Genomic DNA, 115343 nt, shown 5'->3' on the forward strand with positions numbered 1-115343 from the left:
GCAAACACGCAAACCTGGCCGTCGGTCTGCAGGATCTGCCTGAACGGACTGACACGCCCTGCCCGTTCACACGCGGTCCTTCAACGCTGTGTGAGATTCAAACCGTTAAAGACAGAGGCAAACCTGACGTCAAACCCAACCCCGGATACGACATTTCTACTTTGCTGCCACTACGACATTTCAGAATGGCTATGACAGGTTGTGTAGTAGCTTTTTAGAAATATCCGGTTCTGGCTCATTAGAAAATCGATGGAACAGAAATGTGGGTGGTAATTCAGGCTGTCTGTACAGAATCAAGGGTGGAAATGACGGAAACGACAGTTTCGGCTTTTTCCATACGGATTTCTGTCCATCAACGAAGCCGCCGACATTTCCCCCGGTATTTCTGTACATCGCCGTTCGGCGGCGCGAGTGCAGCGAAATTTCCAGCGGCTCAATCGGCTGACGATCACGATGTTTCCAACCATGAGAGTGCTTCGGAGCTAAAATGTGAACGCGGGCGGGTTTTCCTTCGATATTCACAAATTTGCCTCCCAGTGAGCGCTCCAACGCAACCGGCCAGCCAAAATCGGCGCTTTTCGATGCAAGCTTGCGGTCAAATGGAAAATTCCGGCGATTTCGCTATTGGGACGCATCAACGCATGCACGGCGCGACAATTGTTTTTCGCCAGCCGGACGGCTTTGCAGCTCTACTCCGCCGTGGATGCACCTCGCTTCTCATCACGCTCCGCTTGCAAGGCATACGAGTCCGCTAGTTGTCGCAGGTGGCTCGCCAGCCTGTTAAACCCCGCAGTGGCCACGGCTGCTGCCTGGTCACGATATCGCTGCGCAATCCTCGCTTCCTCTGCACCGCCCGAGAAACCGTAGGTGCCGCGCGAACCAAACAGCTCTTCGACCATGCCTTCGCGCATAGCGTCCGCATCGCGCTCGTTCAAAGCCTCCGCGACCACCGCATCGATCCACAATCCGCCCTGCCCAGCAGGCGCGTGCGCGAGGCATCTGCCGAGAACGGCCAATGCGACCTTAAGATGTCCACTTTCCGTACATTTCGCCTTGATTGCTGCCAGCCACTTCCGGAAGTCTGCTTCGACCACGAACCCGTCCGGGCCGACACCGGGGCAAGTTCGCCATGTGGTCAGTAGACGGTACGCCTGACTGGCCCTCTGCTCTTCCTGCTCGTTTTCCGGCTTCTCTGTCTCAGCACCCGAATCCGACGGTGGCGCGTGATGAATCGACCTGAAAGCAAGTTTGAGGAAGCCGCAAAATGTTTCAGGGTCCTGAGCCAGACGGCGGTGCAATACCACGGGCGCCATTCCTCGGTGGAAGTCGAGGACGGACAGGAATTGCCATTCAATCTGGCAAAGCGCATCCGGGTCAGCATCGGTACGACCTTGCAACTGCTGGACCAACTCTCCGAGTTCGTAGAGTGTTATGTCGGAGACGCTTGTCTCCTTCTGAATCGCGTCCTGGAACGCTCGTGTCAACACGTCGGTGGGCACCTGCTTCTTGTCGCGCATCGCGCGATGTAGAAGGCGCAGCGCAGCAAAGGGTCTGTCGTTCTCTAAAAGTTTAAGTGCGCATTCAAGCGTATGCTCCGGTTCGACGTTCTGCCATACCTTGATAGCCAGCCAGTATTGTTTGCTTACGGACTGGCCACCTGCCTCCACCCGCGTCCATGCATCAGGCGTGAATGGAAGATAGGTGAAAAGATGCGCCACTTCCGCGGGTTGCCAATCAGCCCACGACAGGCTATCAAGCCAATGCCAACCTCCTGTCGAAAATCGCCCCTGGACATAACCCCTTGCGGCGTGCTGCATCGCCTCGGACCCGGCTATGAGAAAGTGCGGCAAGAGGACTCCATCGTCGCACCTTTCGTTGAGTTCGCCCCACGAAGTCCCCACGAGATAGGGTGACGAAACTTCCGATATGAAAGTGAGGAGGGTCTCGTTGCCGATATCCAGCAGTTCGCGAATCGCATCCTGCCGCCGCATCGCAAGACTGGCCACGTGCGCACGCCAGTCTCCCGGCGCATCATGATTCGTGGAATCGTCAGGGTCGAACAGGCTGAGACTTCGAATCTGCGGAGACGGCGGGGTCAATTTGTGAGATATGACTGACAGTCGATCAAGCTGCTCTGGCCGCATCGCCCATGCGGCATCGGAAACTAGTCGATGCTGACAGATAGTTTGCTCGAGACGTCGCCAAAGTCCGTATCGCTCGCGTTCAGCCATACCCGCAATTTGCTTTGAATCAAGAAGTTCGACCGTCTGTTCCCATTGTGGAGGAGGAAAGCTGGCCATGTGGTCCAAAAGATCCGCAAGCCTGCCGGGTTTTCCGGCAGCAACCTCAAGCGCGAGCCCGATGTAACCTGAAGTCTGCTCCCAGTATTGCGGGTCGCTGACAGCGCCCGACCAATCGTCGGGAATTGATATTCTCCATGTCGGCTTGTGACCACCGTTCGAAAACGTGTTCGCGTTTGGCATCAGCCCGAGTAACAGCTTCCAGCCGACGTGCTGCAGCCTCGCACTTTTTGCGACAAGAGATACTGCAGACAGCCGCTCCGCGTACGATGCGCACGTCTGGGGTTGCCAAGGCAGAAATATTGTGATCAGTGAGTTGATCGGGCGATTTACCCACCTCCCACCGGGGTCCAGCGTTGCCAGTTCTGCCAGACAGTCGACAACCTGCCCGAGATAGGCGCGCTCCCACGCCAGGGATTCCAGCCCCCAGAGTAGTCCGGCCATGTAGTTCTGGCCGAAGACGCCGGAGTCTTCCTCCTTGAACACGGCGACGAACGGTGACGGGGTCGCCCCAAGGGCGGCATCAACGCTTTCCAGAAGCGCTAACGGAGCTCCTTCAGCAAGCAACGGCAGCAGTTCGTTGATACTTGCCCATTGTTTCGAAGTAGCGTCCTTGAGCACCGACCTCACAATCCGGGAGGAGACAGAAGCAGAAAGCCCGATGGCGCACGACGTCAGTGAATCAGGTCGCGCACCAAGCAAGGCCAATGTCGTGGCAACGCCGCCACGCAGCGTCGCTGAATGTGTGAGGCCTTGCCCAAGCAGTCCTGCGACTGCTCGCCTTTCTTTCGTTAGGCCAAGTGCTGGGTCATCCTCCCCGAGTACCTTTTCAGCAGCATCGAAAAAGTCGCCGAGGTGGCTGTCGTAAATCAGGCCGCCCAGCGCATCCCAACCCTCGCTGAGTGAAACGAACTTCCACACACCATCTTGATGGGTCACCGGTGCGTCACGTTTCGTCGCTACCTCGCGAAGTGTGGTTACCCAATCGTGATACGAGCGTCGTGACAGCTTCTCTACTACCTTGATATCAGCCGGAAATCTCTCGTTCCACCCACCGAGGAGCATGGCAATCATCAAGTCGGCCGCGCGTGGACCGTTCGCCCACGACGGCGTCGTCGGCACGTCCTTCAGCGAACGAACCAGCACTCCAAGATTGCCGTAGCTCTTGCGAGCAACAGTACGGGCACGCTCATCGGCAAATCCGGCGTCCCGAAGCGTCCTCTCGAGCAAATATGGCTCTGGATTTCGCAATGAAACAGATGTCGAATGCCTGGCGCCTCCGGGGACGCTGCCGTACACGATTCGATGCCCACCTCTTAGCGCCTTTTCAAGCAGCTTTGAGCCGCCCTCGCTGGAAACATCAAGCGTGGGATCCGCGATCAACACGTGAGGTTCGCGCCTCGAAACGATTTCGTTCCATGCATGCGGGCCGGAAACGATGAGGCAGCGGCCAGCGACATCAGCCTGACGCTCCGCTTCGAGACTTGCGATATACGCAGAAACGAAATCAATCACCTGTTCCGGATGACGGGTTTCAAGGCGTAACTGCACTGCTTCATCTGCCAGAACCGCGTCCAGCCGTTCGCAGGCTTCCTGCCTGTCAATCAAAAACAGTTCCGCAGGCAGGTCAGGAGGTGCGCCTGCAGATTTCAGCAACCGCCAGTGTTCACCCGGTACTTCAAGTTCCTCTACGGCAATGCCCAGCTGTTTCGCGAACCATAGCTCCACGGCCGGCACGTGATGCAACCAGTCAGTCAGCTTTGTGCCGTCGATTATGCGAACGTCTTTCCACTCGCCCCGTTGCTGGCGCCGTGCGATCCACGCCAGCTGGTTTTCTCCCCGCCAGTCAGCCGGGAAATCTCTCCTGCCGGACAAGGGGGTCACGAAGATAAACGTAGACGTCGCGCGCACTTCAACTGGGACAGCCTTCGTCAACGCCAGGTAGTCACCGTTCGCTTTCTTCTGTGCATCGATGCTGGTGCCGATTTCCCAATACGACCGCCCCTCTGGAATGAACGGTTCATACGGATATTCCGTGTTCAGTTCGCCGTCCGGTCCGTGTTGTCCAATACTGTCGCCGAGGGGAAATCGGCGGTTTGTTGGGCGCGGCGAAGATGCTGCCACCAGACGCCACACAAGCTCAACTACCAGCCCTTGCGCCTCGCGGGAGTGACCGCGCACCCATTCGTCGAGGAAGTTTTCAGTAATCAGATTCAAAGAGATCTCCCGCTGGCAGCCCGGCCCTACCAATCCATATTTGCCGCTCGCTCTTGCCGCGCGGCATAGTCTTCCATGAACTTTTTCATTGATCCGATAGATCGCATGGCCTTAGCATACGTACCGTCGGTTGCGTACTTGAGAACGGTAGGCAGTTCACTCTCCAAACACTCACGGGCAGGCTCTCGCGTGCCCGACCACAGGTGCGTGATAAATAGTTCGATTTCCCGCAGGGCACTCCTCTCGTCAAACTCCGGCCCTCCAGTCAAAGAATAACGATGCTTCGGATTCCTGGTCAGCAGGACCGGTACTGCCCCTGCTCCTGAGTGAAAATTGAATGCTTCACCCCGCTTTCCGAACGCTCCGTGCGCCATAAAATTCCGGATTTGCGTCCGGAGTGCAAGAAGGTTGTCATAGTGAGTCTTCATTGTCGGCTCGTCGATATCCAGCGCCGCCCTGAATTTCGTCTTCCAGTCGGCCTCCGCCAGCTTTGCGACTTCTTCCCCGTTTTCGACTCTTCCCTGCAGAATGGCCAGGTGAATGAATACGTGCTCGGTCCAACTGAAGAACGCCTCTATCGCGGCCTGTGCGCTCCACTCCGCTTCGTCCCTCAGTCTCAGACCCGGAAAAATATGCGAAAAGCGCAACTTGTGGTTGTTCAGCCCCTCCTCCGGCTTCGTCATTTCGTCACGTCGACGCAATGCCTCTGAGCCCAATGCCTCGAATTGCTCGCGGAAGAATTGATATCGTTCGAACAGTACGGCACTTCTGTTCACGACGTTGATATTGGGTCCCTTCGCGGCGGTCCTGGCACGCCACTCGAAGTACGGTTCAGCGGCGGCCACCGCGTGCTTAAGGAGTCGAACTATCTCGCGGGCATCGGCTTCTGCCTCCTCGCTCGACTTCGTACTGCGTGTTGCGGACGGGTCAGGATTCGGTGCGAAGACTCCGATTCCCATCTTCCGATGCTCAATTCCATAGAGCTTCCCGCGCAAGCGAACCGGTACAGCCCAAGCGACCTTTTCCCACTGTCCAAGATGGGGAAATCGCAGAAGGTCGACCAGCAGAAAATAGACAAGATAGTACGGCGGCAAATCACGTCCGGCCTTGGTCCACGAGGAAAGAAAAAACTGTTTCGCCTCCTCGCGAGACACCGGAGGCCCAGCAGGCACGAAATCCGCCATCGCAGCGAGGACCGTCTCACGAACCTTGGCCATTTCAGATGGTAATTCTTCGTCGTGTGTAGGCACGGCACCCATTTCCGTCATAGTCTAATCACGAACGTTAAACAATGGCCATCATAGCGTCGTAATGCTGCGTGTCATTGGCCCGCACCAATGCAAGCAAATCGGTAAGCACAGCGGGCGCCTCCGAAAGCACGGAAAGGTCATGCTCAGGTTCCGTTATCTGCTCCATGTGGGAATGCGTGTGCAGGAACCGGATGACTCGAGCCTTCGCCGCTGGGTCACCTTGTAGCGCCTCCAACTGTTGGGCAAGGTTTCCTGCTCGCCCAGGAACGCGAAACGCGAGAAACGACTCCAGTAGCCGGCGGGCGATGTTTGGAAGACCGTACACGTCAGCGAGACTCGCCGGAGCCGCGGATTCAGCACCGGCCTTCACACACCGGAACAGGTAGTGGTATTCCGATTCGTATTCGTGCAGCAAGGGATCAAGTGTTCTGAGGTACGCGTTCCGCTGGCCGTCGTGAATGCTCATGGCGAGCATGTAGAAGTGTGCGCTCTTCGACTTCTCAGGGTCGTACGGACGGTCCCGCAGGCCTCCTGCGTAGTTGAACCAGTTCTTGACCTGCCGGAAAAAGCCAAAGTTGTGCGTCAGAACAAATATCTGCTTTGCGTCCCTCGTCCGGTCTTTCATGTACCCAAATGCACAATATAGGGAATTTGCATCGAGGCTCGACACGGGGTCATCGATTACAACGACGCCATTCTTGATATCGAAATCGGCGTCTCGCAGCGTCTTGAGAAAGTACATGAAAGCGATCGCCGTTCGTTCCCCATCGCTCAGATGCATAGCGGGGTTGCTCCCCCGCATGATGGCGTACCCTGTATCCCTCGTTTCGAAGCGCAGTTCGTCCCGCCCGAGATAGGCTGCCATTTCGCGACTGAGCTCCTCCGCTGGTTTCAGGTGCTGCCTGATCTCACGCTGCAACTTCGCTATATCGTTAGTAATGGGGTCAATCTTCTTTCGCACATCCTCACTTGACATAGTCAAATCTGCAACCGTCTTTTCACGGATGGACCATTCCGGGAAGCTCTTCACGCCTTCGTCAATTTCGAGTTGGGCGCGGGCAGCGGACGCAGACTTCTGGAAATTTTCCGTGTACTCGTTGTGAGACTCAACAAGGCGAACGATCGTATCGGCACCTGCCATTCCGACTGCGATGCCCATCACGTTCAGTCCGTTGAGCACAATCTCCGCTAAATTGACCAGCACGGAGTCGCTTTCAAAGTCAACCACGCTCAGATAGTTCTTGAGTTCGAGCCGGGAAAACGGGTCACTTGTCTTTGCCTCAAGCGCGTCCTTTAACCGGTCCAGATACATCTCAATGAGCACCGATTGTGTCTTCAACTTCCCTACGGCCTTGTCGAATTCCTCGCGCAGGTGCGGATACAGGGCCGACCTCTCGGGAATTTCTCGGGCGCGGGGTTTCTCGCGAAGCGATTCAACGGAAGACAGAAGCCCGCTAAGACGCTGTTGCTGCGCTTTGAAATGGTCATTGAAGTGTGCTTCGAGCGCGGCGACCCGGGCAGGGTCGAGTTGCTGCTTGCAGAAATGACAGTGCGTCTGTCCATGTTCGTGGAGCCGCATGCCACGCTCGACCCAACTCGCGACGTCAGGAGCATCGACCAGTTCCTGGAGAGTGCTCGCCACCACCGTCTTTTCCAGCTCGATGCCAATCGCGCCCGTGAGTTCGCCAAGCTTAATGCTTGCAAACGACGGAACTGGCAACGTGGGCATAGGCGTTCCCGCCAACGCCTCCTCGAGGCGCTGTCTTTCAGAGGCCTCCAGCTGTACCGGCGCCTCCGGGGCCGACTTCAGCCTTTGCATCAGTTCCTTGAATCTGGGGGCCTCGTAGTTGTTGTAACGTGAATCACCCAACAGCAGGTTGCGAATACCCCTCGCCTGACTGGTGCAAAAGGAATTCAGTTCTTCGGTTCCGGCCTTCTTGTCCTTCTCGATTGTCGACAGTTGCACGTTCAATGCATCGCGCTCGGCCTGCAATTCGGCAATTCGCTTCTGCTTCTCCGCACTGTCTTCGCCAATGTAAAAAACCGGCGGCAGTGCTTGCCCCGGCATTTCGAAAACGCTCCGGTCCACGAAATCACGGTTGAAGACACGGATGGCCGGCAACTTCGCGGAAGTAAAATCGGAACCGGACACCACGGTTCCATCGACAACGAGCTCGACAACACCCGTATCAGGCGACACTCTCTGTTGCAGAGACCGGAACAAAGTCGATAGCGATGTCTTGCCCGCCCCGTTCCAACCATAAATCAGGTTGTATCTTCCGAAGTCAGGAAGCCCCTCCCAACGAAAATCGCGAAAGATACGGTAGCCTTGCAGCTTCTGGATTCGTTGAATTGTCATTGTTGTTTCCATCGTCTAACACGCCGCGCATCGCTGGGCCGTCTGACCCAGACCATAGCGACGATTCTTTGCTCCAATCGTGCTGGCTGCGGCGGTTCCACATGACGCCTGCCCTAAATCAAGCGGGTATCCTCTCAGCCACCCGGCGAGGCTTCCGGCTGCTCTGCCGAATCTTCAGCAGCATCTTCGCGTCCCAACCGCGATAAGCCATATAGAATCTTCACAGGGAACGGCGTTCGATAGTGTCGGAACGCGATCATCTCCATTGGATGAAACCCTACCTGACCGTCCTCGCTAAAGCTGGTTATCGGGTCGTGCTCCAGAAACTTGTTGATCCGCTCGCGAAGTGCCTCGGCCGAAGACGGAAACTCCATGATTTCCGTGTTTCCAGTCGTCGTGTGTATCGGGCCAAAGAACATCCGTTTTTCTGATTCGGAATCTGGATGCCAGACCTGAGGCACCACCTGAGGAACCTCTTTCCGCAGCAACTCCACCGCATTGGCGTATTCTCGCTCCATACCAAGAGCAACACACCACAGCAACACGTACGCAGACATCCAGGACGCCCCCATCATAGTCGCGATGAGTTCGTCGTGCTGGCCTCCCTTAAACTCGACCAGGTCATCGAAGGAATCGCTGCTGATTGGAAAATCGAGTCGTCGTCTGAACGAGAAGAGCAGGCGGCCGCACAGTTCCGAAAGCCAGCCCAAGGCGGCAGCATGCCGATTTGTCATCGTCAGCAACAGAAGTGCAAGGGACACGTCAATGGCGTTTCGGTCGAGCCTGGGCGAAGCGGTCGCAGGCATATTCGCTAACATAGCTGCCAGCAGGTCAGCGATGCCGCAGGCAGTTTTGTGTTCGGAGTCGTCTGCAAGACAGAATATTGCCAACCCAGTCGTCGCCACCAACCCGACGTGCTCGAGGAGCACTACACCGTATTCAGCGCTCTCGCGTGTGTATCCAGACATGCCATCCCGGACCATCATGTACGGCGCCATCTTTCTAACGTATGCCATGGCGACATCCATATAGGTTTGCGATAGCCGCATGAAGGATTCTCGCACCTGCCGATGGCTTGGGTCAGAGGATGACTGAATCCGATGCCAGGTCTTCAGCATGAAAAGCTCTGCTGCCACAAGCGTCTGTCTCGTGTCACCAGCGTCCTGAGCGGCCTTTGCAAACATGTGCAAAGCGAGGTTCAGTCGGGTAATCGCTTTCACAAGCGGCTTGCCATCCTTGACGGTCCCATCAAGCTCACCGGATTTGCCAAGTCCGAGCTGGCGCCGCAACAGCCGCTCCAGGTCTGCAAGGCTGTATTCCTGCTCGCCGGCGAATGCCAGTGCCTTTCTTAGATTAGTCCGGTCGTCCTCGACGAATACGTGTTCATCGAGCATGTGGCGCTCAATCAGGTCTGCGACCTTATCGCCACCCCAAAACTCGAATTGAGCCTCATTTGCGCGCTTTTCAATGTACGCAGTCCAATTACGTTGCGTGTCCTGTTTCAGATCACCGGTCGTCGCCAGAATGATTCGCTTACGTAGCGGTTGATGCGCGGGCTCCAGATCTCTGGGAAGGTAAACCTCGATAATCTCGTCCAGACTCTGCCGGACGGCCTGAGCGCTACCATCCCAATCCTGCCGTCCCAGGTCACCCTGCTTGATGGTCAGCAGCACCAGCTCCTCCACCCCGTCCACCGGGTTCTTACCCACGACTGGCAAATCAACGCCGTACTGCCGCACGCCGGTCTGCGGTCGGGCTACAGGCACATATCCCATCGCGGAAAGAAGGTCGGGAAGCAACCTGTCGAATTCGTCACGCTCCCGCAACGTACGCAGGAAGCTGGAAATAATAAGCCTCATTTGCTCTCCCTCCGTGCGGTTTGGAAAATCAAGCGTCGGTAGGCCTGCCCGACAGGGTCAAGTACGTCCCTGCGCGGCAAGGCAGCCGTCATGCGTTGTGTCGTCATCTTTGTAACGGCAGGGTAAGCACCATCGAACATCCTGAAGAAGCCTGTGCCGCCTTTCACAGGCACTGTGTGGACAATTTGCGCCCACACCGATTCCTTGCGCGCCGCCCTCATTGCGCGCTCCATTTCTTTTGCGCGGGCGAGCGCGAAATCTCGTGAAAGGCGAACCGGCGGCATCAGTTCGTTCGCGACAGGTAGTGTGGTGAGTGCCTCCTCATTCGCCTTTATCGCATGCACAACCTCGTCGATCAGTTCTACCTCGCTCAAATCAGCACAAGTGCCCGGTATGCCACCAAGGCCTCCAGCGTCTGGTCCGGATAGTCATAGCCGACTTCGCTTACCAGCGCTTCCTTGACAAGCTGGAATGTCCGCTCCTTCGCATTGGAGATCCGGAGAAGCGATAAAGTAAGGGATAGAAGTTGTCGTTCCTGGAGCACAAAACCAAGAATGCGTCGGTAAAGAAAAACCAATCCCTGTGCGTCGAGCGAGTCAGCTGTGGGCATGTCGAGAGGTACACCCGGTTTGCCATGCACTACCGCGTGCGATAGCAACCCTCCGGCCGCGGCGGCCGGGTTACGCTCGTCATCAAGCAGCCAGTTCGTTACGAGCTTTCCGAAGGCACCAGGCTCTCCCATCAACCAATGGACCGTTTGCGGAAAGAGCCTTGCGAAATCAGAGTCCCCAAACACACCGCTACCGTGTTCACGAATCCACCTGGTAAACCAGCCGATGACCTGCTCGACAGCGGAGCCGCCGAGGAGCAGACAGAGAACATGATCAACACTTCCGAGTTCGTCACTATCCTCGATACCCAGCGGGAGACAGTCGCCTACCAGAGGAAGGATAGCTTCCAGAGGCTCCGTGGAGCGGGAGATTGCGAACAGTCCCGATGCAAGCGATTTGATGGCCGTCATATCCCGGGTTTCCATCAACCGCCTCCAGGTATCGCGACACAATTCATATTCGGGAAGGCCGCATACGACGTTTTGACAAGCTGCGGCATGCAAATCCGTGCCCGCGTCGACAAGGTACGGTTCGAGACTTTCCTCGATTGCCCGAACCTGTTCGTCGGTTAGATTTCTGCTGGTGCATAAACGTCCGAGCATCCACATGCATACCTCGCGCGTTACGGCGCTATCACCGCGTACGCCGGCCGAAACGCTATCAAACACTGACTGGCTATCATTGGTCCCCAGTGCATACAGCGCCGCACGATGCAGGTCGGAACTTGTTGAGCTCGGAGCGGATGCACAAATTTCGAGAACTTCGGAGCAGAGCTCAGTCCGCGAGGCCAGCGCCGCAACGAGCTTCTCAAAAAACGGCGTGGCAATCATGCTGCCATCGTAAGCCCCTTGCAGCGCGGTGCAAAAGGCGGATAGTGAATTCGCCGAAATGGCGGGCAGTTCAGTCAGCGCTTCGCCCATCATCATCGCCAGACCGAGCGGCCTTCTCTCTCCGCTCGACTGGATGAACGCCGCCGCGTCCAGCAGGACATCCCGATTCACACTGCATAAAACAACGAGGTGTGCCGCAGCGTGCACAGGGTGCAGTAGCTCGTCCTGTATCAGGCTCTCCGCAGCGACAAGGTATCCGGTCGCAACGTCGTCGGTAAGCCCCTTAAAAATCTCCGCTGCGGCCAATCGGTTCCGCTCCTTCAATGACGCGAAGACCATCTTGTTTCCTTCAATCCTGTAAGCATCATCAACCAGAAATGCAGTGAGACTAGCGATGTCTTCGCCAGCGACCTCCGTCTCAAGAGTTAACGTTCGCGTCCGGTGAAGCTCCAAAGCGAGTTGGCCAGGCGTGCGTGGCGTTTGATTGATGAGAGAGCCGGACATCGATAACACCTCTTGGTGGGTAGACCGGCGAAATTTTAATGTGCTTGACGGCCACCGGGGTAGGTCACCCAGATTTTTCGGACCCGTCGCCGGCGCGTGGGTCATACGCCTGTTTGTCATGCTAGGATTTCCCGACCGAGCTTGACGCAGACCACCCAGACCACCAACAGGAGACCACCATGAATAGCCCCGGCAATGCTCATCTCGAGGCGAAACAACTGATCGCGGACGAGATCCGCTCGATGTTCCCGGAGGGCGCTGAATTTCACTCGCTCAACCCGCGCAACTTCTTTGTCCTTTGGCCTCTCCACGGACAACCTGAGGGCCGTACCCAGTGGTCGCGAAGCATTTCAATCTACTTTTCCGACCAGTTTCTCGAGGCCATCGTAGCGCTGTCCGACGAGGCCCGTCGACCATACATCGAGGAGTTCCGCAGAATCATTACGCAAAGGATGGCGGGGTTCGACGAGGGTCGCGCCGTGCCATATGGGCAGGTCAAGGACGCTCTTATTATTGATGTAGCGCAAGACCTCGCGATTTGACGGTCGGCCTGACGAAGGTGCCCTGGCGGACCAAGCCATTTGGCAAAGGAACTCACATGATTCCGCAAGCGCGCATTGAGGCCATCGACGAGGCAGCGATTCGGCAACTGCTGGGCGTTGCCCGCGAGGGTCGCACCTTAGACTTTAAGGAAGCCCTCGACCTCTCCGACGCAGGCAGGCGTGCACTGGCCGAAGATGTGTGCGCATTTGCCAACACCGTGGGCGGTGACCTCGTGTTTGGCATTCGCGAACAGGGTGGCGTCGCCGACGAGATCATCCCGGTCGAACTGGAGAATTCCGACGCCGCGCTGCTGCAACTCACGAACGCACTGCGCGACATGGTTGAGCCGCGCGTGACGACCACCCTGCGCTCGCACGCTGTGCGTCTCGCGGGTGGCGGGCACGTCATCGTTCTGCGCGTGGGCCTGAGCCCGAACGCGCCGCATCGGGTACTGCGAAACAATCACTTCTACCTGCGCAATTCCGTCGGCAAGGAAACCATGGACATCCACGCCATCCGCACCGCTTTTGCGTTTGCCGACTCGCTGGCTGACCGTGCGCTCGCCTTCCGTGACCGACGACTTGAGGCACTGAAAGCAGGGAGCAGCCCAAGGCCGCTGCAACTGGCACCGCTCATCGCAGTCCATGCCGTGCCACTCGCTGCGCTTACCCGGCGCAGCGCCCACCCGGTCGAGGCGCTGAAGACCAGCGGGCGACACCTGATGGCGGCAACGGTTGCCCGTGGAAACCCGCTGAGGACTGCGGAGGTCAACTACGAGGGCATAATCTGTCCGGCCGACAGAAATGCCGAAGACCGGGTCGGTGGGTACGCGCAGCTGTTCCGTGACGGCAGCGTCGAACTCGCCGGATGCCTCACGACGCACCTACTCCCTAATGAAGGTGATCGAATCTCGGCTTTGTATCCCAGTCAGTACGAGCTGCCTCTCGCCCAGGAAGCGCTGCCAGCCGTCTTCGAAACCTTCGCCACACTTGATTTGCCACCACCGGCCTACGTGTTCGTGAGCCTGCTGCATCTACCCAATGCATTGCGCATAGGCTTCCAGCCGCCGCTCGAGTTTGCCCGCTTTCCGCCATTGCCGGCTCACCTTACCCAGATTCTGTCCGCCCCGGTGTACGTTGAAGATTTCGGGCAAGATCCGCTCGAGATGATTCGTCCCGCACTGGATCCGGTGTGGAACGCGGTGGGCGAAGAGCACACCTGGACCCAGTTCCAGTGATGCACGGCATGAATGCCACCGGGGCTACCGTAACGCGAGCGGTGGCTGCACAAGCGTCAACGAGGCAGTCGATAGCTACCTGATAGCTTTCGGATATTCATCCGAAAATAACAGCATCAAGTTGTACCTCCTGCTCATGGTGCTTTATTCACAAATTCGCTCCCCTGAATCGCACATTCACAAGTTTGCTACTCGGCCGTTCTGGCCCGTTCGACGTTCACACATTTGCTCCGCAGCACTATCAGTGCTGCACGCCGACGTTCCCTCTGCGTTTCCTGTACATTGCCGCTGGGCGACGGCAGATCGACCAGTCCATTTTTTTGCCTGAATACCCGGCATTAGCCAGTCACCTAGCGGGATAGACGTATTACTCCGGTGGTTCCAAACCATCCATCCATGTTTCACGCTCTATCCCGTCGATCAAACCTAAAAACGATGCGAGGCAGGCCAAATTGCCGTCTTGCAATCCCATATCACCGTCCGGGAGCCTGTGCTCTGCCCGTTGCAGTCGCTCAAGCCGGCCCAGTTACCTGACCGGTCCAGTTCGCTGAGTTCGCAGAGGCCGAGATATTCGGGCGGCACTGGAATCTTATGTCGTTGCGGCGCGTTCCAGTAGCGCTTTTGTTTCCGTGAATGTCTTGACTTCCCAGTCTGCCGGATTCTCATCAAGGAAACGTTGCTCGTACCGCTCGCCGCTTTCATTGTCGCCCAGCGCGAACGAACACTGCGAGAGCGTCGCATAAATCCATTTCTGGTCTGACCGGTCACCAAAAGACGGATCGTCGATCAGCCCTGTCAATAGTTCAATGAGCAATTGACGGACTTTTTTCGCGCTCATCAGATCAAACTGTTCCTCGGCGGGTTCCGACTGAATCCGTGCACGCAAATCAAGGCACGTCGCAAGATTTTCGCCATTGTAATAGTCCCGCCTTATCTCAAAACCCCGCCGGTAGTAGCGGATCGCGGTATCGAGCTGCGTCCGGTCGTCTGTCTGAATCCACAGCCGCTTCCTTATAGCACCGGCAATTCCCAGCGTCTCCGGATCATTCGAAACTTCCGGGTCCAACGCATCGATGATCGCCCTTGCGCGCATCAGTGCATCAAGTGCGGAAGGACTTTGCGCCTTGTATGTGGCGAATGCAAGGCGTTGGACGATGAAGGTATCGTTGGTTTTCATCCTGAGCGCACATTCATATGCCTTCACGGCGTCGGCATGCTGTCCATTTCGATGTGCCTCTTCGCCCTTATGGAGAAACTCGGACAGCTTTTCCTGCGCGACTTCAGTCTCTTCAAGCACCTGCTGATATCGCTCACCATTCATCAAAGGTTTTTGCAAACCGGGCAGATAGGTATAAACCGGACTATCCGTCTCTCCAGATTCAAGCGCAGCCTTGATCAATTCTTCAAGCGCGCGCCGCGCCCGTACACTCTCCCGACTGCCAATGTCGTCGCCGAGATGGGTGTACTGAAACGTGCTGATGTGATTAAGGTCGAAATGCAGCCGTCCGCCCGACTCACTCATGATGATCGTCGTATTGGGACAAAGGGCATGGCGCACCCCAAGTTCGTATATTGCATTGACATTGGCCGTTGAGATATCAGCGATGACCAGTTCAGCACGCAGCAGAAGCTCATACATCCTGCTGTCTATCACTCCCGAATGCTTGACGTCGTCAGCACGCATGCAACGAAGACCTGCGGCCTCTGCCGCAGGAGAGATGATTGACTCGTATGTTGCGTCGAGGTCAAGCGTCCTGCCTGTCTGGAAATCTGTCTTCCTGCCGAACCCCATCACAACAAAACATACCTTGCGCGAATCTTCACTGATCGAATGCATTTCTGGTCCCTGCCGTTTGCTTTTTTTATCGTCGACCCTGACGCTTAGCGGTCACGGTCCAACGCCCTCTTCCATCTATTTTCATGCTGAAAGGTAAAACTGGATCTACTGGAAGCGAGAACGAGGTCCGTACCTTCAGGTGATCCACTACGTTGCGGATGCGATCGATTGCCGGCCCCATCAACTCGGCGCGCGTCTTGGGATCAGGGGCGCTCGCGTATTCAAGTGGTATCAGTCCTTTGAAGTCTGACGCCAACTTGATCTCGGTCTGTCGTGGAACAAGCAGAATCGTTCGATGTCGCCCGAGTCGCGACATAAAGAATCCCAATTCGAAAATCACGTTATCTCGTGGTGTTGCGGAAGTGCGGTCACGCGAAAAAACAAAATCATCCGGCGCAGCAAGGGCGATTCCGAAGTCCGCAAGGTTGACCTCGCGCTGTCGGTTGCCTGCAGCAGCGCGGGATAGTCTCTTTCAGTCATTGTTGTCCCATAGTTACTGGCGAGATAGCTCGGCAGGATCCCTGCAACGGGCAGGCTATCGCCAAGGTCTGGCTTACCGATAGGCAGTGGCGCGGCTGAGTACCAGCCGTGAACCTTCCGAGCGCTTAACCCGGTACAGTCGTGGTTTGGCGTCATCGGGCGGATGCGTCTTGTCGAGCCAGTCCGGCAGATCGTCCTCGATAACCATGGTGCGCCCTGACTTATCACCGAATGCATCAAGCTGTTTCCGCCAGACGCGCACCACATCCCCGGCTTTGCCCGAGAAAAGTGAAGCAAATGGAAGCAGTCCAATCGGTTGGCGCAACGAGCCGGACTCAAATAACTCCAGGGCGTCTCTCGCACAGGTAACCGCAGAGCGCGCCTCGATTTCAAGCAATCCCAAGCCAGCCCTTGCGCTAGCGGTTCTTGCTGCATAGCCCTGCAGCCTGCCCTGAATCTCACGGACTTTGGCCTGCACGATCCGCAGTCGCTGCCGGCGTTCACCGATTGCACGGTATCCCGTCCGAAGAAGGTACATTCCGAGCAACGCGCCGAGGACAGCACCGGCACGCCTACCATCCAGCCACCAGTCGATTGCTGCGCCCAGCGCCGCCACGGCCGCAATGCAGGACCAATAGGTCCGGGCCTTAGCGTTCAGACCGGAAAGGTTCGTGTTCACCGACTCCTGCTGCGCGAGAAGTGACGAATCCGCTCTGCCCAGCTCCTCCAGCTGCACGATCTCTTTGTCGAGCGCGTGAGCGGCTGACCCCTGTATGGACGACAACTTCTGAAGCGCACCTTGCGCATCCTGAACCAGACGACAAACCCAGCTGTACTGCTTCGACGCGGATTGCCGGGCCGACGCAATGGCCACGTGTCGGCTCGCGCCTTCATCCAGCAGGGTCGAAGCGGCACTGCCAGCAAGGGCCGCAAGCCGACCTTCGATTATCAGGATACGGTTGGCGTTGCCGACCATTTCGAGACGCATTTTTTCGATCATCGCGTTGGTCGTGCCTCGCAACGAACGAAGCTGAGGATCGGCGAATATCTCCCGGAGGCTGGGAAAATACAGATCGCCGGCAATCCGGACCTCCTTCATCGCTTCACCATCTGCACGTTTGATCACAAGGCAGCGGGCCAGCTCAATTCGGGCCTTTGCATAACGCGGCGCAACTTCTGTCGCCTGTCGCGCATAAAGCACCGCTTCGTCATGCTGTTCCAGCAAGCGCGCGGCTCGCGCGGCCAAGAGGTAGCAGGCCGACGCGCGTACGCGGGAGCCCTGATCCAGTGCCATGCGCGCAGCACGTTCACTAAGCTCTCTTGCCCGGACGCAATCCTGCTTTCTGCCCAGTGCAACATAGAGCGAGGCAAGCCAGTAATTGCTGAGAATATCAAGTGGCCGAAGTTCGATTGCGCGCTGCAGATGCCGGATTGCGCAGCCATAATCCGCCAACGAAATAGCCCGTTGCGCTTCTTCACGTTGCTCGTAGGCCGCGACAGCCGCCGGCCGCATCAGCACATCGCGCGTTTCCGAAAATTCCGCACGATCATCAATCATCGATAGCCCGCGCAATTCAAATTCGCGGGATTCAAGCGCAGTGACATCCGAGTCATCCAGTACGCCTTCATCGGAAATGGCGTCAAAAAGATCGCGATGCTGATCTGCGGCTTCAATGTGCAACTGTCCGAACCGAAGTTCAAAGAGTGCAATTACCAGCGCCTCAAGAATGCCTTGTGCAATCTGCTCCACACTAGCATCGGGCTCAAAGAATCCGACCGTGTGCCGGCTGTCGACTTCCCGCTGCCAGTCGCCCAGCGAGGTACCCGCCGGCGCGAACCGGATACGGCCGTCGCGATAATGCTCGCCGATGCAAAACACAAGGACACGCACACCGGCTTCGTCGCGTACGGCCTCCTCATATTCAAGATGAGTAAACGATTTTGAGTGCCCCGGTGCAAATGAGCCATATTCGTCACCCAGCAGCAGTATCATGAATTCCGACCTCCGAACGTGCGCGAGACATTCTGCAAGCGGAGGACGGTGGCTGACCAGTCCGTTGTTCAGATCAACAGGCGAAAATTCCGCGATCGGATGATTCGCGACTTTTCTGGTTAGCTGCTCACGGAGTGCTGCAAACTCGGCAAATCTGGAAGCGATAAAAACTGAAGTCTTTGCTATTGACATATTGTTCTATGACGGCCCTCACCATCACCGCAGCCTCGACACGACCCGGCGGCGCGCACCCGCTCAGCAGCCCAAGCCCTTTCGCGAGCGGGATTCAGTATGAAGTGCGTCCTGTGCCGTTCTCGATCCGCTGGTGCCCATCAACCTCGATTAGTCAGTTTCAGTCTATGGCATAAAGAACTCCAACCTGCGGGTAGTCATTCAGGTCTTCCTTTTTTCGCGCGAGAAGATAGAAAAAAGGATTGCCGCCGATCGCCTCGGCGATGGCGTTGCCGACGGCTAGTGGAACGTACCGGTGCCCGCCGAAAAAACCCGGCTCCCTTCCCCACGATATGCCACCCAGCATCTCCCTGGATTTTCCACCACGCGCAACCGCTATCGAGCTAGGCATTGTCGGCTCGATAATTTCGCCCGTCTCCAGGGTGAGCCATGCATGAAAATTCACACCCGCACGCTCTTCACGTGCGAGTTCGACCGGATCGATGCCGCTCTCACTCCAGCGGCGGATATCTTCCCATGTCGGGTTATAGACAACAGTCTCGGAGGTCCATAACTGCCCGATCGTCAGGCGAACCGGAATACCGAGCGAGCGCTCAAGAAACGGTCGCAGATAATGGCACCACTTGAGACATTGGCCCGCTGACGAACTCAGATCGTCTATCCCGGCCGCACTGAACGCTTCACGAACCGGCACGTCGCCCGAACCAAGAACGTCTCCATCCAGCCATTTCGCCGCAGGTTCTTTGAATCCACATCGGTTTGTGAATTTGATCGCCTCTGCGAACCGCACCTTGTAATCGCCAATCTCATCGACACGCTGCGGCAAAGCTGCAGGACGATAAGTCAACGACAGTAACCTGCTGAATAGCGACATCCCTAGTATCCGCGTGATAACGACTGACGGCATAACGGCCGGACCACCCAAAACTTTAATCTTTTACTGAATGCTAAATCCGGCTGGAGGCAATCCAAAGGGCATATTCAAAACTTGAAACACCATAAAACCAGGCGCGCTCTCGTGACCGCCATGATTCATTCCATGAACTGATCACTAGCCATTAAATTTTCGCTCAGCTAGCGCGAAGCTTGGGCACAACTCCAGGGCACGTGTCGCTGACCACGACGCTCACCTTGTCGCACTCGTGGGCCGGCTCGACGCTGACCTCGCCGCCGTCGCGGCGTATGCCGGATTTGCGTCATCGAGCAGACTGTCAGCACACGCTTGATCATGCTCTGGTTGGCGCAGACGCGCCGACAAACGAGGCGGGATATGGGTCTGAAAACGGATCGGCCGGCCTGCGCCGCCAGCTCGAATTTCCGGAATACGTCCTGCGCGACGTCTCCGAGCGGAAACGTCTCGAGCGTGAGTTGTAGGTTCGCATGCTCAAGCCGCGCCAGATCGAACAGCGAGTGCGAGCCGCCCTGTCTTCGCGCTTTGGGCGAGCGCAATCCAGACAGCGACGGTACTCGGCACCCTTGAGCGTGTCGTCGTTCAAGGAAAACGTCCCCAGATAGCTATTCAGCTAACTCAACGGCTTGCGAGATATTCGCGAAGAGTCCGCGCCGCTCTTGGTCCTGCCGTTTGAGTTCTCGCCACTGCAAGCCCGGCCGATTCGATCGGCCATCGATAGCGGCGCTGAACTCCTTGCGACTATGCACGCTACGCGGATCGTCGCCTAGAATCGGCAACGGTTCGTCGGCCAGAAAACCTCACACCGGTTGCAGGTCGACCTGCATGCGGCTGATATGCCCGAGTGGCGCATCGTCGCGTGATGCGTCCCGTTCGCGTCGAGGAGGTAGACCTCGACGCGGGGATGGACCGCCATCAGTGATCCGCGCAGTGTACGCAATGCCGCCGGTTTGGGGCCGTCATGCCCGATTAGCTATCCCGAGTTGCGTCGACCGCCTGCGCCACCGCTATCGCTGTTTAGTGATTCCGATTATTGCCCGAGTTTAGAACGCAGTGATTGATAGAATCGACGGGTGCTGCTTCGCCCGACGCTAGCGGTTGCGGTGTTAAATGATTCGTTGCTAACGCCGTCGAGTAGCCTTGTTTCACGCGACATCTCCGAGACCGTCTGCGCGTATTTCGTTAGGTCACTCTGGCTCTTCAAATAAGGCCATTTCATTAAATATTCTGGCAGGGCGACGTTTGTTCCAAAAGTCGCGAGCGGGAAATCCTTTTCCGTCGCCACCCCGATTTCCCACGGTACCCACCATGATAATTTCGTTGCCTCCGAAACAATCGCAAGAAGGTGCGAGCACTTACTCAACTCATTTCGTAAGTGATCGGCAATCTCCTCCCCCCGTCTTAGGTCTGGATCTATGACATCGAGATAGCAGTCAATATCGTGTGAGTTCTTCATATAGCTCTGAACCCGCAAAGCAGCGGAAGAATCTTGTTTCTGATGGGAAATGAATATTTTCACTGTAGCCATGGTTTTCGTTTATTTAAAAGTTTATATCCAATCGAATCTGAGTGGTTCTTTTTTCAGATACTGTCATCTTGACATGAGCACATCTGACCTCTTGATTCGTGCGGGAGCCTTCTCCTCGCAGCCTGTTTCATACGCTTCTTTAACCGACATATCGAGATTCAGCAGGAAATCTTGCATTTGGAGATTATCTTTTAAAAAATCTCGCTGCCTTCATTCATCCTGAATCGAAAATGCCACAAAGACAGTTTTTATTTACCAGATGGTCTCCGCCGGTCAGGTAGGCCAGAAGGATGCTAGATCTTAATACGGCGTGGAACGCCTTGCTATGCTTTTTGCGAGCAAAGACAGTGCGGCCTAGCATTTGCAAATGCGCCTCGCATCGATTGATCCGAATTATGCAGTTTGCGTTACATCGAGACGTTTATCGCAGATATCCCATTTGTATTCCAATTTTCGGAAGCGTCGTGCTTTGCGGCCCGCCATCGGTTACTTGCGCACGAGAAAATCCTCTATCTTTCACGTCACATTTTGGGAGATCGGCTAGTTGCGGAAGCCTTCGGCCTGCGGTTCGAGCACGTACCGATTACATGTCGATCTGATCCTGGCACGCATCCTGTGACGCGAGCGCAATGCGCGTGCAGTCGCCGCCGCCGCGAACCCTCGATGCCGATGCCCACCGGTCGAGCAGCCGAGCGCGAGTCATGCCGGGCTATATAAATCGTCCCCCTTTCAACGCTGTTGTGGAATCCGATAAACAGAGGTCGCGCTGCATCTCTGTATCCGGCCGGAGTGCTTCGGTGCTTGGACCAGCTTTGAAATCAGCTCAATGAGAGTTTGATGGACCTTTTTTTTGCACTCAGCCGATCAACCACAAACTGCTTTTTTTGCATGGTCCGACTGAAACCACCCACACTTGCCGCTCGCCAGCGTAACAGCGCATGAGCATCGACAGCAGCTTGTCGCTGTCAAGCCGATCTGTCTTGGCGCGACGCGCACGGCGGTTCACCTCGATACTGGCAGAATTCACCGCTGGATCGACGATGCCCTGTTCAAATCAGCCAACGGTGCAGCCAGATACAGTCGCGGCATGCTTAATGACAGCTGAAGACCGGTGCCTCGACGCCGAGATGGCTACGCGCCCTAGCGTTGGCGATAGTGGTGAGAGCCGCTATGGCATCACCGGCCGCGACCATACAGCGGATGGGAGCGCGCTGGCTATCACCCAATGAGAGCTTCCAGTTCTTTTTCCCAGTTCAAAAGCCATGTAACAGGCGGCCACCTGCCGTCGTATTCTGCCCACGAAGGGCTGTGTCAGACGTATCCATTTGTGTGCTCCTTCGGAAAAAACGAGCGTGCAAGTCCCGTTTTGCTGCAGTCGGGCTTTCTGTCGCCGCCCTCACGCATAGCATCTAGACTGAGGGTTAGATCGCCAGCCTCACATTGAACGAGCGAGAAGTCTCTCGTTTGAGGCGTGTCTATAACTGTTTGCATTCCTCATCGCTTTATCAAGAGGATGAAAATGACGCCGGCGTGACTGGCGATGGATCGTCTAACTGCGATGAAGACCCACGATCCTGCGCTAGCCAAGCCACTTGCGCGCGGCCGTCCTGGGCCAGGTAGGCGATTCCATATGAATCCACCCACGCGGGGAATTCGCTCTCCACAGCGCCAGGCCTACGGATCGCGGCCTTTCGTTCGCCACGCAGCCACCAAATCAAAGCGCATTGACTCCGCTCCAGCAACGCCATCAGGGCGTCTCGCTGCGCAACGAGGGCGTCACACCCCATGATGCGCCCGACCAGCCCGAACACAATCGCATCGCCACGGCGAACGGCGTCGTGTTGAAGGTCCAGCGTCAGCCCCCAGCTTTGGAAGAACAATGGCGAAGGCAGGATGATCTCTCCCTCCTCATCCTGACGATCCGGGCTTCCGCACCGTCCGGCAAGCGATAGAGTTTTGACGGGCAGCCCGGTGCGGTCAAAGTTGACGACCTCCCGCCGATCGACTTTCAGGTCTGGCCATTCGGCGAGCCGAACGTCAGAATCGGATGGCAGGTCTACCCTTCCCCAGCCGATCAGCCGCTGTCGCATGTCCGGCGCTTGCAGGGCCTCGAGCAGCACGGGCAAGTCTTCCGATCGAATCAGGCCAGGTGTAATCTGCCACCAGATGTCGACATCCTGTTCCTGCTTAAGCCCCCATAAGCCCGGTGTTGGTGGGCGTTTCCAGACGTGCTCGGCGGCAACGCAGATCCACGGGCCCTTTCCCCACTCCGGCGGAACGTTCGGTTCACGATTGATGATGTCGGTTGGAGCCAACCCACAAGCGTCGCTTGAGCCCCAGCGTTTTATGTCGTCTACATCGATGGTCGGCCAAGCCGGTAGGCTTGGCATGTTCCAGAAAGCATCCCCCAAGGATTTTACGGCGGCCTTCGGCGTGGCTGCCAGCCAGCGTGATGGGTCAAACATCTCGATATAGTTAATCTGCACCGGCGAGTCATACGTCCGCGGTTGGTGCCCGAACCCGGGCGTCATGCAGTAGTTATCGGCAAGGAAGGCCAGCATGGTTTGCCAACTGATCCATTGATACTTCTTTCCAATACGCTCCGTTCTGCCGGGGCCTTCAATCCGGCTGTCCGATTGAGCGTAGCTCCCGGTATCAAACGCTTCGAAGCGCGCCGCGGTCCAGCCGAGTTTAAGGCAGTTCCATACGACAAAGCGTGCAGCAAGCGGAATATCGAAGATGTCCGATGGTGCGCGAGACACGCGTGCGCTTCCGGTGCTGTACGCCCGTGCCGGTTCAGCCGAATTGGGAAGCGGTTGTGACGAGAAAGGCTTGCTTCCAGATGTGCCACCCATGACGTACCAATAGAAATCACTGCTAGTCGCTGATCCCGCAAGACGATGGAAACCACTTGATGAGACATCGGCACGCAGGGTCTCTACTGAGGGCAAATCGTCCAGTGGCAACGTGCTTCGATATGGTGGGCGGGCCAGCGATAGGTCAATTCCCTGGATCCAGCCTTGTTCGCTGGCAATTTCGACGATTCGACGCGCGTAGTGGCGTATCGTGAGATGGCAATGCGGTATTTCACTGGCGAAGATGGCTTCGTGGACCTGCCGTGCTGCCTGTGCACACGCGCTCTGATGTCGGCCGTGGATCAGCACGCCCCAGGTCGCAGCGAGGACGGATTCCAGGATGTAGTCGTCGTTAACAGACAGGAATTCGGTGAGCGCTACAGGAAGCGCGCTTGGGCATGCCATGAGCATGCGCGTCAGGCCACGAGTGGCATCCTCTCGCAACTGCTGCTGGGAGCTTGCACTCGTCCATGCCAGCAGTCGTACTGCCATGAGAGCAAGACTGGCATCTACGCCCGAAAGATCCGACGCTTTCGCCCAACGCACCAACCCGGACAGGTTGGAGCCAGCATCGAACCAGGGCTCGGTCAACCTGACCGTCCAGTAGGCGTCGCGGGCGCCGGCACAGTGCATTCGCTTCAATCGTGGATGCAGGTAGTGCTCCATTGCAAATGGATGACCAGGAATCAGTGCAAGCCGGATCAGTTCATCAAGGTCTCTCCCATCTGAGAGGCGCTCGCCCTGTCGTCGGTACATCTTCCACAAGGCAGGCCTGTTGCCAGCGAATTCGGATGGCGTGCATCGCCACCTCATGCTGTCGGTGATGGCTTGTCTTAACTCTTGATCAACATATTCTTCCGCGTCGCATTGGGCGTTAGCGGCAGCAATCAAGCTAGGTATTTCGATACCCGCAAGTCTTGGCACTGCGAGGCACAAGGCAGCCAGCAGTCCTGCCCTGCGCGATTTCAGAGGGGACCCCTCCCACTCGGGCGCGGCGAGCCAAGCCAGCTTGCCACCGCGTGCCAGCGCGTTCGTCAGGAGGGCCCTTCGCTGTTCTGGCTCAGCGTGGCCTTCAAACAGTTGTTGAAGCAGGCGATCCGCAATGAACGTGTCGGACAGGCGCTCGAAACCGAATTCGACAATATCGTCATCGTCTTCGATGCGCGTCATCAATGCCCCGGCGGAGCAAAGAAAGCCGATCAATTCATCGTTGCCGGCAGTACCGCGGGCAATCTCATCGGCCTTGCCGCGCGGCAGCGCAAATTTGCCCGAGTCGATCATGGCAGCGGCGATCTTGCTCAGGGATCGCCTGACAGGTGCGACTCGAGAGGGGTCAAGCGAGAAGCGCCCCTGTACGTCGGTCTCGAGGCGTTCGATCCATGCGCCCCAGACATCCAGCCACGAGGGCAACCAATGCGCGGGGGAAGCACGTCCCACGAGGCTCTTCACCAGCAATTGGACGTAGAGCGGATTGCTGAGCTCGCCGATCAACGGCGCGACAGGTGCCTTGATCCCGTAATGGGCACAGTACGTATCCATCGCATTCGGCTCGATGCCGGCAAATCCTCGATGCGCCCGCTCCGCCCAGAGTGGACGAATCGGGTCGGGTTCAGGCAGGACGTGAGTCTTATAGTCGGACCTCACGCTGATAGCCAGTGTGAGATAAGGATGCTGAAGAATATCGGCTATCAGACCATTGAGTTCGTGCTTCCAACGAGTTCGGTTCGATGTCTCGTTGAGGGCGTCGATCATAATCAGGGCTCGCCGCCCTGACTCAGCGGCCGCCTGCTCTAGGATGTCGAGGATCTCATCGAAGGTGGCGTCACCATAGCCCCAGCTTTGAGCCAAAGCCGTCCGCAGGTCTGTACCACCCGGTAGCGTTTGGCCCAGCACACCGAGGGCAACGCCACCGGAGGCTAGAACACGCCGCACCTCGTGGACCAGTGTATGCGTCTTTCCTTGGCCTGCTGGGCCGGTCAGTAGCAGAACCCGTCGCACGGCGAGCGTTGTACTTTGTCGAATGCCCCCTCTTGCTTTATATGCCCCGTCGGAGATTGCGCGTAACTGCCGCGCCTCCAAAGCGCTGGACAGGATAAGGCCATCGTCGAGCGAACGTTCCAGGGCCATCGCCGTGTCAACAACGCCTGTAAGTGTCCGCTCAATAAGCCTGGGGTCCGGACAGTTGCAAGGGTGCTCGCGGAGTTCTCTTGCGATAAGACGCATGTCGTCATGGAGATGTTCGAACTCTGAGTATTGGATGGCATCCCAAACTCCGGAGATCGAGCGATCAAGCTCCTGCACCACGAGATCCCGCATCAGAAGCCAATCAAAAGCGCTACCGGCACCGGATTCAACGTGGGATTCCCGGGTATATCGGGGGCCGGCATCATTCTGCAGGCGCTGCACTTTGCTTGCTAGCCAATCCTCTACCGATTGCCTGGCGCGAGGATTCAATTTGCTCAGGATTACCCGAAGATGTCCGTCGAGCTGGTTCTCAAAGCTGGGTGTGTCATCGAAGTAGTTGACCGAGCCGATCCATTGGTCCTGGTCCTTGAACGGGGCTGAATCGAAGAAGACATTCAAGCGGCCAAGTTGCTCCGCATTGCTTGTTGCAGAGTCAGGATGCCGCAGCCGATAGACATAGATTTCTGGGGCTTTGCTACCCAGGCGCCTAGCCTTCCAGGCCCTGTCGAATTCGTACTCGCTCCCCGACAGAAAGGGGGCTCCGCTGTCTTTACGAAATTCGTTGATGGGAATTGGAGAGCCGAATCGGCTGCGGAAGATGCCGATGTAGACGTCGCATGCCTCTGGCACCGGCATGCGGTCGTTGACCGACACCTGAGGTGATGCCAAGGCATCGAACGGAACGCCAGGTCCCCAATCCCATGCGACCACTTCGAGGCGAGCTATTTGCGCGATCAGCGGATCGGCATTCAGACGCTTGACGACGTTGGAGGCAGCGGCTCGTTCAGCCTCACAATCGCCGGGGGAGGACAGAAAGATACGGAATGTGCGCATGCTTGGTCTACCAGGGTCGCCCATCCTGTTAGGGGGCGCATTGCAAGATGTTGGAATGGAGAAATGTCGAGCTCGCGTGGAGCGCCGAGGGCCGCGCCACCGAATACCGTTATCTGGAAAAACTAAGCTGCCGAGCACCCGTCATGGCTCGATGTCACCAAGGCGGGCGTGACACCGCCGTGCGAAGCGGATGCATCGTCTTCGATGAACTGCCCTGCCAAGACTAGCGCTTGGCAGGAACAACGCCGAAGAAGCCATCGATAATGGGAAGGTACCGGAGAACCTGATCGCGATCACTATTCTTCTCAGCCTCGCTGAGCTTGGCGTACGGCGTGGCGATCTGCGCATCCCAACGCGCGACGAGGTCGGCCGGGATAAGCAGTGAGCCGTCAGCGTTCCGGCGGCACTGCTGGTGGAGGTAGGTCTGCCAATGGGCCCATCGCTCATGCTCGATCGCAGCCAGTTCTTCGATCAGTTGCTCACGGGAAAGAGATGGGCTTTTCTTGGTCATTCCTACCTCTTAGATCAGGCCTTCTTTGACGAGACGCCAGTAGTGTTGGCCCAGTACGGTTAGCCCGCAGGACTTACTTTGCATGGCGGCATGCCACATGTGTGGCGCGCCGATGGGCCTTGCCAGGTTGACCTTCACGTACCGTTGCAGAACGGCAAAGATAGCATTCTTCTGCGGGTCTGGCGCAGGAATGGCGGGATCGTCCCGCTGTTCCTGCAGGCGTTCCGGTTCATACGACGGGTCGAGGTGAAATTCGAAGTCGCGGGTTGGAAAGTGGGTCGTCAGTGCCTGCAGGTCCACGAGCTCGATCGGCGGGTTTGCTTTTCTCAACGACACGAACGTCTTCACGTTGGTCTTGAACACTGGACGTTGAGCCCATGGCCCAAGAGACTGATCGATGTGCGCGTAGACACTCCCCGGCGTGACCTCGCCTACCAGATTTGCTGCCGCGCCGCCCAGCGCATCGACAAATAGGTTCGTAAACACACCAGCCCCTCCCCCCGGCACTTCCTTCGCATACTGCTCGGCCGTGGATGCAGTCAGGATGGTCATGCCTTCGCTGATTTCGGCAAGGCCGCCGGTACGTGTAGCGTCGCCGGCTATGCCGCTATGACAACTGTCCAGAATGATGACCTTGTTTTTTGCTCTGGAATTGCTGGCGAACGTCATGACGTCTGTCAACGAAAGTCCGTCGTCGCCGGTTTTGCAGTCGCCAGCGCACAGGAACCCGCCTGTGTCCTCGATATAGCCATGCCCGGCAAAGTAAAAGAGCGCAATGGAAGAATCGCCAGCGAATAGTTCACGGACCGCATCTCTGAGCATTTGCCGAGTCACGACATCATGCGGCCCGGTTCCTGTTATGACCCGCGGCTTTGGAAAATTGACGGTTCCGTCCGCGTGACGTTCCAGCGCCGCCTTGACCGAATGGGCGTCATTGACGCACCCGCTCAGAGCGGGGATGTGATCATAGTGGTCAATCCCGACGATCAAAGCCTTGCGCATAGCTACCGCCTTTTAGAGGGAGTCGATGAAGTCACTGATGTTCTTGTCGTTCCACACGTAGGTGGTTACGCCCGGGATGTCGGTGCGATCATCAGAATAAGCCCAGATGCCGCGAACCGGCTTCTTCTCTTCCTTGGCACACTGGATTTCCCACTTTTGCCCTTCGGAAGCCTTCGAGTTCTTGCTAACCAGGACGATGACGCCGTCCGAGCGCTTGATTCTGGTCCGCACTTTGTCCTTCCAGCCGCTGTCGTACGCCTCTTTGACGGACATATCGATGAACTCATAGGGTTTGCGAGGGCTCAACGACTGGCCTTTCAGAAAGTCTCTCTGGCGCTCGTCTTCGATCGCAAACGCAACGAATATAACCTTGGTGTCAGACATTATGCTTTAACCCCATAGATGAAAACTGCTTTCGGCAGTGAAAAAACACCGTCAACAAGATGACCAGTGACGCGCTCCATTTTGCTCTGTTGGCGCCTGAACAATATTCCACACACTCTACCCGATTTCCAACGAACATCGATGATCAGACGGTCGTGTTCGGCGAGGAAGCTGTCTCGCCGATAACGGAGTAAGGACATTCCAACATCCGGTGCGCACGGAGGATTCAGTCGGTCGATGCAACACTCGCGTACTTCAGCGCATTGTCGCTGACACTGTTCAGTCGTTATTTATTTCCATGATCGCAGGGAAGAGATAGAATTTCAGCGACCGTCGAATCAATCTCCCGGATCCATCCTTACCGAGCACTTGGACATCGTGGTGTAAGCTTTTTCGGTTGTCGGCCCTGAGCTTCGTCGCTGTTTGCTTTAAGAGCCTTGCAGTTACCACTTCGCAATCGACGCGACCAGCAAAACTGACAGTGAGACGGAATGGCCTTTGTCTTTTTCCACGGAATTGAACAGCAGGATAAGAAGGCAGACGAGCTTCGTATGCTGTGGATCGACAGCATCAGAGTCGGGCTCGACCGCGCCGGATCTAAAAATCCGTTGCCGCTGCAAGAGTGGGTCGTTATGCCTTACTACGGAGACCTACTCGCGAGATTAACACCAGCTGTGAGCCAGCAAATTGATAATGTCGGTAACGCAAGAGACGCGACTGCACGGATCGAGGGGGACGAACCGTCCAGGCAGCATGTGCCGAGCGCTACGATGCAGCAACTGCTCGGTGAGATCAGGAGCGCGAATGGTGATTCTCGCGCCCCACAGGTCGACGTTGGCGAGCAAACGCACCGTGGTTTCAAAAACAATGTATTAGGTGCGCTTTCCAATGTCGTACCTATTGCCGCGCAAAATCAAATCGTAAGTCGCGTCTTGCGGCAAGTGGCTGCATATCTAGATGATGTCTCCCTGAAGCGTGCCATTCTCGAAATTGCATCATCCGCCATTCGTGAGGGAGCTAATGCATCTGAGGCCGGCAATGAGCCATTGATCGTCGTAGCGCATTCATTAGGCTCTGTGATTGCACTCGAAGCCCTTGCAGACTTTAGGGGGAAGCGCGTAGACCTGCTGATGACGATCGGATCTCCGCTGTATAGAGACTGTGGCATCCAGGATGAACCCAAACGCACGCAGGTGGCCGGAAACGGTGAGAAAGTGGGTGAACATAGCAGACCCCAACGATGTAGTCGCGCTCCATCACTCAATCGATCGGCGCAACTTCCTGAAGAACTGTCCGGATCGAGACCCGGCTGCTGTCTGGAACATCATTGACATCAAAAATCACATGGACAACCACCACGGAATCGCCGGTTACCTCGACGACCCGGTCGTTGCACAACTGCTTACCGACGTCAAGCTTTGGCTATGAGCCAGTCAAAGGAAGCAGGGGCATCATGCGTCGGCAGGCCTTGCTAACTAAGTAGTGGCCAGTCTTGCGGGACAATCTTAATCCCGTTGCGCCAGCGCTCACGCACGGCTGCCCGAAACCGTGGGTCGTCGCTGAAGTGCGGGTGGTCAGTGATACTAATCTGGAAGCGCCCCTCCTCTTCTTCGATCACGTCGAATATCAACGTGTAAAGCACCTTGACCGCCGCCCGGTCCGTATCGATTTTGCTGGGCTCCACGCGCTGAACGGCATCGGGCCACCTCAGGAATTTGACATGGATAGCTCAGAAACCGTCGTCATAGGACAACGCGCAATTATGATGTAGGAATTAGGGCGTTTACGGCTGGGAAGGTGCCTCTGCGCAGCCTGCACCCACCCAGGGTGTCAGCCCCCCATGCCTGAGCGCAATTCCCGTGTAGAGCGAGTCGGAATCGAAATCGAAGCGGAAGGCGCTCTACTTGCTGGCCAACTCGGATTTGCTCCGTGCCAGAATAGCGTCGTTCTTTGGTCGACCAATGTCGGAAGGTAGTCTGGCACCGGCTTTCTTTTATTCGAGACCAGCCGCAAAGGCAGTTTCCCTGATTCGTGGCGAAACGGTTTTCTGCTTTCTATGAGAAAGCAATTATTCAATTCAACAACGGTATCCTCGAGCAGTTCAATGAGGCTGTGCCCCACCTCTTCGAGCGTAGAAGCGTCGAGTTCGACGACCTCGTCGATCAGGTTCCCGATAATTCGTCTCTTAATAAGGTCAGACTGCATATACCCTCTGTCTCGACGGAGCAAGAACTGGTCAGCGTTTCCGATGCCATGGCCGTGGCCTCACATCTGCCGCATGAATTCTAGCGACATTACCTCCCAATGGACACGCGAACGACGCCAATATCGACTACGGAGAACGGGTAGATCATGCCTTTTGCATGGTTCGCCTCTCCCTCGGGGGCCGGGTGCGGCCGCTTGCCGACGGACATTCTGGTAGGTCGGGTACGGGAATCGTTCCTCGTTGCACGCCTGAGTGATCCGCAAATGCACAGATCACTGAATCGGGATGATCAAAATGAAACTGGACGAGGGCCTAGCGGCGGCACTGGGATTGGAACGTTGTGAAGTTCCCGAACCAGGTCCCTGTACGCATTTTCCGCATCCGGGCCGTCGGTCAGATCTAAATATCTTCGTCCCTGCAGATCTTGCGGGACGAATGCCTCGCCGGAGGAAGATCGGCGCACAACAGGAATGAATTTATTTGTTCCCACGTCGCGCATGATGTGACTGCTTACGAGCATCTGTTCATAGCCCACACCGCCCTGCCGTTCGTATCCCCTGCGCACATATTGCTCGGTCGAGATAACAAGCACACGATCACTTTCGCGGACGCCCCTGACCATAAACGTGCTCAGGTCCTCCCCAAGGCCAAGATGCCACTGATCCAGGACTACGTCGATGCCGTCGCGCCGCAGGGCCGTCGCCAGTTGCGCGACCCACGTGCGATGCTCCGGTGAATCCCAGGAATACGAGATGAAGACGCGCGGAGGTCGCGCTTGCGGCGCGAGTATCGGGTTGGATGTAACGCCTGCAGCGTGAAGTACTTGGCCGAGATCGACGTTCTTGACTGCCCAATGGGTGCGGTTGACCTCCCCCTTGGACCCGATGTCCAATGCATCCCACAGGCCCGAAAAAACTTGTGGAGATATTCCCGGGACGGTGGGATCAAGCGCAAACGTCAAGCCGAACTCTGACTGCCTGCGCATCAGCCCGGTAATCCGGCCGACCCGGGCGGGCGCCTGAACATATTTCTCGTACGCAAATAGAGTGGGCAAAGACATCAGCGCGGCGAGCGCGCTCTCGTCCGAAATGCTGAAACGCTGCTTCACACTATCGTGCGTATATTCGAAGACCCGGTCGTAACCCATCGTCCACGATGTACCGGTCCAAGCTTCGTCATTGCCGGACATCAGCAGATTGTAGTATTGGTTTTGCATGAGAACCCCTACTAAATGTTGTGCTTACAATCCCGAGCCGAGTTTTCGCTTCAGCAGAAACCAGCACATGCCCAGTGCGAGTGATCGGCCGAGCCGGGCCATCTGCTCTTCTGAGACGCCGACTGGCCGATGGGACCCGGGGCTGACGAAACCATACACACCTGCCAGGCCTTTCTCTTCCTCCAAAGTGATCAGGCCAGCCGTCCTCAGATAGGAGATCACTGCCCCCCATTTTGACGCGTTGTAATTCTGGTCCTTCGGTGTCTTCATGCTTTCCGCGATATCTACAGCAAGCGTTTCTAGAGCAATGCGAGCATCGTTGAGAGACGCGTTGTAATTCGGAGGCGTTGCGCGAAACATTTCTGTCGATTCGTTGATCTTGCGGATAATCTCTGATGCACGTGGTGCGCGACAGCTTCCCAACTCACGCAACAGATCATCGTCGACCGGAGCGGCATCCCCGATTGACGGATCGGTCGCCCGGATATCCTTGTCGTCGATCACGTAGCCGTCGAGCACGAGACATTGCACAAGGTCGGTCCAGCGTTCGTCGAAGCGGTACCTTGGGCTAACCGCGGACCGCAGGTTGCCTTGCGTGCGAACAATTTCGTCAAGCACGACCATCAGCGCGTCCATAAGGCCTCGCAGCAGCAGCTCCGGATACAGATCCGAAGGGATGCAGGCTTTTCCAAGTAATACGGTACAGACCGTCGACTCCTGAAGGGCGAGGAACTGACACAGCGATAGTCTTGTTCGCTGACTAAGCATGATGTGCCCTCTTTTTTCTATGGTTCATGGTTGCTGCGTATCCGGTGTGCAAGCCTTGCGCGAACCTGGCCGGCACAAGCGAGGGCCGAGGAAAGCAGCGCGACAAACGCGAGAAACTGGAAATGAACCGCTAGCTCGATAACGGCCAGTCTTGCGGGATAAGCTTGAGCCCGTTGCGCCAGCGCTCGCGGACAGCCGCCTGAAACCGTGGGTCATCGCTGAAGTCAGGATGGTCCGTGATAATGACCTGGAAGCGGCCTTCCTCTTCTTCAATCACGTCGAATATCAACCTGTAAAGCGCTTTGACCGCCTTGCGGTCTGTATCGATTTTGCTGGGATCCACGTTTTCGCGCTGGACGGCATCGGGGGAGAAGTGCGCCTGCGAAAGCTGATCGAGCAGAAGAAATGAGGGAACGGGGCGCTTTCGTTCCGCGAACCACTTGTGCAGGGCAAGATGCGCAACGATGTGGTAGCCAACGTGGTTTTCCCCGCTGCCAATTTCTCGCATCGGGATCGGCCGATTCGGGGTGTCTGCAACAATAGTCAGCGCCCTCGGGTCGAGGCGCAGCGGACTATCCGAGTATTCGAGGTCGACACGTTCAGCGTAATCGGAGAGACTGCGGTTGACGTTGGATAGGCACGACTCCAGACGTTCCTGGATGGCGTCAGTACTGACGGCTTCGTAGAGATCCAGTTCCTGCTCTCTGAGCTTTGCAAGCTTGTTGCGTTGCTCACTTACGTCGGGCATCTCCGGAATGTTTTCGACGTACAGGCTGATACGCCCAACTACCAGGGCCTGACGCGCCTCTGTGTCCGACGCGAGCTGTAGTCGCTTGCTTGATCGCTTGATGGAGCCAAGTAACTCGCGATTCGCCTCCACGTCGCGACGGTTCTCGATGAGTTTCTGTTCAATCTCAACAATCGCGGATTCAATGCGTGGCGTCGCCGAATCCATCGCGCCGCCGCGCTCTCCGATATTGTCCTTCGCTGCGCGCAGCTCATAGATTGACGGTGCAGCGGACGCTGCTGGAAGGTCCTGCAGGCACAATGGACACGCGTGGCCTTGAGCAGAAGGTTCAAAAACGGAAATTGCATCCAGTCGCGCGACATGCTCGGCGGCTTCTTTTGCGAATCCCCGAGAATTGCCTTCAAACGCGCGAGCCCTGTCTATTGCAGCCTGGATAGCGCGCTGCGCCTGCAATAACTCGGTACGTTTCTGTGTCAGTCTATGGAATTCGGCCTGCTCATCGCCTTCCGCAACAGGCGGAGCGATCGGAGAATTCTGTATTCGTTTCAGGACTTCCACTTTCTCCGCCCACGCAGTGTCATCCGCGAGGTCGGTCAGCCCGACCGATTTAGCCTCTGCCAGCAGGGTGTCAGCACGACTCACGCCGTCGCCGACGATTGCGGATGCTTCGGCCAGCCGTTTTTCGAGTTGCCGGATTTCGGCGCGGACCTGCTTCAGCAGTTGCTGGTTCCGGATGTATTCGTCGGTAACGGCTCCAAGAAAGTACGGCAAGGTGTCCTTGATCGCCTGGGCTACGAAGCGATCGCTAGCACCATGAAACAGGACACCCTTCTGGCCAATCTCGTTTTGTGACTGGAAGCAGAACGTGAGCGCGTGATTGAAGGTCGCGGACAGCGGCGGACGTGAGTGACCTGCCGGCGGCTCGTGCAGATAGTCTGTTATTCCCACCCAGGATGCCAGCATCGCCGCGAGTCCGTCGGTGTTCGTGGTCTGCCGAAGTTCGGAGGCTTGTGGGATATCGAGCGATTGGCCGATCTTGATGAAAACTGCCTCGTTCGATTTGCCGTTACCGGCCGGCAGCTTCCGTGCTATAAACGCCTGCCCGTGCGTTGTCTGCAACAAAAGACCAAACCATCCGGCACCCCGCCGGATGATTCCCTCTGGAACATCGAGTGCGGACGAGCCGAAGCAATAGTCGATTACGCCGAGAATTGCGGATTTTCCCGTGCGCGAGTCGCCGGAAATGATGTTCACCTTTCCGGGCTCCAATGGCAATACCCGGTGACGACCGTCATGACTATACGCGACGATCGCTCTTATCTGAATCATGGCTGAAGTCCCAGAAGCGCAAGCGTGGTAGCGGATGTTCCGTTTTTTTGTAGCCAGCGGCCTACAAACTGGCCCCGGCGGGTGCAATCCTGCACATCAGGACCCGCGTGTTTCACATAGCTCGTCATTTTCTTTTTTGCGCTGTCAATCGGAGTCAGGCTCGGCCCGGCAGTCACAAACGCCCCATGATGAACGCCAAAAATGATTGCTTCCCTCACGTACGGTCGCAATATCTCGACTCCTCTTGCGATCGCAGATCGCTCGAGCGGATTATCCTGAAGCCAGGCGATGAGAGAGGTTCGGATGGTGCTGGGTAGCTGCGAGCGCGTCTGGCCACGAAGCACGAGGCTTGCACCCACGAACGACAATTCAAGCGGCAAACCGTTTTCGCCTGATTCCGTCGAGAGCGCCTCCTCCCTGTATCCGAGCGCAATGTGCCACAGGACAACCGCACAGAATGCAGGATTCAGGAGATTGCGCTGCTCAATAGTTCGCTCGTGCCATGATGTCATGACGTACTGTCCTCGGCGTGCAGGTCGAGAAGTGCTTCAAGACGCCCTGCAAAATCGGGATGCCAGCCGAGCCGCCGCTCGTCGGCAAGCATATGCAGTGACCCGCGACATACCCACGGAACACTGACGCCTTTCTTGATAGGCACCAATCCGTCTTCCGCCCACTTCAGAATTGCCCGGCCAGCCCGCTTCATCTCTTCTTCGCCCGCGGTCTCTTGCAGTTCATCACAAACCTGGGCGCGGATGAGCTCCCATTCGCGAAGCAGCCGCGTTTCGTATTGCTTCAGATCAGTCTCAAAAAGCAGATCATGGCGGGTCCAGAGGGATCTCTGACGGAATGCCTGCAAGTAACTTGTGATCGCATTATGGATGCGAAACCTGCTGCCACCGACCAGTTCGACCTGCTTGTAGAACGGGCGATTAGCAAACTCTGGCAAAGAATCGAGCGCGATCATCAGCGCATCGATTTCCTGATCAATAGGTAACGAATCAGGCTTCAACGACTCCTGTATTTCAAGAATCTGCGCATCCATTTCCGCACGGCTGATGCCGTCATCGGCACTTACGAGTCCGTGGACCACGCGCCTCAGCCACCAGCCCTCAAGCATCTGGACGGCCATTTCATGGTGATGCAGTGAGACATGGTAAAGCTCTGACTGCAACTGACTAGTGATTTCGTCCACGTTCGGTTGCGCTGGGACCACGAAGATGTTCTCAAAGAGCGCCTTTCTCGCACTGTCTTCCAAAGCGAGATAGGCCTTGAAAATGTCGGAAAGCTCTTCGTTCGTTGACGTAGCCGCAGCGTGCTTCAAAAGCTTCGCGGCAGCTTCGACGTTCCGCTTCGTCTGGTCGCAGGAAAGTGCCTCACATGCCGTTCCTTCGGAGACGGTGGACGTCGTGATCAGGAAATGCGCGACAGCTACCGGGATCTCGCCGGACGAAGAACCGACCAGCCAAACGCGCAATGTCTTCCAGACCTCGGCGCTCAGGTCACCAAGGCTCGCGGCGGTATTGAGTGCATGTTTCGTTTGCAACACTGCAACAGGGTCGCCGTCGGCGTGAAAACTTACGTCATCGAGTGCTTCGATTTTGACAACGAAGTCCGCAGTCCGGCTTTTCCTGACTGCCCACACTAGCGCAAGCCGAACCTGATAGAGGTAGCCGAGCATTGATGGCCCGGCGTTGAAAGCACTAATGCTCGTCTGCTTCATCGTGTGTTGGCTCCTGCTCACCGCGCTCGGATTACGTGCAACTGCTCGGCACATTGCGGGCATCCACCTTTTGGTGAAAGCGCAGCAGACTAGGTCCAGGTCTCGACATAAAACGGGGTGCCTGTGATGGCACTGGGGTTGCCCGGTCCATTGCGGGGGGGCGCAAGGCGGGGGCAAGTATTCGCGCTGGTCGTACGCCTTGAATGCAGTCGCCGCTGCAGCATCTCATTGAATATGCGATTTATATGAGACTGCGGAACATCGCCGGCTTTCGCCCCGGACTTGTCGAAACAGAGATTGGCGCTCTCGTCCGCCATGTTGCCCCCGATTTCTTATGGTTTTAAATAGCGAAGTGATTCTCTCACATTATGTTTATGTGTTGCAGGGATCAGTTCTGCTCGGGTTCGCGCACGGTATCGGTGTGCCGCTGGTCATCTTCGGCGTGCAGATAGATGCCGGTTGTCTGGATTGACGCATGACGCATGTTCTTCTGGATGAAGCGCAGGTCCGTGCCTGCATCGGCCTGATGCGAAGCTGCACTGTGACGAAGCCAGTGTGTCGATGCACGTCGCAGCGTTTCAGCGCCGGCTACGTCGCCCGTTTCGAGCATATCGGCGGCGCGTCGAAACACTTCCTTGACGATCAGGTAGACCGCTGCCGGCGTCAGATGTCTGCACGGGTCGCCCGCGACGCTCATCACCGCGGCCGCCGTCTCATTCCCCGACGGCATCGGTGCCAGCCCGTGAAAAACCCGGTACCGGGCTAGGTCCGCCATCAACGCGGTGCTCACGGGCACCTCTCCTTCGGTGCCGCCCTTCCCCACCACATGCAGCCACCATTTGCCCCGGCGCTGATAGAAGTCTGCGGCCTTCGCATTCGCCGCTTCCGAGACCCGCAGTCCCGTGTCGTATAACAGCCGGATCAGCCAGCGGCTGCGCTCGTAGTGCTGGTGATCTCGCGCGGTGAGTCGCGGCCACTGCTCGACGCTCCCGAGTACGTGATCCCAGAGCGCGTGGTCCAGGTACCGCTCGACCCGCGGCGCGCGCCTGGCGGCCGCCCCCGTCCGGCGCCGCAGCGCCAGCGGATTGCCGGCCAGATAGCCAGCACTGACCAGATACGACAGCAGGCCCGACACGATGCCGAGCGCCTGGTGCTGGCTGCGCGCCGAGAGCGGGCCGTCGAACAGCCGCCGCGCGGCGCCCCGCCGCGGCCGGACGGGGTCGGCCCAGTCGCCAGTGGGTGCGGCGAGAAACCGTTCATACAGCAGGAAGTCCTCGCGCGTGAGGCTCGAGAGCGGCTTGCTCAGCGTCCGCGTGGCCCACAGCAGCAGGCGCACCGCTTCCCTGCGGTAACTGCGCAAGGTGTGCGGCGAACCCGCATATTCCGCGAGCCACAGGCGCACGGCCTCCACGTCGCTGTCCGCGGCAATCTGCAGGTGGCCGCCCCGCGCGCGGTTGGTGCCCGCACGCCCGTCAAGGGCGGCAGGCAACGCTAGCGACAGGGCGATATCAGGCGATTCCGGGGCGGCGGCGGGCAGGTTCATGGTGTGACGCGTTTTCGGATGGAGTTTTCGCAGCGTACACGATCAGAACTTGTGATTATGGGCGTTATCACAAATTTCTCGCTCTTATCATTATATATATAACGTTATATGATGATATACAGATATAATTTTTTGGCGAAACGCCCTCTTCAACCGCTTTTCACGGTGAAACTCCGCCCATGAGCCGTATCAGTGACACCCGTCTCCGCACCCGGGAAGCCGCCGCGCAACTTGTTGCCTCAGGCCGGCTTGCGCATGAACTCACCGTTGACCTGATCTACGCGGAAATCCGCCAGGGCAGCCGCACCACCATCAATGACGAACTGAAACTGTGGAAGGACGAGCAGACGCGCAATGACGCACTCGCCGCAGCGCTGCCGCCCGCGGTCGCCAATGCGATGCTGTCGGTATGGGCGCTTGCGATCGAACAAGGCGAACGGGTCTTTGCGCAACGTGGCGACGAACTCGAAGCAGAAGCGGCCGCAGCCATCACACGCGCCGGGACACTGGATACGGCCAATGCGGAGCTTCAGGGCGAACTTCGCAGCGTTCGCGGCCAGCTTGACGACCAGCAGGCACGACTTGCCGCAGTGCTTGCGAAGCTCGCGCAGGTCCAGGGCGGGCGTGACGCCGCGCTCCGGCAGGCTGAAGCATCCGTGGCCGAAAGGGACGCAGTCCGCGCGCAATCGGAACAGGCGCTGCACGACATGCGAGCCGCTCATCTCCAGGAACTCGAAGCATTGCGCACCACCCACGCAGAACATGAAGCGGCGTTGCGGGCACAGGTCGATCAGGCGACGGCCCGGCTCGAGGGCGTCCAGAAGCGCGTCATGCTGCAGACCGAGGAGGCACGTGATGCACAGCGGCAGGCCGAGGCGGCACTTTCGAAAAACCGGCAGCGCAATGAGCAGCTCATAGTCGACGTCCAGCGAATCTCGGCCGAAGCCGCCGAACATCGCCGCGTTGCCGAACAACACGAAAAGCAGCTCGCCAGCGTGATGGATGAGGCTCGCGATCTGCGCCGCGAACGTGATGCGCTCGCCCGGCAGGCTGCGTTACTGCAAGGCGAGCTCAAGGCTCGTGGCGATGCCCCGCCGACACGTGCAACCAGACGTTCACGTCACGAGACCTGATACTGTCTGGCACGATCCGGGAGTACACGGGATCGTGCGAGAACTCGCGCTACGATCTGGCGTTCTGCTCCTGGCGATTGCGTCATGACTGCTGTACGGTCACGGACGACCGCACAGCAGGTATCCTGCGCCGAACTGCATCGGAACGTGTTAGATGCGGAGCGATAACTTGCTGCGCGGTATGCGCTATTAGACGCAGACGGCTTGTCAGGATGTCTGAAATGGAACCTTCACCTCTGTCACTCGAAGCTTTGTCCATCAAACGTAGTCCTTCCATCTTCCACCATTCTTCGAGCTTATCGACAACCATAAGCAAATCGGCCTCGGTCCACGAAAAATCGAACAGCCGTTTCGGAACACCAGCGTCTTTGCTCGACTTCAACCGAAACGCGTGTTCATCTTCCAGCGAAAACCCTGTTCGACATCAACCGAAATCTCTGTTCGGCTTCGCCGAAATACGCAGCCCGCGGGCAGCCAATCTCAAATCATTTTGTATGCCCCGCCAATCCATTCGGTCAGCAAGTCCGCGTACTTGTCGGGCGCGTCCTGCCAGACAAAGTGGCCGCACTCCACGATCTCCACGCGGGCCCGGGCCAAGCTGCGCTCCAGAAAATCGGCATTGGCCAGAGGTGCAACGGGATCCTCGCGCCCAGCAATCACAAGTGCCGGCGCCTTCATCTTCTCAAGTGCCAGGGGAAGATTGGGTAGATCTTTCGCGTAGCTCTTGATGTACTGCGCGGCAGCCACCCAGCGGCCACCAACTGACGAAAGCCGGTAGTCCTCGACAGCTTCCCGAGGCACAGGCGTGCGCATCAGTTGCGAAAGCGCTTCAAAGGCCAAGTCGCTTCCTTCGAGACCGTCAAACGCCCCGTTTGGTGCGCCGATGAGGTCTAGAACACGGCTACCCGCGTGTTCAAGTACAACGGACGCGCTTCCCAGCACGAGGCTTTCGAAAAGTTTCGGCGAGGCCGCTGCCGAAAACAAGAGCGCGGAAGTGCCGACATCGGGACCAACGCCATGAACCGGCCCTATGTTGAGCTTCTCGATGAATTGCGCGATGAACCGCCCCATGCCTGTCGGCGACATCACTTCGGGCCGCCCTTCCGAGCGCCCAAAGCCTGGCAGATCGACAGCTATCACGGGCGCCGCTTCAGTGAGCGACGGCCACAGTGCGTGGAAAGCCAAGAGACTTTCTGGCCACGGTGTCGTCAGAAGCACAGGAGTGCCATTCTCGCGGCCCGCGCGTACATAACGCACCTTGAGGCCGTCGACCTCTACAAAAGTTGGCTGCAGACTAAATAGATCAGACATTTTCGTTGGCTGAAAAGTGAAGCACTGCATCGTCGAGCCCTGCCTGTGCCGCGGGAGGGGATGCTGATCCGCTTCACCGAGGACAAACCGTCCGTGATGAGCGGGGTTGAAGACGTAGACACACCAATCGACCCAAGTCAGGTCTGCTTGTCAGCCCCCAAGAGGAGCCGCGTCGATCCTGTCACAGAGGCTCGGGCACTAGAAGCCGTGAGCATGGCTATGGCCGACGCCCTGAAGACCCGTACCGATCGCCGGGTGCCGCCTCCTGCGAGCAAGCTCAATGAGCGTTCTGCGCGCCAGTTCGGTATCCGGTGCAGCGGGGCCTCCAATGGCGATACGCGCACTCACACGAGCTTGATAGATAGATGCGAGTGTCACAGACCTCAGTCTAAGCATAGGTCATGTGGCGCAAGTGACATTTATTGGTCGATTAGTGCCACAATGTCTCATCACCGAAGTCAAGACGCACGGCCAACTCCTGTTCGTCGTCGATCAGGCCGCCACCATCGGCGCGTTGCCCGTGGCAGTCGCCCGTGATGAAGGAGTCCCGGTCGCATATTTACCGGGTCTGCCTATGCGCCTCAACGCCCTCCTACTCGTCCTCCTCCAACCCCGCGAGCAGATCGTCGACCGCGCGATACACGCGCTCGACGATCTCCGGCCCCACCTTCCGCTCCAGCTCTCGATAGTGCGCCTCGAGATCCTTCGAAATCACGCGCACCAGGTCCACACTCGTATCGGTTAGCGACACCAGCACCCGCCGCTGGTCCTCCGCGAAACGCTCCTTGGTCACCAGTTCCATGCTCTCCATGCGCGCGAGCACACCCGCCATGCTCGGGCTCGAAATCGTGCAGATATCGGAGATGTGACGCGGCTCCATCGGCCCGTGCTCATTGAGCGCGCGAATCACACGCCATTGCTGCTCGGTCAGTCCGTGCGCGGTAATCAATGGCCGGAAACGCTCCATCATTTTTTCTCTGGCGCGCAGCAACAGCATCGGCAGGTTGCGGTGCAAAACTCGGGTAGAAGCGGATGCGGACATGGCGAATAAATTAAAAGCAGCTGTCGAAGCTTAAGGGAAAACCCGCGATCAGCCGACAGGCTATTGACCGTGGATGATATCAAGCGCAATACTACTAACATGTTAGTGTTTTTGCCGAGCGACAGCTAATTTATGTTTGCACTTGCCGATCACCTGCTGCATCCCGAAGGCGACGCGCTGCCTCGCGACGTGGATGCGCGCACCGTTGCAGCGTTGCTCGCACGCGGCATTGCCTGCCGCGCGCCGGTTTCCGGCGCTGTTTATGGAACCTTGCTGAACGACCGGGCTGCTTTGGAAGCGTTAGGCGAGGCGGTGCATGCCGCGCCCTACAAAGCCCCGCCCAAAGCGCCGATCCTCTATCTGAAGCCGCGCAATACGTTCGCCGGTCATCGCGCGCGTGTCGTCGTGCCTGACGACGCATTGGGCGTGGAAGTCGGCGCTTCACTGGGTATCGTGATCGGCCGCACTGCAACACGCGTTAGCGCGGATCAAGCGTTCGACTACATCGCCGGTTACACACTGGTCGCCGATCTGAGCGTGCCGCATGCGAGCGTGTACCGGCCTTCGGTACGGTTCCGGGCGCGCGATGGTTTTTGCGTGATCGGACCGGCGGTAGTTGCAGCGCGTCATATTGCGGCGCCGGACAATCTGGCGATCAGGGTTTCGCTTCCAGGACGCGAGGTCTTCACGGCGAGTACTGCGTCGTCGGTACGCAACGCGGCGCAATTGCTTGCGGACGTAACCGATTTCATGACACTCAGTGCCGGCGACGTCATTACGCTCGGCGTGCCTCATGGTTCGCCAGTCGCCCATATCGGCGACACGGCCACGCTATCGATTGGCGGTTTGCCGCCGCTCGAGGTGTCGTTTGTCGGTGCAGCAGAACAGGATGGAGAACAGCAATGATGCGCGGCCGTGTTGCGTATGCAGGAGCGATTCATGAAGCCTATCCGGACGCCAACGGCGTGCGCCTTGCCGACGGCCGCGTACGTCGTGAGGATGAAGTGGTGTGGCTCGCACCGATCGAGGTCGGCACGATCTTCGCGCTTGGCTTGAACTACGCGGAGCATGCGAAGGAATTGCAGTTCAACAAGCAGGAAGAGCCTTTGGTCTTTCTCAAAGGCCCGGGCGCGGTCATCGGTCACCGCGGCTTTACGCGCCGCCCCGCCGACGTCACCTTCATGCACTACGAGTGCGAGTTGGCTGTCGTGATCGGCCAAACCGCGCAGAGCGTCAAGCGCGAAAACGCTATGCCGCATGTAGCCGGCTACATGATCGCCAACGACTACGCGATCCGTGACTACCTGGAAAACTACTACCGCCCCAACCTGCGCGTAAAGAATCGCGACGGCGGCACGGTGCTCGGTCCCTGGTTCGTCGATGCCGTCGATGTCGAAGACGTCACGCAACTCGAATTGCGCACGTTCGTGAACGGCACGCGGCAGCAACACGGCAACACGCGCGATCTCGTCACGAATATCCCGGCGTTGATCGAATACCTGAGCAGCTTCATGACGCTAGCACCCGGCGACGTGATCCTGACCGGCACGCCGGAAGGCATCGTCAACGTCAATGCGGGCGACGAAGTGGTCTGCGAAATCGACGGCCTTGGCCGTCTCGTCAATACGATTGCATCAGACGCGGACTTCGGCCGCGTCTGATACGACAGCTTTGCATGGGATCAGAGTAAGCGCTAAAGCGCCAACTCTGATCGACACACGAACTCCGATCGACAGTAAAAGAGAAAGGACAAGACAATGCGAATCGACCATCTGATCAACGGCAAGTCTAGCGCCGCGAAAGACTACTTCGAAACCGTCAATCCGGCAACGCAAGATGTGCTCGCTGAAGTCGCCCGCGGCGGTGCGGAAGAAGTCGACGCCGCCGTGCGCGTGGCTAAAGAAGCGTTTCCGGCATGGGCCGGCAAGCCCGCGACGGAACGCGCAAAAGTCATCCGCAAGCTCGGCGAGTTGATCGCGAAGAACGTGCCGGAAATCTCCGAGACCGAGACAAAGGACACCGGCCAGGCGATCTCGCAGACCCGCAAGCAACTCGTGCCGCGCGCCGCCGACAACTTCAGCTATTTCGCGGAGATGTGCACGCGCGTCGACGGTCATACGTATCCTACCGATACGCATCTGAACTACACGCTGTTCCACCCGGTCGGCGTCTGCGCACTGATTTCGCCGTGGAACGTACCGTTCATGACGGCAACATGGAAAGTGGCACCCTGTCTCGCGTTCGGCAATACCGCCGTGTTGAAGATGAGCGAACTATCGCCGCTAACCGCCTCGATGCTCGGCAATCTCGCGCTCGAAGCCGGCATTCCCGCCGGCGTGCTGAACGTCGTGCATGGCTTCGGCAAGGATACCGGCGAACCGCTGGTGGCGCACCCGGATGTGCGCGCGGTGTCGTTCACCGGATCGACGGCAACCGGCAACCGCATCGTGCAAACCGCGGGCCTGAAGAAGTTTTCAATGGAACTGGGCGGCAAGTCACCCTTCGTGATTTTCGACGACGCCGATTTCGAGCGCGCGCTCGACGCCGCCGTGTTCATGATCTTCTCGAACAACGGCGAGCGCTGCACGGCCGGTTCGCGCATTCTGGTGCAACGCTCGATTTACGCGCGCTTTGCCGAGCGTTTCGTCGAACGCGCAAAACGTTTGACGGTAGGTGATCCGCTGGCCGACAGCACGATCGTCGGCCCGATGATCAGCCAGGGGCATCTGGCCAAGGTTCGCAGCTATATCGAACTGGGCCCGAAAGAAGGCGCCACCCTCGCGTGCGGCGGACTCGACACGCCCGATTTGCCCGACGCCATGCGCAAAGGCAACTTCGTTCGGCCAACGGTGTTCGTCGACGTCGACAATCGCATGCGGATCGCCCAGGAAGAGATCTTCGGCCCGGTTGCCTGCCTGATTCCGTTCGACGACGAAGCCGATGCGATCAAACTCGCCAACGACATCTCCTACGGCTTGTCGAGCTACATCTGGACCGAGAGCACCGGTCGCGCCTTGCGCGTCGCCGCAGCGGTAGAGGCCGGCATGTGCTTCGTCAACAGCCAGAACGTGCGCGATCTGCGCCAGCCGTTCGGCGGCACCAAGGCATCGGGCGTGGGCCGCGAAGGCGGCACGTGGAGCTATGAGGTGTTTCTCGAACCGAAGAATGTCTGCGTGTCGCTAGGCTCGCATCACATTCCGCGTTGGGGCGTCTGAAGCGCCGGTCACTTGCGCGCTAGGGCATCACGCTTCGCGCCACACAGAACAGGAGACCGCGATGGGCAAACTCGCATTGGCAGCAAAAGTGACTCACGTCCCGTCGTTGTATCTGTCCGAACTCGACGGTCCGCATAAAGGCTGCCGTCAGTCGGCGATCGACGGCCATCATGAAATCGGCCGGCGTTGCCGCGAACTGGGCGTCGATACGATCGTCGTGTTCGACGTACATTGGCTCGTGAACAGCGAATACCACATCAATTGCGCCTCGAAGTTCGAAGGCGTCTACACGAGCAACGAACTGCCGCATTTCATCAGGAACATGCCGTACGCGTATCCGGGCAATGTCGAACTCGGCAACCTGATCGCGGAAGTCGCCAACGAAATGGGCGTGAAAAGCCGCGCGCACAGCGAGACCACGCTCGAACTCGAATACGGCACGCTGGTGCCGATGCGTTATATGAATGGTGATCAGCACTTCAAGACCGTGTCGGTCGCGGGGTGGTGCATGTGGCACGACCTCGACACCAGCGCGCGCTTCGGCCTCGCGGTGCGCAGGGCCATTGAAGAGCGTTATGACGGTACCGTGGCGATTCTGGCGAGCGGATCGCTCAGCCACCACTTCGCCAACAACGGCACAGCCGAGCAGTTCATGCATAGGGTGTGGAATCCGTTTCTCGAACAGATGGACCGCAAGGTGGTCGACTTGTGGGAAGCCGGCGACTGGAAGACCTTCTGCGAGATGCTGCCGCTCTATGACGAGAAATGCTGGGGCGAAGGCGGCATGCACGACACCGCGATGCTGCTCGGCACGCTCGGTTGGGATCGTTACGACGGCAAGGTGGAAGTCGTCACGCCGTACTTCGGCAGTTCCGGCACCGGTCAGATCAATGCGATCTTCCCCGTTACGCCGCTGCCCGCCTGAATACCAAGCAAGGAGTTCACTGTGCCGCATCTGACACTTGAATACAGCGCCAATCTCGCCGGCGCGGAAAGCATCGGCCAATTGTGCCACGCGCTCGCGCAGTGCCTCGACACGCAACGCGAGAACGAACAGCGAATCTATCCGCTCGGCGGCATCCGCGTGCGCGCGTTGCGCTGCGAACGGTACTGCATCGCCGATGGCCGCGCCGACGCCGCGTTCCTGCACGCGAACCTGAAGATCGGCGCAGGCCGCTCCGAGGCCGCGAAAAAGACCACCGGCGACGCGCTATTCGCGCTGATCAAGCAGCACTTCGCCACTGAATTCGAACAGCACGGTCTGGCGTTGTCGCTGGAGATCAACGAATTCAGCGAAGCCGGTACGTGGAAACACAACAACCTGCATGCACGCCTGAAGGCTGAATAGCGGCACTGAGAGAATCCATCATGCTAGACGAACAGACTATCCGCGACCTCGCGGCACAACTTGACCACGCCGAGAAAACGCGCACGCAACTGCGCCACTTCTCCGCCTCCTATCCGCAGATGACCGTGCAGGACGGCTACGCGATTCAACGCGAGTGGGTCAAGCTCAAGCTCGCCGAAGGCCACGTGATCAAGGGCCGCAAAATCGGCCTCACCTCGCGCGCGATGCAGCGTTCGTCGCAGATCGACGAGCCCGACTACGCGCCGCTGCTCGACAGCATGTTCATCGAAAACGGCCAGGACATTCGCGCGGACCGTTTCATTGCGCCGCGCGTGGAAGTGGAACTGGCGTTCGTGTTGAGCAAGCCGTTGAAGGGTCCCGGCGTCACGCTGTTCGATGTGCTGGACGCGACTGCTTACGTGACGCCTGCCGTGGAAATCATCGACGCGCGCATCGAACAGTTCGACCGCGAAACCAGGGCGCCGCGCAAGGTCTACGACACGATCTCCGACTTTGCCGCGAATGCGGGCATCGTGCTGGGCGGCCGTCCCGTGCGTCCACTGGATGTCGACCTGCGCTGGGTCGGCGCATTGCTCTACAAAAACGGCGCCGTGGAAGAAAGCGGCCTCGCTGCCGCGGTGCTGAATCACCCTGCCACTGGCGTCGCATGGCTCGCCAACAAGATCGCTCCATACGACGAAGTCCTGAACGCGAACGACGTGATCCTGAGCGGCTCCTTCACGAGCCCGATCCCGGCGAGAGCGGGCGACACCTTCCACGTCGACTATGGCCCGCTGGGCGGCATTGGTTTGAATTTCATCTGAGCTCATTTGAGTTGATCGACATGTCTCTACCGCAAAACACATTCAAGCGTGCGCTAGCAGAGGGCAAACCACAATTCGGCTTATGGGCGGCACTTGCCGACGCCTACGTGACCGAACTGCTGGCCACGGCTGGCTTCGACTGGTTGTTGATCGACAACGAGCACGCACCGAACGATATCCGCAGCACGCTGGCGCAATTGCAGGCTGTGGCCGCCTACGCATCGCATCCGGTGGTGCGTCCCGTACGAAGCGACAGCGCGTTGATCAAGCAATTGCTCGACATAGGCGCCCAAACCTTGTTGCTCCCGATGATCGACACGGCCGACCAGGCCACCGAAGCCGTCGCGGCGACGCGCTACCCGCCCCTGGGCATTCGCGGCGTGGGAAGTGCGTTGGCACGGGCATCCCGTTGGAACCGGATACCGGACTACCTGAGCACGGCGGCGCAGGAGCTATGCGTACTGGTCCAGGTAGAAACGGTGCAGGGGATGGAGAATCTGTCGGCGATCGCCGTGGTGGAAGGCGTTGACGGTGTGTTTTTCGGTCCATCGGACCTCAGCGCGTCAATGGGGCTGCTCGGCCAACCCGGCGACACCCGAGTGCGCGAAGCGATTCGCAACGGCATCCAGACCGTCCTGCGCGCAGGCAAAGCGGCCGGCGTGCTCGCGCCCGATCCGGGGATTGCCGCCGACTACCTCGAAGCGGGCGCGACCTTTGTGGCCGTCGGCACGGACACAGGTCTGCTCAGCAAGGCGGCCGCCGATCTCGCGGTCTCTTACAAACAGACGGCAAGCCCAGCTTCCGCGCCCAGCGGCGGCTACTAAACCTCCTCCGGAGCGCGCGTCATCATCGCGCGCATGCCCCGCTCCGCCGCAACGTCGGCACGCATCTTATCCCCATTTGCTTCTGCTGGACGCCACCGTCGCGCTCGTTGAACAACAGGCGCGCCAACGGACTGCGCACGCGCCAAGAACCAGCCAGTCGTCGTCACCGCAAGTGCGCCAGCCGCATTAGGGTAAACACAGATTCCTGCGCGTCGAAAGCTTTATAGAATGACAACATTAGCGAGGAGCAATAATGCTTGCTATAGATTAATATTCGCAGCAAACGGAGACGTCATGCAGATCGACTATCAAGCGCTCAAATTCGATTATGAGCGAGCCGCCGACCACGATGCTTTAACGCCGGCCCCCTATCCGGTCGTCGTCATCGGGGCCGGCCCGGTGGGGCTGAGCGCGGCGATCGATCTGGCCCAGCAGGGTATTCGTACGATTCTCGTCGACAACGACGACACCCTGTCGAGCGGTTCGCGCGCGATCTGCTTTGCGAAGCGCACGCTGGAGATTTTCGACCGGCTCAGTTGCGGCGCGCAGATGGTCGAGAAAGGCGTGAGCTGGAACGTCGGCAAGGTGTTCCTGCATGACGAACTGATCTACACGTTCAACCTGCTGCCGGAGACCGGTCATGCGCACCCGGCGTTCATCAACCTGCAGCAGTACTACGTCGAAGGCTATCTGGCGGACCGCGCGAAAGAGACGCCGAATCTGCAGATGCGCTGGAAGAGCAACGTCATCGGTCTGACCCAGCACGACGGCTATGTCGAGTTGCAGGTTGAAACACCGGACGGCATCTATTCGATGCGCGCGCAGTATGTGATCGCCGCCGACGGCGCACGCAGCGCGGTGCGCAAGGCGCTTGGCCTCGACAGCCACGGGCGTACCTTCAAGGACCGGTTCCTGATCGCCGACGTGAAAATGAAGGCGCCGTTTCCCACCGAACGCTGGTTCTGGTTCGACCCGCCCTTTCACCGCAATCAGTCGGTCCTGTTGCACCGGCAACCCGACAACGTCTGGCGAATCGATTTCCAGCTCGGCTGGGACGCTGACCCGGTCGCGGAAAAGCAGCCGGAGAAGGTGATCCCGCGCGTGAAAGTGCTGCTTGGCGAAGATACTGAATTCGAGCTCGAATGGGTCAGCGTCTATACGTTTTCGTGTCTGCGTATGGACAGCTTCCGGCACGGTCGTGTGCTGTTCGCCGGCGATTCGGCACACGGCGTGTCGCCATTTGGCGCCCGTGGTGCGAATAGCGGCGTGCAGGACGCCGACAACCTCGCGTGGAAGCTGCGGCTGGTGGTCAACGGTGACGCGCCGCCGGCGCTGCTCGATACGTATGCCTCCGAGCGCGAGTACGCCGCAGACGAAAACATCCTGAACTCGTCGCGCGCCACTGACTTCATCACGCCCAAGAGCGCGATTTCCCGCATGTTCCGCGACGCGACGCTGAAGCTCGCGAAGGATTGCCCGTTTGCGCGACGCCTCGTCAACAGCGGCCGCCTGTCGGTGCCGGCGGTGCTGCGCGACTCGCCCCTGAATTCGCCCGACGCCGCCGCTGATGCCTTCTCCTGTGCGATGGTGCCAGGCGCAGTCTGCACCGATGCGCCCGTCAAGGTGAATGGCGACGATGCATGGTTCCTCAATCAGACGGGACATGGCGGCTTCACAGGCGTGCGTTTCTGCGGCCTCGGCGACGATCTTTCTCAGTGTGCCGAACAGCTTGCCGTGCTCGCGAGCCTTGCGGTCCCGGTTCGCGCGTTGATCGTCGTGCCGCCCGGTGCTGCCGTGATCCATGTGCCGGGTGCCACGGTGGTTGAGGACATCGAAGGGATCGTCACGCATCGGTTCGATGCCCGGCCAGGCACCTTCTACCTGGTGCGCCCCGACCAGCATGTCTGTGCGCGCTGGCGCTCCTTCGATACCGCTGCCATCGCAACGGCCGTCAACCGCGCAACCTGCAACGGATAAACCACCATGAACACGCTGAACATTGAGACGAACCTCGCAGATCCCGACGCGTTCTACGAAATGCTCATTGACGCGCACAACGGACTGACCGACGAGGAAAGCCACTTCATGAATGCGAAGCTGGTGCTGCTGCTTGCGAACCATATCGGCGACGCCGAGGTCCTGCGCGACGCCCTGTCCTGTGCGCGCACAGGCGTGGCGCACGACGACACCGCGACCGGACAACCGCACTGACCGCACACTTGCCGTTCCACGGAGAAGCCTATGCAGGAAACACCACATGGACTGACGAGGGCCGCCGGTAACGGCTACCAGTCCGGATTTAGCAATGAGTTTGCGACCGAAGCGCTGGAAGGCGTGCTGCCCGTTGGCCGCAACTCGCCACAGCAGGTTGCTAAGGGACTCTACGCCGAGCAGTTGTCGGGCACCGCGTTCACGGCACCACGCGCCCACAACCGCCGGTCGTGGCTCTACCGGATTCGCCCCGCGGCTGTCCACAAGCCGTTTACGCGGATCGCCAATGACCGGTTGACCGGCGACTTCTCGACCGTTCCCACCACCCCGCCCAATCAGCTGCGCTGGGACCCGCTGCCGATGCCCGACACGCCGGTGGATTTCGTCGACTCGTTGATCACGATGGCCGGCAATGGCTCGGTGGCATCGATGAGCGGTTGCGCGATTCATCTGTACGCGGCTAACGCTTCGATGCACGACCGTTTCTTTTATTCCGCCGACGGTGAACTTCTGATCGTGCCCCAGCAAGGCCGTCTGACAATCGCGACAGAACTCGGTGTGGTCGAAGTGGAACCGTTCGAGATTGCTGTGATTCCGCGTGGCGTGCGATTTTCGGTCGCGCTGCCGGATGGACAGGCGCGTGGCTACGTCTGCGAGAATTTCGGCGCGTTGCTTGCCTTACCGGATCTAGGTCCGATCGGTTCTAACGGCCTCGCCAATCCGCGCGACTTCCTGACGCCTAGGGCTACATTCGAAGATCGTGAAGGCAAGTTCGAACTCGTTGCCAAATTCGACGGGCATCTGTGGCGCGCCGATATCGGGCACTCACCGCTTGATGTCGTCGCATGGCACGGCAACTACGCGCCGTACAAATACGATTTGCGCCATTTCAACACGATCGGTTCGATCAGTTTCGACCATCCGGATCCTTCCATCTTTCTGGTGCTGCAATCGCCGAGCGACACGCCGGGCGTTCACTCGCTCGACTTCGTGATCTTCCCGCCGCGCTGGCTGGTTGCTGAAGATACCTTCCGTCCGCCCTGGTTTCACCGCAACGTCGCGAGCGAGTTCATGGGCCTCGTGCATGGCGCCTATGACGCGAAGGAGGAAGGCTTCGTGCCGGGTGGCGCAAGCCTGCATAACTGTATGTCGGGGCATGGTCCGGATGCGGAAACGTTCAGGAAAGCATCCGGCTCCGACACAACGAAACCGCACAAGGTGGACGACACGATGGCATTCATGTTCGAGACGCCTCGCGTGATTCGCCCTACCGCATTTGCTCTCGAGACATCGCAGTTGCAGGCCGAGTATTTCGAATGCTGGCAGGGTCTGCGCAAGCATTTCAACGCGGGGACGCAGGCATGAGCACCCCCAATCCAATGGACTGGCAGACAGCCAACGCCGCGCATCGCAAGAGCTGGGTCGCGGCGGCGAACGATCCCATCAGTAATTTTCCGATCCAGAACCTGCCGTTCGGCGTGTTTAGCGATCGCCGGAATGTGAACCCACGTGTCGGCGTCGCGATCGGCGACCTGATCCTCGACCTCGCTGTGCTTGCCGGGAACGGGCTGTTGACGCAAAGCCGCGATGTATTTGCGTGTTCGTCGCTGAACCGCTTTATCGCGCTCGGACAGGCTGAGTGGCGCGCAGCGCGTCTGCAGATCTCGTTGCTGCTCGACGCCAATAGCGCGCGGCTGCGCGACGACGCGGCGCTGCGTGAGCAAGCGCTGGTCGCCCAGGCGGATTCCCGCATGCATTTGCCCGTCGATATCCCTGGTTATACGGATTTCTATTCGTCGAAAGAACACGCGACCAACGTCGGCTCGATGTTTCGCGACCCCAAGACCGCGCTCCTGCCGAACTGGCTCGAAATCCCGATTGGCTACAACGGGCGCGCATCGTCGGTGATTGTGAGCGAGACACCAATCAGGCGTCCGAACGGCCAGATCAAACTGCCGGAGAGCGATCGACCGGTATTCGGTCCCTGCCGGAAGCTCGATATCGAACTGGAGACGGGCTTTATCGTCGGCGCAAACACGGCGCTCGGCGAGCCGATCGCCTGCGATCAGGCGGAAGCGCATATCTTTGGCATGGTGCTGCTCAATGACTGGAGTGCCCGCGACATCCAGCAATGGGAATACGTGCCGCTCGGTCCGTTCAATTCGAAGGGGTTCGCCACCACCATTTCACCGTGGATCGTCACGCTCGACGCCTTCGATCCCTTCCGTTGCGCGCAGCCTGAACAGAGTCCCGAGCCGTTGCCGTATCTTCGTCACGCAGGTGACCACGGATTCGATATCCACCTCGAAGTCGATCTGCTCGGCGCCGGAGAGCGTGCGGCCAGCACGATTGCGCGAACCAACTTCAGGTACATGTACTGGACCATGGCCCAGCAACTCACGCATCACACCGCCTCCGGGTGCAACGTCCGGGTGGGCGACCTGATGGGCTCGGGAACGATCAGCGGGCCGACCGCGGATTCATGCGGCTCGCTACTTGAATCGACGTGGAACGGCCAGCGTCCCCTCACCTTGCCCTCCGGCAACAACCGGACCTTCCTGCAGGACGGCGACGAAGTGGTGTTGCGCGGCTGGTGTCAGGGCGACGGTTACCGGGTGGGCTTCGGAACCTGTTCGGGGAAGGTCCTTGCTGCACCGGAGCTGGCATGAGCGATCTTACGCTGCACGGCTACTTTCGCAGTTCGGCGTCGTACCGGGTGCGGATCGCGTTGGCGTTGAAGTCGATTGCCTTCGATCAGGCGCCCGTCCACCTGGTCCGCGCCGGCGGCGAGCAATTGCAGGCCGCCTACCGGTCGATCAATCCTGATGGCCTGGTGCCGGCGCTCACGCATACCGTCGATGGCGACACGCACGTGCTGACGCAGTCGCTGGCGATCGTCGAATACCTCGACGAGGTGTACCCCGACCCGCCGTTGCTGCCGGCTACTGCGCTCGATCGTGCGTACGTGCGATCCGTGGCACTACAGGTGGCGTGCGAAATTCATCCGGTCGATAACCTGCGCGTCCTCAAATATCTGACGCAAACGATTGGGGCAACGGACGAGCAGAAGACCGCCTGGTACCAACACTGGATCGATCTTGGTTTCCGCTCGCTGGAAGCACGCCTGGCGTCGGACCGGCGCGTCGGCAAGCTCGTATTCGGTGACTCGCCAACCCTCGCCGATCTCTGCCTCGTTCCGCAAGTCTGGAATGCGCGGCGCTTTAACGTACCGCTCGACGCCTACCCGACCATTGTCAGGTTAGCGGACCATGCCATGAGCCTTCCCGAGTTCGCGGCAGCCGAGCCGTCCGTGCAGCCCGATGCGGAGTCGCCGCGCCCGCATTGATCCGGCGCCAGTCAACCGCGGCGAGCGCCCGACCTCAATCGCCGATCCAGCCGAAGCGCCATGACAGCCGCCGCGTCGCAGCGAGCAATGTTTGAGCGGTCTCGCCGCGCAGGCTGTGGTTGAAGCTTCCCGTCGGGCCGATCAGCGCGATCACCAGTGCGATGCTGCCGGTGTGATCGAACACCGGCGCGGCCAGTGTGCCGATTCCGGGCACCGGCGCATCGAACGCGCCATCCACGCCCTCTTCCCGGATCTGGGTCCGCCGCCCCTGATAGTCCGCGGCCAACGACGGCGCGTCTTTCCTGTGCGGCACCATGACATCGGCGGGCTGTGCGCCGGCCAGCCGGATGGATTCCTGCGGCAGAAGACCGATCAGCACGTCTTCAGAAAGGTGCGCGGCAAACACACGCCCAATCGCCGTGTTGACCAGCGACATGACGGTCCCTACGCGCAAGCTGACGTGTTGCGGCCGCACCGACTCTTCAAAGCGGATCACAGTGGGTCCAAGCGGGCCCAGAATCGCCATCGCCACGCTCATCCCGGACTCAGCGGCCAGCGTGGCAATCTCGGGCTCAGCGTCGCGGACCGGCGACATACGCTGCAAGGCGATCAGGCCCAGTTCCATGCCAAGTGGGCCAGCATTGAAAAAGCCCGTCTCGTCACGGCTGAGCAAGCCCACCTTGAGCAGACTCACCAGATGTGGAAACGCCTTGGCGGCGGGCATCCCGGCAGCGGCAGCCAGATCGCGTAACGATAACGGTCGACCTGCGCCAACCAGTGCCAGCAATAGTTCGCCTGTACTGTCGAGCGCGCTGATGCCGCGCTGCGCTTTCGGATCGCTCGCTGGCCGTGCGTCGGGTTCGGAAGTGGCCGGAGATTCTATCTGCATGGTTTCAGGTGGGTTTAACAAGCGCTTCAGTGACGTGCCGGGCGGTCTCCAGCAACTGGCGGGCGACGGGACCATCCCAGCTGACATCGATCGCGCCTGACGAGCCAATCACCGTCAGCGCAAGCTGCATCCGCTGCGCCGCATCGAATACCGGCACGCTCAGACTGCTGATGCCTGGACTCGGCGCATCGATACCCCGTTCGATGCCGCGCTTGCGGATCGTATAGAAGCGCGCTTGCGATTGCGAGTCGAGTTCGAGCGATTGACTGCTGGCCATTTCCGCAACCTGCTCCGGCGTGAAAAACGCACAGAAGATGCGACCCGTCGACGTGGTCTCAAGCGACATTACGGTGCCGAGGTGGAGATTCACGTGCAGCGGAAAACCGCCGCGCTCATACCGGACGATGGTCGGTCCCTGAGCCCCCGCTACGCAGATTGCCACGCTGAAGCCAATTCGTTCGGCCAGCGCGGCGGCGTACGGCTCGGCGACGCGGTACACAGGCTGCTGCTCGATGTGCATGAGCCCGAGGCGCAGCGAAAGCGGACCGGGTTCGTAATTGCCGGTCAGCGCATCCCGTTTGACGAGGCCCAGCCGCGTCAGACTCACGAGATACGTATGGGCCTGCGCCGACGAGAGTTGCGCCGCGACTGCCAGCTCGGTCAGCCCCAACGACCCACGCTGCCGGGCGAGTACTTCGAGCAGACGGCCGCCTACCTCGACACTCTGAATGCCCCGTTGCTTTTTTTCGACTGACGTATCAGCGGCCGTGTCATTTGAACCTTGTTCAGCTGGGGATTTAACCAATTCGGCGCCTCGCGATGGAAGAGAGAGATGGTATCCGATTGCCGGCACTCGCCCAACAAACGGAGTTTACCCCAATTTATCTATAGGCAAGGTGTTTTGCTATTGACAAATATTGGGACCACGACGACCATTGAGCTATCCCCAACAAGTTGTGCAACGGAGATAGACATGGCGAAGGCTTTTGCATCCCAGGCTGACCTGGAAGAGAAGAAGATCACGTGGACCAAATTGTCCGAAAACGCGTATGCGTACACGGCGGAAGGCGACCCGAATTCCGGTGTAATCATTGGCGACGACGGTGTGCTGATCGTCGATACGACGGCCACGCCCGCAATGGCGCAGGACCTGATTGCGAAGATCCGCAGCGTGACCGACAAGCCCATCAAATACGTCGTGCTGTCGCACTATCACGCGGTGCGCGTGCTGGGCGCCTCGGCATATTTCGAACAAGGCGCACAACAGGTGATCGCGAGCCGCGGCACGTACGAGATGATCGTTGAGCGCGGCGAAGCGGATATGAAGTCGGAAATCGAACGCTTCCCGCGTCTCTTCGCGGGTGTCGAAACGGTGCCGGGCCTGACGTGGCCAACGCTCGTGTTTGAAAAAGAAATGACGTTGTTTCTCGGCAAGCTCGAAGTGCGCATCGCGCATCTGGGCGCGGGTCACACAAAGGGCGATACTGTCGTGTGGCTGCCGTCGCAGAAGGTGCTGTTCTCCGGCGATCTGGTCGAATACGACGCAGCCTGCTATTGCGGCGACGCTCAACTCGAACAATGGCCGGCCACGCTCGAAGCGCTGCGCGCGCTGAAAGCCGACAAGCTGGTGCCGGGCCGCGGTCCCGCATTGACCACACCGGAAGACGTCAACAAAGGCCTCGATTACACGAGAGACTTCGTCACAACGCTGCTGCAATCGGGCCGCGAAGCCTTCGAGCAGAAACTCGACCTGAAGGGCGCGATGGCTCATACGCGTAAGGCGATGGACCCGAAGTTCGGCCAGGTATTCATCTACGAGCATTGCCTGCCGTTTGATGTATCGCGCGCCTTTGATGAAGCGAGTGGCATCACCCATCCGCGCGTCTGGACCGCGCAGCGCGACAAGGACATGTGGGCCGCGCTGCAGGACTGATCGCCCTCGCCAAAACCCGGGAAAGGCCTTCAGGTCTTTCACCTCCCCGTTCATCACATGAAGGCGCACAGACGCCTCGGGCGTGCTCGTCTCAACCCAGGCGTGCAGCGCACATGGAGCGAGACATGCAGAATTCCATCGATGGCAACGCCATCCTTCAAGCCACGCCGGTCGCGACCGACCATCTGATGTTTAAAAAGATCGCGTGGCGCATTATCCCGTTTCTGTTTCTTTGCTACGTCGTGTCCTTTCTGGACCGCATCAACATCGGCTTCGCGCAATTGCAGATGAAGCACGACCTCGGCTTCAGCGACGCCATGTACGGGCTCGGCGCGGCCGTGTTCTACATCGGCTATGTCCTGTGCGAAGTACCCAGCAATATTCTGCTGGCGAGATACGGCGCGCGCAAAACCTTCATGCGCATCATGCTTTTATGGGGCATCGCCTCCATGTGCATGATGTTCGTGTCGAAACCCGCGCACTTCTATGTGCTGCGCTTCATGCTGGGCGTGTTCGAGGCGGGTTTCTTTCCGGGCATCGTGCTGTATCTGACGTACTGGTTTCCCGCCAATCGCCGGGCGGCGGTCATTTCAGTGTTTTTTGCGGGCGTTGCGGTAGCCGGCGTACTGGGCGGATTGTTCTCCGGCTGGATCATGCGCGACATGGGCGGCGTCATGGGCCTGTTCGGCTGGCAATGGATGTTTGTGATCGAAGGAGCGCCTGCCGTGATCCTCGCGTTCCTCACGTGGCGCTATCTGGTCGACAAGCCCCACGACGCGCGGTGGCTCACGCCCACTGAACGGGACCGGCTCGTCGCGCTGTGCGCTCACGGACTGCTGAAGGACAACACGCATGACAGCCGCAGCTTTGCTGCCGCGTTGCTCAACCCGCGCGTTTATCTGTTCGCCTTCATCTACTTCTCGCTCACGTGCGCATCACTAACGCTCAACTTCTGGATGCCGCTGATGATCCGCGATTTCGGCATCACGGATGTCGTATCGGTCAGTCTCTACACCGTCGTGCCCAATGCGATCGGCGCCGTCGGCCTGATACTGATTGCCCGCCGTTCAGATCGAACCGGCGAGCGTCGCAGGCATTTCGCGTTTTGCACCATTGGCGGAGGTCTCGCACTTGCCGCATTGACGCTGCATCTTGCAAGCTTTCCTGCCATGCTGGCCATCCTGTCGCTGGCTGCCGTGTTCATCTTCGCAGCGCTACCGATCTTCTGGTCCGTGCCGACGAGCTATCTTTCAGGCAAAGCCGCCGCTTCGGGAATCGCTTTTATCAGCAGTATCGGGATCACTAGCGGTATCGTCAGTCCGTGGGTTATCGGTCAGATTCGCACGAGTACGGGCAGTATGGATCTCGCTGTCTACCTCCTTGCAGGCCTGCTGGTATTGAGCGGCGTGTCGTTGATGTTGGGCGTCAAGGCGGAGGCTGCAAAGCGTTAAACCGTGACGCGCAGTGTGATCCCACCCGGCCTGGACATGATGAGCATGCCCGGGCCGCGCGTCGTTAGAAGTTGGTGTGAACGTGATCGTTCCGCTTGCGCGCAGGCACAGTTGGCGCGAGGTGAAGGCATTCTTCAAAACGGTCGCAGCGCAAATGGCGGGCGTGCTGCCCTTCGGTCCCCGCCGTCTCTGGCCCCGCAGGTCCACACCCGCAACATCGTATCGAACCGCCGCGTGAGGATGCCCTCGTCCCAATACGGGATATGCGAAATGTGTGCCATTCTGTCGTCTTGCGGCGTCAAGCAGAATTCACGCGGCGCACCGCCTATCACATCAACAGCAGAACCTTGCAACTCTAGCGCCTTGTCATAGGCGCCAGAGCCTCGAACTTTTCAGACCGTGCCTTTCGTGCCCTGGACTGACTCCTAACCCATATGCAGGCCTCCGTTCAGCGAGAAGTCAGCGCCAGTAGCGAAGCCTGCTTCGTTGCTGGCAAGCCACGAGACAATCGAGGCAATCTCGGTAGCTTCCCCGAGTCTCCGTACCGGAATGCTCTGGACGATTGCATCCAGTACTTCCGGACGGACTGCACGCACCATATCGGTTCCGATGTACCCGGGGGATACCGTATTCACGATGATGCCCTTCGTTGCAACCTCCTGGGCAAGCGACATCGTGAACCCATGAATCCCCGCTTTGGCGGTCGCGTGCGCACCACATGGGAAACCCTTCGGTCGCCATTCGATTCCACCTGGATGATTTTTTCTCTTCGTCAGCTTGTAGTCTGTCTCGAAAACTTGGGAACCTGCAGTCCGTGCTCCATGACGCGCACAAAAACCCAGGCTCCGTCCGAAATCGCCGATAGCCGATCCAACCTCGCCTTCACAGCTATCAGTCGCTGTCAGAAATAATGTCGAATGCCGATGTTCACGCCGGTAGTACCGCCTTGCGGCAAACCCATGATCTGGCCTGGCGCGTTTGCGGCGATACCGGTTCCCATGGTCCCTCGATTTTCAACATAGGCGGCCTGAGCATACAGTGTCGTCCTCGCGGATAACGAATAATTCGCACCTACGGCAACTACAGACGACTGGTTGGGTTTGTGGGCTTTATCGTACACGTAGTAATACGCACCATTCAGAGACAATGCAGGAGTTACGTTCCAGATCAACCCAGCGTCATACACATAGTCGTCAGTGTTAACGCCGGGTGCATTGTTCTGATAGTTGGTCGCTTGCGCCGTCAACTTCACGGGCCCGAGCGTATATTTGAGATCAGCCGTTTTGCCGCGCAGCGAAACAAAACCCGCTCCGTTATCGCGGGCCTGATAGTAAGCAACATCGGCCCCGAAGGACGCCCCCTGGTAGTTCAGCGATGCGCTGATCCGTTGGTTATCCTGAAAGCTTCCGGCAACGCCGCCGGGCGCGAACTCGATGGAAGCCGAGAAGCCACCGACTGTGGGGCTCAGGTATTCAACGGCGTTGCTGTCGAAGATGCCCGAAATGCCGTTGAACCCATTGACGTAGATGGGCAGAATACCTCCGTTATTCAGACCACCACGCGGATCACCGTTGATATTGTTCGTCACGAAGAAGGGCGAAAACTGCAACCCTGCACGAATCCGACCAAAGCCTCCACCAAATTCGAGGTAAGCCTGCCGCCCGAAGAGATTTCCGTTGGAGTTACCAAATCCTCCATTCGTCGTATCGATCCCGCTCTCAATCTTGAATCCCATATGGAGCCCCCCGCCAAGATCCTCCTTCCCGGTCATCCCCCAAAACGATGGGAACGACCCGCCGTCGAGCGCCGAGTACATCTTCCCTCCGTTGCCGGCTGTCTTGGACTGGTAATATAGTCCGGTATCCATATTTCCATATAGCGTCACAGAAGATTGCGCGTGTGCGAAATTGGCGATCACCATCGATACCAAGCCGACTGAAATTACATTAGTAATACGAAACATTACGGATTATCCTCCGGATTGTGAAGTTTGATATTTGTAGGGATTGACTACCCGCTCCTCAGTACCGCTGGATGTGATAGTCCGTGTACAGAAACGATTCGTCTGTTGTGTGCAGGAACAACGGGTTAGTCGAACAGGATTAAGAATTCTGCGCGGGAAAGCACCCTGTGCTCCATGTCGCAGTTGCTTTCGATCTGAATAGGTGTTTATCAGAGGATGATCGCCTAACAGTGTTAGACGTCTAGACAGAAGTCACTGTCTGCACTTCACCTGCCCTAACTCACAGAAATTTGTATTGAAAAGCGAAGCGTGTACCGCAGGCAAACAAGGGAGCAATCAAATGGCAACGGGATTGCCAAAGTGACACAGGAAGCCAACTGCATGCATGGGACGCTATGCAACAGATCGCACGATACTGACTAGCGTCTTGACCAGTTGGCAAACCAGATGTGGGCACCAAGCCTCTCCGTGTACTGATTTTTAGAGGTTCCCAACCAGAGCAGAGCTTTCACTCAGACTTCGAAAATGAAGTGTGGCATACCGTTGGACGCAGTGAACTCCACGTGCCTAGCTCGCATGCGGGCGGACTACCAAGTCTGTTCGATGCGGAGTCGACGCTGAAGATGTCAATTTTCGCCTACCTAAACATCGCCCGCCCAACTAGTTAGGATTACTATCAATCAGCACATCGACCGCGTCGTCGCAGAGGGTATCTCCACATCAACCAACATCTGTTTGCGATATTCGCGTGGTGATAAACCAAACATCGTTTTAAAAGCCTGGCTAAAATGCGTAAGATTGTTGAAGCCCCAAGAAAACGCAATGTCGCCGATTGAACGGGAAATTAAACCTCTGTCCGCGAGGTCTCTGGCGCACTTCTCCAACCTGCGTTCGCGAATGAATCGTTCAACCGGTAGACCGTCGCACGAAAAGACGGTGCTCAAGTATCGCCTCGAAATGCCAAGTTGCTCGGCAACGTCGGTCGGAGACAAGTTTGGGCTGCGCAGATTGCTCTCAATGTATGCCCGTCCACGATACGCGAGGGCGGAACGGGTTGCCGATGCGCGCGGCTCGATCTCATCCATCGTCGACGTAAATGCCATCGAGATCATGTCAATTGCTTGCTCTTCGAGACGAACGGCAACCGGCGCACGGAGTCGTCCAACATCCCGGGCAAATGAACGCAAAAAGTCTCCTGTGATTGCGCCTAGAGGGCTGTCGCCCGACAAAACGGTTGCGGTCAGCCGCTCGACCATGCCGACACGCTGCCGAAGCTGCTTACGAGGCACGAGCAAGACCAACTGCTCCATATCGCCGGGAAAGTCTGCCGAGAAGCATTGCGACGTGTCCAGGAGGGTAATGTCTCCCGGGCGAAGCACCGCCTGTCGGCAATCTTGCTCGACTACAGCAGTCCCTGATCCCTGAACGCACACAAATACGGTTTCATCCCCCATGCCTCCATACCGAGGCGTCGCACGTGCGACGTTGTGTGCCGCAGTCGACAATAAAAACATGCTTGTCGCGCTCATCGATCTGATTTTTATAGAACCATGGAAGCGGTCGCCAACGACCGAAGAACACTCCAGGTTCGTCATCAGACTCGATACCTGACGCGTCCAAAACCCAAGTCGCGCACCGGGAGAAATGTTCTCGGTGGTAACCAAATTTTCCGACTCATTCATGGTCATATCGATCGGCAACCCGAAATTAGAAATTCGCCTTTTGAGCGAAAGCGCGCTCTCTGCGATTCGCTCTCTCCTCGGCGCTTTAGAAGACACGTCGCTAGGACAAAGTCGCAACTACGCCGTGTCAATGAAATCAGGGAGAAGGCGCACAGAGAACTCCTTCGTAAAGCGGCTCGTCTCTCGCTGAAACCCCGAAAGCACCGCCCGATCGAACATGCGTGCCCTCAAGTGATACGCTCGAAAATCGATGACACGGGATACCCGAAGAAGTCTTCTGTTTCCCTGAACTGTATTACTGTACGAACAATCCTGGCATTGGGACCGCCCCTCTTCGTGTAGCGTTCTGAATTGTTCGGGCAAGCCGTAGTTCGCACGCTACGGCCGTTGCTAGACGACACATATGTCGTGAGCGCAAGACGCAACCTCATCATCGACCGACAAAACCTCTGGTTCTTTGCCGTCCGGGAACAAAAGCAATTCTGTGAAAGCAACCTAGGGTCAATCCTTACCTTTATCTAAAACGGGGACACGCCCGATGGGACCGAGAAATAGCGCCGCTCGCGACTGCGCCAAAAAGCCGGAAATGTGTTGATTGACGCCCTCCCGCGTGCGCGCATGCCACCCGGTCATGGAGCGTCGCGCCGCCCACTATGCAGGGCTGCGAGTCACATAGCTACTATTCAACTTGCGTACGGTGCTGCACCCAATGAGGGCCAGCGTCCGATCGATTTCCTGCTTGACTATGCCAATCACTTCGCTCACACCAACTTCCCCTCGGGCGGCTAGTCCGTACAATGTTGCCCGGCCAAGCATGACCGCGTTCGCGCCCAACGCAATCGATTTAACAACGTCGCCCCCCCTGCGCACACCGCTGTCGAGGAGAATGGCCGTCGACGGTGACCTTTCGCGAATGCCCGGCAACACATCCAGAGGAACCGGCAGGTCAGCAAGTTGCCGTCCTCCATGATTGGACAAGATGACACCATCGGCACCGGCCTGAACGCAGCGCGCGACATCTTCGGCAGTCAAGACACCTTTGACGATTAGCTTGCCCCGCCACTCGTCCCGAATGCGGCACAGATCGTCCCAGTTAAAACTCGCGTCCATTTCCCTGCGAAGCAAGGCGGCCTGGGAAGCGATGTCGAGCGTATCCCCTGTCACGAAGTTCTCTAGTTGCGGCATACCGTTTGACAAGTAAGACCATAGCCACCGTGGATGTGTCAGTCCATCAACGGCGGCGCGTGCGCTGAACTTGAATGGCATCGCGAACCCGTTTCGTATATCACGCTCGCGAAACCCGTTGACCGCGACGTCAGTTGTCAGTACCAAAGTCGAGTAGTTCGCAGCACGCGCACGTCGGACAAGGCTGCAGGCAAGGGTTCGGTTGACGACATACAACTGAAACCACAAGTCACCCGTCGCTTGCCTCGCGACCTCCTCGATTGACATGTTGGATGCGGTGGATAGAGCGAAGGGAATGCCCGCTTCTCCGGCCGCGCGTGCGAGAGCCGCGTCCCCGCTGGGCCAGAACGCCGCATTGAGGCCCGTCGGTGCAATTACCAAGGGCGTCGGCAATGTTCGACCGAAAAGGCTGATCGTCTGGTCACGGTGGCTTACGTCGACAAGCCGACTCGGTGTCAATTCCCATCTCTCGAACGCCGCGCGATTGTTTCCTAGACCTGACTCATCGTCAGCCCCCCCTTCCAGATAGTCGAAAACCATTCTGGGAAGACGCCGTTTTGCGGCAGCGCGATAGTCTTTGACCGAGAACATTCTTGAAAATGTAGTGACAGAGAACAAATGTTGTGGGATGTACGAAGCCGCCAAAGTGTACGGCGTTACCGTATGACATGCTTACCGTCCGATTCGTCATGCAACGACGCTGCGATTCTCGACGAGCCGAACAAGATGCAACACTGCCTGCGTACACGGTACGTCGATGCCCAGTTCTCGCGCCCTAACGACCACCTCGCCGTTGATAGCCTCGATCTCGGTTTTGCGCCCGGCCAGCACATCCTGCAACATCGACGGCCGGTGTTCGCGATGATGCGCGAGCGCATGCTCGACAGTCTCGATAATATGTCCCGGATCGACCGCCACACCGCTCGCCTGAGCCACACCCGCGACTTCTTCAACAATTCGGACCGCGAGAGCCTGACCATCGACATTTGCAAGCTCGCCAACCGTGCATTTCGTGATGGCACATAGCCCGTTGAGTGCAGCATTGAACGCTACCTTTTCCCAGATGGCGGACCATATGTTTGGATCTGCCGTGCAATTCAAATCCGCTGAATTCAGCGCCTCCACCGTACGTGCGACAACGTCTTGAGCCCCACCGTCGGCGCTCATGAGGCGAATCGCGCCAGTGCCGTGGGATGCCACCTGTCCGGGAACCGACTTGTCTGCAGGCCAAGTGGTCATGCCCACCATGACGCACTCGCGTGGGACATATTGCGCGATGCGTTCGACGTTGCCGAGTCCGTTTTGCAGCGACAACACGAACGTGTTCCTGCCGATCAGCATGGGCGCAGCGGCTAGCGCCTTCTGTGTATGGAAGGTTTTCGTGAACACAATCAGCAACTCGGGAGCTTCAACCATGTCCTCTGTACGGGTCACGCTGAGGTTCGTGACGGCACGCGCGCCGGCATCCGTCGTCACTTGAAGTCCCTCCCGGCGGATCGAATCGAGATGTGCCTGGTCGACATCGACGAGGGTAACGCGATGGTCCGCTTCCGCCAGCAGACCGCCGAACAGAGACCCCATTGCACCCGCGCCCAGAATCGCGATGTCCATATTCCGAGTCATTTCGCCTTCCTCTTCAGAACGGGTAATGGCGGGGCGTGGTCTGCAGCGTTATCCAGCGCAAGTCAGTGAACTCCGCGATGCCAGCCTTGCCACCAAAGCGGCCGAAGCCGCTTGCCTTAATGCCGCCAAACGGCATTTGTGCTTCGTCGTGCACGGTCGAGCCATTGATATGACAGATCCCGGACTCGATTCGCTTCGCAAAATTGATAGCGCGCGCTACGTCGCGACTGAACACTGCTGACGAGAGGCCGTACTCGTTGTCGTTCGCACAGACCAGTGCAGCCTCCTCGCCGCGTACGCGCACGATGGCCTTAACCGGCCCAAATGACTCGTCGTGGTAGATGCGCATAGCCGGTGTCACGTGATCGAGTAGCGTGGCCGGCATGAGTGTGCTGGTTGCCTTCCCGCCGCACACGAGCTTCGCCCCCTTGGCCAACGCGTCGTCTATTAGCGCATTACAGCGCTCCACCGTGCTCATGTCGACAACCGAGCCCAGTACGACGGGCCCATGACGCGGGTCTCCAAGCGGCAACGAAAGCGCGCGCGTGACCAGCTTGTCGACGAACGCGTCTGCGATGAGCTCGTCGACGACGATGCGCTCAGTCGACATGCAGATTTGGCCGGAGTTGGCGAACGCCCCGAATACAGCCGCGTTCACGGCGGCTTCGAGGTCCGCATCTTCGAGTACAACGAACGGAGCCTTGCCGCCGAGTTCGAGGACTGAAGGCTTCAGATGGCGAGCGCAGGACTCAGCGATGAGGCGCCCTACGCGCGTTGAACCCGTGAAGTTCACACGCCGCACACGCGGATGCACAATCATGGCTTCGACCACCGATGCCGCGTCTTCCGGAGCATTCGTCACAAAATTGACTGTACCAGGCGGCAGGCCTGCGTCCTGCAGTGCCTCGATGATGAGGCCATGGGTGGCCGGGCAGACCTCTGCCCCTTTGAGTACCACGGTGTTACCGCATGCGAGCGGCAACGCGATCGCACGTACTGCGAGAATTACGGGCGCATTCCACGGCGCAATGCCGAGCACGACGCCGGCGGGCTGGCGCACAGCCATTGCCATGCTACCCGGCACATCGGAAGGGATAAGCTCACCCTCAATTTGCGTCGTCAGTGCAGCTGCTTCAATCAAACCTGCCGCCGCAAGATGCAAGTTAAAGCCGGCCCACAGCGCGGACGCACCCGTTTCGGCGGCCATCGCGGCGGCGAACGCATCGGTGCGGGCCTCGAGTGCCTGTGCGGCTTTCATGAGCAAGGCGCGGCGCTCGGAGGGACCAAGCGCTGACCAGACGAAAAAAGCTTCAGCCGCGGCATCAACAGCGGCAAGGGCATCTTCAACTGTTGCTGCCGGCGCGCGCGACGCCACCTCACCGTCCAGCGGATTGCGCCGCTCGAATGTTGCTCCGTTGCGCGCCTGCAGTTGCTTGCCGCCGATCAGCATCGATACAGTTTTCATGGCATGTCTCCTCTGTGGTAGTAAAGGGGCGTTACGCAACGATGACTTCAACCAGTGCGGGCCCATCCGCCGCCAACGCATGACGCAGTGCGCCGGCCAGCTGCGTGGCTTCGCTTACACGGACGCCGGAACAGCACATACCAGTAGCTAGGGCCACGAAATCGAGACCAGGTAGTTCGGTTCCCTGGACCGGCTCATCCGGGGCAAATCCAAACACGGGCGCAAAGTCCTGCAGCGCGGCATAGCGCGTGTTATTCAAGATGACAAATGTCACCGGCAACTTCAGCTGCACAGCGCTCCAGATCGCCTGAATCGAATACATGCTGGAGCCATCGCCGATGAGTGCAATCACGCGCTCGCCGGGTCGCGCCAACGCCATGCCTACGGCCGCGGGCATGCCGTAACCCAGACCGCCGCTATCCATGGTGAGAAACGTGCCTGCATGAGTAATGGGCAGATACTTCTGCATGACTGGGCGCGCGCCTGGTGCCTCCTCCACTACCAGGCTTGCGGGGTCGCGCACGTCGGAGAGCGTTTGCAACGCGAATGCCGCCGACATACGTTCGCCGACACCTGCTGGCGGCAATGCGCGTGGTGCCTGCTCGCGCGGCGCAGGAAGACTACGCTCACACGGCGCAGGCCGTTCGAGCAAATCCAGGATTCCCAACTTGACGTTACCAACGGCCGCCAGCCCCACTGGTGTCCATGCGGCCACGCCAGGATCATCGATCAACTGGCAAAGCTGCGCGCCCAACGGCACATGCGGTCCTTGCCCTTCGACGTGATACGTGAATGCTGGTGCACCAATCACGAAAATCGCATCGTGACCGCTGAGCAATTGGACAATGCTCTCCCGCATAGCCGGCAAAAATCCCGCGAAGAGCGGGTGGTCTTCCGGAAAGCTGCACCGCCCCGTCATGGGCGCGACGTAGGCACGAGCACGATGACGCTCGGCGAGCCGCACAACGTCCTGTACCGCGTTAGCGCGGTCCACCGCACCACCGACTACGAACGCCGGTCGCTCGCACGCGTCGAGCATCTCGCCAATACGTTCAAGCATCGTCGGCTCGGGGCGCGTCCTTTGAGCCACACTTCGAGCCGGTACTGGATCACCTGGCTGATCCCAGTCATCGACTGGGATCGAGACAAACACCGGACCGCGAGGCTCCTGCATCGCTAGGTAGTAAGCGCGTGCGATGGCGAGCGGCACATCCTGTGCTCTGGCGGGCTCAATACTCCACTTGACATACGGCTTCGGCAATTCGGTGGCTTGAGTTGCCGCCAGAAACGGATCGAACGGCAGAATAGAACGCGCCTGTTGGCCCGCTGTTATGACAAGCGGCGTACGATTGCGGAACGCTGTGAAAATGTTGCCCATAGCGTTACCGACGCCAGCCGCAGAGTGAAGATTCACGAGCGCCGCGTTGCCTGTGGCCTGCGCATAGCCGTCGGCCATGCCGACTACCACTGCCTCCTGCAAGCCAAGCACATAGCGGAAGTCGGCCGGGAAATCGCGGAACATCGGCAACTCGGTCGAACCTGGGTTCGCAAAAATCGACGTCATGCCGACGCGACGCGCGAAGTCGATAACGGATTCGCGCACAGTCCATTTCCGGTCTCCGCCGGAACGGACAGAAAGCCCTAAGACATTATTTCCTTGATTCTGTTGCGGCGCGCTGCCTGCCATGCGAAACCTCCTCTGAAATGAGCGCGTGACACTCAAATCATTATCGAACCAACCTCGGTAACTGCAAATTGCCTAAATCAGTCAAAGGCATTACCTTTCGGTATGACCTACAACCTCCAACTGCTTCACGCTTTCGCGACCATCGTCTCGTGTGGCAGCCTCGGGCGCGCGGCAGAAGCCTTGCACGTCACCCAGCCCGCGCTGAGCCGGACAATTCAGAGGCTCGAGAAACAGGTGGGCGCCCCGCTCTTCGAACGGCATTCGCGCGGCATGCAGTTGACTGCCATCGGAGAGGCCCTGCTCCCGCATGCCAATCTGCTGCAAAGGGAAGCCGAACAGGCACGCGAGGAAATCGATGCCATGCGCGGACTCGCTCGCGGCACCATTCGCGTGGGCGCTGTGGGCAGCATCGCGTGTCTGGTTTTGCCGCTGGCCGTCAGTAGGGTGCTTGAAACGTGGCCCAATCTGCGTGTGCAGATCCTTGAGGGCGTCTGGGACAAACTAGCCGATGCCTTAGTCAAACGTGAGATCGACCTTGCACTCAGCATGACCGTGCCCGACACCGATGAGATAGTCGCCATTACGGATTGCAGGTGGGAAGATTCGAGCTTCGTGGTCGCGTCGCTCGACCATCGCCTGCGCGATAAGCCGGACCTCACGCTTGCCGACACGCTCACCGAGCGATGGGCAATACCGCCACGCGACACCGGACCGTTCGAACACATGCGCCAAGTCTTTGCCGCGCATGGGCTTCGCATGCCGCATATCGCCGTCGAAACCCGTTCGATTACCGCGCTCAAAAGCCTGGTGGCGCATTCGGGGTTTCTGAGCTGGATGGCTTCGACAATGTACGTGACAGAAAGCAAGGCGGGGGTGTTCGATACGCTTGACTTGCCCGGCGTAGTGGGTCGACGCGCGCTAACGGCATTCCGGCGGCACCAAGGCATCTTGCCAAGTCCGGCGACGAAGCTGTTGGATGAACTGCGACGGATGGCTGAGGCAGGCCTATAGCGCCAACGCCAATCCATCGCTAGTTGCATGGTGATTTCAAGCATCGGGCAGCGAAACCTATACCCAACCGACTTGCTTCGTATTGTTGCAAGTGCCAGCTTCGCAAAACCAGGAATCAGCAATTCGATCATTTTTCTATCAACTGCTACACCCCACAAGTGGTTCTTCCGTGATGTTTCGGCACATATCATTTCTTCGTCGCGTCAGGGATTTGACGCAACTCCGATACCTTTGGGAGAATTATTGTGTTTGTAGTTACGAATGGCATTCGACTCCATGTTGAGGAACAGGGCAACGGTTCGCCCACCCTCGTATTTCTGCATTATTGGGGCGGCTCGTCGCGCACCTGGAATGACGTCATCGCTGCGCTTCCCGCTTCTTACCACGCCATCGCACCGGATCAGCGTGGCTGGGGTGATTCGGAAGCTCCAGCGAACGGGTACAACCTGAAAGATTTCGCCGACGACCTCGCGGGCCTCATCGCTGCACTAGACCTTCAAAGCTATGTGCTGATTGGTCATTCGATGGGCGGCAAGATTGCACAACTGTTTGCGTCGCGCCGGCCCCGTGGTCTCGCAGGCCTCGTCCTCGTCGCCCCGGCACCGCCCGTTCCCTTGCACCTGCCCGACGAGGCGTTTGCGGCGATGCGCGGCGCCTATCTCTCGCGCGAATCGGTCGAAATGTCGATTGACCTGATGCTCAGCTCGAAGCCACTGAGCGCGGCGCACCGGGAGCAGATCATTGCCGATAGCCTGCGCGGCGCGCCCCAAGCGCGCGACGCATGGCCCGAGTACACCAGCCGCGAGGACATCACGAAGGAAGTGGCGAGAATCACCGTGCCCACCATCGTCATCGCTGGGGAGCTGGATCGCGTCGATAGCCTCGATGTGCACCAGACCGAATTGCTCCCGCGTATTCCACACGCGAAGCTTCACGTGCTACCTAGCACGGGTCACTTGTCACCGCTTGAGTCACCGCAAGAGGTCGCAAAGACGATTCACGAGTTCGTGTCGGAACTCGATACCAACCCGAATCAGCCGAAGGCACTGGAGCAGTTTCCCGTCGCATTCGACACGGCGTTCAACGCAGGCGACATTGACGGCGTTCTCGAATGCCTCACGCCGAACGCGACGATGCGAATGACCGATGGCTCGGAGATTACCGGCCGCGAGAACATGCGCGAGCATTTCAAGGAACTGCTCAACGGTGCGCTTCAACTTCGTAACGAAGTCCGACGCGTGCTCCAGAGCGGTGATATCGCACTTCTGCTGCTCGACTGGACGCTCAACATAACACTCCCCAACGGGGACAAGAACGTTGAGCAGGGAACGGCGACGCAAGTCATGCAGCGCGGTACTGATGGCGTCTGGCGTCTGCGTGTGTCGAACCCGCTCGGCCTCAACTAGTCGCGACCGACAGCAATCGTGCGTACCCACTCAGGTCGACGCTCTGTCGGCATGGGTGGGCGCGCTGTTCACCCTCGGCAACATCTTGACGATCATGTCGTCTTCCTTGCAGGTCCTGCTACCCTCGATGGCAATCGCTGGCTTGGGTGCTGACATCTTCTCGCCGCTTGCGTCTTGCACCGCGGCCAATATGGTCAACGCCTCTCAAAAGGGTCGAGTGCTGTCCACCGTGTTGGGCGGACTGGGATCGGGGGCCACTTCGGCGTTCCCGTAGGTCTCGCGATCGAGAGGTGGTTCGGATGGCGATGGACGATCGGTCTGCTCATTCTCCTCGGCTTGATTGCCGCTGTGGGCGTGGCACTCTATAAGGCAGAACTCCCGAAGGTGCGACTGTCGACTGGAAAGCGCGCCTGTCCGCACTCAAAGCGCCATTCACTCTGGCGACGTTGTCCGTTACGTTCTTCACGTCATTTTCAGTGCTAGGTCTCTATACTCATATCGCAGACGTCACGACGTCCAGTGGCATGACCGATCGTGTCGGCATGTTGATCTGATTGTGAGGTGTCGGTGGGATGATCGGCTCGCTGGGCATTGGCAAGGTGATCGACTATCACCTGCCACCTCCCGTGTCACGCCCATACTACTTTGCACGATCGTCATAAGTTATCTGCTTGTGGTCCCTCGACTGTCCAGTAGATCGCAGCCTTCATAAAACTGAAGAGTTGCAGCACGAAAGCGGACTGTTCGTCGGCTATGAAACCGTCCGGCGGTGGTGCGACAAGTTCGGCGCGGGCTTCGCGCATCGAGTTAAGGCTGCGCGTTGCAAGTCGGGTTAGACCTGGCACCTCACCGAAATGTTCGTGACGCTACGCGGCTCGAGGCCGTCCTTATTTGCGTACCAACGGAATCTGCAGATTCGTAGGCCGGTTCTCTTCGCTATCGAAACCCCGCCCACCCACATTGCGCGCGCCCCAAAACAGCATGTTATCGGCAAGGTAGATCAAATCGTATTCCTTGAAGTTTTTACCCTCGGCCAGGCCGAAGGGTGCAAAAGCCTTGCCAAACACGCTCTGCGTCTTGCCCACTTCCCAGGTGGCATAACCGTCTGATGCTACTTTGTTCAGTATGTCCGCAAAGCCCTGCACGAGCGGAGTCACTTCATAGGCTTCGTCGGCCACAAAGTCTACTTTCTGCGCGCCAGGGGCAATCGGATGTTCGCCAGGCCATTGCATATGGCCTTTGATCAAGATGCGCGTGAGCGGCACCTTGCCGTAGTGATCGGCGAAGTTCACGATAGTGAGTACGAAGCCGTCTCCCGCCACGTAACTAAAGTCACGCTGCAAGTAGAAGGCCTTGAGGGTGCCGTCCGGGTTTTTTAATGCACTGGGCCTGATTTCGGGCGCAATGCTGACCCATTCGCCGACGAGTGCCTGCTTGATCTGTTCTACGTTCATTGGGATGTTCCTTCATTTGAGTTGCTGGTAAGTGAATACAACCTTTCGAAGGTATCAACAAATTGGATCGAGAGGTCTAGTACGATGTTGACACCCTACTACGTGAAGCCCTCAAAATTGCGACCAACACAAACGGCACGCCAAGTTGGCGAAAAAACGCAGCATCCGCCAGTGAATCAGGACCTGTCGGACGTTAGCGCAACGCTCTTCTCAATACCTTCCCCACCGCAGACTTGGGTAACGTTTCCCGGAACTCGAATTGGCGCGGTACCTTGTAGGCTGTCAGGCGTTCGCGACAATACGCCTGAAGCACGTCAGCGCTTAAGCGGGCATCCCTGGCAACCACAAAGACCCTCACCGCTTCGCCCGTTCTGGAATCTTGCACGCCAATACAAGCGCACTCACAAACATCGGGATGCCCAGCGACCACCCGCTCAATCTCGTTCGGATATCCGCCAGAAAGCGCGCATCCAGTCAATTCACGCCAGCGCATGGCAACGTTGGGCTGCACAGCCGCGCCCGCGCCACACGTGTAGACCAGATCGCCGAAATCAAGCTCGCGAAATCGCTCGTAGTCCAGCAACGTGTTGAACAGGGTATTGACGCCGACAAAGAACGAAAAATGATGTTTCCGTCACTGCTCGACGAGGGTTGGAATATCTCGAGGATTCGGAACGAGAGCGTTCTTCCATGCGCTGGCGCACTATTCCAAGCACGTACCACCCAAGACTTTCGCACCGAAAGAAACTCGCATGTCTTTTTTCAACTCCTCTATGCCTTCAGCCACGGTGATTCCAAAAATCTCTCTTTTAGATGGTTGACGAACCCTTTGACGAGCTGAAATTCGCGAGCAGCTTTCGCATATGAGGCATAAATCCTTACCACGGGACGACGTTCAGCACATAGGAGGGGAACAAGCCGACCGCGCGCGATGTCACGCCCGAACAAATATAGCGGCCCGCACGCGACTCCCGCCCCGGCAAGGGCAGCCGCCAGCAGCATCTGCTCGTTGTTCGTCGTCATCCGAAACCCCGGCGTTTCGTTCCACTGGCTTTCCCATTCGGCCTCTGCCAGCGGAATTCGGCCAATTGTTCTCAATTGCTTGACCCGCACCCTCGGCATACGAGAAATTTCGATGAGAGACTTGGGCGTTCCATAACGACGCAACAGAGCGGATGAAGCGCAAAAGATAACTTCGTTCGCTGCTATAACTTCGCGTACGTGTTCGTGCGATGCCGCTTCGCCGAGCTGGACCGCGACGTCTGCGTGGCGCACGCCTGCCTGATCAACTTCCTCGCCGAGAACAAGGTCAATCGACACCCTTGGCTGTGCTGCCAGATAGGTTGAGACGACTTCTCCCATGTACATCGCGCCGAACGTTAACGGCGCAGAAACTTGCAGCCTGCCGACGGCAGATGCTGCTGCCTCAGACGCCTCACGGTTTGCGTCATCGATACTTGCCAAGATGGCCTTGCATCGCTCGAAATAGATTCGACCAGCGTCCGTCAACTCAAGGCGCCTTGTAGTCCTTTTGAGCAGCTCAACTCCAAGTTCGCCCTCGAGCGCCTTAACGTGCTTGCCCGCCATTGAAGGGGACAAGCCCAAGCGTCGCCCGGCTGCGACGAGACTCCCTTCTGCAACAGCAGCAACAAACAACTCCATGCCGGAGAATTGCTTCATATCACGTGTTGCCGCTCGCGCTCACCCTCATCCCACGTGGACTCACGCCAAACCTGGTTCGGAATACGCGGCTGAAATGGGTATAGTCCGAAAAACCCCAATTTCCGGCAATCTCCTTGATACTTCGATTGCCGGAAGCTTGGTCTAACAAAGCCTTTCGCGCACCATCCAATCGCATATCCCATATCATCTGGGTCAGCGTGCGTGGCTCAGATTCGAATGCCCGCGTTAATGAACTGATCGACATCTCAAGCGCGGAAGCGATGGTTGACAAATTCAGATCGTCCGTCGACAGGTTCTGTAAGACATAGGCTTTTATCCGGTCTCGGTGATACCGCCTAAGATTACTCAGCTTGTGCTCTGACTGTACGTTCAGACCTTCCAAATTAGCCGTAACCAAATCGATCACCGAGCTGGCTAAAGCCTCGATGACCGCGGGTCGACTAGTGTCGAGAACTTCGGGCAGTGCCTCCAGCATTCCGCGAAGCATTTGGCCTACCGGTCTGTAGCCATCGATAGCGACGGCTGTCGTTGATTCAGCCGCTGGGAACCGAAGACGAAGTGCGTCCCGAGGGATGTTGACGATGACCTGCCTAAACTCGCCCTCGAACTCGAGTGCATACGGCCGGGTTGTATCGTAGTGCACAAAATCGCCGGGCCTAAGAAACGCCGTACGGTTATCCTGACGCACCAGTCCGGACCCATCGATCTGCATCGCGAACAAGAATAGCTCAGGTTCACTGTCACAACGCCGAGCCCGTCTTTCCACCACCTGTCGGTTTGACTTGACGATATTCAGGTCTAGCGCCGCGAAGCGTCTGTGCTCGATGGATCCTTGAAGGCAGCTATCGTGCTTCTCTCCTGTAGAAACATATTCAAGCTTCACGAACGCCTTCTGGACCACGTCGATCCATTCGTCAATTCGCTCCCGTGCGGGCGTCGAGTCGTGTGTCCTGTACAGGTCCATGATGTCGCTGCAAATCGGCTACGCGCGCTCCGCGTTTAGAAGAGAGTAGATGTCGGTCCAGCGCTGTACACAGGCGTCGGTTAATGCATCGTCGGCGTTATGGGAAACCGCCGGAATACTTGCGACGGACTGTAGGGAGGCGCGTCCAGAGTGTATAACAATGCCACGAGAGCGTACCTCTGCCGCCCCGCTAGTGAAGTTTTTGTTCCTCGTGCGAACAGTTTGTTCTGAACACACCTGAGAGGTCCACTCACACAATCTTGCAAGGCTTGTTTGCAACACTTGCTGACTCTCCCGAAAGGATGATTCACGGGATGACGGACTTTGGTAAGCATCTGATTTGTACCGTTCCCCGCCTTGCGTAGAAAATGCAATCATCGGCTGCGACGGACACGAGTGACCGACTCTGTCCACAAACAGCGCGAGAATGGACACAGTGCCTCAGACAGTCGAGTTACCTGCCAAACGCCAGAACCGACGGCATCCATTGGAATGGAAGCGATCGGTCGTCGAGCAGACCTTTGAACCCGGCGCGTCGGTCGCCAGGGTCGCTCGCGACAACAACATCAACGCCAATCAGGTGTGGGCCTGGCGCAAACTGTACGCCCAGGGTCTGCTGGTCGAAGATGCGCAGGCGGAGATCATGTTGCCCGTCGTTGTCGATGGACGGTCCGATCGTCCGGCCACCCATGTGCCGGAGGTGATGAACGCGCCGGCACCTCCGCAGGCTGCAAACGGCAGCATTCAGCTTCAGCATGGCAATACCTCGGTCCGGATAGAAGGCGTGCCCGACGCGACGATATTGCGCCTGGTCCTCGAGCGGATTCTGCGATGATCGGGCCGCCTGCAAACACACGGATCTGGATCGCTGCCGGCGTCACTGACATGCGCTCCGGCTTCAATTCGCTTGCGGCGAAGGTACAGATGGTGCTTGAGAAGGATCCTTATGGCGGCCATGTTTTTATCTTCAGGGGGCGTCGCGGTGATCTGCTGAAGGCGTTGTACTGGAGCGATGGTGGCCTATGTTTATTTGCGAAGCGTCTTGAGAAAGGGCGTTTTGCATGGCCCCGCGCCGACACGGGCGTCGTGGCGCTGACCACCGCTCAGCTCTCGCTTCTGCTCGAAGGGTTTGACTGGCGACAACCAGTCGAAGCGGCACGCCCGCGCAGTGCTTTGTAAACGTCTGTTACCGCGTGCTTTTGCATGCGGCAGATAGTCGTAAACTGTCACGATGGATCTGACCGATTCTGACCTGCCCGACGACATTGATGCGCTCAAGGCGCTGGTACGCGCGCATGCGGCGTCAGCTCATGCAAACGCGCAGCGGGTCGTCGAGTTGGAGGACCAACTCAGCTCCCGCGTAAGCGAGATTGAACATCTGAAGCTGACGATTGCGAAGCTGCGCCGCATGCAGTTCGGTCGCAAGTCTGAGAAGGTGGAGCGTCAGATCGAGCAGCTCGAACTGCGACTTGAGGACCTGCAGACCGATGAAGGTGCGGCCACCCAGGCCGATTCGAAGAAGGCGCAACAACGCCGCGAAAGCGTCTGTCGCAAACCGCTGCCGGATCACCTCGAACGCGAAGAGCGTGTGCATCGACCCATCGAGGAAGACTGCCCGGAATGCGGTGGCACACTCAAACCGCTGGGCGAAGACGTATCCGAGCAGCTTGAATACGTGCGCGCGCACTTCCGCGTCATCCGTCATCGCCGTCCCAAATTCGCCTGTTCGTGCTGCGACTGTATCGTGCAAGCCGCTGCGCCGAGCCGGCCAATCGATCGCGGGCTGCCCGGTCCAGCGTTGCTCGCCCACATCACGACATCGAAGTTCGCGTACCACATCCCGTTCTATCGCCAGTCCGTCATCTATGCGCGCGACGGCGTCGAGATCGAACCGGGTACCATGGGCCACTGGCTGGGTAGCCTCGCATGGCTACTCAACCCGCTGGTCGACGCGGTGCGCCGCCATGCGCTTGGCGGCACGAAGGTTCACGCCGATGACACGCCGCTGCCGGTGCTTGCGCCGGGCAATGGCAGGACGAAGACCGGCCGGCTCTGGGTGTATGTGCGCGATGACCGGCCCTGCGGTTCGGACGAAGCGCCGGCGGTCTGGTTTGCCTATACACCGGATCGTCGCGGCGAACATCCACAACGTCACCTTGCCAACTTCACCGGCGTACTGCAGGCAGATGCGTTCGCCGGTTATGCAGATCTGTACATCGGCGGTCAGATTCACGAAGCAGCGTGCATGGCGCATGCACGTCGAAAGCTACATGATCTGCACGCTGTTCGGGCATCACCGATCACCAGCGAAGCACTCGAGCGCATCGGCGCACTCTATCGCATCGAAGAGCACATTCGTGGCAAGCCGCCTGAAGAACGTCGGCGCGTTCGCCAGGAGAAGGCTGTGCCACTGCTTGATGATATGAAGCGGTGGTTCGAGGCGACGCTCCTCACACTCTCCGCGAAGTCGGACACCACCAAAGCGATCCAGTATTCCTTGAATCGCTGGCCTGCGCTGGTCTATTACTGCAGCGATGGTCAGGCCGAGATCGACAATCTGATTGCCGAGCGCGCATTGCGCGGTGTAGCAATCGGAAGGCGGAATTTTTTTTTGCCGGCGCGGACTCAGGCGGCGAACGTGAAGCTGCAATGTACAGCCTGATCGGTTCTGCCCGCCTGAACGGCATTGATCCAGAAGCCTACCTGCACTACGTCATCGAGCGCATCGCCGATCACCCGGCGAACCGGATCGACGAACTGTTACCCTGGAACGTAGCTCCTCTGCTGCCCGTCGCCTCACACATCGATCCCCTTCGCTAGCAGCCGATCCTCTCGCGCGTCAACGTAATCCGCGACGGTGCAGATCGAATGCTTACGGACTTTGACACGTACAGCAAAGAGTAACGAGCAGCTCAGCAAATCCCACTATTTTGGTCATCGTTAATATTTCCGCAGTCCAGCCGCTTTGCGTCCTGGTCAAGGAACACTTTTCAAACTAGTGGTTCGTCAAAGGAGACAATTCATGGGTATCAACCATCCAAAGTTCAAGGCTGCGGTCGTTCAGGCAGCTCCAGCCTTTCTCGATCTTGATGCATCTGTCGAGCGGACCGTTTCCCTTATCGCCGAGGCGAGTGCCGAAGGCGCGCAACTGATCGCTTTCCCTGAGACGTGGATTCCCGGCTACCCGTGGCATATCTGGCTTGATAGCCCGGCATGGGTAATGGCCAAGGGTTTCGTGCAGCGCTACTTTGACAACGCGCTGCAATATGGGACACCCGAAGCCGACCGCATTGCCGCAGCGGCAGCCAAGCATAGGATTACAGTATCCCTTGGGTTCTCGGAACGCGACGGCGGAAGCCTTTACATTTCGCAGTGGCTCATCGGCCCCGATGGCCAGACGATTTCCCGACGTCGGAAATTGAAGCCAACTCACGTCGAACGCACGGTTTTTGGCGAAGGCGACGGGAGCGACCTTTCGGTGCATGACACGGCACTCGGGCGCATCGGCTCGCTGTGCTGCTGGGAGCACCTGCAACCTCTGTCGAAGTACGCAATGTACTCACAAAATGAGCAAATTCACATTGGCGCGTGGCCTAGTTTCTCGCTGTACCAGCCGTTCGCGCATGCCCTTGGCTCCGAGGTCAATGTCGCAGTAAGCCGCGTATATGCAGTGGAAGGACAATGTTTCTTCCTCGCACCGTGCGCGACTGTCTCTGAGGCAATGATCGAAGAGCTGTGCGATACCCCCGAGAAGCGCAATCTCATTCGCGCAGGTGGCGGCCAAGCAGCAATCTACGGTCCGGATGGCACCTTGCTGACGCCGACGATGCCCGACACTTACGACGGCCTGCTGTATGCCGAACTCGATCTTGGCGTTATTTCGATAGCCAAGAGCGCGGCCGACCCTGCCGGACATTATTCCCGGCCCGACGTCACACGTTTGCTGCTGAACCGGACGCCCGCCAAACGCGTTCAGGATATGGCTTCGCCGTTGGACCCGGTGGCTGAGCCAGAGGACACCGCTCAAGCCCAGTAACCTGATCTCCCGCGCACCTCCTGCCAGGTTCCGAGGTGCGCGGTATATCTGTGAGAGCGTCGCGGCAAGTGAAGCGCCTTAGAGTCAGGAGACGTTCATCCCGTCACGAATACACCCCCTCTCACCTCGCTTCCGGGAGATCTGACAGCGCCTGCTTTCTGTACTCGCGCGGCGTCACTCCATATAGCGCTTTGAACGACTGGCTGAAGTGAGTCAGATTACTGAAACCCCACGCGAACGCAATATCGCCGATCGGACGGATCACCTGACCAAGGTCCGCAAAATCCCGGGCGCACTTCTGCAATCGGCGTTCCCGGATGAAGCGCTCAACCGACAGACCGTCCCCAGCAAAAATAATGCTGAGATAACGCTTCGAGATCCCTAAGTGTTCCGCGACGTCGCCGGGCGAGAGAGAAGCGTTTCGAAGGTTTACCTCTATGAACGCGCGACCACGATAGGCGAGCATCGACCGGGCCACGGACGTATTCGCAGCACGACTGCCATCGAGTAAGGCTACAAAAGCCATCACGACCATGTCCAGCGCCTGCTCGTTCAGCCGCCGTGCGACCGTGGGACTTAACTGCTCGATATCACGTGCCAATGACGTAATGAACTGCGTCGTTATCTTACCCAGTGGGCTTTCGGCAGATACAACGGTCGCCGTCAAGCGCTCCGGTGCGCCAACATGCTTGCGGAACAGCGAACGAGGAACTTGGAAGACGAGTTGCGCCACCTCATCAGGGAAATTCGCGTGGAATGCCCTAGAGGTATCGAGCAACGTCATATCGCCTGTCTGCAAGATACATTGCCGACTATCTTGCTCAACGATCGCAGTCCCCTCTGCCTGGATACAGACGAAAATCTGCTCCTCCCCGACCTGTGCCGTCATCGGAGTCGCACGCGCAATTGCATGTTTAGCAGCTTCGATCTCGAGCAGCCTGATCGGCGTGGACGGATGAACCGTGATTGAGCCGAAGAATGCATCCGCTGCAGTGCTGCTACATTCCAGGTGGGTCAACAATCTTCCAACTTGGCACTGCCAATAACTCAATCGCGCATTCGGCTGAATGCGCTCGGTCGAGAACTGACTCTGCATGGCGCTCAAGATCTTCTGTACGATATCGGGGATATTCTTGTGTAAAGCTAGATCACAAAGAACAATAATTTTCCACCCATCTGCACCGCCGTCTGGTACTAGATACCCCACGTCGCCTCATGGCAGAAGCAAATTCTCACAGCCGAGCGAAAGTCATAGTTCATACTTGAGCCGGTTGAGGTAGTCAACAAACGTTTTCACCTTCGTCGAGACGAGCTTGGCCGTTGGAAAGACCACATTAACGTCGAGGTCGAACGTGCGATACCCAACAAGTAGTGGTACTAGTTCGCCAGACGCCACACTATTGTGAAATGCAAAGTTCGGCCCGTAGGCAATTCCAATGCCAGCTGCCGCAGCAGACAAGAGAGCCTGCATATTGTTCGCGCGAAGCCGCACCGGCCCATCGACGAGAACGATACGACCTGAGCTATCCGTTGCACTCCAACCGCCGTCGGAAACCGCGCCGTGAAACTGCACGCGAGGGAGTCGTCGCAACTGTTCGGGTGTGTCCGGACTTCCGTGCCTCTTGAGAAAATCCGGCGACGCACAAAAGATCATCCGACACGGAGCAAGGCGTCTAGCAACGAGGTCCGAGTCTCGCAAACGACCGATTCGGATCGCCAAGTCTATCCCACCGTCAATGATGTCGACGTACTCGTCATCGAACAGAACCTCGATTTCGACGCCCGGGTGATCACTGAGGAAGTCAGAAACGACATCACCGAGATGCATCGCCCCGAAGGTGACAGGCGCCGCGATACGCAACACACCGCTAACGGTTCGTTGAGCGCTGGATGCCTCCTCAATCGCCTCATCAAACGCATTAAGAATCGCACTGCACTTTTGGTAGTACACGTGCCCTACCGCTGTTACACCGAGGCTTCGGGAATTCCGGTGCAGCAGCCGAGCTTGGAGACGCTTTTCCTCGGATGCAACATACTTGCTCGCCATCGCCGGAGACATATCCAGACGCTTGGCAGCTCCAGTGAGGCTCCCCTCCTCAACGGTAGCAACGAATACGCGCAAACTGATCAACCGGTCCATGCCAAAAAAACCCTTCGATCGACTGCCGCGGATATCGATAGATTCATCTAAAGGGCGTTTTCAAAAATGTCGTTGAAAATACCGCACCCTTCTATCGGCCAGCAGCTACCGCCCTAAACAGATGTCTTTTCAGCGCGAAGCTGGAGACGACGACCAAGGTTGAAATGCTCCCATATCCTGATAGCAGAACTATCTTCAAAGGGAACATATTAATTTTCCACGGAGAACATTAGCGCTTACTCACCAACCAACCGACGCGCCCCTACTTCCATTTCGCAATTGCAGCTACATTTGGTCTAATTAATCAATGACCAACGGATTCGACCGGCGGCGAATACGTATTCACGACAACATTGCCCCCCCGACCGGTCTGCGACGAACCGTTCGAACCTTGACCGTACGCCGAGTTGCTCGTCTGCGCCGCGACACGAGCTTCAGCAGCCTGGATGTTTTCCGGATAGTGCATCCAATCATTTGGGTTGTAGCCCGCCTTTTCGACGCGAACCAGATTCGTCCGCACTTCATCCCGAGTCAGCGGCTGTGCCGACTGTGCAAACGACGCGACCGGGGCCGCGATTGCAACGGCGATAAGCATAGCCTTAAACAGCAATTTCATATTCATTACCTCCGACGAAAGTTGTCCAAAAAGCCACGAAAGATATGTTCGATAGCGATTAGTAAGCAGTCTACGGATTGCACGATTCATGGTAAATACCTAGATACCGAATACACTATTCACTCGCGGACAACAATTGCCGAGTACTCCGATTTCATGTCGGTGAGCAATATACGACAAGCCGATTTTGATGAATCGGCATGGCCCCGCTGCCGATCGGCTAGCAGCATCGCGCGGCGCCGCGATGTCGGTGCCCCCGCGGAACGGAAGTCGCGTCAGGGTGTCCTTCGGACATATGTGTAGGTTGTGCTCGTTGAGCTTGGTTGAACGAACCAAACTCATAGTGGTAGCAGAGTCACCGACCGCTCGCGTCACCGCCGAAAGGATCACAGTTAACCGGTGATTGTTGTTCCGTTTTTACTTCGATATCGTCTGTGCCGGCACTGACAGAATCGCCGCCACCGCTACCGGGCGGTGTAGTTGTTGCTCGGCATTTGAAGGGTTGAAAGCACAGCGCGATACTCAGCAACGACGCAGACGGCGCCCTCGAAATGGCCGGAGCAAGCCGAAGTATGATGGCGTGGACGGCCGGTGAGCGGTCAATTTCCGGCCGCGCGGTCATCAGTCCGCCGCGAGCGGACAATGGGCACTGAGTCCGCCGCTTGCGACCAGGAAGGCGGCATATAGAAGGTTTTACGGTATTGTGCCGGTGATGTACCAGCGACGCGCCGGAAGTTTTCGCGCAACGCAGTCGCCGATCCGAAACCCGCTTCAAATGCGACCTGCTCGATCGACCACGCCGTGGTCTCCAGAAACTCTTGTGCACGCCGAACACGCGCTGCAAGCAGCCATTGCAGCGGCGACATGCCCGTCTCCGCGAGGAAGCGTCGGCTCAATGTGCGCGTACTTGTGCGAGCGCGATGCGCGATGGCGTCGATCGTCAACGGCTTTTTCAGATTGTGTCGAATCCATTCGAGTAGCGACTGCAACGAAGCTGACGAAGTCAGCATGTCGTGGCGGATGAACTGTGCCTGACCTCCGTCGCGGGCGAGAGGCACCACCGCGAGGCGGGCCGCGTCGACTGCGGGCGCTGCACCGTAGTCTCGCCGGATCATGTGCAGACACAGGTCGATACCGGCCGCGGCACCCGCCGACGTCAGGATCTTCCCGTCGTCGACGAACAATACGGTTGGGTCGACGTTCACGCCAGGATAGCGGCGCGCCAATTCCGCTGCCGCGAGCCAGTGCGTCGTTGCGCGCCGGCCGTCAAGCAGCCCTGCTGCCGCAAGCACGAAGGCGCCGGTGCAGATGGATGCGATTCTCGTGCCGCGAGAAGCCGCATCGCGCAGTGCCGCGATCACGCGACAGGAGACTGGCGAAAGCGGATCGGCGAGACCAGGCACGATGATCGTGTCAGCCTCCTCCAAGGCATCGAGGTTCCGGTCGATTTCGGCGCTGAACAGGTCGTTTCGCACGCGGCGCGTCTCGCCGCAGAGGAACACCCGGTAGGGCCGGTCGAGGCCCGCCACGCGCGCACGCGAAAATATTTCGCACGGGATGGACATGTCGAAACCGACGAAGCCGGGGAGCAACAGCACCGCAACTGTATGCATGAATGTAATTGGCCGAAATCCGTTGATATCTGGCATTTTAGCCAATGGTAAAACGTGCCGCGGCGCTCCAGAATGGCGACCTTGCCTTCAGCGAGTCTCCCATGGACCAAGCCCCTGTGTTCCTGCGCAATCTCCGTATCATGGCCGCCATCGAGGCCACGACGCTGATCGTGCTGGTGTTCGTCGCCGTTCCGCTCAAGCATCTGGGCGGCACGCCGACCGCCGTCCAATGGGTGGGGCCCGTACACGGCATCGCGTTCGTCATGTACATGTGGATGGTTATCACATCGGCAGCGAGCGGCCTATGGAGACGCTCAGAAGTGGTCCGGCTATTAGTTGCCGCGATCGTTCCCTTTGGCGGCTTTCTGAACGCGGCGTGGCTTGCCCGCAAGCGGATTGCTCGATGATTTATCTCTCGATCAAGGCGCTTCACGTCGCCGCGGTAATCACCTTCGTCTCCGGGCTGCTTGTCCTCGCCTTATGTGCGGCGACGGGCAATCTCGTGACCCTTCGCGCAACTCGCCGTTGGGACCGCCAAGTGACAGCGCCGGCCCTGGCGCTGGTATGGATCACCGGCCTGACGATCGCGCTAATGGGGCACTGGTTCGGCGCCGGCTGGCTGACCGCGAAGCTGCTGCTGGTCATTTTTCTGTCGGCTTTGCATGGCGCGCTCGCGGGATTGCTGAGGCGGGCGGAGCGCGATGACACGATGCGCGGATCGCCTGTTTTGAGGTTCGCGGCGCCCACCGTCATCGTCACTGTTGGCGCGATTGCTTGCCTCGCGGTCCTGAAGCTCTTCTAGCGCGCGATTTTCATTCTGGACCTGGCGGTGCTGTGCGGTCGATACCGCGAGCACGATAACGGGGAAGAAAAACGGGAACCCCAACGCCTTTAGTCATCCTGTGCTGCGCAATCAAAGGAATCGGTCAGGTGCTCTCCTTGGTCGGCCTCGTCGAAGACGCGATCTTCGGCGCGTAACGCTCAGCCTGCAGCACGCGAATCTGCTCCTCGAGCCGTCCGATGCGCGCGTCCAGCTCCTCGATGCGCTTCGCACCGTCAGCCGCACCCTCTTCGAGATCGGGGATATAGCCCAAGGGGCAGAATGCACATCCCCTTTGTTATGAGGCCAATGCCACCTGAAAATACAAATACTTCCTTTTGAGCGAAGTAAGGTAGGGACTTCGAGGTGGGACAGGTAACAAGCGCGGCAGCGATGGCGCAAATGCCGCGACTCTGACTTGTCCCCCGCGCCCCGGGCCGAGAGGAGCGGATAGCTAGTGCTGGTGCCGTCCCTCTGATCGATTGCCAGTAAGCAGCGCTCGCGGCGACGTGGCGTCTCAGCTTTCGAATGGGGCGTTGTCGATGAGGTCGCACAGGTTCGGACAGCCGAAACCATAAACATGGCGATGTCCAATATCGACCAATCCGGTGCCGTAGGCTGTGTGGGGCTTTTTCCTGATAACTTCAGCTAACGCTTCCGTAAACGCAGCCTTGATTCCAATCCGGGGGTAAAGGGTGAGCACATCATCAACTAAAGACGGCGTGATTTCATCCAGTCGAAGTCCCAAAATGTCGGCATTGGCCCCGAAGTGAATAAGCGCAACCTCAGGCTGCTTGCGATCGGCGATACCCGAGATAGTGTGGAGAGCGATGGCGTCCCAGACAAGCTCGGTCTTGGACTTCGGGTAGCCGTTCTCGAGCAGAAACCGGTCGGCGGCATCGGCGCTATCAACCTCAAAGCGCTTGTCGGCCGCGAATTCGTCGGTGAGACTGAGGTCGTGCAGCATTGCGGCGAGATAGACAAGCTCGCGATCGTACGTTAGACCCCGCCGCTTGCCGATAAATTCCGCGAACCACCATGTCCGGTGCACGTGGTTAAGCAGTGCTTTTGAATGCACCCGTTCGATGAGCGATGTTGCTTTCCGGGTGAGTTCAGAATCCGGGGCGCTAACGCCTCCGATAGTGACTGGCATGTTCAAGGGTCCTCCGCGAACGTGAAGTTAAGTTAACGAGGTTTTCAGTCTAGGCGCTCATAGCGTGACACAAATGACTGTTTTCAGTCGATTTGTGACAGAATCACGTTCTCGTATATGGATGAGGCGGAAATGAGGAAGCGGACGAAGACGTGCAAGCAGCCTGAGACCGGTCGGCGTAAGCGAATCGTGATTCTGGGTTTGCCGCCGGTAGATGCACTTGATGTGATCGGACCGGCCGAAGTTTTCTCTTTTGCGAACCGCCTACTTGATGAGCCCGCCGCCTACGCAGTTGAACTGGTGTGCTCCAACGCGGATGTGTATCTGGAAAGCGAAGCCGGCATCGGGCTTCGGGGGCACAAGACGCTTGAACAGGAGCGTCGTGCCGACGAGCCAATCGACACCTTGATCGTCGCGTCGGGCTTGAGGTCAATCGACCGACTTGATCCGGCGGCGATTGAGTGGATCCGAACCAAGTCACCGTCAGTGCGCCGCGTGTGCTCAATATGTGTTGGCGCGTTCGCGCTGGCGGATGCTGGGCTACTGGACGGTCGCAGAGCAACAACTCATTGGCGCATGGCAGCGCAATTGGCAGAACGCTACCCAAAGGTCGTGGTCGATCCGACGCCTATCTGGGTGAAAGATGGCAATCTCTATACCTCGGCCGGCATATCGTCCGGGATCGATCTAGCGCTTGCTCTGGTGGCTGAAGACTTAGGAGATAACGCCGCCCTAGAAATTGCGAAGAATCTGGTGCTATTCCTGCGCCGGCCCGGTGGACAAGCGCAGTTCAGCGTTGCCCTTCGATCGCAGCGGGCATCGAGTTCGAGCTTGGACGAGTTGTGTCTTTGGATCGGTGAGCATCTGCATACGGACCTTACGGTAGAGATATTGGCAGACAGACTATCGATCAGTATCAGAACGGTTATCCGCATGTTTCAACGGGAATTTAAAACCACGCCCGCCAAGTATGTCGAAGACGTGCGGCTCGAAGCTGCCTGCCAAGCACTCGAGTTGGGGCGCAGTTCCGCGGAAGAGATTGCACGTCGATGCGGTTATCATAGCGTCGACGTGCTACGAAAGGCATTCACAAGACGTCTAGGCGTGAGTCCCACAGAGTACGCGCGGCGTTTCGCACGAAACAGTGAACCAGGCTAGAGCAGTCCCAACAGGGCTATATTCTCCCCGTTGCCCCTAATTGGCGCGGTACAGCACCAGAGTGGCCTGTACCGTTGCCACATGTAACGTGTGTGATTCCCCACGCGTCGTTTCAACAGAACAGAAGAGGGACCGTCTTCGCGTAAGCGCCCCCCTTGGAGGCCGGTTGCCCAAAGCACCTACGGGTGCAAAGCCATGCACCACTGCGCCACGCTCCCCACCCATCAGTCTTCTTGCGCTTGCGCGCCTCGCCCTGTTTCAGTCTAGCTTTGTATGGCATTGTTGCGACCTGCTTTCTTATGATCGCGCGGTTTTACCTGAACCGCGACTGTCCAGCAACGCCCTCTTCCGAACAAAAGCCCAGCGCATCACCCTCTTTGCGCGTTACTGGCCGGATGCCTGCAGAGCCAACCGAAGCTGTTGCGCGGCTGCGATGGATTGGCGCCGTCTTTCGGCAAGCATCGGTGCGACCAATCGCCGAACGTCGTTGACCATCGCAGGGCCTGCCAGTTGAGGGCTGCCTGTGCGAAACGGCGGCTCGGGATCGTATTCGAGCAGCAGTTCCAGCCGCTTCGCCAACTCATCCCCGCGCAGCTTGGCGACGACGAAAAACGCGAAATCCACCCCTGATGTCACGCCAGCGCCGGTGATCCGATTGCGGTCGATCACGATCCGACGCGGTTCCGCGGTAACGTCGAAGAGGCTCAGTTGATCGATCGATAGCCAGTGGCAAGTCGCACGATATCCGTCGAGCAAACCGGCCGCGGCTAGCAGTAACGAACCGGTGCACACCGACGTCACCCACGACGCCTGGCGTCCGACCTGGCGCAGATAGTCAATCATTGCCGGGTTCGTCATCTGCGCATTCTGCCCAGGCCCGCCGGGAACGAAAAGCAGATCCGCCATGCTCGCCGTTTCGAACGTGTGCGTCGGCAAAATGCGAAGACCGGCGTCCGAGACGACCGGCTCCAGCGTCTGCGCAACGACCAGGACCTCGGCGTCCGGAATGCGTGCCAGCACGTCGAACGGTCCCGTGAAGTCGAGTTGCGTCATCTTCGGGAAGATCACCATCGCAATGCGAAACGGCTTTGCACCGTCGGCGCGCTTTGGGGCGGCCGAGGCGTCGTTTCGCGAATTGGTCGAATCCTGCGCGTCGACCGCCGTCATGGTGTTCGCCTCACTTGTCTTGCCTGCAACCGTCAGGGCCGCCGCAAGCGCGAGGAGTACCTCTCGTCGCTGCATGAATTTCTCCAGATCAAGGGGTTTGCTTCACTGAAGGAAGCTTGACTGGACACAATGTACACTGGCGGGTGTCGTCAGAAATGACAATGCACCCACCTTTTCTGCCATGCGTACGAATGCGATTCACTCAGTCTGGTTTCTGGTGTTTTCAGAGTTTCAGCTACTCGACGTTTGCGGGCCGCTTCAGGTTTTCGCTACCGCCAATGACGAACTTCGGCTGCGCGGCGACGCACCGCTTTACGAGACCCGCGTGCTCGCGCACGAAATCGGACTGGTTCGAAGTTCGAGCGGTGCCTATTTGCAAGCCGCCGCTTTGCCGAAGCGACTGACACGTGGACCAGACACGGCGGTCGTTCCCGGGGGGCCGGGTGCATGGAGCGCCTCCGGGCAGCATGGCAATGCGGATGCCGCGCGCCTCGTGGACTGGACACGGCGAGCGGCCCCGCGCATCGCGCGTCTCGCGTCCGTCTGCACCGGCGCGTTCGTGCTTGCCCGGGCAGGCGTGCTCGACGGCCGACGCGCGGTCACGCACTGGGCGGCATGCGAGTCGTTGCAGGCGCAATTCCCGGCGCTGAGCGTCGAGCGCAACGCGATCTACTTTCGCGACGGCAAACACTGGACGTCGGCCGGCGTAACAGCCGGCATCGACATGGCCCTCGCCATGGTGGAGCAGGACGCGGGCACAGACATCGCGATGGCCGTAGCGAAAAGGCTGGTGGTGTTTTATAAGCGCCCTGGCGGACAGTCGCAATTCAGCAGCGCTCTGCTCGCTCAATCAGTCAGCGACGAGCGGATCGCGCAACTGCATGAATGGGTCTTACAGCACTTGCATGCACCGCTCGACGTACCCCAGCTCGCCGAGCGGCTCGCAATGACGCCGAGAACCTTCGCCCGCTTTTATCGCCAGCGAACGGGTACCACGCCAGCCCGCGCTATCGAGCAGATGCGCCTCGAACGGGCATGCGCGCTAATCGAGTCGCGCCGCACGTCGATCAAGGCCGTGGCGCAGCAGTGCGGCTTCCCTTCGGAAGAGGTGATGCGCCGCTCGTTCATGCGCCGTTTGCATGTGACTCCATCGGAATACCGGGAGCGGTTCTCCTCATCTGACAATCAGTCGACTTAAGGCGAATCTTCGTTGTCTGTCGTCCCGCTTATCGGGTAGGTGACACGGACCCACATAACCGAGCCATCCCCGATAATCTGTCGACGAAAACTTAACCAGCAAACGTGATCGTCTTATAGCAGGCCCGCCGCGGAAGTCGATTACGTCACCTTCTTTGCAATCACGTATCGGCGGACCGTTCGATGCTGACAGCACAGCGATGCGAACGGTGCACGCGTTCACTTTGCAATTCCGGTTTCGACTGCACGGCGCAGTGTTCCCGAGTCCTTCTTGTGGACCGCCAAGGCCAACGACTGTCGGCAGAAAGCCATTCGCGCCAACGGCTGCCTTGGTTCCAAGAAAAACGAGGCACTACACTAGCATGCCCCGCGAAGTTGCAACTGGTTGCGGTACTCGGCCAGCAGACGCTCGCGCTTGAGGCTTGTCGTCGCCATGTTGTGCTCCTTGACGTGACCGAAGCCGCGAATGTCGTCCGGAAGTCGCGCAAGCCGCTGCGCGACATCCAGCTTATCTCCCGTCAAAGTCATCATCGCCAACCTCATTAACCTGTGGAGCGCCTTTGGCAAGCCGGCCTGCGTCAAAAATGTGCGGTCACGTCTGTAGCATGGGAACTCGTACCCTTCAGAACAAAGCCGTCGCTGATTACGTTCGCCGAGATACGCGCTTGGGGCCAATTTGGCCCGCTACGTCTTCATGGCCGTGCACTCTCGCCAACTGCTCCTTGCCAGTCTTCAGCGCACTCAGAAAAAGTGTCGAATACCGATGTTCACACCGGTAGTGCCGCCTTGCGGCAAACCAATGGTTGCCGCTATACCGGTTCCCATCGTCCCTCGGTTTTCAACATAGGCGGCCTGAGCATACAGTGCCGTCCTCGCGGATAACGCATAACTCGCACCTACAGCAACTAGAGACGACTGGTTGGGTTTGTGGGCTTTGTCGTACGTGTAGTAATACGCACCATTCAGAGACAATGCAGGCGTTACGTTCCAGATCAAACCGGCGTCATACACGTAGTCGTTAGTATTAATGCCTGGTACATTGTTCTGATAGTTAGTCGCTTGCGCCGTTAACTTCACGGGCCCGAGCGTATATTTGAGATCAGCCGTTTTGCCGCGAAGCGAAACAAAACCCGCTCCGTTATCTCGGGCCTGATAGTAAGCAATATCGGCCCCGAAGGACGCCCCCTGATAGTTCAGCGATGCGCTGATCCGCTGGTTATCCTGAAAGCTTCCGGCAACGCCACCGGGTGCGAAATCGAGGGAAGCCGAGAAGCCACCGACTGTGGGGCTCAGGTATTGAACGGTGTTGCTGTCGAACATTCCCGAAAGGCCCTTGAACCCATTGACATAGGAAAGGAACAAGGAGCCGGCGCTCGTGCAACCACGTGGGTCACCGTTCAGACAGTTCGTCACGAAGAAGGGCGAAAACTGCAACCCTGCACGAACGCGACCAAAGTCTCCGCCGAATTCCAGATAAGCCTGGCGTCCGAAGAGATTTCCGTTGGAGTTCCCAAGCTCGCCATTCGTCGTATTGATCCCGCTCTCGAGCTTGAATCCCATATGAAGGCCGCCACCAAGATCCTCTTTGCCAACAAATCCCCAAAACGACGGAATCCATCCGCTGTCGAGCGCCGAGAACTCTTTTCCTCCATTGCCAGCCGTCTTCGACTGATAATATAACCCTGTATCCAGATTGCCATACAGCGCCACAGACGATTGCGCGTGCGCGGCATCGACGATCACGATAGATACCAAACCGATCAAAAGTGAATTAGTAATACGAAACATTACAGTCTATCCTCCAAATTGTTAAATTTGATATTTATTAGGGGGCACCCGCTCCTCTGCGCTGCCTGATGTGATGGTCCGTGTACAGAAACAATTCAACTTTTGCGTGCAGGCACTAGAGTTTGGTCGAGCAGGACTACGAATTCCGCGCAACGAAGTTCCCTCTTTCCGATGTCGGCGTGCTTCAGATCTGATAGGTGTTTACGGGGGGATGATCGTCTAAGGAGCGTGTTCAAAACTCGCACATATTGTGATGCTGAATCGGCTTCGATCTGGACACCATGAGCGCATGAAACAGATTGACCTAGATCTTGACCTGACAAATCCTCGGACGCGCAAGTACGCGTTCCTGGAAGAGATGGAGCGCCTGGTGCCGCGGAAGGAATTCGTAGCGCTGATTGAGCTGCACGCACAGGCTAAAGCGACCGGTCGCCGGCAGTTCCCGGTCAAAGCGATGCTGCGCATTCACTTGCTGTATCAATAGTTTGGCTTGAGCGAGGTCGCGACGGAATAAGCGCTCTGCGATGTGCCGCTGTACCGCGAATTTGCCGCGCTGGGCGGCATGAGCCGATTACCCGACCAAGTCAGCATTCGCCGCCTTTCGGCATCTGCTGGAGCGGCACAAGTAGACCGAGCAATTTCTGAAAACCGTCACCGCGTAATTGAACGCCATGGGTTACGGTTTCAATGAAGGCAATCTGTCGATGCCGCTCTGATTACTGTGACGAATTCGACCAAGAACCGCAGCGACGAACTCGACCCTGAAATGCATCAGATCAAGAAGGGCAATTGATTCACTTCGGCATGAAGGCGCATGCGGGCATGGATGCCGACTCAGGCGTGGTGCGTACCGCGATGGGCACGCTAACTAATGTCGATGACGTCACGCCCGCCCGCCCCTGCTTTGGTAAGCTAAGCAGAACGCAAAGTATTTTGACTATGCCGGTTCAAGGCCCGGACAGCGCGAGGTTGTCGGCACCGAGCCCCCCCGGGCCTTCCTGATCCCAATAGAGCCCGAAGCTGGAACAGCGCGTTATAGACCTTGTTCGCGCCGTACTGCGCCGGCTTCTACAACGCAACGATATCGCTCGATTTCCCATCGAGCGATATCAGGCGCGATTACTCTGTTAAAGGTCAGCGACAAACGAGTTGATCAACGTCGAGACTTCCTTCACCGCCTCCAGCGGTAGCAAGTGGCCAGAACCCTGCACGATTTTCAACTGGGCGTCTCGGATGGTGCCGATTACTTCCTTCTCAAGCATCGCCGGAGTATCTACCTGATCCAATTCTCCGCCGATCACCAGTGTGGGAACCGCGATAGATGCTGTTTCGCTCGCAATGTCCTGGGCAATGGCGACGGTCGGCCACGCCACTCTGGAAGCTTCGCAGCTCTTGAGACTGTCCTCTACTACTTGGGCCTTCAAGTCGTCGGAGAGCGGGCGTTTAGTCAGAACATTGTCCCGGACGAATGCCACAGACGCGGCCGAGTCGTAGGCGTGGATCATCCGTGACAGTTGCTCTTCGGGCACCCGAACCCCATGTGGAGAGCCAGTAGCGACAAGCACGAGGCCGACTAAGCCAGCCGGGTGTCCAGAGGCGACGAACTGCGCGACCTTTGCACCCATCGAATGGCCAACGAGGATGAATCGGGAGACTTTCAATTCGGCGAGTACCGCCGTGACATCGCTCGCGAGTTCCTCGATCCGGTAACCCGTCGCGGGCTTGTCGGAGTCACCCCAGCCGCGAAAATCGATGGCGATGGTTCGATGATTACCGTCCAGGTGGCGAATCACACCATCCCACGTCCGGGACGAACCGCCCCAATAGTGTAAGAAAACCAAGGCGGGTTCGGCCTGTCCGCGGACATCGGCGTTGATAGTGATGCCGTTTGCAGAAATGCGCATGTCATTCTCTCCTTTCGACCCTTCATCGGATCGCATCGTAAGGTTTAATTTCGGAATAGATGGGTGATAGCTGTGCTAGGTAAACATTCAGTCGATAACCGTTGGATCGAATTGTCATGAATCGCCGACCGAGCTCACCACATTCATCGCGGCAGTCGAGGATGGCTGCTTGGCCGCCGCCAGCCGGCCGCTGTAGATGCCCTCTGCCATGACGGGAAAATATGCGCCTGCGTGGAAGGTTGAACTCGGGGTCCGGCTGTTGCACTGGACTACCCCCGAGCTCAGCTTGAGCGTTGTCTGGCGCACTTACTTCGAAAGAAGCAAGCGCGTCCTCAAAGAGATGGAAGAGGCCGACCGCGAGGCACGGAACCTTCATAGCCCCCGGGAGTCACCCGCGATGACATTCGGCGCTGTTCGCTTTGGGGCGCCGATCGCGAGGTTCGTTTTGCCCTCTGCCGCAACCCAACTTATTGAGAACTGCAGCGCCAAATGTCCCAGGCTTCCTTTTCCTACGACGCCGATCTGGTGGCTCGGCCGGGAATCAATTGGCGATAACAGTGCATGCTCCTGTCGCCAATTTGCGGTCCTTATGCGATTGGTGTTCCGAGACGGTCAAGCACCGGCAGCAGTTCGGCCGGTTCCGGTCTGCAGGTGTAGTCAGGGTTCACCTCGGCATAGGCGATCACGCAGTTCTGATCGATGACATAGCGGGCCGGCATCGGCAGGGTCCACGAGGGATCGTCGTTGATAACAGCCAGATCATTCTTGAAGACGGTCTTGTAGACGTCGATAAGATAGTCTGGCAGCGCAAAGCGCAGGCCATACGCATCGGCAACTGCACCGTGCGGATCGATCAGAATCGGGAAGCCGAGCTCATTCTGCCTGATCGACTTGCGGCTGTTCGCTGCGGTCTGCATCGAAATAGCGACCAACCGCGCACCCCGAGCCTCGATGTCGCTGCGGGCCTCTTCGAGCGCCTGAAGTTCCATATTGCAGTAGGGACACCAGACTCCGCGATAGAAGGTCAGGACCACCGGCCCATTGGCCAGAAGATCTGCAAGATTGATCGTTTGGCCGTCGGTATCCTCGAGCGCAAACGTTGGCGCTCTGTCGCCTACCTTTTTCGCTCGCTCTGCTTGGCCTGAGGCGACGAGTTCCTCGGTCGACTTGTGAAGTTTCTCCACCACGGAGCTCGGAATTCTCGTACCAGATTCAACGTCCGCTCTGAAGGCGTCGAGCTTTTCCTTTAAAGACATCGTGATTCCCTTTCAACTGTTATCTTGACTGGCTCAGCGGTCCGTCGTCGACCGAACACAACTGCGAGGAGACCCTGCTCTCATCTGTAGCTAGGCGCGACGGGTATTGTCGTGATAACGCCCCCACCCCCAGCTGGCTCGAACTTCCGTCCGAGCCAGTCAAGCCAGCGTTTCCGAGTGCCGCCTTCAGGCGGTAGCGGCGAACCTCAAAGCTTCGGCGCGATAGAGAGAAATCATGTCGGCCATCATTCCTTCGAACTTACCCACCAACACGGGCCCCGCGCCTGCCGCAGTTCCAGTACCGAATGGCGGGTGCGGGTCATATTCGACGATGAACTCAGCCAACTCTGCGACCTGTCGTCCGAACGCCTGCTCCGCCACGAGAAGGGCCGCTTCGAAACTGCCGACGCTCGGACCGGCGGTAAAGACATTCCCATCCGCGACGACTCCGCTCGCGACGACCTCCGTCACTCCGTAAAGAGGCAGAATCGAGTGAGAGTTATGGCTGATCGTTGCGCGCTTGCCTCGCAGGAACCCGGCGGCGCCAAGCGTCAGTACACCGTTGCAAACGCCGATGAGGTAGCGCGCCGTTTTTCCTCGGGTCGCTACGAAGTCCACGACTTCGCGATCGGTCTGTACTTCCGGAGGCATCATCGGCACTGCGATGACATCAAGGTCAGGACAGTCGGAAAAGGTTGCTGTGGGGACCGTCCACAAGCCCCGGAAACCTTCGACCGGCTCACGCGACTTCGAGACCAAGTAAATTTCAGCCCCAGGCAACGTGCCGAGGACCGCCTGAACACCGATCATGTCCAGCGGAAAGTAACCAGGTCCGATCACAATACCTACCCGGAACGGAGGACCCTTTTTCGCGGTCGCGTCGCGAAGCCTGTTGAGAGAAGGAATGTCCGTCTTCGGGAATACATTGGTCATCATTACACTCGCTTGCTATTGATATTCAAAGAGACATCGATTGGAAATCTGGTCTGTGATCAAACGACCGCATCTGCCCGCTGCGGCGTTTCCTGGTCTGTGGAACTGGGCACATCCTCACCGACGACGCTCATCACCTTCCGTCGCGTTTTGTCGACGACGAGCCTCACGGTGTCGGGACGCGAATAATGCCCCACAGGAGCGGCGGCGCTCTTGGAGAGGACGATTTTGGTGGGATCGAGGTCGGCATAGAGAATGCCTTCCTCATCCTCGCGCAGAGGCGAACACAATGGATGGCCATCCGGCCCATAGATCATGGAGAAGCCGCCTCCCGGCTTGCCGGTAATCGGACTCAGCAGCTTGGTCTTCTCGGGACGGTCGCACAGCATGTCGATCATCTGCTGGGACACCAATGCGGTCGACGCCAGCACGAAGCATCCGCCCTCCAGAGCGTAGACCGTGCTGACGCTATTACTCGCCTCAGATCCAAACGCGTAGATGACGTCACGATAAAGGAGGAAGCTCGGCCAGGAGGCCACATGAACCTCTTCACCCTGAGCATAAAGCGCCATCTTGACCAATGGCTGGATGTGCTCCCAGCAATTCAGTGCACCCAGCCGCCCGAACGGCGCGTCGACCACGGTCAGGCCTGAACCGTCACCCTCCCCGAAGACGGCGCGCTCGACATGAGTGGGCTTAAGTTTGCGGCGAGCAAGAAGGAGATCCCCTTGTGGACCGATGACGGCTTGAGACATATAAAGCGAACCGCCGTCGCGTTCGGAAAAGCCTGTCACCAGCGTCACCGCCGAATCGGCGGCTATCTGCTGGAGCCGCGCCATTTCCGGGGATCCCAACGCGATGCTGTTGGCGTGATACCGGGCGGTGAACCCCACGCCCTCAATGGGGGCACCGAGCCAGATCCACCACGGATAGCCAGGCAGCCAAGTCTCGGGAAAGGCGACCAGCTTGGCGCCATTACTGGCCGCCTCCTTCACCAACACTTCGGTCTTGTCCAACGTGGCCTGAAGATCCAGAAATATGGGTGCTGCCTGTATGCACGCAGCCTTGATCGCCTCCATCGCCTTCCTCCATTTTTGTATGTGGTAGCTCACAGCTTATTCCTTTGCAGTCCGCGCACTTTGCTCACGGCGAAGCAATAGTTGCCTGGAAGCGCGGTGGAGCAAATAACTCCTTACGAAGAATCGCCAAGGTGCCAAGTACATGTCATTGAAGTGCATGTCATTGATACGTTGAGCTTGGAACGGTCGCCTGATATCCTAGCTGTCTCAAAATGCCGTATATTCGTGCGACGAGAGGCGGGATGAATATGTTCCATTCCACGGTCGGCATGGCCAATTCCAAACGGTTCGCCTACTGGCAGGATGTCGTTTGCAATACGTTTGTGGGGCTCGATTGCGTCCCGCTGTCGGAACGTCCCTTTTTTGGCGAGATTAGTACGACACAGGTCGACGACTTGCGATTTTCCCAAGTGCGCAGCCGCGATCATCGGGTGACGCGTACGTCTCAGCGTATCGAAAGCGGGCGTGAGGAATACGCCATCATGCAGTTCCAGTTGAGTGGCAATAGCACCGTAATGCAGGACGGGCGCGATGCGGCCGTCGCCGCCGGTGATTGTGTCTGCTACGATTCCGTCCGTCCGTACACGCTTCAATTCCGCGACGACTTCGAAGCACTTGTCTTCCAAATTCCCCGGCAACGGCTGGTCGGCCGCTTGGGGCATACGGAGCGGATGACCGCTCGTATCGTCCGTGGCGATAGCCTATTGGGTACCTTGACGGTGCCCTTCCTGCGTCAGCTTGGCGGCGTGGTGTCGCAAGTCGATCCGGCGGTGGCGCGCCGTTTATCCTCCATCGCCGTCGATCTGGTGACGGCTGCTCTGGGCGACTTGATCTCTGTTGACGAGCGTCAACCGACTTGGTCCGGTACCGCACTGAAGTGCCGGGCCAAGGCGGTAATCGAAGAGTCGCTGCACGATCCCGATCTCAATACCGAAAGGGTGGCGGCGGTCCTTGGCATTTCGCCTCGCTATCTGCAATCACTGTTCCGCGAGGAGGGGGAAACGGTCAGCGACTGTATTTGGCGCGGGCGCCTGGGACGAGCGCGGCGCGACCTGGCTGATCCGCTCTTGACGGCCAGATATATCAGCCAGATCGCCATGGACAATGGGTTCAATAATTTTGCCCACTTTAGCAGGCGGTTTCGCGCCGCGTTCGGTGTATCTCCGCGCGAATACAAGGCGACGTTCGATCGAGATCGAAATCTTTAAGACGCGTACACCGAGCAGTTGAGCGACGTGTTGGCCAGCCCGCCGAGATACCGTGAACAGCGCATCGAAGTTGGGCGCGTCTTGAGAACTGAGAGGAAGTTTGGCAGGGTACCGGCGAACCGCGCGGCCGAGATGTTACCTAGCAGAAGACGATCGAGCGCTTCGCACAAGCGCTGACGCCTGGATGCTGCATGATGCAGTCCGTCGTCTTCGCGGGGGCTCGCAAGGCTGCCACGTTGCAGTGGCGCGTGCTTGTATTAGATCGTCAAAGAAGCGATTGTTGCCATACAGGATTCAAGTCACTGCAGGTTGTAGCATCGGGTATGGAGACAAGATGACGAATATAACAACGGACGAGACGCAACCGTGCCCTGCTTCCTGACGCCGTCCCTTCGACACGAGGTTCAAGGCGGCCTGGACATGCGCGTGCCCAACGAGCTGAAAATCAAACCGCGCCTCAAATTGCGTTTGGCGAAGGCGTTCCAAGGATAGACGGGCTCATCGTCAACCAGACGCCCGCGCAGCCGCAAGTTCGGTCTTCTGGGCCGCCGCATTTCGGTTGCGTTGCAGCCGTCACCACTTCTCGTCGTCGAGAAGCCCCTTTATCGCCGCATTGATAAAATGGGAGTCCTGCTTGTTCAAGCCGACGCCGGCCGCGTGTCCCCAAACACTATCAATCGGCTTGAACAACGCGCCGGGAATGTGCGGCAGCTCCAGTTCACTATCCTCTGCTGTAAAGTAAAGGTCCGTGCTAGAAGGCATGACCACCGTCTTTGCTCTGATGGAACTTAACGCATGCACTAAATTACCCTCGTACAGAGAGTTCTGACTAATGTCTGAGTTCTGCCACGTTGCAATCATTGCAAGCAAATCGAGTCGATTTTTCTCCACGAAAAATCCGTCCCAAAAATTGGCGATGAATTCTTCGAGGCTTGAAAAGCCCAACGTTGCCCACAGCTGACGACGATAAAACGTTTGAGAGAACGCCCACCCGGCGTAGACTCGTCCGGCGGCCCGGAGGGCAGCATTGTCTCCTATCGCACAGTCCTCAGCGGACGTGAGCACCGATTTGACCCCCTCGAGGAAGACCCAATTGTGACTCGCCGTCTTTGCGGAACCACAAATCGGCATAAGTCTGAGCACGTTGTTAGGGAACAGCGCGCCCCAGTGATACGCTTGTTGCGCTCCCATCGACCAGCCGATCGCCAGCGCGACCTCGTCAACACCGAATTTTTCCGTCAACAGTCGCCGCTGCGCCATTACGTTGTCGTACACCGAAACGAGCGGATATCCGGATTTCACCAAATCTGGGCGGTTGCTTGGCGACGTGGAAAGCCCATTACCCAACATGTTGGGTACGACAATGAAGTACTTTGCAGGGTTAAGCGCCATCTCCTCCCCAATCAGCCACTCATTGTCCGTATGCTGCCCGTTGAACCAGGTGGGGTAAATAACGACGTTATCACGCCGTGCGCTGAGCTCCCCGTGCGTTTTGTAAACAATTTTTGCGTCCGGAAGAATCTCTCCGCTTTGGAGCTTAAGATCTCCAAGATGGTATTCAGAATATTCTGGTGCCATGTAAAGTTTCTCGTCTCTAGTTTGTTGCGATCGTCGCTTGTTGCACAGGGCAACTTAAGGCCGGGGCGATGAATAAAGACCAACTACCGACTCAATACTAAGAGCAATAGAAAGAAGCCAGTCGTCATCTCCTTCAGGCGCATCCAGTGCCAGCCCGATCGGAAGTCCGAGGCTCGTCAGCCCCACTGGCAGCGTGATACCGGGCAGACCCGCGAAACTACCCGGGTCTGTGTTGCGGGTGTATGTCGCGAACGTGTTGAATTCGACACGCTCAATTTGCACCGTGTCAGTCAACTGACCGTTCTGCGAGACATGAGTTACTGCAGGCACTGGCGTAGTGGGAAAGACTAGCGCATCAAGAGAATAAGCCTTGAACGTCCTTGTGTAGGACTCGCGAAGCCGTTCACGACGACCGCTCAGTGCTTCTCGATATGCCGGCAATTTAACGTCGCGCGCCTTTGAGAACAAAGCCCGAACGTCGTCACTACCGATTTTTTCCTCGATGTCCTCAAGCGTGACATGCGTATTTGAGGCAGCGAGATAATCCTTGATACCGCGAAGCGACTCATAGAGAACAAGATCCTTTGATGCATGTGCCAGCTCATCATCGATCCCTATGTCGTCCACTTCAATAACGATCGCTCCGGCATCCAATAGCCGCCTCACCGCTTGACCGACGATCCGCTCGGTTTCCTTGTCCAGGTTTTCCCAAAAGTGGGTGCGCGCAATGCCAAGCCGGATACCTTGAAGGCTGACGGCATGCACACCAACCTGCCAGGTCACCACCGAGTCAAGCAAAACGAGATCTGCCACGCTACGCGCGAGGGTGCCAATTGTGTCCCTTGTGCTACTCAATGGCAGCACGCCGACATCGGAATATCGACGCCGGCTGCCATTTGCGCTTGGGCGAAAGCCCGCGACTCCACAAAGTGAAGCAGGAATGCGGACAGAGCCACCCGTGTCCGTCCCCAGACCCACGGGCACGATTCTCCGCGCGATCGCGGCGGCCGGGCCGCCGCTCGAACCACCAACTATCCGCGTACGGTCGAAAGGGTTCAGCACCTTCCCGAACTCAACGTTCTGGCTCGTCACGCCAAAGCTGAGCTCATGCATATTCCCCTTGCCGAAGAGAATGGCGCCCGCATCAACCAGAGCTTGCAGCACCGGCGCGTTCGATTCAGGACGCGAATCCCGCAATGCCGGCGTTCCACCACTTGTCGGCAGCGCGATTGAGTTAATGTTGTCTTTCGCCACGAACGGAAGTCCTGCCAAGGGACCGACCGGCTTACCGGCCGCCCGAGCCTTGTCAACATTCCTTGCTGCTTCAAGCGCACCCTCCACGTCCACGAGCGTAAACGCGCAATCGTCCGCGTACATTGCATACTCAGATGCGAGTGCATCGATATACGCTTCCGCCGAAAAATCTCCGCGCTTGAGATGTTCAAGCGCTTGCGAGCCCGTAAGCTCAATCAAATTAATGCTTTCCATCCAAGGGGTCCCATAGTGTAACTATGACTGTCCGGCCAACGAAACTGGTTCGAGTATTAAAAAACTTGACTTCAACGCGAGTTGCAAACCATATTGGCCGCAATCGCGTTGGGTTAGGATCAAGTATCGGAAATAATTGTTGGACGTGCATTGCCCAGCGGGCACAGAAATGTCTCAGAACGGCCGCAATGTACTTGCCCGAGTCTGACGTTCTTCGAGGACAGCGAAGGACCTTGGCAACGCCATCTCTATTTACACTTACTATGTCGCGGCACAGAATCAGATGCACACGACGACAGAGTGCAAATGCTGCCGCAGTAGATTTAATCGCCCCGTGCAACTGAACGTCTCCACGACCCGGCGCGCCTGTTCGCTTCCCGGCGCGAGTTGGCTGTCACATTCTCGAACTACCTTCAAGGAGGGCAGCCGGATTGCCTATTGCCGTGTGGCGTTGCGCTTATTTGTATAGACACGGGTGCGCGCGCAATTGTTTGCCACCCGGAACAATTTGCGCCGCAGGGGCGCTAAAGACCCCCTTGGCGGCAGCACACGAGCGTTTGCCTTGTGAAGGCTAGCGCTATGGGCGGGTTTGCACACCCTCAACCTAACGGGCTGCAATTCTCAAACTGGCGACTTACTTCCCCTTAGGTCGCCGGCTTATCGTGATTGAACACATCGCGATGGAGAAACCACTCGCCGTCAATCCTCTTCCATTGAACAAAATACCGTCCAGTGTCTGCGCTCACTCGAGTTCCATCCGGCGTCCGCGCGAAAAGTTCATATGCACCGACTTCTGTCGCCATATCGCCCCAACTTTCGACTTCAATTGTCACGAACCTTCCAGCGACAATGCCTTGTGCAATGGCACCTTCGAAGAATGCAGCTATCTCCTTGCGCCCGGTGAACGTGGGCATACCGTGTGGCATAAGCCGTGCGTCTTCGGTATATCGAGACACCACAGCCGCGCTGTCTCCCGCCTCAAGCGCAGCTGCAAGTTTGTCTTCAGCGGACTGAATCTGTTCTTTCAGCAACATCGTTACCTCTCGAAATTAAGGTTAAGAACCGGATTGCTGCGGCCCAAAGAGCGGGCCAAAGTTACACCGGGATATAGGCAGATGCGCCTATGACGCCCGGTACACCTCCTTGCCGTCCACCATCGTTAGCACACTTTTCGTGTTGATGATGTGCCTTTCCTCTACCGAGAATATGTCTTGGGAAAGTACGGCAAGATCTGCCACAAAGCCAGGCATGAGTCGCCCCTTGAAATGCCCTTTACCTTCAGCAACAGCGCTCCCGTGCGTGTAGGAACAGATCGCCTGCTCCAGCGTAAGCGCCTCATCTGGTTTCGCAGGATGTTTTATAGCCGCGTAAAGGCCGAGAAATGGATTTAACGGACCATCTGATCCGATACCCATCGGAATATCTGCCTGAATCAGTGTTTTGAAAGTAGCAAACATGCTTCCGCTGCCAAACCTGTCACCATAGATCTCGGGGAACAGGAAGTGGGTCGGGTTTTGAACGACAGTTGCACCCAGAGCGCGTACCCGCGCCATCTGGTCTTCGTTGAGTCCGTCGGCATGTTCGATCCGCAGATTCGCTTTGCGCCAATCAACACTGCTACCAAAACTTTCCGCCGCAGCAATCAGGGTTTCGATTGCCGCGGTTCCGATAGCATGCAAAAGTGTCTGATCGTCAAAATCGAGCCCCTCCCTCATCATCTCCCGGACCTCGTTCCTGCTGAAATTTTCCCTACCTGCATTTCCCAGCTGATCAGCATAGTCTCGACCCAGCGCGGCGGCCCTTTCAACGGTCGTTCCGTCGAGTATCCACTTTGTGCCTGACACCTCGAGCCGTTCGCCTGCCTCACGGTCAAGATTTCTTCCTTCACTAATCAGGCGCCCTGCTGGGCCAGCTGGCGGAAATCGAATAACTCGGACCTTTATTGGTATGTCTGCTGCTCGAACCATATCAACATAGCGTTCGATTGGCGTCCATGACATATTTTGAATTGTCGTAATGCCCCATCTCACACAATCGCGACCCAATGCGGAAATATTCGCAGCGCCTTCCTCGATGGTGGCCATCGACGCGAAGCACCGTTGAGGTGCCCATTGCGCGTATTCGTTGATGCGGCCAGAAACGCGGCCCGACTGCGGGAAACGCTCGAAAAATCCTCCAACCGGGTCCGGTTCATCATCCGCTATGTTTAGACGCTTCATGGCCGCCGAGTTGACCACGTTCGTGTGATTTGTCAAACCAAGAAGGATGATGGGATGTCTAGGTGACACTTCGTCAAGAGTCAGCCGGTTAAGCGCCGTATCATTAATCAAAGTCTCACCCATCACTCCATAAATCCACGTGCCGGGCTCAGACTCCTCAACCGCTTGCTGAATCAACGGCCTGATTTCATTAAACGATGGATCGGCGACCGGATCGATGGGAAGTCGCATACCCTTGGGATCTGGCGTGTGATGCATGTGAGCATCATTGAAGCCGGGGATCACCAATCGCCCCCCTAGGTCAACGACTTTCGCATCGGTTCCGGCATCCGCCATTACTTCATTTGTATCACCCACGTTGGCAACACTTCCGTCCCTGATTGCAATCGCCTCAACCCACCGAAGTTCAGAATCTCCCGTAAATATCCGACCATTTACAAGAAGCACATCTCCGTCGATTGCTTGGGTCGGAAGTTGGAGTCGATAAATCGGTTCGTGCTCCGAGCCCTCCTTTCCTGCGTCTGTCCCCATCGCAAATTTTTTGACGATGGAGCCGTCCACATCGGCGCTCACCGAGGAGTTTTCAACCAGTACACGATGATAAGCATGTGCACCGCAGGTCCAATGCAAAGGATGTACCAGTCGGGCGGGAAACGTCCAAGGCTGCAATTTGCCACGTGATATTTCCGAATACTCATCAATCATTTGAAGAAATTGAGAGCGTTCAATCTTGCAGCCACAGAACGCTGGGCGGTCCCACAAGACAGCGGCCAGATATGCTCCTCGCGGAGTATTTTCTGATGTTGACGGTCGTGCTAGCATCGGAACAGCTCCATACGGTTCAGTCTAGAAAACTGTCACTCCAGTGAAGAACAAGGCGAAATGACAAATACACTTCAAAAACGTTCAGGAGATGAACAACGACTCATACTGATCCTCGCATTCGACGGAGTTACCCTTTCCGATGTCGCGTCACCAAGTGATGTTTTTGATCTGACCAGCCGCTACGTTCTGAAAAGTGACGCCCTAGGATATCGAGTCGTAGTCACGTCTCTCGACGGTGGCTCAATTCGAACCTCTTGCGGCATCAAGATTCACACACAGCCGATAGGCGACTTTTCCATAAGTGAGGTTGATACATTGCTCGTCCCGGGTGGCGGTCCTCCCACTGCCCCTCCAGTCCCAGAGGGAGTCGTGACGTGGCTCCGAATCCACGCGCCGACAATCAGACGCGTATGTGCGATCTGTACCGGTGCGTTTCTGCTTGCGGCTGCCGGCCTTGCAGATGGTCACCGGATCACAACCCACTGGGACGCGACAAAATTGCTGGAAGAACGGTTTCCTCTCGTGACCGTCGAACACGACTGTCTGTTCGTACACGACGGCGCTCTTTGGAGTTCAGCCGGTTTCAGCGCCGGATTTGATCTCGCCCTCGCCATCGTCGAAGACGATTTTGGGTACGCAATTGCGATCGAAGTCGCCAAACTTCTCGTCCTCTTTCTGAAGAGACCAGGTGATCAAACGCAGTATTCGCTTCCCCTGGCTGCACAGAGCGCGCGCGATCCCGACTTCAGCAAGCTTCACGCCTGGATCTCAAACAACCTCAACGCGAACCTGACTGTCGAAGCTCTCGCCGAACGCGTTGGGATGAGCCCCCGAACATTCGCGAGACGATATGCCGAGCGAATCGGAACAACCCCAGCAAAAACCGTTGAAGCTCTTCGCACTGACGCAGTCCTGCGCCGGATCCGAGAACCGCATTCCTCGCTTAAAGAGGTTGCAAGAGACTGTGGATTCGGCGATGAACAAACCTTGCGCAGGGCGTTCATTCGGCGATTCGGATATCCTCCAAGTGATCAGGATTCACTCGATGCGAGTGATTCAGCAGCGGCGTGAACGACCTCACTCTTAAGTCCCGTTTCTTCGAGCGCTGCAAAGTTTACCTGGGGAGCCGGCCCAGTTGGATATCCCGGCTTTGACTCCCCAAGTGGCCTTATAGCGCGATACAAACGCTCTTCACTTCCGTGTAGCTCTCTACAGATGCTCTCCCTAGATCGCGCCCGTAGCCGGATTGCTTAAAACCTCCAAGAGGGAGAGCCGGATCAAGCATGTTGTTCGTGTTCACCCATACCATGCCTGCCTGCAGCCTCGGGATCAATCTATGTACCTGACTGATGTTTTGCGACCAGATACTGGCTCCCAGACCATAGGGAGTGTCATTGGCCAGACTAACCGCTTCTTCGAGGTCGTCAAAGGGTACAGCGATAGCTACTGGACCGAACACCTCTTCCCGCACAACACGCATGTGCGGCTTAACATTGGTGAACAGCGTGGGTTGGATGAAGTACCCAGCATCAATGGCTCGCTTACCACCAGTTGCGACATACGCCCCCTCCTCGCGCGCGCCATCAATGAAGCCCATGACGCGTTCGAAATGGCGCTTCGAAACAACGGGACCCAGTTGGGTCTGCGGATCGAATCCTGACCCAATCTTGAGGCTTCTAGCTGCGTTGACGAAGTTTTCCACGACATCGTCAAATATCTTGCGATGTACGTAGATTCGGGAACCGCTTGTGCACACCTGCCCCTGGTTCAGGAAAATCCCGTTTGCCGTGCCGTGTCCCGCGAACTTCGGATCCGAGTCCTCGAGCACAATGGCCGGCGACTTTCCGCCAAGCTCCAGGGTGAATCTCGTCATATTGTCGACCGACGCTTTCCCGATTGCTTTACCTACGCTAGTCGAACCAGTAAAGGAAAGCTTGTTAATACCAGGATGAGCACTCAGCGCGGCACCAGTCGTCTCGCCTCGCCCGCACACAACGTTGAGCACGCCGGGTGGGAAGCCCGCTTCAATCGCCAATTCCGCAAGGCGCAGAGCAGTCAGTGGCGTCTCTTCCGAAGGCTTCAAAACGACTGTGCAACCGGCGGCCAAAGCCGGGGCAACTTTCCAAAGCGCAATTGACAGCGGGAAGTTCCACGGGACGATCGCACCCACAACGCCAACCGCTTCACGCTTCGTGTACGTAAAGTATTTGGCACCCGGCGGAAAGGGAATCGAATTGTCGAGCGTCTGCCCTTCGAGCTTCGTCGCCCAACCGGCCATGTAACGTACGAACTCCGAAACGGCGCCAACCTCGACCATTCTCGCAAGCGTACGAACCTTGCCGCTTTGAAGCGTTTCGAGAGCACTCAGTTCGTCGCCATGCTGTTCGATCAGGCAAGCGAGTTGTGTAAGCAAGCGCTCTCTGTCAGCCGGACGCGCCCGCGTCCACGCCGAGTTTTCGAAAGCTTGACGCGCATTTGTAACGGCCGCATCAACGTCGTGTGCGTCACTGTCGGGGGCCTCACATACCACCTCTTCGGTTGCAGGATCTACGACAGCGACGTATGCACCTGACGATGGCGCGACCGTCTGCCCGTTAATAAAATTCCCATGGCGCCCACGTGCGAGAAATTGCAGTTGCTGCCGTTCTTTGAGCGCCAATGCTTTGAAGTCTTCCATGTGTCATCCTCCTGATGTGGTCGGTTAATCCGATCGTCCCTACACGAGTGGCGGCAAGGACGCCGTTGATCAAGGATTGTCTTTCCTCGCTTCGCGACTCCGATAGGACAAAGATGGATCAATTACTGCCATCGATGGTGTGGACACACAAGTCTGACATCGGTTGTCAATCGTCAACCGCTACCTTCACTCGCCGTGCATGGGAATATTCTCGTACTCAACTTCGATTAAGACTGTTGCGAGAAGGACATCTTTGTTTCGGCAAAGGGCACGCCCGATGGCGTAACGATGGTGATCGTCCTTCCCGTGCGTCCGTTCTTTTGCCGCTGCCGGATCCGCAATCGGGTAATCACATATCCGCGCCGACGTGTGGCGGCATTTGCCGTCGCAGTTTAGACTGCGCACTGGATGTGATGGTCTCGAGACCGAGTCGCAACGGTGCACCGCAACGTCGGTCGGCGCCTCTCCGGGCCGCCATTTTTCTGGCCTCCCACTCGCCTGACGCGCGTCGGGGGCCGTCTGCATTTTCAACGACCGGTTTGGATGAGGTGTGGGCAATGGATATCGTGCAGGCCATGAGAGTATTCGCCCGCGTGGTGGAGACGAAGAGTTTCACGCGCGCGTCCGAGACCCTGGATTTGCCACGCGGACGTGTGACCGTGATCGTACAAAACCTCGAAGCACACCTGAAAACACGTTTGCTGCAGCGCACTACGCGCAGCCTCAACCTCACGGCTGACGGCGCCGCCTATTACGAGCGATCCGTGCGTGTCCTCGCGGACATCGACGACATCGAGAGTTCGTTCCTCGGCAAGAAGCAATCGCCACGCGGCAAGTTACGGGTTGACATGCCCGGCGCTCTCGGGCGCCTCATCGTCATGCCGGCGCTGGCCGACTTTCACGAGCGCTATCCGGAAATCGACCTGATGCTTGGCCTCGGGGACAAACCGCTGGATCTCGTGCAGGAAGGTGTCGACTGCGTGGTGCGCATCGGCACATTGCAGGATTCGTCACTCGTGGCGCGGCGTGTCGGCATCTATCAGGCTGTCACCGTTGCAAGCTCAGCGTACCTCCACAAGGCAGGCACACCGCGAACGCTGGACGAACTCGCCAATCACCAGGCCGTGAACTACTACTGGGGGCGCACGGGCAGGATCATGCCGCTCACGTTTGATGTCGACGGGAAAGCGGTCGAGGTGAAGATGCGCGGCTCCATCGCCGTGAACGACGCGGAGGCCTATTTGGGAAGCGCGCTGAATGGTCTCGGCATCGTTCAGGGCGCCCGCTTCATGGCGCTGCCTTACCTCGAATCCGGCACATTGGTCGAGATTCTTTCGCAATGGAAGCCGCCGCCGCTACCCATTTCCGCGGTATATCCGCACAATCGGCATCTCTCCGCGACCGTGCGCGCGTTCGTCGATTGGATCGCCGAACTCTTTCGCAACTCTGCGCTGCTGACTAGCACCCCCGACGCCGATGCGCGCTGCCGCCCTACGAGCATTGATACGCAGGATGCCGATCTTATCGAACTTGCGGACGACGAAGAGAGGCCCACGGCGTAAGCGAGGCATAACCACGGGGAAAGACGACGCTTTGTTCTCTTTGCGAGAACAGAGTTGTAGCGGGCAGGCGATTTATCGGCGCAGCGGCAAAGACAACAATACGTGCATTGTTCCTGTGAGCGAGAACGCTGCGCGTTGCCTGACATGTCTACCGTTTCCCATTCAGGTTTGCTGGTCGAAGAAGTTCATATCAACGGCTATGGCCAGCCTATTGTCGTGCGCAGTTTCAGGCCATCAGCGCAGAGACGCCGGCTGCCGATCATCCTCTATTTCCACGGTGGTTTATTCACCACCGGCTCGCTTGACGAGACAAATTCCGTCTGTGAGGCGCTCGCCCTGCACGTGGGCGCGTGGGTACTCTCCGTCGGCTACTCGCTCGCGCCGGGGTTCCCGTTTCCGAATGCCTTGGAAGACGCGTATCGCGCACTGCTGTGGGTACGATCTGAAGCCAGTGGAGTGCGTGCGGACAAGCGCCATATAGCCGTTGCCGGCCACGACGCCGGCGGAAACATCGCAACTTGCCTCGCTGCCGTCGCCCGCGATCGTGGCAACGCCGGCATTCGCGCACAGGTTCTGCTCGCGCCGCTGCTTGATCCCAGCATGACGCGCATTCGTCAATTTACGACACATGCGGCGCCTGGGGCAGATGTTCTCGCGGCGAGCTACCACGCGTACTTGCCAACGCTCGCACAGCGCGTTCATCCCTATGCAGCGCCACTCGAATCGCGCCGCCTCGCAGACCTTCCGGCGGCTTTCATTGCCAGCGTAGAGCATGACCCGCTGCATATCGAGGCCGAACACTACGCCGCGTCACTCATCAACGCGGGCGTCCCTACAGAATTTGCACGCTATGCCAACACGACGCGTGCCGACATCGCGGGGCATGCGCCCGCACTTCTTGCAGCAAGCGGATTCCTCCAGCGGCACTTCGGAGACGGGTAATGGTGGCGTCTCCGCTACTGGCGGTACTCAAGGTGCTTTAAACCACGTCTTTCCTAAAGGGAATTTTTGCCATGAAACTCACCGGAAACACCGTATTCATCACCGGCGCCACGTCAGGTATTGGCCGTGCACTTGCCGAAGCCCTCCACCAGCGGGGCAACAAGGTCATCATCGCGGGGCGGCGCAAGGCGCTGCTCGATGAGGTCGCGAGGCTCAATCCCGGTATCGATACGGTTGAACTCGATATCGGTAACGCCGCGCAGATTCGCGAAGTCGCCGCGCGACTGATTAAACGCTATCCGGCATTGAACGTCGTGATCAACAACGCAGGCATCATGCCGTTCGACGACGCCGGCGGACCACTCGACGATGAACAGACCGTCCGTCTCATCGACACGAACCTGCTTGGCCCGGTACGAGTGAGCGCCGCCTTCGTTGAGCACCTGAAGCGGCAGCCCGAGTCAACCATTATCAACAACAGTTCGGTACTCGCCTATGTGCCGATCGCGGTGACCGCCCTGTATTCAGCCACCAAAGCCGCGATTCACTCGTACACACTGTCGCAACGCTTCATGCTGCGCAATACGAGCGTTCGCGTGCTCGAGATCGCGCCGCCCTGGGTCGACACGGATCTGATTCACAAGAGTGGCGACCCGCGCGCGATGCCGCTCGACGCGTTCATCGCCGAAACGATGAAGCTGCTGGAAACGGCGACAACTGAGGTCATCGTCGACGCGGCCAAACCGCTGCGCGATAACGCGGGCCCCAACGAGCACGCGTTCGTCGAACAACTCAACCAGTTCATCTCCGACAACCCGATTCCCGTCGCATGAGGCATGAAGGCCGAGCGCACCTCGTGTCCGTGGCGGGCGACAACGTAATGACGAAGCCTGCCGGTCAACCGTCGGTGTCGTACCTGACCGTCATTCCCGACCGGCAGCGAATCCCGAATGGGAGACGCGACACCATCAACCATTGGAGTTCATGTCATGACTACGGCACTTGAAGAGAAGAACATCGCGCTCGATATCGAAGCTCTTGACACATTGTTCAACAAGAAGGATTACGAGAAAGCGGCCCAGTTCTGGTCAGAATCCTACGTCCAGCTCAGGCAGCACGTTCGGCCGGACGCGACAGGCTGTTCGGCCTCGTGCGTTCGCTAACCGACATGCGTTTCGAATACGACATGGTTACCGCCAACGGCGACTTCGTCTGGGTTCACAGCCGATACACCAACTCTGCAACACCCACCGCGCCAATCGCCGCGAATATCTTGCGAATCGAGGACGGGAAGCTCGTCGAGCATCGGGACGTGCTGCAAAACGAAGCGCCGCGCAGTGAATCCGCCGGCGGCTATCCGATGTTCGGCGACAGGTTCGCCGACGAGCGGTAACGCTTGCGAAACACTGTTCCACACGAGGAGGACGCAATGAGGACACTACTTGAGCAGGCCCTGCTGGCGCATGGCGGAATCGACAACTGGGCGAAGCTCCGCCACGTGTCGGCAGCACTCGATATCGGCGGAGCCGTCTGGCACCTGAAAGGCCAGCCCGAGATGTTCCAGGGTATCGAACTGGCGGCCAACCTGCGGCGCCAGCACGTCGCGATCACTTCGCAGGCTGGCGGATGGCAAGGCACGTTCACGCCGGATGCCGTGCGTATCGACTCGGTGGACGCCCGTGCCACCGACGAGCGCAGCGCCCCGAGAACGGCTTATCGAGGCCATGCCCAGGAAACCCAATGGGACCGCCTGCACGCGCTGTACTTTACCGGCTACGCGCTCTGGACATACCTGACCATTCCGTTTCTCTACACTCTCCCCGGTTTCCATACGGAAGAACTCCCCGAATGGAAGGAGAACGGCGAAGTGTGGCGACGTCTGAAGGCCATGTTCCCGGATTCGATCGCCAGCCACGCACGCGAGCAAATTTCTTACTTTGGTGAAGACGGGCTGCTGCGCCGTCACGACTACACGGTGGATGTGATGGGTGGAGCGCGAGGCGCCAACTATGCGTCCGACTACCGCAACGTATGCGGGGTCATGGTGCCGATGTCGCGCCGGGTCTTTGCGTACGACGATGCGGGACGAAAGGTAGACGAGCCATTGCTGGTATCGATCGACTTTCGCAGCATCGATTTCCACACTGAATAGCACTCACGGTGCGTCGGACCCGACGGTCGTGCCGACACGGCAAGGCGTGTCGGGAAATCCGGCGTGTGCAGGGCGGCCGGCGCCTCTTTCGACGGAGCGTGCCTGTCGAAGCCGCCCGCGGTACATCCTTCAAACTTCGCGGGAGATGTTCATGAACAAGCCAAACAACCAGCCTTTGCTCGAGCCGATTCGCCTAGGCAAGCTCGACTTGTCCAACCGCATCGCCATGGCGCCGCTCACGCGCATGCGCGCGGCCAATCCCGATCTCGCGCCGACCGGCCTGCACGCCGACTACTATGCCCAGCGCGCGTCGGCGGGCCTGATCGTCAGCGAAGGGATTTTTGTGAGCCCCGATGCGGTCGGCTGGGCTGACGTGCCCGGACTTTGGAGCGACGCACAGGTGCGCGGCTGGGGCGCGGTGACGGAGGCCGTGCACCGCGCGGGCGGCCGAATCGTCGCGCAGCTTTGGCATACCGGCTCGTTGGGGCATCCGGATTTCGACGGCGGAAAGGCGCCGCCGTCCGCTTCTGCGGTCAACCCCGAGCAGCAGAGCGTCACCCCGACCGGCAAAAAGGAAACGGTTGTCCCGCGTCCGATGGACAAGGACGAAATCCGCCGCACGGTCGCCGATTTTGGCAGGGCCGCGCGCAACGCGATAGCGGCCGGCTTCGACGGCGTGCAGATCCAAGGCGGCTATCACTATCTGTTCAACCAGTTCCTCAACATTCGCACCAATCTGCGCACGGATGAATATGGCGGTTCGGTTGAGAACCGCGCACGTCTGCTGTTCGACGTGCTGGAAACGGTGGTCGACACGGTCGGCGCGCACCGCACCGGCATCAAGACAGGACCGGTGACGTTGGAAACGGGCGCGTTCGTGTCCAATGAGGCTACGCTCGCCACCTCCGAATACGTGATCGACCGACTCAACGACTACGACCTTTCCCATCTGCTGCTGATGGGCCAGATGGCGGACCTGTCGGCGACGCCACTGGCTGCACTGGCGGGCGACGGCATGTTCCGCCATTTCCGCGCGTTCTATCGCGGCCACATCATCGCCAACGTCGGTATCGATCGCACACGCGGCAATCGGCTGATCGAGGCAGGACTGGCCGACATGGTCGCGTTCGGCCGCCCGTTCATTGCGAATCCGGATCTGCCGACGCGCTTCGCCATCGATGCACCACTCGCGGAAGTCGTCTGGCCGAATGTCTACGGCCCGACTGCCGAGGGGTACACCGACTATCCGGTTCTGTCACAGTAAAAGGCTCTAGCAAAATGAGTTGATGGGGCTGCTAACCCGAATCGCACTCTGTTAACCTCATCGTTGTTCAACTGACAAGGAGGCTACGGCAAAATCGATACTCGACGATGAACACCGGTCCTTCATCCAGCCGCTGCTACCGCCGCCGAAACCGCGCCGAACCCGATGCCCAGGGCGCAAGCCGCTCGGCGATCGCGCCGTGCTAACCGGCATCCACTGAAGCCCCTTTGCCTTCAAATTCGATTTATGCCACAACGCCAGGTCGAGGTTGTTGTGTTCGACTCCACCCCAAACAATTTATGCACATTCAAGCCATCGTAGCTTGGAAAATATTATCCACGAATCGACTAAACTTTTTGGAAACATACCGTGAAGTCTGGTATTTTCCCATCCACCAACATATGTTTGCGATATTCGCGTGGCGATAGGCCAAACATCGTTTTAAAGGCCTGACTAAAATGTGTGAGGTTATTGAATCCCCAGGAGTACGCAATGTCACCGATCGAACGGAAAGTTAAACCTCTGTCCGCGAGGTCTCTGGCGCACTTCTCCAACCTGCGTTCGCGAATTAATCGTTCAACCGGCAGACCGGCGCACGAAAAGACAGTGCTTAAGTATCGCCTCGAAATGCCGAGTTGCTCGGCGACATCGGCGGGTGACAACTTCGGGTTGCACAAATTGCTCTCTATGTATGCCCGTCCACGACACGCGAGGACGGATCGTGTCGCCGAGGATCGTGGCTCCATCTCATCCATCGTCGAAGTGAATGCCATCGAGATCATGTCAATCGCTTGGTCTTCGAGACGAACGGCTACCGACGCACGGAGTCGTCCAACGTCCCGGGCAAATGAGTGCAGAAAGTCTCCTGTGATTGCGCCTAGGGCGTTATCCCGCGATAGAACGGTTGCGGTCAACCGCTCGACCATGCCGACACGCTGGCGAAGCTGTTTGCGAGGCACGAGCAAAACCAACTGCTCCACATCACCGGGAAAGTCTACCGAGAAGCATTGCGACGTGTCCAGGAGGGTAATGTCTCCCTGGCGAAGCACTGCCTGTCGGCAATCTTGCTCGACTACAGCCGTCCCTGATCCCTGAACGCATACGAATACGGCGTCATCACCCATGCCTCCATGCCGAGGCGTCGCACGTGCGACGCTGTGTGCCGCAGCCGAAAATGCGAACATGCTTGTCGCGCTCATCGCGCTGTATTTTATAGAACCATGGAAGCGATCACCAACGACCGAGGAAACTTCCAGGTTGGTCATCAGACCCGATACCTGGCGCGTCCAAAACCCAAGTCGCGCACCCGGAGCAATGTTCTCGGTGGTAACTAAATTCTCTGACTCATTCATGGTCATCTCAATCAGCAGCCCGAAGTTAGAAATTCGCCTATTGAACGAAAGCACTCTCTCTTCGGCGCTTTAGAAGACACGTCCCCGGACAAGGTCGCAACTACGCCGTCTCCATGAAATCAGGGAGAAGACGCACAGAGAACTCCCTCCTGCAGTGGCTCGTCCCTTGCTGCCCCGAAAGTACCGCTCCATCGAACATGCGTGCCCTCCTGTGACGTGCTCGAGAATCTGTGACACGGGACGCCCGATAGAGTCTCCTGTTTGCCTGAACTGTATTACGTATGAACAATCCTGGCGTTGGGACCACCCCTCTTCGTGTAGCGTCCTGAATTGTTCAGGCGAGCCGTGGTTCGCACTGCTATGACCATTGTCAGACAACACATATGTCGTGCGCGCAAGAGGCAGTCTCATCATCGACCTCCAAAACTTCGAGCTCTTTGTCGTCCGGGAACAAAAACGATTCCGTGAAAGCAACCCGAGAACAATCCCTACCTGTGCAAAACAGCCCTCAAAGCGAAGGAATGCCACAACTCGCGAACGCAACAGGCAACGGGAAATGTCTCCTCATCTTACGTTGCTCTCACTGGCCGCTCACAGCATCCGTCCCCATTCATCGACGACTTATGTTCGCGGCTCAACATCAAGTGGGGCGCGTCGATTAACCTCGTCGCGTGAGTCACCATTACGAACAATAGGGGTGGAGCATCCGTGCTGGCGCAACGACGGAGTGGGTACTCACCGCTTTCTGCGCTCCACGCTCTTTCGAAGGCGAGGCGCCGTACAACCACCGACTTAACGCATCGTGACGAACTCTTCAGCGGCGGTCGGATGAATTCCGATCGTCTCGTCGAACTGTGCTTTAGTCGCGCCGGCTTTCATCGCAATCGCGATACCCTGCAGGATCTCAGCGGCATCGCGCCCGACCATGTGCGCCCCCACCACCCTCTGACTACCGCGAGCGACGACGAGCTTCATCAGCGTGCGCTCGTCGCGGCCCGATAACGTGTGACGCAATGCCTTGAACGAAGTCTTGAAGATGTCGACGACGCCGTACCGCTCGCGCGCCTTATCTTCGGTGAGCCCAACCGTCGCGACTTCAGGCGTGCTAAAAACGGCCGACGGAACGTACTCGTGATCCACTGCGCGCCGCACGCCGCCGAACAGGCTCGCGGCCAGCAGTGCGCCGTCGCGCGTGGCAACCGGCGTCAATTGCGGCCTCCCAGTCACGTCGCCGATTGCGTGAATCGACGGTATGCTCGTTGTTGAGTATTCGTCAACATCCACCGCGCCATTTCTGTCAAGCGTCACGCCCACTTCTTCGAGCCCAAGGCGAGCACTGTTCGGCACCCGGCCCGTCGCATAGAGCACGGCATCGTAGTGCCCCTGCGTACCGCCTTCAAGCACTAGTCCGATCGTTCCGTCCCGATACTTCTCAAGGCCGAGGACGGTAGTTTCTGTTCGGATTTCGATGCCCTGTTGGGTCATGGCGCTCGCCAGCGCATCGCGAACATCTTCGTCGAACCCGCGCAGAATCTGACGGCCGCGGCACCACAGGTCGACCTGCGTGCCCAATCCGTTGAATATGCCCGCGAACTCGACCGCGATGTAGCCTGCACCAACCACCGCGATCCGTTTGGGCTGGGACGCGAGATCAAGTGCTTCATTCGATGTGATGGCATGCTGAATGCCCGGTATGGCCGGCAGCATAGGCCGCGCGCCGGTAGCAACTGCAATGTGACGCGCGCTGATGCGGTGCCCCGCCACTTCGACCGTGTGCGCATCCGCAACCGTTGCGCGGCCGTCGTACCTCTGCACGCCTGATTTCTCAAGGAGGGAGAGATACACACCGTTGAGACGGGCGATCTCCCGGTTCTTTGCCGCAATCAGCGCGGCCCATGAGAACGTGCCCGGTCGATAGGACCAGCCATAGCCCGCCGCGTCTTCCACTTCGTGCGGGAAGTGCGATGCGTAGACAAGGAGTTTCTTCGGCACGCAGCCGCGAATCACGCAGGTTCCACCCACGAGACTGTCCTCCGCGATCGCCACGCGGGCACCGTACGAAGCCGCCATACGGCTCAGCCGCACTCCGCCGGAACCCGCACCGATCACGAACAGGTCATAGTCAAATTCCATTCAGATGTCCCCACGTATCTTTTTTCCAGTAACGTCAAACATCGAGTACAAGCATCGGGCTTTTGGCTCTCGACACACATATCATTATTGTCCGGCCCGCTGCGCGTTCGCTGCCCGAAAGTACGTAATCCCGATGATCTGGCAGGCCGTCTATGACGCCAGTTTCGCAGGTGCGGCACATTCCTTCGCGGCACGAACAGGGCAGCTCGTACCCGTGCTCTTCGAGCACTTCGAGAATTGTTCTGTCTTCAGGCACGTGTAGGACTTGCCCACTACTCTGAAGCTTGACGTCGAACCCGGCGGCCACCTCACGCGCGCCACTTTCCGCAGGAGGAGAAAACCATTCGAAGAAGGCAGGGTTGTCCGGATGGCTCGACGAAAAATCCTCCACGGCATTCATGACAGGGGCTGGGCCACAACAGTAGATCGGCACGCCGGGCTCCAGCGTGAACGAAGCGTCGGTGAAGTCGAACAGGCATCCTGCCTCATCATCGAAATGAAAGCGTACACGGTCGCCGAATCTGCTGAGCTCGTCATGGAAGGCCGCGTGTGCGCGGCTGCGCGCCAGATACAGCAGGCGCCACGGCCAGCCGCGACGTTCGCAGTGGCGGATCATCGACAGGATCGGCGTAATGCCGATTCCGCCGGCGATAAACAGAAACGTCTCGTGTCCAGCTTGCAGCGGAAAGTTGTTGCGCGGCTCGCTAATGTCGAGCGCGTTGCCTTCGTTCAACGCCGAATGCACGCATAGCGATCCGCCGCGGCTATTGGCAGCCCTCGAGATGGCTATCTCGTAGCGATCCGTTTCGCTGCAATCGCCAATGAGCGAATACTGGCGCGTCATTCCGTTTGGCAAAAAGAGATCGATATGCGCGCCGGGAGAAAACGCCGGCAGGTTCTCGCCGTCCTGTCTGCGCAACACCAGCCTCACGACATCCTTCGCCTCGTCCGTGCGTCGGTCAATCACAACCTGTATCTTTTTCATCAGACCATCTTCCTGGGGTACCGCGAAGGCGAGGCGGCATGAACACCGCCTCGCCACTAACCATGGTTCAAACCGCTAGATACCCGCGGCTCAGGCCTGCGTGCTTTCTTCCTTGATTCGCTTGTCGACCAGCCATCGCAGGTGCGAAAGCGGTGCATCCGATGCAATCGCCCGCAGCTTGAATTTCGGATCTGCGTCGAGCACCTCCTGCTGCGCCTCGATAATGGCCTTGTCCTCGTGAAATCCCTCGAGGATGCTGTCATGGAGGGAATGCGAATACAACTCGACGTCCTTCTTCTGATTGTGCATATAGACCCAGAAGAAGTGCGTAGTACGATCGGTTTCCGGTGTCATCGCCTGGAAGTTATGAAATTCGAGGCTACCCTCCTTGTTTCCCTTCTCGATGCCCGTTCCCGCAGGGGAAAATCCCGACTCGAGGAAGAAATAGGCCGGAACCTTCATTTCCACCGTGTTCCAGCGGTCCACCTTGCCCAT

95 protein-coding genes and 7 pseudogenes (1 of these 102 running past the window's edge) are annotated in these 115343 nt (G+C 58.0%); 41 read left to right on the plus strand and 61 right to left on the minus strand.

What is annotated here, in order from left to right; translation table 11 throughout:
* Positions 1-189 precede the first annotated feature (189 nt).
* The 7 genes from PQR42_RS28025 to PQR42_RS28055 all read right to left on the minus strand — a co-directional run bounded on the left by PQR42_RS28025 (position 190) and on the right by PQR42_RS28055 (position 11930).
* Positions 190-522: a hypothetical protein gene (locus PQR42_RS28025; RefSeq protein WP_408494058.1), complete on the minus strand. Its 333-nt coding sequence runs from the start codon at positions 520-522 to the stop codon at positions 190-192.
* 167 nt (positions 523-689) lie between these two features.
* Entirely contained in the window at positions 690-4517 is a 3828-nt protein-coding gene (locus PQR42_RS28030; RefSeq protein ID WP_408494060.1) for a hypothetical protein, read from the minus strand.
* 26 nt (positions 4518-4543) lie between these two features.
* Positions 4544-5776, minus strand: coding sequence for a hypothetical protein (locus PQR42_RS28035; protein WP_408387426.1), 1233 nt, complete (start codon positions 5774-5776; stop codon positions 4544-4546).
* A 25-nt stretch (positions 5777-5801) separates the two neighbouring features.
* Positions 5802-8126, minus strand: a complete 2325-nt coding sequence (locus tag PQR42_RS28040; RefSeq protein ID WP_408387382.1) for an ATP-binding protein — start codon at positions 8124-8126, stop codon at positions 5802-5804.
* A 134-nt stretch (positions 8127-8260) separates the two neighbouring features.
* Positions 8261-9985: a BAR domain-containing protein gene (locus PQR42_RS28045; protein WP_408387383.1), complete on the minus strand. Its 1725-nt coding sequence runs from the start codon at positions 9983-9985 to the stop codon at positions 8261-8263.
* Positions 9982-10359 carry a hypothetical protein gene (locus tag PQR42_RS28050; RefSeq protein ID WP_408494062.1) on the minus strand — a complete coding sequence of 126 codons (378 nt, stop codon included), beginning with the start codon at positions 10357-10359 and terminating at the stop codon, positions 9982-9984. Before PQR42_RS28050 ends, PQR42_RS28045 begins: the two co-directional genes overlap by 4 nt.
* A complete protein-coding gene (locus tag PQR42_RS28055; RefSeq protein WP_408494064.1) occupies positions 10356-11930 on the minus strand; it encodes a hypothetical protein in 1575 nt (524 codons plus the stop codon). Before PQR42_RS28055 ends, PQR42_RS28050 begins: the two co-directional genes overlap by 4 nt.
* 179 nt (positions 11931-12109) lie before the next feature.
* Here PQR42_RS28055 and PQR42_RS28060 point away from each other — a divergent pair, with 179 nt between their 5' ends.
* A complete protein-coding gene (locus tag PQR42_RS28060; RefSeq protein ID WP_408387385.1) occupies positions 12110-12472 on the plus strand; it encodes a hypothetical protein in 363 nt (120 codons plus the stop codon).
* A gap of 56 nt (positions 12473-12528) precedes the next feature.
* Positions 12529-13710, plus strand: coding sequence for an AlbA family DNA-binding domain-containing protein (locus PQR42_RS28065; protein WP_408387386.1), 1182 nt, complete (start codon positions 12529-12531; stop codon positions 13708-13710).
* A 589-nt stretch (positions 13711-14299) separates the two neighbouring features.
* Here the strand turns inward: PQR42_RS28065 and PQR42_RS28070 are convergent.
* The 4 genes and pseudogenes from PQR42_RS28070 to PQR42_RS28085 form a co-directional block, all read right to left on the minus strand.
* Entirely contained in the window at positions 14300-15547 is a 1248-nt protein-coding gene (locus PQR42_RS28070; RefSeq protein WP_408387387.1) for a TRAFs-binding domain-containing protein, read from the minus strand.
* Between the two features lie 25 nt (positions 15548-15572).
* Positions 15573-15971: pseudogene (locus tag PQR42_RS28075) on the minus strand (TIR domain-containing protein); the annotation flags it as partial.
* Positions 15972-16100: 129 nt separating this feature from the next.
* Complete coding sequence (locus PQR42_RS28080; protein ID WP_408387388.1) at positions 16101-18212, minus strand: DUF4062 domain-containing protein; 2112 nt, start codon at positions 18210-18212, stop codon at positions 16101-16103.
* A 160-nt stretch (positions 18213-18372) separates the two neighbouring features.
* Entirely contained in the window at positions 18373-19086 is a 714-nt protein-coding gene (locus tag PQR42_RS28085; protein ID WP_408387389.1) for a hypothetical protein, read from the minus strand.
* Positions 19087-19319: 233 nt separating this feature from the next.
* On the opposite strand from PQR42_RS28085, the gene PQR42_RS28090 reads away from it, so the two are divergent.
* On the plus strand, positions 19320-19586 hold the full coding sequence (locus PQR42_RS28090) for a hypothetical protein (RefSeq protein WP_408387390.1): 267 nt from the start codon (positions 19320-19322) through the stop codon (positions 19584-19586).
* Between the two features lie 566 nt (positions 19587-20152).
* On the opposite strand, the gene PQR42_RS28095 is transcribed toward PQR42_RS28090, so the two are convergent.
* The 5 genes from PQR42_RS28095 to PQR42_RS28115 all read right to left on the minus strand — a co-directional run bounded on the left by PQR42_RS28095 (position 20153) and on the right by PQR42_RS28115 (position 28420).
* Positions 20153-20650, minus strand: a complete 498-nt coding sequence (locus PQR42_RS28095; protein WP_408387391.1) for a toll/interleukin-1 receptor domain-containing protein — start codon at positions 20648-20650, stop codon at positions 20153-20155.
* A gap of 1505 nt (positions 20651-22155) precedes the next feature.
* A complete protein-coding gene (locus tag PQR42_RS28100) occupies positions 22156-26523 on the minus strand; it encodes an NACHT domain-containing protein (RefSeq protein ID WP_408494068.1) in 4368 nt (1455 codons plus the stop codon).
* 223 nt (positions 26524-26746) lie between these two features.
* Positions 26747-27034: a hypothetical protein gene (locus tag PQR42_RS28105; RefSeq protein WP_408494070.1), complete on the minus strand. Its 288-nt coding sequence runs from the start codon at positions 27032-27034 to the stop codon at positions 26747-26749.
* A gap of 9 nt (positions 27035-27043) precedes the next feature.
* Positions 27044-28036 (minus strand): caspase family protein, encoded by a 993-nt coding sequence (locus PQR42_RS28110; protein WP_408494072.1) that lies wholly within the window; start codon positions 28034-28036, stop codon positions 27044-27046.
* A gap of 12 nt (positions 28037-28048) precedes the next feature.
* Positions 28049-28420, minus strand: a complete 372-nt coding sequence (locus tag PQR42_RS28115) for a TIR domain-containing protein (RefSeq protein WP_408494074.1) — start codon at positions 28418-28420, stop codon at positions 28049-28051.
* 491 nt (positions 28421-28911) lie between these two features.
* Between PQR42_RS28115 and PQR42_RS28120 the strand changes: the two genes are divergently transcribed.
* Complete coding sequence (locus PQR42_RS28120; protein ID WP_408494076.1) at positions 28912-29751, plus strand: alpha/beta fold hydrolase; 840 nt, start codon at positions 28912-28914, stop codon at positions 29749-29751.
* Positions 29752-29891: 140 nt separating this feature from the next.
* Here the strand turns inward: PQR42_RS28120 and PQR42_RS28125 are convergent, their stop codons facing one another.
* From PQR42_RS28125 to PQR42_RS28160, 8 genes are all read right to left on the minus strand, one after another.
* On the minus strand, positions 29892-30104 hold the full coding sequence (locus PQR42_RS28125; RefSeq protein WP_408494078.1) for a DUF3732 domain-containing protein: 213 nt from the start codon (positions 30102-30104) through the stop codon (positions 29892-29894).
* 146 nt (positions 30105-30250) lie between these two features.
* Positions 30251-30625 (minus strand): hypothetical protein, encoded by a 375-nt coding sequence (locus PQR42_RS28130; RefSeq protein ID WP_408494080.1) that lies wholly within the window; start codon positions 30623-30625, stop codon positions 30251-30253.
* A gap of 290 nt (positions 30626-30915) precedes the next feature.
* The gene (locus tag PQR42_RS28135) at positions 30916-31842 is read right to left on the minus strand and encodes a toll/interleukin-1 receptor domain-containing protein (protein ID WP_408494082.1); all 927 of its coding nucleotides are present in this window, start codon (positions 31840-31842) and stop codon (positions 30916-30918) included.
* A gap of 24 nt (positions 31843-31866) precedes the next feature.
* A complete protein-coding gene (locus tag PQR42_RS28140; RefSeq protein ID WP_408494084.1) occupies positions 31867-32478 on the minus strand; it encodes a hypothetical protein in 612 nt (203 codons plus the stop codon).
* A gap of 262 nt (positions 32479-32740) precedes the next feature.
* Positions 32741-34687 carry a DUF3732 domain-containing protein gene (locus tag PQR42_RS28145; protein ID WP_408494086.1) on the minus strand — a complete coding sequence of 649 codons (1947 nt, stop codon included), beginning with the start codon at positions 34685-34687 and terminating at the stop codon, positions 32741-32743.
* Positions 34684-35199: a three component ABC system middle component gene (locus tag PQR42_RS28150; RefSeq protein WP_408494088.1), complete on the minus strand. Its 516-nt coding sequence runs from the start codon at positions 35197-35199 to the stop codon at positions 34684-34686. Before PQR42_RS28150 ends, PQR42_RS28145 begins: the two co-directional genes overlap by 4 nt.
* Positions 35196-36410, minus strand: coding sequence for an ABC-three component system protein (locus PQR42_RS28155; protein WP_408494090.1), 1215 nt, complete (start codon positions 36408-36410; stop codon positions 35196-35198). Before PQR42_RS28155 ends, PQR42_RS28150 begins: the two co-directional genes overlap by 4 nt.
* Positions 36411-36798: 388 nt before the next feature.
* Complete coding sequence (locus tag PQR42_RS28160) at positions 36799-37953, minus strand: tyrosine-type recombinase/integrase (RefSeq protein ID WP_408494092.1); 1155 nt, start codon at positions 37951-37953, stop codon at positions 36799-36801.
* A gap of 179 nt (positions 37954-38132) precedes the next feature.
* On the opposite strand from PQR42_RS28160, the gene PQR42_RS28165 reads away from it, so the two are divergent.
* Positions 38133-39086 carry a DNA-binding protein gene (locus PQR42_RS28165; protein ID WP_408494094.1) on the plus strand — a complete coding sequence of 318 codons (954 nt, stop codon included), beginning with the start codon at positions 38133-38135 and terminating at the stop codon, positions 39084-39086.
* A 480-nt stretch (positions 39087-39566) separates the two neighbouring features.
* Here PQR42_RS28165 and PQR42_RS28170 read toward each other — a convergent pair whose 3' ends face one another.
* Together PQR42_RS28170 and hpaR are read right to left on the minus strand one after the other, a co-directional pair.
* Entirely contained in the window at positions 39567-40397 is an 831-nt protein-coding gene (locus PQR42_RS28170; RefSeq protein WP_408494096.1) for an alpha/beta fold hydrolase, read from the minus strand.
* 592 nt (positions 40398-40989) lie between these two features.
* On the minus strand, positions 40990-41394 hold the full coding sequence (gene hpaR, locus PQR42_RS28175) for a homoprotocatechuate degradation operon regulator HpaR (protein WP_408494298.1): 405 nt from the start codon (positions 41392-41394) through the stop codon (positions 40990-40992).
* Positions 41395-41571: 177 nt separating this feature from the next.
* Here hpaR and PQR42_RS28180 point away from each other — a divergent pair, with 177 nt between their 5' ends.
* The 12 genes from PQR42_RS28180 to maiA all read left to right on the plus strand — a co-directional run bounded on the left by PQR42_RS28180 (position 41572) and on the right by maiA (position 53207).
* Complete coding sequence (locus tag PQR42_RS28180) at positions 41572-42345, plus strand: fumarylacetoacetate hydrolase family protein (protein ID WP_408494098.1); 774 nt, start codon at positions 41572-41574, stop codon at positions 42343-42345.
* Positions 42342-43100, plus strand: a complete 759-nt coding sequence (locus PQR42_RS28185) for a fumarylacetoacetate hydrolase family protein (RefSeq protein ID WP_408494100.1) — start codon at positions 42342-42344, stop codon at positions 43098-43100. Before PQR42_RS28180 ends, PQR42_RS28185 begins: the two co-directional genes overlap by 4 nt.
* 96 nt (positions 43101-43196) lie before the next feature.
* Positions 43197-44654 (plus strand): 5-carboxymethyl-2-hydroxymuconate semialdehyde dehydrogenase, encoded by a 1458-nt coding sequence (gene hpaE, locus PQR42_RS28190; RefSeq protein WP_408494102.1) that lies wholly within the window; start codon positions 43197-43199, stop codon positions 44652-44654.
* 61 nt (positions 44655-44715) lie between these two features.
* Positions 44716-45579: a 3,4-dihydroxyphenylacetate 2,3-dioxygenase gene (gene hpaD, locus PQR42_RS28195; RefSeq protein WP_408494104.1), complete on the plus strand. Its 864-nt coding sequence runs from the start codon at positions 44716-44718 to the stop codon at positions 45577-45579.
* A 21-nt stretch (positions 45580-45600) separates the two neighbouring features.
* Positions 45601-46002, plus strand: coding sequence for a 5-carboxymethyl-2-hydroxymuconate Delta-isomerase (locus tag PQR42_RS28200; protein WP_408494106.1), 402 nt, complete (start codon positions 45601-45603; stop codon positions 46000-46002).
* 20 nt (positions 46003-46022) lie between these two features.
* On the plus strand, positions 46023-46826 hold the full coding sequence (gene hpaH / locus PQR42_RS28205; protein ID WP_408494108.1) for a 2-oxo-hept-4-ene-1,7-dioate hydratase: 804 nt from the start codon (positions 46023-46025) through the stop codon (positions 46824-46826).
* Positions 46827-46846: 20 nt separating this feature from the next.
* The gene (gene hpaI, locus PQR42_RS28210) at positions 46847-47650 is read left to right on the plus strand and encodes a 4-hydroxy-2-oxoheptanedioate aldolase (protein ID WP_408494110.1); all 804 of its coding nucleotides are present in this window, start codon (positions 46847-46849) and stop codon (positions 47648-47650) included.
* A gap of 294 nt (positions 47651-47944) precedes the next feature.
* Complete coding sequence (locus PQR42_RS28215; protein ID WP_408494112.1) at positions 47945-49627, plus strand: FAD-dependent oxidoreductase; 1683 nt, start codon at positions 47945-47947, stop codon at positions 49625-49627.
* A gap of 6 nt (positions 49628-49633) precedes the next feature.
* The gene (locus tag PQR42_RS28220; RefSeq protein ID WP_408494114.1) at positions 49634-49861 is read left to right on the plus strand and encodes a DUF2783 domain-containing protein; all 228 of its coding nucleotides are present in this window, start codon (positions 49634-49636) and stop codon (positions 49859-49861) included.
* Positions 49862-49891: 30 nt separating this feature from the next.
* The gene (gene hmgA / locus PQR42_RS28225; RefSeq protein WP_408494116.1) at positions 49892-51226 is read left to right on the plus strand and encodes a homogentisate 1,2-dioxygenase; all 1335 of its coding nucleotides are present in this window, start codon (positions 49892-49894) and stop codon (positions 51224-51226) included.
* Positions 51223-52530, plus strand: a complete 1308-nt coding sequence (fahA, locus tag PQR42_RS28230; protein ID WP_408494118.1) for a fumarylacetoacetase — start codon at positions 51223-51225, stop codon at positions 52528-52530. The genes hmgA and fahA overlap by 4 nt, the downstream gene beginning before the upstream one ends.
* Positions 52527-53207 carry a maleylacetoacetate isomerase gene (gene maiA, locus PQR42_RS28235; protein ID WP_408494120.1) on the plus strand — a complete coding sequence of 227 codons (681 nt, stop codon included), beginning with the start codon at positions 52527-52529 and terminating at the stop codon, positions 53205-53207. Before fahA ends, maiA begins: the two co-directional genes overlap by 4 nt.
* Positions 53208-53241: 34 nt before the next feature.
* Here the strand turns inward: maiA and PQR42_RS28240 are convergent, their stop codons facing one another.
* A complete protein-coding gene (locus PQR42_RS28240) occupies positions 53242-54096 on the minus strand; it encodes an IclR family transcriptional regulator (RefSeq protein WP_408494122.1) in 855 nt (284 codons plus the stop codon).
* Between the two features lie 4 nt (positions 54097-54100).
* Positions 54101-54901, minus strand: a complete 801-nt coding sequence (locus PQR42_RS28245; protein WP_408494124.1) for an IclR family transcriptional regulator — start codon at positions 54899-54901, stop codon at positions 54101-54103.
* A 168-nt stretch (positions 54902-55069) separates the two neighbouring features.
* Here PQR42_RS28245 and PQR42_RS28250 point away from each other — a divergent pair, with 168 nt between their 5' ends.
* Together PQR42_RS28250 and PQR42_RS28255 are read left to right on the plus strand one after the other, a co-directional pair.
* The gene (locus tag PQR42_RS28250) at positions 55070-56029 is read left to right on the plus strand and encodes an MBL fold metallo-hydrolase (protein ID WP_408494126.1); all 960 of its coding nucleotides are present in this window, start codon (positions 55070-55072) and stop codon (positions 56027-56029) included.
* Between the two features lie 125 nt (positions 56030-56154).
* A complete protein-coding gene (locus PQR42_RS28255; protein ID WP_408494128.1) occupies positions 56155-57480 on the plus strand; it encodes an MFS transporter in 1326 nt (441 codons plus the stop codon).
* A gap of 425 nt (positions 57481-57905) precedes the next feature.
* On the opposite strand, the pseudogene PQR42_RS28260 reads toward PQR42_RS28255, so the two are convergent.
* The 7 genes and pseudogenes from PQR42_RS28260 to mdlC form a co-directional block, all read right to left on the minus strand.
* A pseudogene (locus tag PQR42_RS28260) lies at positions 57906-58190 on the minus strand (SDR family oxidoreductase); the annotation flags it as partial.
* A gap of 191 nt (positions 58191-58381) precedes the next feature.
* Entirely contained in the window at positions 58382-59443 is a 1062-nt protein-coding gene (locus PQR42_RS28265; RefSeq protein WP_408494130.1) for a porin, read from the minus strand.
* A 680-nt stretch (positions 59444-60123) separates the two neighbouring features.
* Positions 60124-61125, minus strand: coding sequence for a helix-turn-helix domain-containing protein (locus tag PQR42_RS28270; RefSeq protein WP_408494132.1), 1002 nt, complete (start codon positions 61123-61125; stop codon positions 60124-60126).
* A 651-nt stretch (positions 61126-61776) separates the two neighbouring features.
* Positions 61777-62901: an alpha-hydroxy-acid oxidizing protein gene (locus PQR42_RS28275; RefSeq protein WP_408494134.1), complete on the minus strand. Its 1125-nt coding sequence runs from the start codon at positions 62899-62901 to the stop codon at positions 61777-61779.
* A 96-nt stretch (positions 62902-62997) separates the two neighbouring features.
* Positions 62998-63921 (minus strand): ketopantoate reductase family protein, encoded by a 924-nt coding sequence (locus tag PQR42_RS28280; RefSeq protein ID WP_408494136.1) that lies wholly within the window; start codon positions 63919-63921, stop codon positions 62998-63000.
* Positions 63922-63946: 25 nt separating this feature from the next.
* A complete protein-coding gene (locus PQR42_RS28285) occupies positions 63947-65398 on the minus strand; it encodes an aldehyde dehydrogenase (RefSeq protein ID WP_408494300.1) in 1452 nt (483 codons plus the stop codon).
* Between the two features lie 31 nt (positions 65399-65429).
* On the minus strand, positions 65430-67085 hold the full coding sequence (gene mdlC, locus PQR42_RS28290) for a benzoylformate decarboxylase (protein ID WP_408494138.1): 1656 nt from the start codon (positions 67083-67085) through the stop codon (positions 65430-65432).
* 102 nt (positions 67086-67187) lie between these two features.
* Between mdlC and PQR42_RS28295 the strand changes: the two genes are divergently transcribed.
* The 3 genes and pseudogenes from PQR42_RS28295 to PQR42_RS28305 all read left to right on the plus strand — a co-directional run.
* Positions 67188-68096 carry a LysR family transcriptional regulator gene (locus tag PQR42_RS28295; RefSeq protein ID WP_408494140.1) on the plus strand — a complete coding sequence of 303 codons (909 nt, stop codon included), beginning with the start codon at positions 67188-67190 and terminating at the stop codon, positions 68094-68096.
* 245 nt (positions 68097-68341) lie between these two features.
* Positions 68342-69502, plus strand: coding sequence for an alpha/beta fold hydrolase (locus tag PQR42_RS28300; protein ID WP_408494142.1), 1161 nt, complete (start codon positions 68342-68344; stop codon positions 69500-69502).
* A gap of 701 nt (positions 69503-70203) precedes the next feature.
* Positions 70204-70335, plus strand: a pseudogene (locus PQR42_RS28305) (IS6 family transposase); the annotation flags it as partial.
* 54 nt (positions 70336-70389) lie between these two features.
* Here PQR42_RS28305 and PQR42_RS28310 read toward each other — a convergent pair.
* The 4 genes and pseudogenes from PQR42_RS28310 to PQR42_RS28325 form a co-directional block, all read right to left on the minus strand.
* Positions 70390-70956: a hypothetical protein gene (locus tag PQR42_RS28310; RefSeq protein ID WP_408494144.1), complete on the minus strand. Its 567-nt coding sequence runs from the start codon at positions 70954-70956 to the stop codon at positions 70390-70392.
* Positions 70957-71149: 193 nt separating this feature from the next.
* A pseudogene (locus PQR42_RS28315) lies at positions 71150-71407 on the minus strand (AMP-binding enzyme); the annotation flags it as partial.
* Positions 71408-71727: 320 nt separating this feature from the next.
* Complete coding sequence (locus PQR42_RS28320) at positions 71728-72636, minus strand: LysR family transcriptional regulator (RefSeq protein WP_408494148.1); 909 nt, start codon at positions 72634-72636, stop codon at positions 71728-71730.
* Position 72637: 1 nt separating this feature from the next.
* A complete protein-coding gene (locus tag PQR42_RS28325; protein ID WP_408494150.1) occupies positions 72638-73603 on the minus strand; it encodes an AraC-like ligand-binding domain-containing protein in 966 nt (321 codons plus the stop codon).
* Between the two features lie 436 nt (positions 73604-74039).
* On the opposite strand from PQR42_RS28325, the gene tnpA reads away from it, so the two are divergent.
* From tnpA to PQR42_RS28345, 4 genes and pseudogenes are all read left to right on the plus strand, one after another.
* Entirely contained in the window at positions 74040-74438 is a 399-nt protein-coding gene (gene tnpA, locus PQR42_RS28330) for an IS66-like element accessory protein TnpA (protein ID WP_408494152.1), read from the plus strand.
* On the plus strand, positions 74435-74782 hold the full coding sequence (tnpB, locus tag PQR42_RS28335) for an IS66 family insertion sequence element accessory protein TnpB (protein WP_106314939.1): 348 nt from the start codon (positions 74435-74437) through the stop codon (positions 74780-74782). Before tnpA ends, tnpB begins: the two co-directional genes overlap by 4 nt.
* 52 nt (positions 74783-74834) lie before the next feature.
* Positions 74835-76423, plus strand: a pseudogene (tnpC, locus tag PQR42_RS28340) (IS66 family transposase).
* A gap of 202 nt (positions 76424-76625) precedes the next feature.
* A complete protein-coding gene (locus tag PQR42_RS28345; RefSeq protein WP_408494154.1) occupies positions 76626-77639 on the plus strand; it encodes a carbon-nitrogen hydrolase family protein in 1014 nt (337 codons plus the stop codon).
* A 121-nt stretch (positions 77640-77760) separates the two neighbouring features.
* Here PQR42_RS28345 and PQR42_RS28350 read toward each other — a convergent pair whose 3' ends face one another.
* The 4 genes from PQR42_RS28350 to PQR42_RS28365 form a co-directional block, all read right to left on the minus strand.
* The gene (locus PQR42_RS28350; RefSeq protein WP_408494156.1) at positions 77761-78846 is read right to left on the minus strand and encodes an AraC-like ligand-binding domain-containing protein; all 1086 of its coding nucleotides are present in this window, start codon (positions 78844-78846) and stop codon (positions 77761-77763) included.
* A 42-nt stretch (positions 78847-78888) separates the two neighbouring features.
* Positions 78889-79779 (minus strand): LysR family transcriptional regulator, encoded by an 891-nt coding sequence (locus PQR42_RS28355; RefSeq protein WP_408494158.1) that lies wholly within the window; start codon positions 79777-79779, stop codon positions 78889-78891.
* Between the two features lie 304 nt (positions 79780-80083).
* Positions 80084-80395 (minus strand): DUF4148 domain-containing protein, encoded by a 312-nt coding sequence (locus PQR42_RS28360; protein WP_408494302.1) that lies wholly within the window; start codon positions 80393-80395, stop codon positions 80084-80086.
* Between the two features lie 599 nt (positions 80396-80994).
* Positions 80995-82008: a GlxA family transcriptional regulator gene (locus PQR42_RS28365; protein WP_408494160.1), complete on the minus strand. Its 1014-nt coding sequence runs from the start codon at positions 82006-82008 to the stop codon at positions 80995-80997.
* A gap of 101 nt (positions 82009-82109) precedes the next feature.
* On the opposite strand from PQR42_RS28365, the gene PQR42_RS28370 reads away from it, so the two are divergent.
* Positions 82110-82415, plus strand: coding sequence for a DUF3817 domain-containing protein (locus tag PQR42_RS28370; RefSeq protein WP_408494162.1), 306 nt, complete (start codon positions 82110-82112; stop codon positions 82413-82415).
* A complete protein-coding gene (locus PQR42_RS28375) occupies positions 82412-82810 on the plus strand; it encodes a CopD family protein (RefSeq protein ID WP_408494164.1) in 399 nt (132 codons plus the stop codon). The genes PQR42_RS28370 and PQR42_RS28375 overlap by 4 nt, the downstream gene beginning before the upstream one ends.
* Before the next feature lie 124 nt (positions 82811-82934).
* Here PQR42_RS28375 and PQR42_RS28380 read toward each other — a convergent pair whose 3' ends face one another.
* Both PQR42_RS28380 and PQR42_RS28385 read right to left on the minus strand, forming a co-directional pair.
* Positions 82935-83102: a hypothetical protein gene (locus PQR42_RS28380; RefSeq protein WP_408494166.1), complete on the minus strand. Its 168-nt coding sequence runs from the start codon at positions 83100-83102 to the stop codon at positions 82935-82937.
* Positions 83103-83345: 243 nt separating this feature from the next.
* Positions 83346-83987 (minus strand): HD domain-containing protein, encoded by a 642-nt coding sequence (locus tag PQR42_RS28385; RefSeq protein ID WP_408494168.1) that lies wholly within the window; start codon positions 83985-83987, stop codon positions 83346-83348.
* 183 nt (positions 83988-84170) lie between these two features.
* Between PQR42_RS28385 and PQR42_RS28390 the strand changes: the two genes are divergently transcribed.
* A complete protein-coding gene (locus tag PQR42_RS28390; protein ID WP_408494170.1) occupies positions 84171-85139 on the plus strand; it encodes a GlxA family transcriptional regulator in 969 nt (322 codons plus the stop codon).
* Between the two features lie 384 nt (positions 85140-85523).
* Here the strand turns inward: PQR42_RS28390 and PQR42_RS28395 are convergent, their stop codons facing one another.
* Positions 85524-86381 (minus strand): DJ-1/PfpI family protein, encoded by an 858-nt coding sequence (locus tag PQR42_RS28395; RefSeq protein WP_408494172.1) that lies wholly within the window; start codon positions 86379-86381, stop codon positions 85524-85526.
* 106 nt (positions 86382-86487) lie between these two features.
* Between PQR42_RS28395 and PQR42_RS28400 the strand changes: the two genes are divergently transcribed.
* Positions 86488-87504, plus strand: coding sequence for a GlxA family transcriptional regulator (locus tag PQR42_RS28400; protein ID WP_408494174.1), 1017 nt, complete (start codon positions 86488-86490; stop codon positions 87502-87504).
* Between the two features lie 356 nt (positions 87505-87860).
* On the opposite strand, the gene PQR42_RS28405 is transcribed toward PQR42_RS28400, so the two are convergent.
* Positions 87861-88034, minus strand: coding sequence for a hypothetical protein (locus PQR42_RS28405; RefSeq protein WP_408494176.1), 174 nt, complete (start codon positions 88032-88034; stop codon positions 87861-87863).
* A gap of 210 nt (positions 88035-88244) precedes the next feature.
* Entirely contained in the window at positions 88245-89291 is a 1047-nt protein-coding gene (locus PQR42_RS28410) for a porin (RefSeq protein WP_408494178.1), read from the minus strand.
* A gap of 289 nt (positions 89292-89580) precedes the next feature.
* Between PQR42_RS28410 and PQR42_RS28415 the strand changes: the two are divergent.
* Positions 89581-90185: pseudogene (locus PQR42_RS28415) on the plus strand (IS5 family transposase); the annotation flags it as partial.
* Between the two features lie 233 nt (positions 90186-90418).
* Here PQR42_RS28415 and PQR42_RS28420 read toward each other — a convergent pair.
* From PQR42_RS28420 to PQR42_RS28435, 4 genes are all read right to left on the minus strand, one after another.
* Positions 90419-91195 (minus strand): alpha/beta fold hydrolase, encoded by a 777-nt coding sequence (locus tag PQR42_RS28420; protein WP_408494180.1) that lies wholly within the window; start codon positions 91193-91195, stop codon positions 90419-90421.
* Between the two features lie 587 nt (positions 91196-91782).
* Positions 91783-92451: a peroxiredoxin-like family protein gene (locus PQR42_RS28425; protein ID WP_408494182.1), complete on the minus strand. Its 669-nt coding sequence runs from the start codon at positions 92449-92451 to the stop codon at positions 91783-91785.
* 186 nt (positions 92452-92637) lie between these two features.
* Positions 92638-93387, minus strand: a complete 750-nt coding sequence (locus PQR42_RS28430) for a DJ-1/PfpI family protein (RefSeq protein WP_408494184.1) — start codon at positions 93385-93387, stop codon at positions 92638-92640.
* A 56-nt stretch (positions 93388-93443) separates the two neighbouring features.
* Positions 93444-94463 carry a carbon-nitrogen hydrolase family protein gene (locus PQR42_RS28435; protein ID WP_408494186.1) on the minus strand — a complete coding sequence of 340 codons (1020 nt, stop codon included), beginning with the start codon at positions 94461-94463 and terminating at the stop codon, positions 93444-93446.
* Positions 94464-94705: 242 nt separating this feature from the next.
* Here PQR42_RS28435 and PQR42_RS28440 point away from each other — a divergent pair, with 242 nt between their 5' ends.
* A complete protein-coding gene (locus tag PQR42_RS28440) occupies positions 94706-95671 on the plus strand; it encodes an AraC-like ligand-binding domain-containing protein (protein ID WP_408494188.1) in 966 nt (321 codons plus the stop codon).
* Positions 95672-96244: 573 nt separating this feature from the next.
* Here PQR42_RS28440 and PQR42_RS28445 read toward each other — a convergent pair.
* The 4 genes from PQR42_RS28445 to PQR42_RS28460 all read right to left on the minus strand — a co-directional run bounded on the left by PQR42_RS28445 (position 96245) and on the right by PQR42_RS28460 (position 101778).
* Positions 96245-97249: an alpha/beta fold hydrolase gene (locus tag PQR42_RS28445; protein ID WP_408494190.1), complete on the minus strand. Its 1005-nt coding sequence runs from the start codon at positions 97247-97249 to the stop codon at positions 96245-96247.
* A gap of 54 nt (positions 97250-97303) precedes the next feature.
* Positions 97304-98737 carry an amidase family protein gene (locus tag PQR42_RS28450; protein WP_408494192.1) on the minus strand — a complete coding sequence of 478 codons (1434 nt, stop codon included), beginning with the start codon at positions 98735-98737 and terminating at the stop codon, positions 97304-97306.
* Between the two features lie 644 nt (positions 98738-99381).
* Positions 99382-99771: a YybH family protein gene (locus PQR42_RS28455; protein ID WP_408494194.1), complete on the minus strand. Its 390-nt coding sequence runs from the start codon at positions 99769-99771 to the stop codon at positions 99382-99384.
* An 87-nt stretch (positions 99772-99858) separates the two neighbouring features.
* The gene (locus PQR42_RS28460) at positions 99859-101778 is read right to left on the minus strand and encodes an amidohydrolase (protein WP_408494196.1); all 1920 of its coding nucleotides are present in this window, start codon (positions 101776-101778) and stop codon (positions 99859-99861) included.
* 60 nt (positions 101779-101838) lie between these two features.
* Between PQR42_RS28460 and PQR42_RS28465 the strand changes: the two genes are divergently transcribed.
* Positions 101839-102852 carry a GlxA family transcriptional regulator gene (locus tag PQR42_RS28465; RefSeq protein WP_408494198.1) on the plus strand — a complete coding sequence of 338 codons (1014 nt, stop codon included), beginning with the start codon at positions 101839-101841 and terminating at the stop codon, positions 102850-102852.
* Between the two features lie 97 nt (positions 102853-102949).
* Here the strand turns inward: PQR42_RS28465 and PQR42_RS28470 are convergent, their stop codons facing one another.
* Positions 102950-104458, minus strand: coding sequence for an aldehyde dehydrogenase family protein (locus tag PQR42_RS28470; protein ID WP_408494200.1), 1509 nt, complete (start codon positions 104456-104458; stop codon positions 102950-102952).
* Positions 104459-104571: 113 nt separating this feature from the next.
* Here PQR42_RS28470 and PQR42_RS28475 point away from each other — a divergent pair, with 113 nt between their 5' ends.
* From PQR42_RS28475 to PQR42_RS28510, 8 genes and pseudogenes are all read left to right on the plus strand, one after another.
* On the plus strand, positions 104572-106020 hold the full coding sequence (locus PQR42_RS28475) for a LysR family transcriptional regulator (RefSeq protein ID WP_408494202.1): 1449 nt from the start codon (positions 104572-104574) through the stop codon (positions 106018-106020).
* A 144-nt stretch (positions 106021-106164) separates the two neighbouring features.
* On the plus strand, positions 106165-106962 hold the full coding sequence (locus PQR42_RS28480) for an alpha/beta hydrolase (RefSeq protein WP_408494204.1): 798 nt from the start codon (positions 106165-106167) through the stop codon (positions 106960-106962).
* A 71-nt stretch (positions 106963-107033) separates the two neighbouring features.
* The gene (locus tag PQR42_RS28485; RefSeq protein ID WP_408494206.1) at positions 107034-107795 is read left to right on the plus strand and encodes an SDR family oxidoreductase; all 762 of its coding nucleotides are present in this window, start codon (positions 107034-107036) and stop codon (positions 107793-107795) included.
* A 156-nt stretch (positions 107796-107951) separates the two neighbouring features.
* Positions 107952-108125 carry a hypothetical protein gene (locus tag PQR42_RS28490; protein ID WP_408494208.1) on the plus strand — a complete coding sequence of 58 codons (174 nt, stop codon included), beginning with the start codon at positions 107952-107954 and terminating at the stop codon, positions 108123-108125.
* A 23-nt stretch (positions 108126-108148) separates the two neighbouring features.
* Complete coding sequence (locus PQR42_RS28495; RefSeq protein ID WP_408494210.1) at positions 108149-108355, plus strand: hypothetical protein; 207 nt, start codon at positions 108149-108151, stop codon at positions 108353-108355.
* Between the two features lie 36 nt (positions 108356-108391).
* Positions 108392-109114 carry a hypothetical protein gene (locus PQR42_RS28500; protein ID WP_408494211.1) on the plus strand — a complete coding sequence of 241 codons (723 nt, stop codon included), beginning with the start codon at positions 108392-108394 and terminating at the stop codon, positions 109112-109114.
* 151 nt (positions 109115-109265) lie between these two features.
* Positions 109266-110378: an alkene reductase gene (locus tag PQR42_RS28505; protein WP_408494213.1), complete on the plus strand. Its 1113-nt coding sequence runs from the start codon at positions 109266-109268 to the stop codon at positions 110376-110378.
* Between the two features lie 97 nt (positions 110379-110475).
* A pseudogene (locus PQR42_RS28510) lies at positions 110476-110592 on the plus strand (IS5/IS1182 family transposase); the annotation flags it as partial.
* Positions 110593-110725: 133 nt separating this feature from the next.
* Here PQR42_RS28510 and PQR42_RS28515 read toward each other — a convergent pair.
* The 4 genes from PQR42_RS28515 to PQR42_RS28530 all read right to left on the minus strand — a co-directional run.
* Complete coding sequence (locus PQR42_RS28515) at positions 110726-111730, minus strand: helix-turn-helix domain-containing protein (protein ID WP_408494215.1); 1005 nt, start codon at positions 111728-111730, stop codon at positions 110726-110728.
* 792 nt (positions 111731-112522) lie between these two features.
* On the minus strand, positions 112523-113863 hold the full coding sequence (gene gor, locus PQR42_RS28520) for a glutathione-disulfide reductase (protein WP_408494217.1): 1341 nt from the start codon (positions 113861-113863) through the stop codon (positions 112523-112525).
* A gap of 34 nt (positions 113864-113897) precedes the next feature.
* A complete protein-coding gene (locus PQR42_RS28525) occupies positions 113898-114848 on the minus strand; it encodes a PDR/VanB family oxidoreductase (RefSeq protein WP_408494219.1) in 951 nt (316 codons plus the stop codon).
* A gap of 90 nt (positions 114849-114938) precedes the next feature.
* On the minus strand, positions 114939-115343 hold the final stretch of the coding sequence (locus tag PQR42_RS28530; protein WP_408494221.1) for an aromatic ring-hydroxylating dioxygenase subunit alpha. It continues 630 nt past the right edge of the window; only the last 405 of its 1035 coding nucleotides appear in the window; its start codon lies beyond the right edge, outside the window; its stop codon occupies positions 114939-114941.

The sequence above is a fragment of the Paraburkholderia sediminicola genome (genome assembly GCF_046027355.1).
GTDB classification, from domain to species: Bacteria; Pseudomonadota; Gammaproteobacteria; order Burkholderiales; family Burkholderiaceae; genus Paraburkholderia; species Paraburkholderia sediminicola_B.

What these genes read in the sequence shown, in the direction of transcription:
- PQR42_RS28035 (WP_408387426.1), bottom strand. Translation starts at nt 5,776, where the DNA reads ATGGGTGCCGTGCCTACACACGACGAAGAATTACCATCTGAAATGGCC.
- PQR42_RS28040 (WP_408387382.1), bottom strand. Translation starts at nt 8,126, where the DNA reads ATGACAATTCAACGAATCCAGAAGCTGCAAGGCTACCGTATCTTTCGC.
- PQR42_RS28045 (WP_408387383.1), bottom strand. Translation starts at nt 9,985, where the DNA reads ATGAGGCTTATTATTTCCAGCTTCCTGCGTACGTTGCGGGAGCGTGAC.
- PQR42_RS28055 (WP_408494064.1), bottom strand. Translation starts at nt 11,930, where the DNA reads ATGTCCGGCTCTCTCATCAATCAAACGCCACGCACGCCTGGCCAACTC.
- PQR42_RS28060 (WP_408387385.1), top strand. Translation starts at nt 12,110, where the DNA reads ATGAATAGCCCCGGCAATGCTCATCTCGAGGCGAAACAACTGATCGCG.
- PQR42_RS28065 (WP_408387386.1), top strand. Translation starts at nt 12,529, where the DNA reads ATGATTCCGCAAGCGCGCATTGAGGCCATCGACGAGGCAGCGATTCGG.
- PQR42_RS28070 (WP_408387387.1), bottom strand. Translation starts at nt 15,547, where the DNA reads ATGCATTCGATCAGTGAAGATTCGCGCAAGGTATGTTTTGTTGTGATG.
- PQR42_RS28080 (WP_408387388.1), bottom strand. Translation starts at nt 18,212, where the DNA reads ATGTCAATAGCAAAGACTTCAGTTTTTATCGCTTCCAGATTTGCCGAG.
- PQR42_RS28085 (WP_408387389.1), bottom strand. Translation starts at nt 19,086, where the DNA reads ATGTCGCTATTCAGCAGGTTACTGTCGTTGACTTATCGTCCTGCAGCT.
- PQR42_RS28095 (WP_408387391.1), bottom strand. Translation starts at nt 20,650, where the DNA reads ATGGCTACAGTGAAAATATTCATTTCCCATCAGAAACAAGATTCTTCC.
- PQR42_RS28100 (WP_408494068.1), bottom strand. Translation starts at nt 26,523, where the DNA reads ATGCGCACATTCCGTATCTTTCTGTCCTCCCCCGGCGATTGTGAGGCT.
- PQR42_RS28105 (WP_408494070.1), bottom strand. Translation starts at nt 27,034, where the DNA reads ATGACCAAGAAAAGCCCATCTCTTTCCCGTGAGCAACTGATCGAAGAA.
- PQR42_RS28110 (WP_408494072.1), bottom strand. Translation starts at nt 28,036, where the DNA reads ATGCGCAAGGCTTTGATCGTCGGGATTGACCACTATGATCACATCCCC.
- PQR42_RS28115 (WP_408494074.1), bottom strand. Translation starts at nt 28,420, where the DNA reads ATGTCTGACACCAAGGTTATATTCGTTGCGTTTGCGATCGAAGACGAG.
- PQR42_RS28120 (WP_408494076.1), top strand. Translation starts at nt 28,912, where the DNA reads ATGGCCTTTGTCTTTTTCCACGGAATTGAACAGCAGGATAAGAAGGCA.
- PQR42_RS28130 (WP_408494080.1), bottom strand. Translation starts at nt 30,625, where the DNA reads ATGCAGTCTGACCTTATTAAGAGACGAATTATCGGGAACCTGATCGAC.
- PQR42_RS28135 (WP_408494082.1), bottom strand. Translation starts at nt 31,842, where the DNA reads ATGCAAAACCAATACTACAATCTGCTGATGTCCGGCAATGACGAAGCT.
- PQR42_RS28140 (WP_408494084.1), bottom strand. Translation starts at nt 32,478, where the DNA reads ATGGACGCGCTGATGGTCGTGCTTGACGAAATTGTTCGCACGCAAGGC.
- PQR42_RS28145 (WP_408494086.1), bottom strand. Translation starts at nt 34,687, where the DNA reads ATGATTCAGATAAGAGCGATCGTCGCGTATAGTCATGACGGTCGTCAC.
- PQR42_RS28150 (WP_408494088.1), bottom strand. Translation starts at nt 35,199, where the DNA reads ATGACATCATGGCACGAGCGAACTATTGAGCAGCGCAATCTCCTGAAT.
- PQR42_RS28155 (WP_408494090.1), bottom strand. Translation starts at nt 36,410, where the DNA reads ATGAAGCAGACGAGCATTAGTGCTTTCAACGCCGGGCCATCAATGCTC.
- PQR42_RS28160 (WP_408494092.1), bottom strand. Translation starts at nt 37,953, where the DNA reads ATGAACCTGCCCGCCGCCGCCCCGGAATCGCCTGATATCGCCCTGTCG.
- PQR42_RS28165 (WP_408494094.1), top strand. Translation starts at nt 38,133, where the DNA reads ATGAGCCGTATCAGTGACACCCGTCTCCGCACCCGGGAAGCCGCCGCG.
- PQR42_RS28170 (WP_408494096.1), bottom strand. Translation starts at nt 40,397, where the DNA reads ATGTCTGATCTATTTAGTCTGCAGCCAACTTTTGTAGAGGTCGACGGC.
- hpaR (WP_408494298.1), bottom strand. Translation starts at nt 41,394, where the DNA reads ATGCTGTTGCTGCGCGCCAGAGAAAAAATGATGGAGCGTTTCCGGCCA.
- PQR42_RS28180 (WP_408494098.1), top strand. Translation starts at nt 41,572, where the DNA reads ATGTTTGCACTTGCCGATCACCTGCTGCATCCCGAAGGCGACGCGCTG.
- PQR42_RS28185 (WP_408494100.1), top strand. Translation starts at nt 42,342, where the DNA reads ATGATGCGCGGCCGTGTTGCGTATGCAGGAGCGATTCATGAAGCCTAT.
- hpaE (WP_408494102.1), top strand. Translation starts at nt 43,197, where the DNA reads ATGCGAATCGACCATCTGATCAACGGCAAGTCTAGCGCCGCGAAAGAC.
- hpaD (WP_408494104.1), top strand. Translation starts at nt 44,716, where the DNA reads ATGGGCAAACTCGCATTGGCAGCAAAAGTGACTCACGTCCCGTCGTTG.
- hpaH (WP_408494108.1), top strand. Translation starts at nt 46,023, where the DNA reads ATGCTAGACGAACAGACTATCCGCGACCTCGCGGCACAACTTGACCAC.
- hpaI (WP_408494110.1), top strand. Translation starts at nt 46,847, where the DNA reads ATGTCTCTACCGCAAAACACATTCAAGCGTGCGCTAGCAGAGGGCAAA.
- PQR42_RS28215 (WP_408494112.1), top strand. Translation starts at nt 47,945, where the DNA reads ATGCAGATCGACTATCAAGCGCTCAAATTCGATTATGAGCGAGCCGCC.
- PQR42_RS28220 (WP_408494114.1), top strand. Translation starts at nt 49,634, where the DNA reads ATGAACACGCTGAACATTGAGACGAACCTCGCAGATCCCGACGCGTTC.
- hmgA (WP_408494116.1), top strand. Translation starts at nt 49,892, where the DNA reads ATGCAGGAAACACCACATGGACTGACGAGGGCCGCCGGTAACGGCTAC.
- fahA (WP_408494118.1), top strand. Translation starts at nt 51,223, where the DNA reads ATGAGCACCCCCAATCCAATGGACTGGCAGACAGCCAACGCCGCGCAT.
- maiA (WP_408494120.1), top strand. Translation starts at nt 52,527, where the DNA reads ATGAGCGATCTTACGCTGCACGGCTACTTTCGCAGTTCGGCGTCGTAC.
- PQR42_RS28240 (WP_408494122.1), bottom strand. Translation starts at nt 54,096, where the DNA reads ATGCAGATAGAATCTCCGGCCACTTCCGAACCCGACGCACGGCCAGCG.
- PQR42_RS28250 (WP_408494126.1), top strand. Translation starts at nt 55,070, where the DNA reads ATGGCGAAGGCTTTTGCATCCCAGGCTGACCTGGAAGAGAAGAAGATC.
- PQR42_RS28255 (WP_408494128.1), top strand. Translation starts at nt 56,155, where the DNA reads ATGCAGAATTCCATCGATGGCAACGCCATCCTTCAAGCCACGCCGGTC.
- PQR42_RS28265 (WP_408494130.1), bottom strand. Translation starts at nt 59,443, where the DNA reads ATGTTTCGTATTACTAATGTAATTTCAGTCGGCTTGGTATCGATGGTG.
- PQR42_RS28270 (WP_408494132.1), bottom strand. Translation starts at nt 61,125, where the DNA reads ATGAATGAGTCGGAAAATTTGGTTACCACCGAGAACATTTCTCCCGGT.
- PQR42_RS28275 (WP_408494134.1), bottom strand. Translation starts at nt 62,901, where the DNA reads ATGTTCTCGGTCAAAGACTATCGCGCTGCCGCAAAACGGCGTCTTCCC.
- PQR42_RS28280 (WP_408494136.1), bottom strand. Translation starts at nt 63,921, where the DNA reads ATGGACATCGCGATTCTGGGCGCGGGTGCAATGGGGTCTCTGTTCGGC.
- PQR42_RS28285 (WP_408494300.1), bottom strand. Translation starts at nt 65,398, where the DNA reads ATGAAAACTGTATCGATGCTGATCGGCGGCAAGCAACTGCAGGCGCGC.
- mdlC (WP_408494138.1), bottom strand. Translation starts at nt 67,085, where the DNA reads ATGGCAGGCAGCGCGCCGCAACAGAATCAAGGAAATAATGTCTTAGGG.
- PQR42_RS28295 (WP_408494140.1), top strand. Translation starts at nt 67,188, where the DNA reads ATGACCTACAACCTCCAACTGCTTCACGCTTTCGCGACCATCGTCTCG.
- PQR42_RS28310 (WP_408494144.1), bottom strand. Translation starts at nt 70,956, where the DNA reads ATGAACGTAGAACAGATCAAGCAGGCACTCGTCGGCGAATGGGTCAGC.
- PQR42_RS28320 (WP_408494148.1), bottom strand. Translation starts at nt 72,636, where the DNA reads ATGAAGCAATTCTCCGGCATGGAGTTGTTTGTTGCTGCTGTTGCAGAA.
- PQR42_RS28325 (WP_408494150.1), bottom strand. Translation starts at nt 73,603, where the DNA reads ATGGACCTGTACAGGACACACGACTCGACGCCCGCACGGGAGCGAATT.
- tnpB (WP_106314939.1), top strand. Translation starts at nt 74,435, where the DNA reads ATGATCGGGCCGCCTGCAAACACACGGATCTGGATCGCTGCCGGCGTC.
- PQR42_RS28345 (WP_408494154.1), top strand. Translation starts at nt 76,626, where the DNA reads ATGGGTATCAACCATCCAAAGTTCAAGGCTGCGGTCGTTCAGGCAGCT.
- PQR42_RS28355 (WP_408494158.1), bottom strand. Translation starts at nt 79,779, where the DNA reads ATGGACCGGTTGATCAGTTTGCGCGTATTCGTTGCTACCGTTGAGGAG.
- PQR42_RS28360 (WP_408494302.1), bottom strand. Translation starts at nt 80,395, where the DNA reads ATGAAATTGCTGTTTAAGGCTATGCTTATCGCCGTTGCAATCGCGGCC.
- PQR42_RS28365 (WP_408494160.1), bottom strand. Translation starts at nt 82,008, where the DNA reads ATGCATACAGTTGCGGTGCTGTTGCTCCCCGGCTTCGTCGGTTTCGAC.
- PQR42_RS28370 (WP_408494162.1), top strand. Translation starts at nt 82,110, where the DNA reads ATGGACCAAGCCCCTGTGTTCCTGCGCAATCTCCGTATCATGGCCGCC.
- PQR42_RS28375 (WP_408494164.1), top strand. Translation starts at nt 82,412, where the DNA reads ATGATTTATCTCTCGATCAAGGCGCTTCACGTCGCCGCGGTAATCACC.
- PQR42_RS28395 (WP_408494172.1), bottom strand. Translation starts at nt 86,381, where the DNA reads ATGCAGCGACGAGAGGTACTCCTCGCGCTTGCGGCGGCCCTGACGGTT.
- PQR42_RS28400 (WP_408494174.1), top strand. Translation starts at nt 86,488, where the DNA reads ATGCGTACGAATGCGATTCACTCAGTCTGGTTTCTGGTGTTTTCAGAG.
- PQR42_RS28405 (WP_408494176.1), bottom strand. Translation starts at nt 88,034, where the DNA reads ATGATGACTTTGACGGGAGATAAGCTGGATGTCGCGCAGCGGCTTGCG.
- PQR42_RS28410 (WP_408494178.1), bottom strand. Translation starts at nt 89,291, where the DNA reads ATGTTTCGTATTACTAATTCACTTTTGATCGGTTTGGTATCTATCGTG.
- PQR42_RS28420 (WP_408494180.1), bottom strand. Translation starts at nt 91,195, where the DNA reads ATGCGCATTTCTGCAAACGGCATCACTATCAACGCCGATGTCCGCGGA.
- PQR42_RS28425 (WP_408494182.1), bottom strand. Translation starts at nt 92,451, where the DNA reads ATGTCTTTAAAGGAAAAGCTCGACGCCTTCAGAGCGGACGTTGAATCT.
- PQR42_RS28430 (WP_408494184.1), bottom strand. Translation starts at nt 93,387, where the DNA reads ATGATGACCAATGTATTCCCGAAGACGGACATTCCTTCTCTCAACAGG.
- PQR42_RS28435 (WP_408494186.1), bottom strand. Translation starts at nt 94,463, where the DNA reads ATGGAGGCGATCAAGGCTGCGTGCATACAGGCAGCACCCATATTTCTG.
- PQR42_RS28440 (WP_408494188.1), top strand. Translation starts at nt 94,706, where the DNA reads ATGAATATGTTCCATTCCACGGTCGGCATGGCCAATTCCAAACGGTTC.
- PQR42_RS28445 (WP_408494190.1), bottom strand. Translation starts at nt 97,249, where the DNA reads ATGGCACCAGAATATTCTGAATACCATCTTGGAGATCTTAAGCTCCAA.
- PQR42_RS28450 (WP_408494192.1), bottom strand. Translation starts at nt 98,737, where the DNA reads ATGGAAAGCATTAATTTGATTGAGCTTACGGGCTCGCAAGCGCTTGAA.
- PQR42_RS28455 (WP_408494194.1), bottom strand. Translation starts at nt 99,771, where the DNA reads ATGTTGCTGAAAGAACAGATTCAGTCCGCTGAAGACAAACTTGCAGCT.
- PQR42_RS28460 (WP_408494196.1), bottom strand. Translation starts at nt 101,778, where the DNA reads ATGCTAGCACGACCGTCAACATCAGAAAATACTCCGCGAGGAGCATAT.
- PQR42_RS28465 (WP_408494198.1), top strand. Translation starts at nt 101,839, where the DNA reads ATGACAAATACACTTCAAAAACGTTCAGGAGATGAACAACGACTCATA.
- PQR42_RS28470 (WP_408494200.1), bottom strand. Translation starts at nt 104,458, where the DNA reads ATGGAAGACTTCAAAGCATTGGCGCTCAAAGAACGGCAGCAACTGCAA.
- PQR42_RS28475 (WP_408494202.1), top strand. Translation starts at nt 104,572, where the DNA reads ATGGATCAATTACTGCCATCGATGGTGTGGACACACAAGTCTGACATC.
- PQR42_RS28480 (WP_408494204.1), top strand. Translation starts at nt 106,165, where the DNA reads ATGTCTACCGTTTCCCATTCAGGTTTGCTGGTCGAAGAAGTTCATATC.
- PQR42_RS28485 (WP_408494206.1), top strand. Translation starts at nt 107,034, where the DNA reads ATGAAACTCACCGGAAACACCGTATTCATCACCGGCGCCACGTCAGGT.
- PQR42_RS28490 (WP_408494208.1), top strand. Translation starts at nt 107,952, where the DNA reads ATGACTACGGCACTTGAAGAGAAGAACATCGCGCTCGATATCGAAGCT.
- PQR42_RS28495 (WP_408494210.1), top strand. Translation starts at nt 108,149, where the DNA reads ATGGTTACCGCCAACGGCGACTTCGTCTGGGTTCACAGCCGATACACC.
- PQR42_RS28500 (WP_408494211.1), top strand. Translation starts at nt 108,392, where the DNA reads ATGAGGACACTACTTGAGCAGGCCCTGCTGGCGCATGGCGGAATCGAC.
- PQR42_RS28505 (WP_408494213.1), top strand. Translation starts at nt 109,266, where the DNA reads ATGAACAAGCCAAACAACCAGCCTTTGCTCGAGCCGATTCGCCTAGGC.
- PQR42_RS28515 (WP_408494215.1), bottom strand. Translation starts at nt 111,730, where the DNA reads ATGAATGAGTCAGAGAATTTAGTTACCACCGAGAACATTGCTCCGGGT.
- gor (WP_408494217.1), bottom strand. Translation starts at nt 113,863, where the DNA reads ATGGAATTTGACTATGACCTGTTCGTGATCGGTGCGGGTTCCGGCGGA.
- PQR42_RS28525 (WP_408494219.1), bottom strand. Translation starts at nt 114,848, where the DNA reads ATGAAAAAGATACAGGTTGTGATTGACCGACGCACGGACGAGGCGAAG.